At 37.8% G+C, this 113,692-nt stretch carries 94 protein-coding genes, 9 tRNA genes, 1 pseudogene and 1 riboswitch (1 of these 105 only partly in view); of the genes and pseudogenes, 69 read left to right on the top strand and 35 right to left on the bottom strand.

Annotated features, from left to right (window positions below; genetic code table 11):
• Nucleotides 1–234 precede the first annotated feature (234 nt).
• Nucleotides 235–2,739 (bottom strand): NEW3 domain-containing protein, encoded by a 2,505-nt coding sequence (locus FCJ93_RS10690; protein WP_137743663.1) that lies wholly within the window; start codon nt 2,737–2,739, stop codon nt 235–237.
• A gap of 321 nt (nt 2,740–3,060) precedes the next feature.
• Here FCJ93_RS10690 and FCJ93_RS10685 point away from each other — a divergent pair, with 321 nt between their 5' ends.
• The 6 genes from FCJ93_RS10685 to argH all read left to right on the top strand — a co-directional run bounded on the left by FCJ93_RS10685 (nt 3,061) and on the right by argH (nt 10,938).
• The gene (locus FCJ93_RS10685; RefSeq protein ID WP_235879446.1) at nt 3,061–4,275 is read left to right on the top strand and encodes an ROK family transcriptional regulator; all 1,215 of its coding nucleotides are present in this window, start codon (nt 3,061–3,063) and stop codon (nt 4,273–4,275) included.
• Nucleotides 4,276–4,528: 253 nt separating this feature from the next.
• Nucleotides 4,529–5,608, top strand: coding sequence for an extracellular solute-binding protein (locus FCJ93_RS10680; protein WP_095309443.1), 1,080 nt, complete (start codon nt 4,529–4,531; stop codon nt 5,606–5,608).
• Nucleotides 5,609–5,834: 226 nt separating this feature from the next.
• On the top strand, nt 5,835–6,905 hold the full coding sequence (locus FCJ93_RS10675) for an ABC transporter ATP-binding protein (protein ID WP_137743662.1): 1,071 nt from the start codon (nt 5,835–5,837) through the stop codon (nt 6,903–6,905).
• Between the two features lie 11 nt (nt 6,906–6,916).
• A complete protein-coding gene (locus FCJ93_RS10670; protein WP_137743661.1) occupies nt 6,917–8,644 on the top strand; it encodes an ABC transporter permease in 1,728 nt (575 codons plus the stop codon).
• 15 nt (nt 8,645–8,659) lie between these two features.
• Nucleotides 8,660–9,388, top strand: coding sequence for a creatininase family protein (locus tag FCJ93_RS10665; RefSeq protein WP_137743660.1), 729 nt, complete (start codon nt 8,660–8,662; stop codon nt 9,386–9,388).
• 26 nt (nt 9,389–9,414) lie between these two features.
• Entirely contained in the window at nt 9,415–10,938 is a 1,524-nt protein-coding gene (gene argH / locus FCJ93_RS10660) for an argininosuccinate lyase (RefSeq protein WP_137743659.1), read from the top strand.
• Nucleotides 10,939–11,326: 388 nt separating this feature from the next.
• On the opposite strand, the gene FCJ93_RS10655 is transcribed toward argH, so the two are convergent.
• Nucleotides 11,327–11,893 carry a TetR/AcrR family transcriptional regulator gene (locus tag FCJ93_RS10655; RefSeq protein WP_095309454.1) on the bottom strand — a complete coding sequence of 189 codons (567 nt, stop codon included), beginning with the start codon at nt 11,891–11,893 and terminating at the stop codon, nt 11,327–11,329.
• 152 nt (nt 11,894–12,045) lie between these two features.
• On the opposite strand from FCJ93_RS10655, the gene FCJ93_RS10650 reads away from it, so the two are divergent.
• Both FCJ93_RS10650 and FCJ93_RS10645 read left to right on the top strand, forming a co-directional pair.
• Complete coding sequence (locus FCJ93_RS10650) at nt 12,046–14,103, top strand: efflux RND transporter permease subunit (RefSeq protein ID WP_137743658.1); 2,058 nt, start codon at nt 12,046–12,048, stop codon at nt 14,101–14,103.
• Nucleotides 14,104–14,105: 2 nt separating this feature from the next.
• Nucleotides 14,106–15,929 (top strand): YhgE/Pip domain-containing protein, encoded by a 1,824-nt coding sequence (locus FCJ93_RS10645; RefSeq protein ID WP_137743657.1) that lies wholly within the window; start codon nt 14,106–14,108, stop codon nt 15,927–15,929.
• 321 nt (nt 15,930–16,250) lie between these two features.
• Here the strand turns inward: FCJ93_RS10645 and ribH are convergent, their stop codons facing one another.
• The 5 genes from ribH to FCJ93_RS10620 all read right to left on the bottom strand — a co-directional run bounded on the left by ribH (nt 16,251) and on the right by FCJ93_RS10620 (nt 20,461).
• A complete protein-coding gene (gene ribH / locus FCJ93_RS10640; RefSeq protein WP_095309460.1) occupies nt 16,251–16,718 on the bottom strand; it encodes a 6,7-dimethyl-8-ribityllumazine synthase in 468 nt (155 codons plus the stop codon).
• 41 nt (nt 16,719–16,759) lie between these two features.
• Nucleotides 16,760–17,956, bottom strand: coding sequence for a bifunctional 3,4-dihydroxy-2-butanone-4-phosphate synthase/GTP cyclohydrolase II (locus FCJ93_RS10635; protein ID WP_137743656.1), 1,197 nt, complete (start codon nt 17,954–17,956; stop codon nt 16,760–16,762).
• A gap of 27 nt (nt 17,957–17,983) precedes the next feature.
• Nucleotides 17,984–18,622 (bottom strand): riboflavin synthase, encoded by a 639-nt coding sequence (ribE, locus tag FCJ93_RS10630; protein WP_137743655.1) that lies wholly within the window; start codon nt 18,620–18,622, stop codon nt 17,984–17,986.
• Nucleotides 18,604–19,722 (bottom strand): bifunctional diaminohydroxyphosphoribosylaminopyrimidine deaminase/5-amino-6-(5-phosphoribosylamino)uracil reductase RibD, encoded by a 1,119-nt coding sequence (gene ribD, locus FCJ93_RS10625; RefSeq protein WP_137743654.1) that lies wholly within the window; start codon nt 19,720–19,722, stop codon nt 18,604–18,606. Before ribD ends, ribE begins: the two co-directional genes overlap by 19 nt.
• Before the next feature lie 132 nt (nt 19,723–19,854).
• Nucleotides 19,855–20,000: riboswitch (FMN riboswitch) on the bottom strand.
• 83 nt (nt 20,001–20,083) lie between these two features.
• Nucleotides 20,084–20,461 carry a GNAT family N-acetyltransferase gene (locus tag FCJ93_RS10620; RefSeq protein WP_235879449.1) on the bottom strand — a complete coding sequence of 126 codons (378 nt, stop codon included), beginning with the start codon at nt 20,459–20,461 and terminating at the stop codon, nt 20,084–20,086.
• Nucleotides 20,462–20,707: 246 nt separating this feature from the next.
• Between FCJ93_RS10620 and FCJ93_RS10615 the strand changes: the two genes are divergently transcribed.
• From FCJ93_RS10615 to FCJ93_RS10600, 4 genes are all read left to right on the top strand, one after another.
• On the top strand, nt 20,708–21,577 hold the full coding sequence (locus FCJ93_RS10615; RefSeq protein ID WP_137743653.1) for a DNA adenine methylase: 870 nt from the start codon (nt 20,708–20,710) through the stop codon (nt 21,575–21,577).
• Nucleotides 21,555–22,838, top strand: a complete 1,284-nt coding sequence (locus FCJ93_RS10610) for a type II restriction enzyme (protein ID WP_137743652.1) — start codon at nt 21,555–21,557, stop codon at nt 22,836–22,838. The genes FCJ93_RS10615 and FCJ93_RS10610 overlap by 23 nt, the downstream gene beginning before the upstream one ends.
• A gap of 272 nt (nt 22,839–23,110) precedes the next feature.
• The gene (locus tag FCJ93_RS10605; protein ID WP_095309473.1) at nt 23,111–24,607 is read left to right on the top strand and encodes a DUF1538 domain-containing protein; all 1,497 of its coding nucleotides are present in this window, start codon (nt 23,111–23,113) and stop codon (nt 24,605–24,607) included.
• Complete coding sequence (locus FCJ93_RS10600; protein WP_095309475.1) at nt 24,597–25,265, top strand: P-II family nitrogen regulator; 669 nt, start codon at nt 24,597–24,599, stop codon at nt 25,263–25,265. Before FCJ93_RS10605 ends, FCJ93_RS10600 begins: the two co-directional genes overlap by 11 nt.
• A 58-nt stretch (nt 25,266–25,323) precedes the next feature.
• Here FCJ93_RS10600 and FCJ93_RS10595 read toward each other — a convergent pair whose 3' ends face one another.
• The 3 genes from FCJ93_RS10595 to FCJ93_RS10585 all read right to left on the bottom strand — a co-directional run bounded on the left by FCJ93_RS10595 (nt 25,324) and on the right by FCJ93_RS10585 (nt 27,639).
• Nucleotides 25,324–26,355, bottom strand: coding sequence for a DUF3231 family protein (locus tag FCJ93_RS10595; RefSeq protein WP_235879445.1), 1,032 nt, complete (start codon nt 26,353–26,355; stop codon nt 25,324–25,326).
• Nucleotides 26,356–26,697: 342 nt separating this feature from the next.
• Complete coding sequence (locus FCJ93_RS10590; RefSeq protein WP_095309477.1) at nt 26,698–27,300, bottom strand: TetR/AcrR family transcriptional regulator; 603 nt, start codon at nt 27,298–27,300, stop codon at nt 26,698–26,700.
• Between the two features lie 120 nt (nt 27,301–27,420).
• The gene (locus FCJ93_RS10585) at nt 27,421–27,639 is read right to left on the bottom strand and encodes a hypothetical protein (protein ID WP_095309479.1); all 219 of its coding nucleotides are present in this window, start codon (nt 27,637–27,639) and stop codon (nt 27,421–27,423) included.
• A 171-nt stretch (nt 27,640–27,810) separates the two neighbouring features.
• Between FCJ93_RS10585 and FCJ93_RS10580 the strand changes: the two genes are divergently transcribed.
• Nucleotides 27,811–28,131, top strand: a complete 321-nt coding sequence (locus FCJ93_RS10580; protein ID WP_095309481.1) for a YnfA family protein — start codon at nt 27,811–27,813, stop codon at nt 28,129–28,131.
• 154 nt (nt 28,132–28,285) lie between these two features.
• Here the strand turns inward: FCJ93_RS10580 and FCJ93_RS10575 are convergent, their stop codons facing one another.
• Complete coding sequence (locus tag FCJ93_RS10575) at nt 28,286–29,536, bottom strand: sensor histidine kinase (protein WP_137743651.1); 1,251 nt, start codon at nt 29,534–29,536, stop codon at nt 28,286–28,288.
• Between the two features lie 852 nt (nt 29,537–30,388).
• On the opposite strand from FCJ93_RS10575, the gene FCJ93_RS10570 reads away from it, so the two are divergent.
• Nucleotides 30,389–30,462 (top strand) — tRNA-Gly (locus tag FCJ93_RS10570).
• 462 nt (nt 30,463–30,924) lie between these two features.
• Here the strand turns inward: FCJ93_RS10570 and FCJ93_RS10565 are convergent.
• The gene (locus FCJ93_RS10565; RefSeq protein WP_137743650.1) at nt 30,925–31,596 is read right to left on the bottom strand and encodes a B3/B4 domain-containing protein; all 672 of its coding nucleotides are present in this window, start codon (nt 31,594–31,596) and stop codon (nt 30,925–30,927) included.
• A 109-nt stretch (nt 31,597–31,705) separates the two neighbouring features.
• On the opposite strand from FCJ93_RS10565, the gene queG reads away from it, so the two are divergent.
• From queG to trmL, 7 genes are all read left to right on the top strand, one after another.
• Nucleotides 31,706–32,863, top strand: a complete 1,158-nt coding sequence (gene queG, locus FCJ93_RS10560; RefSeq protein ID WP_137743649.1) for a tRNA epoxyqueuosine(34) reductase QueG — start codon at nt 31,706–31,708, stop codon at nt 32,861–32,863.
• Nucleotides 32,864–33,733: 870 nt separating this feature from the next.
• Nucleotides 33,734–36,715 carry a formate dehydrogenase-N subunit alpha gene (gene fdnG, locus FCJ93_RS10555; RefSeq protein WP_095309491.1) on the top strand — a complete coding sequence of 994 codons (2,982 nt, stop codon included), beginning with the start codon at nt 33,734–33,736 and terminating at the stop codon, nt 36,713–36,715.
• Complete coding sequence (locus FCJ93_RS10550; RefSeq protein ID WP_137743648.1) at nt 36,715–37,533, top strand: 4Fe-4S dicluster domain-containing protein; 819 nt, start codon at nt 36,715–36,717, stop codon at nt 37,531–37,533. Before fdnG ends, FCJ93_RS10550 begins: the two co-directional genes overlap by 1 nt.
• Complete coding sequence (locus FCJ93_RS10545) at nt 37,526–38,200, top strand: formate dehydrogenase subunit gamma (RefSeq protein ID WP_137743647.1); 675 nt, start codon at nt 37,526–37,528, stop codon at nt 38,198–38,200. Before FCJ93_RS10550 ends, FCJ93_RS10545 begins: the two co-directional genes overlap by 8 nt.
• Nucleotides 38,201–38,520: 320 nt before the next feature.
• Nucleotides 38,521–40,005 carry an aldehyde dehydrogenase family protein gene (locus FCJ93_RS10540; RefSeq protein ID WP_095314761.1) on the top strand — a complete coding sequence of 495 codons (1,485 nt, stop codon included), beginning with the start codon at nt 38,521–38,523 and terminating at the stop codon, nt 40,003–40,005.
• 103 nt (nt 40,006–40,108) lie between these two features.
• Entirely contained in the window at nt 40,109–40,981 is an 873-nt protein-coding gene (locus FCJ93_RS10535) for an amidase domain-containing protein (RefSeq protein WP_095314762.1), read from the top strand.
• Between the two features lie 150 nt (nt 40,982–41,131).
• The gene (gene trmL, locus FCJ93_RS10530) at nt 41,132–41,605 is read left to right on the top strand and encodes a tRNA (uridine(34)/cytosine(34)/5-carboxymethylaminomethyluridine(34)-2'-O)-methyltransferase TrmL (RefSeq protein ID WP_137743646.1); all 474 of its coding nucleotides are present in this window, start codon (nt 41,132–41,134) and stop codon (nt 41,603–41,605) included.
• 61 nt (nt 41,606–41,666) lie between these two features.
• On the opposite strand, the gene FCJ93_RS10525 is transcribed toward trmL, so the two are convergent.
• Nucleotides 41,667–42,458, bottom strand: coding sequence for a cytochrome c oxidase assembly protein (locus FCJ93_RS10525; RefSeq protein ID WP_137743645.1), 792 nt, complete (start codon nt 42,456–42,458; stop codon nt 41,667–41,669).
• Entirely contained in the window at nt 42,448–42,942 is a 495-nt protein-coding gene (locus tag FCJ93_RS10520) for a DUF2243 domain-containing protein (protein WP_137743668.1), read from the bottom strand. Before FCJ93_RS10520 ends, FCJ93_RS10525 begins: the two co-directional genes overlap by 11 nt.
• 172 nt (nt 42,943–43,114) lie before the next feature.
• On the opposite strand from FCJ93_RS10520, the gene nfsA reads away from it, so the two are divergent.
• From nfsA to FCJ93_RS10490, 6 genes are all read left to right on the top strand, one after another.
• A complete protein-coding gene (gene nfsA / locus FCJ93_RS10515) occupies nt 43,115–43,864 on the top strand; it encodes an oxygen-insensitive NADPH nitroreductase (RefSeq protein ID WP_095314765.1) in 750 nt (249 codons plus the stop codon).
• Between the two features lie 452 nt (nt 43,865–44,316).
• Nucleotides 44,317–46,212, top strand: a complete 1,896-nt coding sequence (locus FCJ93_RS10510) for a PrkA family serine protein kinase (protein WP_095314766.1) — start codon at nt 44,317–44,319, stop codon at nt 46,210–46,212.
• Between the two features lie 870 nt (nt 46,213–47,082).
• Nucleotides 47,083–48,255 (top strand): sporulation protein YhbH, encoded by a 1,173-nt coding sequence (gene yhbH, locus FCJ93_RS10505; protein WP_095314768.1) that lies wholly within the window; start codon nt 47,083–47,085, stop codon nt 48,253–48,255.
• Nucleotides 48,256–48,423: 168 nt separating this feature from the next.
• The gene (locus tag FCJ93_RS10500) at nt 48,424–49,176 is read left to right on the top strand and encodes a class I SAM-dependent methyltransferase (protein WP_235879444.1); all 753 of its coding nucleotides are present in this window, start codon (nt 48,424–48,426) and stop codon (nt 49,174–49,176) included.
• Between the two features lie 465 nt (nt 49,177–49,641).
• Complete coding sequence (gene speD, locus FCJ93_RS10495; protein ID WP_095314770.1) at nt 49,642–50,451, top strand: adenosylmethionine decarboxylase; 810 nt, start codon at nt 49,642–49,644, stop codon at nt 50,449–50,451.
• 235 nt (nt 50,452–50,686) lie between these two features.
• Complete coding sequence (locus FCJ93_RS10490; protein WP_095314771.1) at nt 50,687–51,304, top strand: NUDIX hydrolase; 618 nt, start codon at nt 50,687–50,689, stop codon at nt 51,302–51,304.
• 267 nt (nt 51,305–51,571) lie between these two features.
• On the opposite strand, the gene FCJ93_RS10485 is transcribed toward FCJ93_RS10490, so the two are convergent.
• Nucleotides 51,572–52,405: an aldo/keto reductase gene (locus FCJ93_RS10485; protein ID WP_137743643.1), complete on the bottom strand. Its 834-nt coding sequence runs from the start codon at nt 52,403–52,405 to the stop codon at nt 51,572–51,574.
• 120 nt (nt 52,406–52,525) lie between these two features.
• On the opposite strand from FCJ93_RS10485, the gene FCJ93_RS10480 reads away from it, so the two are divergent.
• The 7 genes from FCJ93_RS10480 to FCJ93_RS10445 all read left to right on the top strand — a co-directional run bounded on the left by FCJ93_RS10480 (nt 52,526) and on the right by FCJ93_RS10445 (nt 60,193).
• Complete coding sequence (locus tag FCJ93_RS10480; RefSeq protein WP_137743642.1) at nt 52,526–53,512, top strand: Gfo/Idh/MocA family protein; 987 nt, start codon at nt 52,526–52,528, stop codon at nt 53,510–53,512.
• A gap of 70 nt (nt 53,513–53,582) precedes the next feature.
• Nucleotides 53,583–54,251, top strand: coding sequence for a Yip1 family protein (locus FCJ93_RS10475; protein ID WP_137743641.1), 669 nt, complete (start codon nt 53,583–53,585; stop codon nt 54,249–54,251).
• Nucleotides 54,251–55,372, top strand: coding sequence for an efflux RND transporter periplasmic adaptor subunit (locus FCJ93_RS10470; protein ID WP_137743640.1), 1,122 nt, complete (start codon nt 54,251–54,253; stop codon nt 55,370–55,372). Before FCJ93_RS10475 ends, FCJ93_RS10470 begins: the two co-directional genes overlap by 1 nt.
• Complete coding sequence (locus FCJ93_RS10465; protein ID WP_095314776.1) at nt 55,369–56,046, top strand: ABC transporter ATP-binding protein; 678 nt, start codon at nt 55,369–55,371, stop codon at nt 56,044–56,046. Before FCJ93_RS10470 ends, FCJ93_RS10465 begins: the two co-directional genes overlap by 4 nt.
• A 5-nt stretch (nt 56,047–56,051) precedes the next feature.
• The gene (locus FCJ93_RS10460) at nt 56,052–57,245 is read left to right on the top strand and encodes an ABC transporter permease (protein ID WP_095314777.1); all 1,194 of its coding nucleotides are present in this window, start codon (nt 56,052–56,054) and stop codon (nt 57,243–57,245) included.
• A gap of 1,202 nt (nt 57,246–58,447) precedes the next feature.
• On the top strand, nt 58,448–59,254 hold the full coding sequence (gene proC, locus FCJ93_RS10450; RefSeq protein ID WP_095314780.1) for a pyrroline-5-carboxylate reductase: 807 nt from the start codon (nt 58,448–58,450) through the stop codon (nt 59,252–59,254).
• Nucleotides 59,255–59,290: 36 nt separating this feature from the next.
• Complete coding sequence (locus tag FCJ93_RS10445) at nt 59,291–60,193, top strand: aldo/keto reductase (protein WP_137743638.1); 903 nt, start codon at nt 59,291–59,293, stop codon at nt 60,191–60,193.
• Between the two features lie 50 nt (nt 60,194–60,243).
• On the opposite strand, the gene FCJ93_RS10440 is transcribed toward FCJ93_RS10445, so the two are convergent.
• The 4 genes from FCJ93_RS10440 to FCJ93_RS10425 all read right to left on the bottom strand — a co-directional run bounded on the left by FCJ93_RS10440 (nt 60,244) and on the right by FCJ93_RS10425 (nt 64,431).
• Nucleotides 60,244–61,002 (bottom strand): N-acetyltransferase, encoded by a 759-nt coding sequence (locus FCJ93_RS10440; RefSeq protein ID WP_095314782.1) that lies wholly within the window; start codon nt 61,000–61,002, stop codon nt 60,244–60,246.
• A gap of 194 nt (nt 61,003–61,196) precedes the next feature.
• Entirely contained in the window at nt 61,197–62,498 is a 1,302-nt protein-coding gene (locus FCJ93_RS10435; protein ID WP_137743637.1) for an NCS2 family permease, read from the bottom strand.
• A 304-nt stretch (nt 62,499–62,802) separates the two neighbouring features.
• A complete protein-coding gene (locus tag FCJ93_RS10430; RefSeq protein ID WP_095314784.1) occupies nt 62,803–63,801 on the bottom strand; it encodes an inorganic phosphate transporter in 999 nt (332 codons plus the stop codon).
• Nucleotides 63,802–63,813: 12 nt separating this feature from the next.
• Nucleotides 63,814–64,431, bottom strand: coding sequence for a DUF47 domain-containing protein (locus FCJ93_RS10425; protein ID WP_095314785.1), 618 nt, complete (start codon nt 64,429–64,431; stop codon nt 63,814–63,816).
• Nucleotides 64,432–64,794: 363 nt separating this feature from the next.
• Here FCJ93_RS10425 and FCJ93_RS10420 point away from each other — a divergent pair, with 363 nt between their 5' ends.
• Nucleotides 64,795–65,862 carry a cytochrome-c peroxidase gene (locus tag FCJ93_RS10420; RefSeq protein ID WP_095314786.1) on the top strand — a complete coding sequence of 356 codons (1,068 nt, stop codon included), beginning with the start codon at nt 64,795–64,797 and terminating at the stop codon, nt 65,860–65,862.
• Between the two features lie 190 nt (nt 65,863–66,052).
• On the opposite strand, the gene FCJ93_RS10415 is transcribed toward FCJ93_RS10420, so the two are convergent.
• Entirely contained in the window at nt 66,053–66,931 is an 879-nt protein-coding gene (locus FCJ93_RS10415; protein WP_137743636.1) for an RluA family pseudouridine synthase, read from the bottom strand.
• Nucleotides 66,932–67,116: 185 nt separating this feature from the next.
• Between FCJ93_RS10415 and FCJ93_RS10410 the strand changes: the two genes are divergently transcribed.
• Nucleotides 67,117–67,524, top strand: coding sequence for a DUF5365 family protein (locus FCJ93_RS10410; protein WP_095314871.1), 408 nt, complete (start codon nt 67,117–67,119; stop codon nt 67,522–67,524).
• A gap of 96 nt (nt 67,525–67,620) precedes the next feature.
• On the opposite strand, the gene FCJ93_RS10405 is transcribed toward FCJ93_RS10410, so the two are convergent.
• Together FCJ93_RS10405 and FCJ93_RS10400 are read right to left on the bottom strand one after the other, a co-directional pair.
• Entirely contained in the window at nt 67,621–68,091 is a 471-nt protein-coding gene (locus FCJ93_RS10405) for a thioredoxin family protein (RefSeq protein ID WP_095314870.1), read from the bottom strand.
• The gene (locus FCJ93_RS10400) at nt 68,092–68,526 is read right to left on the bottom strand and encodes a disulfide oxidoreductase (RefSeq protein WP_095314869.1); all 435 of its coding nucleotides are present in this window, start codon (nt 68,524–68,526) and stop codon (nt 68,092–68,094) included.
• A 280-nt stretch (nt 68,527–68,806) separates the two neighbouring features.
• Between FCJ93_RS10400 and FCJ93_RS10395 the strand changes: the two genes are divergently transcribed.
• The gene (locus FCJ93_RS10395) at nt 68,807–70,534 is read left to right on the top strand and encodes a phospho-sugar mutase (RefSeq protein ID WP_137743635.1); all 1,728 of its coding nucleotides are present in this window, start codon (nt 68,807–68,809) and stop codon (nt 70,532–70,534) included.
• Nucleotides 70,535–70,578: 44 nt separating this feature from the next.
• On the opposite strand, the gene FCJ93_RS10390 is transcribed toward FCJ93_RS10395, so the two are convergent.
• Nucleotides 70,579–70,827 (bottom strand): YhdB family protein, encoded by a 249-nt coding sequence (locus FCJ93_RS10390; RefSeq protein ID WP_095314867.1) that lies wholly within the window; start codon nt 70,825–70,827, stop codon nt 70,579–70,581.
• A gap of 272 nt (nt 70,828–71,099) precedes the next feature.
• On the opposite strand from FCJ93_RS10390, the gene FCJ93_RS10385 reads away from it, so the two are divergent.
• A complete protein-coding gene (locus tag FCJ93_RS10385) occupies nt 71,100–72,512 on the top strand; it encodes a SpoVR family protein (RefSeq protein WP_137743634.1) in 1,413 nt (470 codons plus the stop codon).
• 157 nt (nt 72,513–72,669) lie between these two features.
• Here the strand turns inward: FCJ93_RS10385 and FCJ93_RS10380 are convergent, their stop codons facing one another.
• Nucleotides 72,670–73,581: a helix-turn-helix domain-containing protein gene (locus tag FCJ93_RS10380; RefSeq protein WP_170211285.1), complete on the bottom strand. Its 912-nt coding sequence runs from the start codon at nt 73,579–73,581 to the stop codon at nt 72,670–72,672.
• Between the two features lie 969 nt (nt 73,582–74,550).
• Between FCJ93_RS10380 and FCJ93_RS10375 the strand changes: the two genes are divergently transcribed.
• The 12 genes from FCJ93_RS10375 (at nt 74,551) to FCJ93_RS10320 (ending at nt 82,133) form a co-directional block, all read left to right on the top strand.
• Nucleotides 74,551–74,622: transfer RNA gene (locus FCJ93_RS10375), tRNA-Glu, on the top strand.
• Between the two features lie 73 nt (nt 74,623–74,695).
• Nucleotides 74,696–74,772, top strand: a tRNA-Met gene (locus FCJ93_RS10370).
• 14 nt (nt 74,773–74,786) lie between these two features.
• Nucleotides 74,787–74,876, top strand: a tRNA-Ser gene (locus FCJ93_RS10365).
• Nucleotides 74,877–74,972: 96 nt separating this feature from the next.
• Nucleotides 74,973–75,046, top strand: a tRNA-Asp gene (locus FCJ93_RS10360).
• Nucleotides 75,047–75,842: 796 nt separating this feature from the next.
• A tRNA-Phe gene (locus FCJ93_RS10355) sits at nt 75,843–75,915 on the top strand.
• Nucleotides 75,916–75,925: 10 nt separating this feature from the next.
• A tRNA-Tyr gene (locus FCJ93_RS10350) sits at nt 75,926–76,009 on the top strand.
• Nucleotides 76,010–76,149: 140 nt separating this feature from the next.
• Nucleotides 76,150–76,225, top strand: a tRNA-His gene (locus FCJ93_RS10345).
• Nucleotides 76,226–76,779: 554 nt separating this feature from the next.
• A tRNA-Gly gene (locus tag FCJ93_RS10340) sits at nt 76,780–76,850 on the top strand.
• A 135-nt stretch (nt 76,851–76,985) separates the two neighbouring features.
• Nucleotides 76,986–77,411 (top strand): DUF4395 domain-containing protein, encoded by a 426-nt coding sequence (locus tag FCJ93_RS10335; RefSeq protein ID WP_095314853.1) that lies wholly within the window; start codon nt 76,986–76,988, stop codon nt 77,409–77,411.
• A 970-nt stretch (nt 77,412–78,381) separates the two neighbouring features.
• Complete coding sequence (locus FCJ93_RS10330) at nt 78,382–79,086, top strand: response regulator transcription factor (RefSeq protein ID WP_095314852.1); 705 nt, start codon at nt 78,382–78,384, stop codon at nt 79,084–79,086.
• Nucleotides 79,076–80,470: a HAMP domain-containing sensor histidine kinase gene (locus FCJ93_RS10325; RefSeq protein WP_095314854.1), complete on the top strand. Its 1,395-nt coding sequence runs from the start codon at nt 79,076–79,078 to the stop codon at nt 80,468–80,470. The genes FCJ93_RS10330 and FCJ93_RS10325 overlap by 11 nt, the downstream gene beginning before the upstream one ends.
• A 424-nt stretch (nt 80,471–80,894) precedes the next feature.
• Complete coding sequence (locus tag FCJ93_RS10320; RefSeq protein ID WP_095314851.1) at nt 80,895–82,133, top strand: S1C family serine protease; 1,239 nt, start codon at nt 80,895–80,897, stop codon at nt 82,131–82,133.
• A 223-nt stretch (nt 82,134–82,356) separates the two neighbouring features.
• On the opposite strand, the gene FCJ93_RS10315 is transcribed toward FCJ93_RS10320, so the two are convergent.
• Entirely contained in the window at nt 82,357–82,992 is a 636-nt protein-coding gene (locus tag FCJ93_RS10315; protein WP_170211283.1) for a hypothetical protein, read from the bottom strand.
• A 333-nt stretch (nt 82,993–83,325) separates the two neighbouring features.
• Between FCJ93_RS10315 and glpA the strand changes: the two genes are divergently transcribed.
• From glpA to glpK, 5 genes are all read left to right on the top strand, one after another.
• Nucleotides 83,326–84,948: an anaerobic glycerol-3-phosphate dehydrogenase subunit GlpA gene (gene glpA / locus FCJ93_RS10310; protein WP_137743633.1), complete on the top strand. Its 1,623-nt coding sequence runs from the start codon at nt 83,326–83,328 to the stop codon at nt 84,946–84,948.
• Nucleotides 84,941–86,089, top strand: coding sequence for an FAD-binding protein (locus FCJ93_RS10305; protein ID WP_095314848.1), 1,149 nt, complete (start codon nt 84,941–84,943; stop codon nt 86,087–86,089). Before glpA ends, FCJ93_RS10305 begins: the two co-directional genes overlap by 8 nt.
• On the top strand, nt 86,076–87,311 hold the full coding sequence (locus tag FCJ93_RS10300) for an anaerobic glycerol-3-phosphate dehydrogenase subunit C (protein WP_137743632.1): 1,236 nt from the start codon (nt 86,076–86,078) through the stop codon (nt 87,309–87,311). Before FCJ93_RS10305 ends, FCJ93_RS10300 begins: the two co-directional genes overlap by 14 nt.
• 346 nt (nt 87,312–87,657) lie before the next feature.
• Entirely contained in the window at nt 87,658–88,482 is an 825-nt protein-coding gene (locus FCJ93_RS10295) for an MIP/aquaporin family protein (RefSeq protein ID WP_137743631.1), read from the top strand.
• 20 nt (nt 88,483–88,502) lie between these two features.
• Nucleotides 88,503–89,993, top strand: a complete 1,491-nt coding sequence (gene glpK, locus FCJ93_RS10290) for a glycerol kinase GlpK (RefSeq protein WP_137743630.1) — start codon at nt 88,503–88,505, stop codon at nt 89,991–89,993.
• Nucleotides 89,994–90,135: 142 nt separating this feature from the next.
• On the opposite strand, the gene FCJ93_RS10285 is transcribed toward glpK, so the two are convergent.
• Together FCJ93_RS10285 and FCJ93_RS10280 are read right to left on the bottom strand one after the other, a co-directional pair.
• On the bottom strand, nt 90,136–91,485 hold the full coding sequence (locus FCJ93_RS10285; protein ID WP_137743629.1) for a hemolysin family protein: 1,350 nt from the start codon (nt 91,483–91,485) through the stop codon (nt 90,136–90,138).
• 65 nt (nt 91,486–91,550) lie between these two features.
• The gene (locus FCJ93_RS10280; RefSeq protein WP_095314843.1) at nt 91,551–91,961 is read right to left on the bottom strand and encodes a MerR family transcriptional regulator; all 411 of its coding nucleotides are present in this window, start codon (nt 91,959–91,961) and stop codon (nt 91,551–91,553) included.
• A 475-nt stretch (nt 91,962–92,436) separates the two neighbouring features.
• On the opposite strand from FCJ93_RS10280, the pseudogene FCJ93_RS10275 reads away from it, so the two are divergent.
• A pseudogene (locus FCJ93_RS10275) lies at nt 92,437–92,984 on the top strand (transposase); the annotation flags it as partial.
• A 278-nt stretch (nt 92,985–93,262) separates the two neighbouring features.
• Here the strand turns inward: FCJ93_RS10275 and FCJ93_RS10270 are convergent.
• Nucleotides 93,263–93,808 (bottom strand): GNAT family N-acetyltransferase, encoded by a 546-nt coding sequence (locus tag FCJ93_RS10270; protein WP_137743628.1) that lies wholly within the window; start codon nt 93,806–93,808, stop codon nt 93,263–93,265.
• A 411-nt stretch (nt 93,809–94,219) separates the two neighbouring features.
• Here FCJ93_RS10270 and FCJ93_RS10265 point away from each other — a divergent pair, with 411 nt between their 5' ends.
• From FCJ93_RS10265 to FCJ93_RS10225, 9 genes are all read left to right on the top strand, one after another.
• Nucleotides 94,220–94,444: a FeoA family protein gene (locus tag FCJ93_RS10265; RefSeq protein WP_095314810.1), complete on the top strand. Its 225-nt coding sequence runs from the start codon at nt 94,220–94,222 to the stop codon at nt 94,442–94,444.
• Nucleotides 94,444–96,447 carry a ferrous iron transport protein B gene (feoB, locus tag FCJ93_RS10260; protein WP_137743627.1) on the top strand — a complete coding sequence of 668 codons (2,004 nt, stop codon included), beginning with the start codon at nt 94,444–94,446 and terminating at the stop codon, nt 96,445–96,447. The genes FCJ93_RS10265 and feoB overlap by 1 nt, the downstream gene beginning before the upstream one ends.
• Before the next feature lie 218 nt (nt 96,448–96,665).
• Nucleotides 96,666–96,821, top strand: coding sequence for a FeoB-associated Cys-rich membrane protein (locus tag FCJ93_RS10255; protein ID WP_095314808.1), 156 nt, complete (start codon nt 96,666–96,668; stop codon nt 96,819–96,821).
• A gap of 102 nt (nt 96,822–96,923) precedes the next feature.
• The gene (locus tag FCJ93_RS10250; protein ID WP_137743626.1) at nt 96,924–97,376 is read left to right on the top strand and encodes a helix-turn-helix transcriptional regulator; all 453 of its coding nucleotides are present in this window, start codon (nt 96,924–96,926) and stop codon (nt 97,374–97,376) included.
• A gap of 103 nt (nt 97,377–97,479) precedes the next feature.
• Nucleotides 97,480–98,763, top strand: a complete 1,284-nt coding sequence (locus tag FCJ93_RS10245) for an MFS transporter (RefSeq protein ID WP_137743625.1) — start codon at nt 97,480–97,482, stop codon at nt 98,761–98,763.
• Nucleotides 98,764–98,991: 228 nt separating this feature from the next.
• Entirely contained in the window at nt 98,992–99,195 is a 204-nt protein-coding gene (locus FCJ93_RS10240; RefSeq protein WP_137743624.1) for a hypothetical protein, read from the top strand.
• Nucleotides 99,176–99,490, top strand: coding sequence for a YbjQ family protein (locus FCJ93_RS10235; protein ID WP_095314804.1), 315 nt, complete (start codon nt 99,176–99,178; stop codon nt 99,488–99,490). The genes FCJ93_RS10240 and FCJ93_RS10235 overlap by 20 nt, the downstream gene beginning before the upstream one ends.
• A gap of 628 nt (nt 99,491–100,118) precedes the next feature.
• Nucleotides 100,119–101,879 (top strand): ABC transporter ATP-binding protein, encoded by a 1,761-nt coding sequence (locus tag FCJ93_RS10230; protein WP_095314803.1) that lies wholly within the window; start codon nt 100,119–100,121, stop codon nt 101,877–101,879.
• Nucleotides 101,876–103,894 (top strand): ABC transporter ATP-binding protein, encoded by a 2,019-nt coding sequence (locus tag FCJ93_RS10225; protein ID WP_095314802.1) that lies wholly within the window; start codon nt 101,876–101,878, stop codon nt 103,892–103,894. Before FCJ93_RS10230 ends, FCJ93_RS10225 begins: the two co-directional genes overlap by 4 nt.
• 315 nt (nt 103,895–104,209) lie before the next feature.
• On the opposite strand, the gene FCJ93_RS10220 is transcribed toward FCJ93_RS10225, so the two are convergent.
• Nucleotides 104,210–104,410 carry an alpha/beta-type small acid-soluble spore protein gene (locus FCJ93_RS10220; protein WP_095314801.1) on the bottom strand — a complete coding sequence of 67 codons (201 nt, stop codon included), beginning with the start codon at nt 104,408–104,410 and terminating at the stop codon, nt 104,210–104,212.
• 296 nt (nt 104,411–104,706) lie between these two features.
• Here FCJ93_RS10220 and FCJ93_RS10215 point away from each other — a divergent pair, with 296 nt between their 5' ends.
• On the top strand, nt 104,707–104,949 hold the full coding sequence (locus FCJ93_RS10215) for a hypothetical protein (protein WP_095314800.1): 243 nt from the start codon (nt 104,707–104,709) through the stop codon (nt 104,947–104,949).
• Between the two features lie 361 nt (nt 104,950–105,310).
• Here the strand turns inward: FCJ93_RS10215 and FCJ93_RS10210 are convergent, their stop codons facing one another.
• From FCJ93_RS10210 to FCJ93_RS10190, 5 genes are all read right to left on the bottom strand, one after another.
• Nucleotides 105,311–105,520, bottom strand: coding sequence for a DUF5342 family protein (locus FCJ93_RS10210; protein WP_137743623.1), 210 nt, complete (start codon nt 105,518–105,520; stop codon nt 105,311–105,313).
• 77 nt (nt 105,521–105,597) lie between these two features.
• Entirely contained in the window at nt 105,598–106,791 is a 1,194-nt protein-coding gene (locus FCJ93_RS10205; RefSeq protein ID WP_095314797.1) for a YheC/YheD family endospore coat-associated protein, read from the bottom strand.
• A complete protein-coding gene (locus FCJ93_RS10200; protein WP_137743622.1) occupies nt 106,788–108,149 on the bottom strand; it encodes a YheC/YheD family endospore coat-associated protein in 1,362 nt (453 codons plus the stop codon). The genes FCJ93_RS10205 and FCJ93_RS10200 overlap by 4 nt, the downstream gene beginning before the upstream one ends.
• On the bottom strand, nt 108,127–109,260 hold the full coding sequence (locus tag FCJ93_RS10195; protein WP_235879443.1) for a YheC/YheD family endospore coat-associated protein: 1,134 nt from the start codon (nt 109,258–109,260) through the stop codon (nt 108,127–108,129). Before FCJ93_RS10195 ends, FCJ93_RS10200 begins: the two co-directional genes overlap by 23 nt.
• A gap of 83 nt (nt 109,261–109,343) precedes the next feature.
• The gene (locus FCJ93_RS10190; RefSeq protein WP_170211282.1) at nt 109,344–110,729 is read right to left on the bottom strand and encodes a YheC/YheD family endospore coat-associated protein; all 1,386 of its coding nucleotides are present in this window, start codon (nt 110,727–110,729) and stop codon (nt 109,344–109,346) included.
• 171 nt (nt 110,730–110,900) lie between these two features.
• Between FCJ93_RS10190 and FCJ93_RS10185 the strand changes: the two genes are divergently transcribed.
• Together FCJ93_RS10185 and FCJ93_RS10180 are read left to right on the top strand one after the other, a co-directional pair.
• A complete protein-coding gene (locus FCJ93_RS10185; protein WP_095314793.1) occupies nt 110,901–112,046 on the top strand; it encodes a DUF445 domain-containing protein in 1,146 nt (381 codons plus the stop codon).
• A gap of 128 nt (nt 112,047–112,174) precedes the next feature.
• A complete protein-coding gene (locus FCJ93_RS10180; protein ID WP_137743620.1) occupies nt 112,175–112,525 on the top strand; it encodes a YlbF family regulator in 351 nt (116 codons plus the stop codon).
• A 344-nt stretch (nt 112,526–112,869) separates the two neighbouring features.
• Here the strand turns inward: FCJ93_RS10180 and FCJ93_RS10175 are convergent, their stop codons facing one another.
• The gene (locus FCJ93_RS10175; protein WP_095314791.1) at nt 112,870–113,070 is read right to left on the bottom strand and encodes an alpha/beta-type small acid-soluble spore protein; all 201 of its coding nucleotides are present in this window, start codon (nt 113,068–113,070) and stop codon (nt 112,870–112,872) included.
• A gap of 260 nt (nt 113,071–113,330) precedes the next feature.
• On the opposite strand from FCJ93_RS10175, the gene FCJ93_RS10170 reads away from it, so the two are divergent.
• Nucleotides 113,331–113,692, top strand: the beginning of a protein-coding gene (locus tag FCJ93_RS10170; RefSeq protein WP_095314790.1) for a Cof-type HAD-IIB family hydrolase. Its footprint extends 505 nt past the window's final position; 362 of the gene's 867 nt are visible here — the first part of the coding sequence; the start codon lies at nt 113,331–113,333; the stop codon falls past the right edge of the window.

Here is a 113,692-nt window from a genome sequence, read left to right as displayed (position 1 = left end):
ACTATATCATGAATTCGAGAGTGACTGTTTTTCTAAAACTGTCTACTATATAGGGACAATAACAGTATAAAGACCGAAATATTTCGATTTAGACCGATAAAATGAAATAAAGACCGAAATACTTTTTTAAAGACCGATATCCAGAAAAGAGCTTCATTTAGTATTAGTGATGTCATCAAAACAAAAAAAGACCGGGCGTTTTGCCCGGTTTTCATATCCAATCAGCGCTGAAATTTAGTTGTTATAAGCGCCAAAGCTTAATAAATTGGTAAAGATTCGATATCCTCCTGGGACTTGGGCATCAATTTGCCGATAGAAAACAAGGCTCGTATAAAGGTAGGTCCCTTTACCATAATTCGCCATGAGAATTCCGCTTGTAAAGGGCTCTTCATTCGGATCAGCCATCGAAACAAAGGTTTCGTAACGGTCATCCCATGCCATTGGGAAGTAGAGACCTCTTTCTTGAACCCAGTTATCCCAGTCATTGCTTGTAATTTTATTAGGAAAATTAAATAATGGGTGTTCTGGTTGCGTCATTGTTACTTCAGCATTTTCGTCGGTAACTCGCCAACGAATTGATGGGCTTCCGATTGTTAATGGGTATGGAGGTGTCAAAACGGAATTCCAAGGGTCGCCAGAAGTCATGTATTGGACGACTAAATGACCGCCATTTTCTACGTATTCCAGTAATCGCTCGTTATGTTGTAAAAAGTCTTCTCTAGCGAGAGTTACCCGAATTCCAGTAACAATTGTATCGTATTGACTAAGATCACTAGTAGCTAAATCATCGGAAGTTAGTTTGGTAATATCAAATCCGGCATTTATTAGTGAGTCGGCGATAGTATCAAACCCGCTTTCAATATAACCAATTTTTAGATGGTCTGGCTTTAACAGTTCGAATGCCACGCCATTGATTGCTGCTGGATAGAGGAAGTACGAGTCTTTAATATGCTCATATTTAATCTCCTGAACAGTTGCATTGTAGATTTTTCCCTCTGCAACAGCAATTGTTTCAATTGTAAAACTTCCCTCATCTACGTTTGAAGGAGGTATTAATGTAAAGGCAACATCCTTTTCCTCAAATCGTTCTGTTAGGGAGACATTTGCTACTGCAGGCTGACTTGCCCAACCATCTGGCAGATTTAATGAAACCTTTGCACTCTTCTTTTCTTTTGCATAGTTTTTGACTTTTACATTTACAGGTATTTTATCTTGTACGTCTGCTGTGTTCACGGTTATATTGGCAGGTGTGGCAGTTACACTTAAATCAGGAAGAACACTGACTGTATTATTCAAATCAAGACTTTTACTTGTTTCGACCCCGTTTTCTTTAAATGAAATTTGAGCCTGTAGCATGGCTTCGTCGTAGGGGTGGAAATATTCGGCTTTCTTAGGAACGGTCACATTATAAGTAACTGTTTTTGACTCCCCAGGCTTCAGATGTTTGAGTTCTGAAGGTTTTTCATGTCGCCAATTCTTAGGGGTAATCAGAGCTGTTTTGATATGTTGAATCTTTGTTTTTCCTTTATTTGAAACAGTTACTTGTACTTTTGTTTTTTCTCCTTGTGTTAACACATATGAATCGATCCCAATATCTACTGAGAGGTTGGAAGAAATAAAGCTTAATTCTTGAAGTTGCTCAGCTTTCACTTCAAGTTTATGGATTAAATCATTTTTAACACTGCTATTCAAGGTGCTTGATTTAATAAGAGATATTATTTTTTTAACTTCTTTTAAAGCATTTTGAGATTTCGGTAAAATTGCTTCGCGTTTAGGGTATAGGCTGATCATCTCCTCCAGTTTATCCTGCAATGCATTGAGGCGCTTTTGAACGTTATTTGCAGGAATTATTTGTGCCCATTCGTGGAAATCGTATGGAATTCCTGCAAAAATTTCTTTGGAAGAGGATTGTACGGCCGACTTGACTAAATCTAAATGCGCCTGTCTTGGAGCGACTGGAATATCATTGCCCATTCCTTGGCTCTTGTGTAAATAGCGTGAAGCTTCACCGAGCTGAGGGTAGCTCATCCCATAAATAGGGTCGTAGTCTCCAATTTCGATCGAAGTGGTGGCAGAATCGGCTGATGACGCAGGCAGGTAAAGTTTCTTGATTTGCCAAGGATGTAATCCCTCTTTAAAGTGCTCAGGAAAAACTTCTGGATCTGCAGCATCTTCAAAAGCTTTTTGTGATAAAACAGTTATGGCTCTATGGTGTCCGTGTTGACTGTCGACATTTAGGAAAGAAGGCATAACAATGTCCGGTTGGTAAATTCTAATAAATTTGATTAAACGCTCATAGGTTAGTTCTTCACCCCATTTTTCGAGTGTTTCATCGGGTGATTTAGAAAAGCCAAAATCGTAGATAGGATCTGATGTTGTTTCACTTAGATGGTAGGCTTTAACTCCATTAACTTTAGCAGCTTCAATCATCTCGTTGGAGCGAATGATCCCGAGGGCATTTCCTAGCTCATTCCCGATGGCATTTTGACCACCTTCTCCTCTGTTGGCAATGAGGCTAGCTGTTTTGACTCCTAAGCCTCGTGATAAATAGGCAAGCAGATCGCTGCGCTCATCATCTGGATGCGCTCCTGTATTTAAGAATGAAACTGTTGTATCAAGCGGTTTGACAGCATTCCACAGTTCAACATCAGGCTCATTTTTAGTTTGTGCAAAACTAATCGGAGGCAAAAGAGAGGCAAAAAACAGAATGGTCACAATTAAATAACTAAGTTTTTTCAATGAGAGAAACCCCTTTCATAATTAGGATAAGTATTCTTCAATACTCCTTTCTTTATTATTTTAGTTAGTAAAATTAACTAACTAATAAGAATAAATTATACTCTCAAGTCATATTATATAATTATTCAGAATATTGTAAACATCACTAAATGACTATTTGACACAAAAAGTAGGTAGATAGAACAAGGGCTAAATTCATGGTTACTTTAATTTCTGATTCAAAATAATCTAAATTTTTTAAATTAAATATTGTAAACACTTTCATTTTATTATATAAATTAATTAGGCTAACTAACTAACAAATGTAGGGCTGTGATATCTGTGATTAGAAAATCTCCAAATGAACAATCAAAACTTTTTAACAAAAAACTTGTTTTGCAATGTATAAGAACCTATCAACCTATTTCTAGAGCTGAAATAGCAGGAAAGCTAAATTTTAGCAAACCGACAGTTTCCATTCTTGTGGATGAATTAGTTCAAGAGAACTGGATACATGAAAGAGGGATAGGAGAGTCCTCTTCACAAGGTGGAAGAAGACCGATACAGCTTTATTTTAATGAAAAAGCCGCGTATGTAGTTGGAGTAGATATTGGCGGTACGAAAGTAAAAGCAGCTATCTCCGATTTGACTGGGAATATTATCTGTTCAAGGACATTCAGTACAAAGAAGCATCTAAAGCAATTAATGAGAATGCTTTATACGGAAGTTTTTGACATGCTCCAGCAAAGCCAAATAGCAGAAGAGTTGGTGCTAGGAATGGGAGTTGGCGTACCGGGGATAGTTGAAACGGAAACTGGGGTAGTGCTTGAGGCACCAAGTTTAAACTGGATTCGTTATCCGTTTTTGACAGAGTCTGAGAGATATTTTTCCTTCCCAGTCTATGTTGATAACGACGTTAACGTTGCCGTTCTTGGAGAACAATGGTTGGGAAGTGCTCAGAAAAAGGAGAACATTCTGTTCATCGCTGTCGGAACTGGAATAGGTAGTGGCATTATCATTCATAACCAACTGTACCGAGGGGCGTCTTATGCCGCCGGTGAAATAGGTTATTTAGTAACAGACAAGAATGATATGAAAAAAGAGTTTAAACCAATTTTTCATCGATATGGTTATCTGGAAAGTGTTGCAGGTGGAAAAGCCATCGGTGAGAAATTAACAATGGCAATCAGGGAAGAGCGCAACCACCCTTTATATAAAGAGGCGATTGCTTCTGAGTTGACAGGTAAACAAGCTTTTCTGTTAGCTTCGGATGGAGACAAGGTAGCATTAAAAATTGTTGAGAATGCAATAGAACATTTAGCTTATGGAATTATTAATGCCGCATCTCTTTTAAATCCTGAGGTTGTAATTTTAGATGGGGGAGTAATGAAATCGGCTGACTTCATTCTTCCAAGATTGCAAAAAATTGTGCAGCCATACTTACCTAGTTCAGTGGGAATACATCAATCAGAGCTTGGCGAAAATGCAGGAGTATTAGGAGCAATCTCTCTGTTTTTAAGAGAATATGACAGTATTTTAAATGCACCTAACTTGTGACATCCGTGTCTCCTATTTATTCCTTGTTAAACAAAAATTTTGGGCTCATCTTATATGAAATCTTGGTTTCACGTCCTTTTTTAGAACTGAAGGGTACTCTGATTCCACGACTCGTTTTCTCCTTTCGTTTCATGATTCAGACGGAAATGGGCCCAAAAACAACACTGACATCTAACAAAGCTATGTATAAAAATGGTTCTTAGTAGATTATTGATCTACTTCAAGAATAAATAAAGAAGCTAGGGGGATTCAAATGTTTAAAAAGAAGAGTTTTTTAGTTCTTTTACTGGGGTTGATGATGTTGTTTGTTTCTGCATGTTCAAGCGGTTCTTCAGGTGAAGAATCTCCATCGAATAATCAAGGTGGGGATGCAGAAGAATCTGCGAGTGGAAATCTTGTTATTTATACAGCGCGGGATCAGACGATCGTTGATCAAGTTGTTGAGATGTTTAATGCGAAATACCCTGATGTAAGAGTTGACGTCTTAACGATGGGAGCACAGGAGATTCTTGAGCGTGTACGTGGTGAAAAGGCAAATCCACAGGCTGACTTTTGGTGGGGTGGTACTCAATCTGCCTTTATGACTGCAGCAAACGAAGATTTATTAGAACCATTTAAGCCAAGCTTCGATGCTAGTATTCTAGCAGAACATAAGGATGCAGAAGGCCGTTGGTATGGCGAGATGCTTCTACCGGAAGTTATCATGTACAACTCAGATATGCTTTCCAAAGAGGAAGCTCCACAGGATTGGGATGATTTATTAGATCCAAAGTGGGATGACCAGCTCATCATTCGTGGTGTATTAGCGTCCGGAACGATGAGAACCATTTACTCAGCGATGATTCATGAGCAAGGTGCTGATAATCCTGAAGCAGGTTATGAATGGCTTAAAAAATTAGATGCCAACACGAAGGAGTATGCACAAGATCCAACAAATTTATATTTGAAGCTTGCTCGTCAAGAAGGCTCAATTTCTCTTTGGAATCTTCAAGATATCCTTATTCAAAAGAATCAGCATAATCAGCCGTTTGATTACATCTATCCTCAAAGTGGTGCACCTATTTTAGTTGATGCAGTTGGTCTAGTCAAAGATGCAAAAAATCTTGAAAATGCAAAGTTATTTTATGAGTTCTTGTTTGAGCCAGAAACACGAACAACGTTAGCAGAGGATTTATATCAAATTCCAACTCGTACTGATATTGATAAATCTGCAATGCCTGATTGGTATCAAGAACTTGAGTTGAAATCTTTAGAGCTTGACTGGGAAGTTATGTCCGAAAAAGAGGCAGAATGGATGCAATATTGGGATGAAAATATAAAAGGTAAGAACTAAGCGAACTGTGGTTCCTTTTAAAAAGGGTGAAGAAATTTCCTTTGCCCTTTTTATGAATTTTACTGATTTTAATCAAGCGATCGCTGCAAGATTAATGACAAAAAATTTTTTCCTTGAAGAAAACATTTTTACAACGATTGCACACAAGATGTTCTAGTAAAAATTGTGTTCTTTCGATCGTTCCTGAAGGTGCTTGCTCTTTCTAAATTACAGCGAGGTGTTCGTATTGAAAAATGTAAGACTAGAAACTGTTAGTAAAATGTTTGGTTCAGCTGTTGGCGTTGAGAATGTAGATATAGATGTTAAACCTGGAGAGTTTTTTACCTTTTTAGGACCATCAGGATGTGGAAAAACAACTACATTACGGATGATTGCTGGTTTTTATTTTCCGACAAAAGGAAAAATTTATTTTGATAATCGTGATGTAACAACTCTTCAGCCAAATAAACGAAATATTGGGATGGTCTTTCAAAATTATGCACTTTTTCCACATATGACTGTTTTTGAAAATATTGCATTTGGTCTTGAAGTACGCAAAATGTCCAAAGCAGTAATCAAGGAGAAAGTGGAACGAGCACAAAAACTGGTTCATCTAGAAAAATACGGTGCACGTAAAATAAATGAGCTATCAGGTGGGCAACAACAACGTGTTGCGTTAGCTCGTGCTCTTGTAATCGAGCCAGATATTCTTTTGCTTGATGAACCACTTTCCAATTTAGATGCAAAATTGCGCGAGGAAACGAGAGTTGAGATTAAGAGACTTCAGGTTGAGTTAGGGGTAACGACGATCTATGTTACCCATGATCAAACTGAAGCAATGACCATGTCCGATCGGATTATGGTTATGAAAGAAGGTGTTGTTCAACAAATTGGAACTCCGCAAGAGATCTATAATAAACCAACCAATCATTTTGTTGCTTCTTTCATTGGAGAATCAAATGTACTGAATGGAGAAGTGGTTGAAATTATTGAAAACTCGGTGAAAGTAAAGCTCGAAGATCATATTTTTGTTCAAGGTTCTATCGATCAGTCAGCAAATGGAAAAAATCTTACAATTGGAGAGAAGATAAAATGTTCAATTCGTCCGGAGGCAGTGTTTGAAGGTCCAGGAGTGAATGAATTACACGGCACGATTCAATTGGTTGAATTTACTGGAGTAAGTATTAATTATGTTGTTAAAGTCGGCTCCAATATCATGAAAGTAATGATTATTAATAAAGGTAACCGAATTCTTAATAGAGGTGATTCGATTACTCTCCATGTTCCGGTAAACGGAATTTACTTGATTGGTGAATAGGAGGTGAAAAAATGAGTGGAAATCAGGATGTAGTTATGAAAGAAAATTGGTGGAGTCGGTTAACCCGATCCAAATATTTTGTTTATGTTTTAATTTCACCTATTTTTTTGGTGCTTTTAGCATATGTAATTTATCCTTTTTATCAGACTTTTCTCCAAAGTGTTATGACTGAGGAAGGTGCGACTTTCGAAAATTACCAACGCTTTTTTGGCTTAACTAGTACTGCCAATCTTGAAGCGCTTTGGACAAGTATATATATTTCGGTCATTAGTGTTATTACCTGTGCCATTGTTGGGGTAACGATGGCCTTTTTAATGGAACGTTATGAGTTCCCCGGCAGAAGGATTTTATCAGTTTTAATTTTAGTGCCGATGGCATTGCCGCCACTGGTGGGTGTTTTATCTTTCACCTTTTTATATGGAGAAAGTGGTATTATTCCAAGGTTTTTTCAAGCATTGTTTAATCTTGATAGTGTGCCATTTGCTTTAAAAGGTGTTGTAGGAGTGATCGTTGTTCATACGTTCACCATGTATACGTATTTTTATTTAACTGCAGCAGCAGCGATTAAAGGATTGGATCCCTCCTTAGAAGAAGCAGCAACAAGCTTAGGCTCAGGGAGAATTCGCATTTGGCTTAAAGTAATTTTACCAATGTTGACGCCATCACTTGTGGCTTCTTCCTTACTTGTCTTTATGATATCCATGGCTTCGTACACTGCACCATTAATGTTTGGTGTTGATAGAACAATGACGATGCAAATTTACTTGTCGAGGACGAATGGAAATCTTGATATGGCAGCTACTCAATCTACCATTCTTTCGATTGTTTCGATTTCCTTTTTGATTCTGATGAGATGGTATCAGGGCAGACGTAATTTTCAGAATCAGAGTAAGGGCATCGGCGTTCATCGAACCGAATTGCGTTCACAGTTGGCAAAATACTTATCGATGGCTTTTTCTTTTATCGGTGTCATTATCTTAATGCTTCCAATTCTAGTGCTTGTGTTGATCTCTTTTTCAGTTGATGGAGAATGGACTGTTCAAATTATCCCGACAAGCTATACATTGCAGCATTATATTGATCTATTTACAGATGAGCGCACCTGGCGTCCGATATGGAATAGTCTGCAGATGAGCTTTGTCGCAACGGCAGGCAATATTCTTTTCGGTGTTGCCGCAGCATATGCACTTGTACGAATGAGATTTAAAGGGAAAGTGTTTCTTGATATTTTAATTATGGTTCCATGGGCCCTTCCGGGTACTGTTGTTGCTGTTAATTTAATCGCTGCTTTCAGTGAACCTAATGTTTTTAGCTTTAACCAAGTTTTAATTGGGACATTTTGGATTTTGCCATTAGCATACTTTGTCCGGCACCTGCCGTTAATATTCCGCTCCACGTCTGCTGCATTAATGCAAATGGACGAATCAGTCGAAGAAGCAGCTCGCAGCTTAGGAGCAAATTGGTGGTACACCTTTAGGCGGGTTGTCATGCCAATGGCTTTTTCTGGAATTCTAGCAGGAACATTGCTCGCTCTTGTTCAGGGAATTGGTGAATTTGTTGCTTCTATCTTAATTTACAGTACCTCTACCATGCCATTATCAGTTGCCATATTCCAGAAAATGTACGCATTTCAATTTGGAACTGCATGTGCATACGGGGTACTACAAATTGTGTTAATCATTCTCGTTCTCTTTATCTCACAAAAGTTAACCGACGGAAAAGCAGGAGCTGCCATATAAAAAGGAGAGAAGTTTATGAAAGCAAGTGATATTCACGGAAGAGATCTTTATCGGCTTGAGCAGGCACCTTTTGCTGTTGTCCCATTGGGTAGCTTTGAATACCATGGCCCTCATTCTCCATTAGGGACTGATATTGTATTAGCAGAAGGGTTTGCAGATTTGATTGATCCTAGCTTAGGTGGAGCCATTTATCCAACAGTACCTTACACGGCGTGTCCTGGAAAAACGAATAAGTACAAAGGGACGTTGACGATTCGTCCCAGTGTCATGCAGGAGTATTTAATAGATATTGTTGTTGGAATCCTTGAGCAGGGAATTAAGAAAGTTATTCTGTTAAATGCCCATGATGGCAATATGGGCTTATCGCGAACGGTAGCAGAGTATGTGACTGGGCAACATACTGATGCAAGTATATTATTGGTGAATTGGTGGCAGATGGTGGCCGTTGATGATGCGAAAGAAATAGGATTTGAGGGAACAAAAGGACGGGGACATGGCGGTCCTTTTGAAATGTCAGCAGTTAAAGCCTTTCGTCCAGATTTAGTGGAAGTGGAGCAAGGGGACGAGGAGTTTAAGGAACAAACTCCGCTTTCGGATCATCCCTATATTTTAGTTGAGGGAACCCCTGTTTCATGGGATGGTTATACTGGTTTAATTCAACAAATAAGTGAAGACAAGGGAAGAAAAATTGTCCATAAAGCTAGCACTAATTTAAACGAGTTAATTAAAAATTGGCTTTACTAATAGTAGACAAGAAGGGATTGACTATAATGAAATCAGTGCTAAGGGAACAGGTCATCAATAAGGAAGGAGCAGTCTTTCCTTCAAAAACGTATATGTCAATGGTACTTGAACCAGCTTATGATGAGGCGAAGACACAATTTATTGACTCTATGTTAGAAATTCACTATGCACATTTAATTATGTTAGTTGAGCAAGGAATTATTGAAGATGCCGAAGCGAAGAAGATTGCGAAAGCTGTACAGAAGCTAGATGTTGAAACGATAAAGTTGAGCAGTTACACGGGAGAATTTGAAGATTTATTTTTTGAAGTAGAGCATTCTTTAATTGAAGAAGCAGGAGATATTGCGGGTAATCTCCATATTGCTAGAAGTCGAAATGACATGGGAATCGCGATTTATAGAATGACGTTACGAACAAAATTACTAGTTTTAATTGAAAAGGCGATAAAACTGCGTGAAGCACTTATTGAATTAACGGCGGAGCATAAGGAAACGGTAATGATTGGCTATACCCATACACAGCAAGCGCAGCCAACCACGTTAAGTCACTATTTAAATGCCATGACAGATGTACTGACACGAGATATTCAGCGAATGCAGGCAGCTTTTAGGACAGTTAATCGCAGCAGTATGGGGGCGGCCGCACTTACAACATCAGGCTTTGCCATTAATCGGGAACGGATGAAGGAGCTGTTAGGGTTCGAAGAGGTGATTGATAATGCATGGGATGCAGTAGCTGGAGCCGATTATATTGCTGAAACTGCAACATCGGTTCAACTATCAGCATTGAATTTAGGAAGGTCGATGCAGGATTTTCTACTATGGGGAACGCAAGAGTACGGTGCTTTTCTCCTTTCTGCTCCATATGTGCAAATTAGCTCTATTATGCCACAAAAAAGAAACCCTGTTTCGATGGAACATATGAGAGCATTGTTATCAAGCGTGGCGGGAGATTGCCAAACAGTCTTGTTAATGGTTCATAATACTCCATTTGGCGATATTGTAGATACGGAAGACGATATGCAGCCCTATATTTGGAAAGCTGTTGAGAAATTGGGCGGCATTTATGAATTGTTGACCTCTGTATTATTGACAATGGAAGTAAACAAGGAAGTTCTTTTAAAGAGGGCGCAAGAGAGCTTTGCAAATGTAACAGAGTTAGCTGACACGATTGTTAGAAAAGACGGTTTGTCTTTCAGGCAGGCGCATCATGTTGTTAGTTCCACTGTTAAAGAATTGATGAGAAGTGGTCAAATTACATTACATTCTTTAACGTTGGAGCTGTTAAACAAGCAATTTATGAAAATAGTAGGCAAACAATCCAGCTTATCGGAGGAAGAATTAAAACAATGTTTAAGCCCTGAGTATTTTGTACAAATACGCAGTTTAGAAGGTGGACCAAGTCCAACGAGGATGGAAAAAACGATTGAAGTGAGACAAAAGGAACAAAGTGATTTAATTTTTTGGTTGAATGAAAGAAAAGATAATTTGTCGAAAGCGGCTTTAAACGTCAAAACCATTACCTCAAAGTGGACGGATTCGCAAAATTAAGTAGATGCAGCTTATAGCTAAAGAGGGTAACCGACGGTTACTCTCTTTTTATATTTGACAATTTCCTTGGATTCTCCTGTTTATTAGCTAATCGTACTATCTGGAAAGAGCTTAATGAAGACTCGAAAAACAGATGGGAAGATAATGCCGAGTATTGGGATGATTATATGGCGAAGAAAGTAATCGATGTGATTAGACCTTCCACGGAAAAATTGTTGGGCGTTGAACAAGGTCACGATATTTTAGATATAGCCTATGGAACTGGAAGTTTTCAAGAAGAATAGCCAAATTGGGAGCTATTAAAAGACGATGGGCATTTTATTTTGTCAATTACACCAACCTCAGAGGTGCGGAAAATTAATAAATTAGAAGGCATTAACGTATATTTTCATAAACAGCCGGAAAATCCACTTTTTATCAGCTTAGTTATCACTTCTGCCATTTCTTTCGGTGGTTTATCCATTCCGTTATTGAGCCATTTTCTGATGACATCGATGCTCCCGCTTATGATAAAGGTACTTATATAAACAGAAAGCTTGGGGTCAAGCGTATGTACTGCTTTCCAATTTTGCATGAAGGCTTGGTGAGCAAAAGTGATCACTTTTTTCTGGAAGTTGGTGTCCGTATTTTCGTCTAGAAGTACTTGGCAAACTTCTTGCTTAGAGGTGAAGTATTCTAGCAATCTCTCTATCAATTGAAGATCGCCCTCGTCTTTATCATAGGTGCATTGGTTAAGGTAACCAGCCATATCTTGAATAATTTCTTCCTCAATTTTATCGAGGAGATCGAAATGATCGAGGTAATGGGCATAAAAAGTTGAGCGATTAATATCAGCAAGCTCACAAATTTCTTTTACGGTAATGGAAGAAATTGATTTTTCTTTTAATAACTTGATCAAACTTTGCTTTAAGGCCATGCGTGTATACTTTTTGCGTCGATCTAATTTGGAATTCATGAGTGAACTCTCCTTGAATTTTTGATTTTCCCAACACAATTATTAAATGTGTTGGAAAAATTACAGATGTTGTTAAACTGATTATTGAATAGGCAACACCCTGTTTCTATAATGATATGGTGAATATAAAAAAATGGCAAGAGAGGTGAGGGATGATAAACATTGCAGCACGAGTTATTAAACATAAAAAATCCGTTGCGATTACTTTTATGATCCTGACCATAATATCTACCTTTGCACTTTTTACAGTATCGGTTAATTACGATATGAAGGATTATTTGCCAAAGGATGCTGGCTCAACAATCGCGTTGGACATTATGGAGCAGGAATTCGAGGGTGGTGTTCCATCCAATCGGGTCATGGTGAAAGACGTAACGCTCCAAGAAGCGCTTACTTTTAAAAAACAGCTGTCTGCAATTGATGGTGTCTCTGATGTGACTTGGTTGGATGATGCGGTTGATATTAAATCACCGCTCGAAATGGCTGAGCCTAAAACAGTGGAAACATATTATAAAAATGATACAGCGATATATTTATTCAGTATCCGTCCAGGTGATGAAGTCCAGGTGACGCAAGCCATTTACGACCTTATCGGGGAAGAAAATGCTCTTGCCGGTGAATCGGTGAATACTGCAACCCAACAAACGATGGCAGGAAAAGAATCGATGTTTGCAGCCATGTTATTAGTTCCAATTATCATTATCATTTTGGTTGTATCGACCACTTCATGGATAGAGCCACTGTTTTTCTTAACGGCAATCGGTATATCAGTCTTAATTAATATGGGAACCAACTTTTTTCTTGGGGAAGTTTCTTTCGTTACCCAGTCAGTGGCCCCCATTTTACAATTAGCTGTTTCACTGGATTATGCGATTTTCCTACTTCATAGTTTTTCAGATTATCGGAAAAAAGTTGCCGATCCGGACGAAGCGATGGAGCTTGCGATGAAAAAATCCTTTTCTGCCATTGCTGCCAGTGCGGCCACTACCTTTTTTGGGTTTATAGCACTGTCCTTTATGGAATTCGAAATCGGCTCAGACTTAGGAATTAATTTAGTCAAAGGAATTCTTTTAAGCTTCATAAGTGTTATGGTATTTTTACCAGCGCTTACGCTTCTTTTTTATAAATGGATTGATAAAACACAGCACAAACCTTTACTCCCTAGCTTTAAAAAAATGGGAAATGGGGTTGTTAAAGTTAGGCTAGTAAGTTTTATTTTTGTTCTTTTATTGATTGTCCCAGCCTTCTTAGCACAAAGTAAAACAGATTTTACATACGGCATTGGAGAGCAACCGAAGACAACCAGGACGGGTGCCGATATTGTGAAAATTAAAGAAGAGTTTGGCGAGAGTACGCCGATTGTTTTACTCGTTCCAAAAGGGGACGTTGTCAAAGAAGAAGAGCTTGTACATGATTTAGAGGAACTCAAGCATGTAACAAGTGTTCTTGCTTATGTCAACACAGTCAGTGCGGCGATTCCTCCTGAGTACTTAGATCCAGCTATTACGGAACAATTTTATTCCGAGAATTATAGTCGAATCATCTTGCAAACCGAAACAAAAAATGAAGGAAAAGAAGCGTTTCAGCTAATTGAAAAAGTACAACAGGCAGCCGATGAGCATTATGAAGAAGATGTCTATCTTGTTGGGGAAAGCGTGACCTTGTATGACATCAAAACGACAGTCGAAAAGGACAATAAGTTAGTTAATCTATTAACGATTGGAACTGTTGCTTTGGTTTTATTTGTCACATTCCGTTCAATTTCGATTCCAGTAATATTGCTTCTCACGATTCAGACATCTGTATGGATTAATTTATCGGTTCCATATTTTACAGATTCACCACTTCAGTATGTGGGATATTTACTTATTAGTATTATTCAGTTAGCAGCAACGATTGATTATGCCATTTTGTTAACAGATGCGTATAGAGATTATCGAAAGGAAATGAACGTCTTTCAAGCGGTCAGAAAAACAATTGATGATAAAATATTCTCGATTGGAGTTTCCGCTTCGATTTTATCAAGTGTAGGCTTCATTTTATGGATTACGTCGACTAATCCAATTGTTGCTTCCATTGGGCTATTGTTAGGTCGAGGAGCATTGCTTGCGTTTATTTTAGTTGTATTTTTCTTACCTGCGATGCTGGTGCTTTTTGACAAATTGATTATAAAAACCACTTGGAAAGCAAATTTTCATAAGGAGCAATGATGATGAGGAAAATAAAGAAAATTTTATTTGTCTTTGTAGCGCTTCTTTTATTGCTTCCTTCATTTCTTGTAACGGCTGCTGCAAATTCAAGTAAGTCGGAAGACGATGTTTCTTCAAGGGAGGGCACTGTCTCTTCAAAGGATGAAGTTGTTTATGCAAAGCTAAGTGCTACGGGTGAAAGACAAGAGATTTATGTCGTCAATATTTTGGATGTAGAACAGGCGGGGAAAGTAGTTGATTTTGGGCGTTATTCTCATTTGAAAAATTTAACGGATTTAGCCGAGCTCGAACAGCAAAATGGTGCAGTTGAATTTGTTGCCCCTAAGGGAAAATTTTACTATCAAGGAAATATTGATGAACAATCCTTACCATGGAATGTTTCCGTGTCTTATCTGTTAGATGGAAAAATGATTTCCCCTGATGAGCTTGCCGGAAAAGACGGGCATGTTCAAATCAGGGTTCAGACAAATGCCAATGAGGAAGTAGACCCTATATTTTTCCAAAACTATTTATTGCAGGTTTCACTTTCTTTAGATTTAGAGATGTATCGAAATATTGTGGCACAAGATGGGATGATTGCAAATGCGGGAAAAAACAAGCAAATCACCTTTACAGTGATGCCTGAAAAAGAAGGGGACTTCCTCGTTGAAGCTGATGTTCAAGGCTTTGAACTAGAAGGCATCGATATATCAGCAGTTCCATCATCAATGGCCATTGATTCCCCAGATATCGATGAAATGGTCGGTGACATGGAATCCCTAACAGATGCAATTGAAGAGCTCCATAATGGAGTTGGAGAACTTGATACAGGTGTCTCACAAATAAATTCAGGAGTGAAAGAGCTCCGTACGGGTTCTGAACAATATCAAGATGGAATGAAGGCAGTCGCCGCTTCATCCTCTTCATTAATTGATGCGTCAAAGCAAATTAATGAAGCTCTTGTAATGTTGAATCGATCGTTAAGCAGTAATTCAGAAGAGATGGACCTTGGGGAATTGAAAAAGCTTCAAGATGGACTGCACCAAATAGCGGGAAGATTAAAAAAAACGTCAACAGGTTTAGCTACGCTAAAGAAAAATTACGCTATTTCATACCAAACTTTAGATGGTGCGATGAATGCTATTCCAGCACAAGAAATTTCCGAAGCACAAATCCAAGAGCTATATGGTAGCGGTGCTGATCCCGATGTATTAGACCGATTGCTGGATACCTATTCTGCCGCACTTAAAGCAAAAGGCACTTATGCAGCTGTCAAAGCTGCTTTTGATGGGGTGAATTCTACATTAGAACAGGTTAGTGGAGGTCTTCTAGAGATAACGACGCATCTTGAAACAATGGCAAAAGGAATTTCTTCTTCCCTAGAAAATAACGATATGGCAGATTCATTTGTTCTATTACAAAAAGGAATTAGCGATCTTTCAGCGAATTATAAAAAATTCCACTCTGGATTAGTCGGTTATGCAGGTGGGGTAAGTCAATTATCAAGCTCATACGGCATGCTCAATAGTGGTATTGCTGATTTGTCAACTGGGACCGGCGAATTAGAAAGTGGTGTCAGTGGGCTCCACGACGGTACTGGGGATCTAAAAGATGCGACAAGTAATATTCCAGAGCAAATGAAGGAAGAAGTTGAGCAAATGATGGCTGAATACGATAAGTCTGACTTTGAAGCCGTATCTTTCATGTCAGGGGAAAATGAAAACATCAATTCTGTCCAATTTGTTTTAAAAACAGAAAGCATTAAATATGAGGAACCTGAAAAGGTTGAAGAATTGGAGGAAGAACCACAAGGATTCTGGGCTCGTTTGTTAAAACTTTTTAAGTAATCAAATGATATGAGTTTAAATTCGAAGGCACGAATTGAGAAGCCTTCATTCAATATAGTAAAAGAAAGTGGAGATAAAAGATTTCTTTCTCTCCACTTTCTTTTTGAGCTAAGGCGATATAAGGGAGAGCCGCAATTATTCACAAAGCACTGCAACAATAAAAGGTACTCGAATAAAACTGATAATAAACAGCTCATTTGAACGTCAAGTCCGTGTTTTTACGTGGAGCTCCACAATCGACTTTAAAATCCCCATAAATTTCTTGTTAAATACCATAGCTATACTTATTCGATGGCATCTTTCTCGAAAGCTGAAAATCGTTTAATTGAAATGCTGATAAAGATTTCCCATTTCAATGGCTCCAACAGCTGCTTCATAGCCTTTGTTACCCGCTTTTGTTCCGGCTCTTTCGATCGCTTGTTCAATTGAATCTGTAGTAAGGACACCAAAGATAATCGGTGTACCACTTTGCATTCCAGTAGCGGCAACACCTTTTGCGACTTCACTGCTGACATATTCGAAGTGAGGTGTTGCTCCTCTAATGACTGTTCCAAGGGTGATAATCGCATCAAAGATTCTTTGGTCAGCTAATTTTTTAGCAGCGAGAGGGATTTCAAAGGCTCCAGGTACCCACATTACGGTAATATCTTCATCCTTAACACCATGCCTTATTAATCCATCCTCGGCTCCAGCCAATAGTTTACTCGTAATAAATTCATTGAAACGAGATACAACGATTCCAATTTTCAATCCAGTACCGACTAAATTTCCTTCAAGTATTTTTGCCATGATCGATTCACTCCTATAAAAATTTAAAATATGTGTTCAAGTTAATCAATGGATAGTAAATGTCCAAGTTTTTCTTGCTTCGTTTTTAAGTAGCTTACATTTTCTTTTTTTGTTGGCATTTGCAGGGGAATTTGTTCCACTACTTCTAAACCTAAACCTGCAAGACCTGCGATCTTTCGTGGGTTATTTGTTAATAAACGCAGCTTTCGAACACCGAGATTTCGCAAGATTTGCGCACTGGTTCCATAATTTCTTAAATCAGCTTGGAAACCCAGTTTCTGATTAGCTTCGACGGTGTCATAACCTTGTTCTTGAAGTTTGTAAGCTCTTAATTTATTTATGAGTCCAATGCCTCTGCCTTCCTGTCTCATATAAAGTAGAATTCCGCGGCCTTCCTTCTCAATTTGTTCCAGAGCAGCATGTAGTTGCGGACCACAATCACAGCGATTTGACCCAAATACGTCACCTGTTAAACATTCTGAATGCACTCTTACAAGAATTGATTCATCTTCCCGAATATTCCCTTTTATCAGGGCGACATGTTCCTTGTTATCTGTTTTACTTGTAAAGCCAATTGCTTCAAATTCTCCAAATTTGGTAGGGAGATGTATTTCAACATGACGTTCGATTACTGAATCGTGTTCAAGTCGATACTTTATCAATTCTTTTATTGTAATTATTTTCAAGTCGAATTTATCCGCCAATAGCATTAGATCGTCAACTCGTGCCATTGTTCCGTCATTATTCATCACTTCACAAATGATGCCTGCTTGTTTAGAATTTGCTAATCTAGCTAAATCAATAGCTGCTTCTGTATGTCCAGCTCGACACAAAACTCCTCCCTCCTTGGCGATAAGGGGAAAAATATGACCTGGCCTTCTGAAATCATGTGGAAGGGAGTTGTCATCAATTAGTTTTTTCACTGTCAATGCTCGTTCATAGGCACTGATTCCTGTTGTTGTATTTATATGATCAACACTGACGGTAAAGGCGGTCTCATGATTATCAGTGTTATTTTCAACCATTGGCTGAAGTTTAAGCTTCTTCGCAGTGGATTCTGCAAGGGGAACACATATGAGTCCGCGTCCTTCCTTTGCCATGAAATTAATCATTTCCGGTGTTGCAAATTCTGCTAAACCAAGTAAATCTCCTTCATTTTCGCGATCTTCATCATCACAAACAATAATCATTTTTCCTTCCTTTAAATCTACTAATGCATCCTCGATTGAATGGAACATCAATTTATTCCTCCTTTCATGGCAAAGCTACATAAAACCATTTTCCTTTAGTAAATCAATGGAAACCCGCTTTATTTCTTTTGATTGAAAAAATGAAAATAAATATTTTCCAATCATATCGAATTCAATATTGACCTGATCACCGATTTTTTTAAGCCCAACTACACTTTCCTTAACTGTATGAGGGATAAGAGAAACTGTTAATCGATTATGCTCATTCCCAAATATCGTTAATGATGTACCGTCAAGAGCAACTGAACCTTTATATAAAACGAGATGGTTGAATTGATTTGGGAAAGTAAGCTCAATGTAAATGGCGTTTTCCTTTTGTTCTCTTTTCGAAATTTGTCCAACGGTATCTACATGTCCAGTCACAAAATGTCCTCCGAATCGTCCGTTTGCTGCAAGTGCACGTTCTAGATTCACTAAAGAGCCTCTTTGCAACATAGATAAAGAGGTGCTTTTAAATGTTTCAGGCATGACATCAACAAAAAAGGAAGTCTGGCTAAAATTTGTGACGGTTAAACAGACGCCATTTACGGAAATACTATCCCCGATGTTTAAGCCTTCAAGCACCCTTTTTCCTTGAATGGCAAGAATGAGAGTATTTCCTTTAGATTGAATGCTTTCAATCCTTCCCAATTCTTCTATGATTCCGGTAAACATAAGACAGGTTCCTCCTTTGTAAGAGGTTTTGCTGTGATTTTGATATCTGATCCAAGCTGATCGACGGCAGTGAACTGAAGCTGCATTCCATTCTCTACTAGCTCTGTACCAACACCACTAATAAAAGGAATCGCATTTCTGCCGCCAATGATTTTCGGAGCGATATAAGCTACAACTTGCTGAAAAGCATTTTTTGACAAAAAGGAGGCATGAACTTCTGAGCCGCCTTCTACTAAAACGGACATGATGTTTAATTCACCTAATGTAGTCAAAACTTCTTTAATGGAAACTTGAGCATTATTTTGTGTAAAAATAGTGATTCCTTGATCTTCGAGCTCTTTTTTTCGCTCGATATTAATTTGCTTTCCTGTAAAAATGAATGTCCTTGCTGAACGATCTTGTATAACCTGTGCTGACATGGGTATTTTTAGTTCAGAGTCTAAAACAATTCGAATGGGATTTTTTCCACCTTGGGGTCGTCTGGTGGTTAAAAGAGGGTTATCTTGTAGGATCGTGTTGATTCCTACTAAAATTCCATCGTGCTCATGGCGAAGCTGATGGACATCTTGACGTGATTCAGGAGAGGTTATCCATTTGCTATCTCCTGTTTTAGTTGCTGTTTTTCCATCAAATGAAATGCCTGCTTTAATCGTTACGAATGGAGTGTTCGTTTGGATAAAGTGAAAAAATTTCTCGTTAAGTTGTAGCGCTTTTTCCTCGCATAAACCGACTTCTACCTCAATTCCAGCCTGAATAAGCTTCTCAATTCCTTTGCCTGAAACAAGAGGATTTGGGTCTAGCGTTGCAATAAATACTTTTTTAATCCCTGTTTGAATGATCAGATCAGCACACGGTGCGGTTTTCCCATAGTGGCTACAAGGCTCAAGAGTAACATACATGACTGCTCCTTTTGCATCGTTGCCTGCAGAATGTATTGCATGAACCTCTGCATGAGGAGTACCAGCTTTTAGGTGTACACCGGTGCCTACTAATCTTCCATCCTTCACCAACACGGCACCGACACTAGGATTGGGACTTGTTTGACCCAAAGTAGCACGAGCTAAAGAAAGTGCTATGTTCATATATTCACAATCATTCATTTTAAAGTAAAGTTGCCCCTTTCTATAAAAAATTCTCCATTGAAACGAAAAGATCCCTTACTAAATGATAGTAAGGGAGAAAAATAGCAGCACAAATAAACGTCAAAACCAGCTTTTTTTTGAGCATTTAACATATTCCTTCTCCCATCCAGACTATTACTGTCGGCTTTGGAATTTCACCAAATCCACCGTTTCCATATATGTGAAAACGGGTCACGGACTAAGAGGTACCCCTCATCACCGCCGGTTGGGAATTGCACCCGACCCCGAAGGAAATCCTATTCAATTAAAGAAAGCATAGCAGAATAAAAACCAGACAACAAGTATTAACAATCGAGCGTCATTAATTTACTATTTTTTATTATTGAATGTTGTCCTTAGAAAAAACATAGCTTACCTTGCGATAGCCCATTTTCTCTTCATAAAAACGATGAGCATCCAATCGTTGTAAGCCGGAAGAAAGTGAAACAACATCATAACCATTGTCTTTTGCCCAATGATGTACAAGATTGAGGAGAGTTTCACCGTATCCTTTTGAGCGATGATTGGAATCGGTGACTAAATCACATACCCAGATGAATTTTCCGTTATAGAGAGTAATCATCGGCATGAACCCCGTGACAGCTACAATTGTTTCATCTTCAAGAAGCGCAAACATGCGATAGTTTTCCTTATCTTTTGCCTCACCAATAAGTTGAAGATAGGTCTCTAAATCTAAATGAGTTCTAAGCTGATTCATGACAGGAAAGGCATCCACCCAATCCTGCTCGGTACACAATTCTTTTACTGTAGTGGTGTTTGGCTGGTTCAATTTCATCACCTCCATGAGCCTAAACTTATTAAACCATAAATAGATCGTGGTTATACAATATAATTTTGCAAAAATGATGGAGAATCCCTCATTTATTTGTCCAAGCGAACATGATATGATATAATAAGTAAATTTTTTCATATTATAGTTTGATTTTTTAGGAGTTGTAGTATCGTGGTAAAAACAAAAAATAAATTGACAAAGCCTTTTCTAAAGTGGGCTGGAGGGAAACGGCAGTTGCTTCCATACATTAGAAATAAAATTCCTAAAAAGATAGGGACGTACTATGAACCATTTATTGGAGCTGGAGCAGTACTTTTTGATTTACAGCCTAAAAAAGCAATTATAAATGATGTCAATTCTGAGTTAGCTAATGTTTATCATGTAGTAAAGGATCATTTTGAAGAATTAATTACTGAATTAAAAATGCATGAAGAAAATAATAATAGTGAATATTTCTATGAAATACGTGATTTGGATCGAGTTCAAAGAAGATATGATAGTCTTTCCTCTATTGAAAAGGCTGCAAGAATGATATATTTGAACAAGACTTGTTTTAATGGTTTATTTAGAGTAAATAGCCAAGGACAGTTTAACGTTCCTTTTGGAAAGTATAAAAATCCGCAAATTGTGAATGAATTAGTACTTAAAGGTGTTCATAATTATTTAAGAGCAAATGAAGTATCAATATTAAATGTTGATTTTGAAGAGGCTGTTGAACCTGCCAAAAAAGGAGACTTTGTCTATTTTGACCCTCCCTATGACCCGATTTCCGATACTTCATCGTTCACAGGATATAGCTTAAATGGGTTTAGTCGAGATGATCAATTAAGATTAAGGGATTTATGTGTTAAATTAGATAAAAAGGGTTGCAAATTCCTGTTAAGTAATTCTGCGACTGAATATATAAAAGGGATTTACAATGAAAAAGGATTCCATGTTGAAATTGTTTCGGCCACTAGAAATATAAACTCAATTGCATCTAAACGTGGAAAAATAGATGAAGTAGTGGTGATGAACTATGAAGCAAATTCGAATAGATAAAGCTTGGAAAATTTTATTTGAGCGCCATAAGATTATACAAAATGTTCATAAGAAAGGTATTTTTGTGATCCAAGCAAAAGAAATCGAATCAGTAAAACCAGCAAGATTAATGGTGAACTTTGAGCACTCTAGTCATTTGCCAAAAGTGTTTAAAGAAAATAATCTATCGATTTTACCGATTTCCCGAACTAGCTATGCCATCGGAGTGTTTAATGTTTATAACCAACTGAATTACAATAGTAGATTGAAACCAATTCCAGTCGATTTTCCAAGTGAAATTATTACAACTATTCAACCAACTAATCTATATTCGAAAAGTGCTGCTCTCCATTGTGCTTATTTAACTGGTATGATGGAGAGAGTGCTTGGAGAAGAGGTTTACCCTACAATCTCAGGAAGAATGGTTACAGAGGAGTTCGAATTTGGTATCAGAACTAAAAAAGGATTTACTATTCTTCAAAACAAAAATTCTCTAATAAATATTGATGGATATGAGAGCCAAAATCAATTCATGATAATTGATGCTAAGAATGAGACCGTTGATGACTTTTTAATAAAACGACTGTATTATTCTTACCGTTTTTGGCAGAGAAAGACTCCCAAAAGTGTAATACCAGTATTTTTTACTTACTCCAATGATATTTTTAGTTTTTTTATTTATGAATTTGAGGATTCTAATTATTACAATTCTTTAAGACTTATCGAACAGAAGGATTTTGTTATAGCACAAGAAGGAATTGAACTTGATGATATTATTGAGATTTTCAATACAAGTCATATAGTAAGAGAACCAGAGATTCCATTTCCACAAGCTGATTCATTTACTAGGATAGTGGATCTTTTAGGTCAATTAGTTGAGAATAATTTGAGTAGAGACCAGATTACATTAAATTATGATTTTTCTCAACGACAGACGGGTTATTATACCAGTGCCGGGATGTATCTTGGTTTAATTGAGAAGTATAAAGGCGAGAATAAGCGAGTGATGTTTAGGTTGACCAAGGCCGGACGAGAAATCATGGGACTAAAAACAAGAGAAAAATTTTTGGAACTGTCAAAATGCATTTTAGCTCATGAACCTTTTAAGTTGGTATTAGCAGAATATTTCGATAAAGGAGCACCACCTGCGAAATCTTGTGTTGTAGAATTAATGAAAAATTATCCTTTATACAATGTTCATAAAGAAAGTACATATTTCAGAAGAGCATCGACCGTTATGGGCTGGGTGAACTGGATTTTACAATTGCCAGAAACCTATTAAAATGTATGCTTTTTGTAAGTGGTCATGGATGTAAATAGAGACATAATATTACTAAAATAATCCATCTTTATGCGATAATAAAGATGGATTATTTTTTTCATAGTTGAATGAATCTTTTATGAAATCTGTCAGTTTGGTAGACTTATATATTTAAATCGCCGGTAGAAACTTTTTTGTTTGTATTTTGGAAAGAATACTTTTTCCGCAATGTGAATCGACCTTCATTACTCACTGTTGTTACTTAATTAATGCATGAAAGGAATGAACTCTATTTGAATGTTCTAATCTCCAAGTTTAAGGAAGTTTTATATGCGGTTCTTCCGATCACAGTAATTGTGTTGATCCTGAACTTTACATTAACCCCTCTTGATAATGCACTATTAATTATTCGATTTACAATTGGTGTGATGTTGATTATTATCGGTTTATCAATCTTTTTATTTGGCGTCGATATTGGGATAACTCCAATTGGTCAGCTAATGGGGAAATCATTAACAAAGACAAACAAAGTATGGATTGTCATGATTGTCGGTTTGCTGCTCGGTTTTTTTATTTCAATTGCCGAGCCAGACTTACATATTTTAGCTGGGCAGGTCGATTTTGTTACTGCAGGCCTTATTACAAAAATGAGCATCGTCATTATTGTCTCTATAGGAATAGGTGTTCTTATTGCTACAGGGCTTGTCAGAATTGTTTATAATTTCCCCTTATATAAACTACTAACGATTTTATACATAATCATTCTTATTTTGTCATTTTTTACAACTCCCGAATTTTTAGCGATCTCCTTTGATGCTTCCGGCGCAACAACTGGTGCGCTTACAGTACCATTTATTTTAGCTCTTGCCCTAGGGGTATCTGTTATGAAAAAGGATAGCAAAGCGTCTGAACAAGATAGTTTTGGCCTTGTAGCTATTGCATCAACAGGGGCAATCATTTCCGTTATGATTATGAATATTATATCGAAGTCGGATAAAATTACAGGCAGTTTGGAAGAACATGGTGAGCAATCCTTTTCAATACTAGGGCCATTTTCACATGAATTTCCGATCATAGCACAAGAGATTATTATTGCTTTGCTTCCGATTCTGATTATTTTTCTTTTATTCCAGAAATTTTCTTTTAAAATGTCGAGAAAAGAGGTAAGGAAAATTGTCACCGGATTAGTATTCACTTTTATTGGTCTTGTTTTCTTTTTAGTTGGTGTGAATGCTGGTTTTATGGATGTAGGGAGAGCGATTGGGCAGTCTATTGCCTCTTTGGATAGTAAAGCATATCTTATTATTGTCGCATTTGTATTAGGATTCGTTACAATCTTGGCCGAGCCAGCAGTCCATGTATTAACGCATCAAATAGAAGATGTAACAAGTGGATATGTAAGGAGAAAAGTGGTACTGTTTTCACTTTGTATTGGCGTAGGAGCTGCTGTAGCTTTATCAATGTTAAGGATCCTTATTCCTGAGCTTCAGCTTTGGCATTATCTTCTCCCAGGATATATTTTAGCGATCGGAATGACCTATTTTGTTCCAAAGTTATTTGTAGGAATTGCTTTTGATTCTGGCGGAGTGGCATCAGGACCAATGACCGCAACTTTCATATTGGCATTTGTCCAAGGTGCAGCAGAGGCGATGGAAGGAGCCAATGTTCTTGTCGATGGATTTGGGATGATAGCTATGGTTGCGTTAACGCCTTTAATTACTTTACAAATTGTTGGAGTTATTTTTAAATTAAAATCAGTGAAGAGAGGTGTGGTGAAAAATGTCCAGTAATTCTGAAATGAACATCTTTGAACAGGTTTGTATCATTGTCGACTTTGGCAAGGGAAGCAAGATTTTGCAAACAGCAAAGAAGCATGGGATTTCAGGAGGAACTGTTTTATTGGGCAAAGGGACAATCAAGAACCGCCTCTTGGAAATGTTAGCGATAAACGATATAAGAAAAGAGATTGTGATTCTGGTAGCTGATAAAATAACAGTAAATCAAGCTATTGAACAACTGGCCCATAAATTCAAATTGACAAAGACGAATCAAGGCATTGCATTTACAACCTCTGTTGGTCGCGTTATTGGTGCAAGAAGCTGCAAGAGTGCTCAATTAAATGAAGGTAGAGGTGCAGAAGAAAGTATGTATCATGCTATTACCGTTATAGTGGAAAAAGGAAATGCAGGAGATGTTATTGACGCCGCAACCGAAGCAGGTTCTAAAGGAGGCACCATTATTAATGCTAGAGGTTCTGGTATTCATGAAACGAGTAAATTATTTTCAATGGATATTGAACCTGAAAAAGAGATGGTATTAATTTTGTCAAAAAAGGAAAGTACAGATGCAATCGTTTCTTCCATTCAAAATAAACTTAAAATTGATGAACCAGGAAATGGTGTTATCTTTATTCAGGATGTAAATAAAACTTATGGATTATATGAATAATGATATAAAGGCGACTACTCGATTAGATGTGGTCGCCTTTTAATAGTGATTGGTTATCTTAAATTTTTTTGCTATTTGCTAAAAAGTCGCGATCAATTGCCTCAGGTAGTTTTTCAAGCCAGCCGTGCTTCACCATAATGTTATAGCAGATAGTTCCAGCCTGCATGGCGTGGTTAAAAACTTTTTTATAATTTAAGATAATATCTGTTCTAAGGCTAGCGCCTAATGAAGCACCGTAGTAGGAGAGTGCGGTATTTACGAGAAATGCGGCATGGAACATCATTAATTTATCAGAAAATGGGCTTTCAGTGGAGCTAGTAATTTCAGCATCCCATTTTTCAGGAATTGGGAGATGATCCTGCTCTAATATCGTATTAAAGCTCTCAGTGTCTTTGTTTGCCAGCTTTACATTTTTTAACATAAAATCGCGAACGTCCTCTGTTTTTGCCACTTGACTGAAGGCCAGACTTAAAGTTCGCACAAATCCGGTTTTTTTTGAATTAAAGAAAAGATTGCTTATTTCCGTAATATTGAGCGGTCTTTTATCGCCAATTAAATTTGATAAAAAACCGGTGGAACTGGTAAATTCAGTTCCGTTAGGAGAAGGGACAATCGGAACTGGGGAATATTTTGGGTATGTTTCAGCTAATTTTATGATCTTTTGAAAGAGATCTTTAGATGACTCTAGACATTCGAAATAATAATTTTGAATATCCGTTCGTTGCGAATTGGTTATAGCTAAACTGTAAGCAGTTAAGCCGTGAATAGTCATAATATATGAATAAAATAAGAGAAATTGATCTGAGAATAAGCGTGGAGCTTTTAAATTGACATCATTTTCAGTAAATCCAATGGGAATTTGGAAGTCGGCATTTTTTAAAAATTCTTCAATATTTATTATATGTTTTTCAGCCAAACGCAAAGACCATTTTATTATCGATTTAATCTCATTATCTTCAACAATTCTCAAAAAGTATTTATACATACAAATCGCCATACTATCTCCCACATACTGCAACCAAAGTGCTGATATTTCCGCAGTGGTTAATTGTTGCTTTTTTTTAGAAGCTCCCAAAATACTTACCTCCAATTGATGTTTAATTTAATCAGTATGAAGTTATTTTATGGGAATAGCGATGAACTATACGGATAAATTGTGGATCATTGTTAGAGAAAAATGGAGACTGAGGAAGAGTTAGAAAACGAGAATATGTTAGGCAAGATATCATCGTTCTAACGCTAATCATTTCTTGCGCACACTTGCAATGTTAAATAAGCCACATTCAAATGATTCAAAAGGGGTGGGGAGTGTAAATTTAAATAATGCGAATACTGCGCCCCAAACGTTGCTCTGTTTTTCATGTGAATTCGGGTACTAGGGCGCAAAACCTCGGAGCTAATTAGATGGTCAACATAAGAGGAATCGATAACTTTATTCTTTTATATGTGAGTTAATGCCATCAAAGATGACTTCAAGTGAAGCAATGATCGTTGTTTCAAGTTTATCACGTTGATCATTGTGGTAAAAGTGTTTATTTAGGACATGAAAGTAAATGCTGACGATTAAGTCTGCCACCAAAGCAGTGTTTAAGTCACTATTTGCCTTTTTACCTTCTTTTAAAATATTTTCATAAATATTTGCTAAGTCACGGCGATTTTTAGATTCTAACTCGTAAACCTTTTCTCCACCTTCAGAGATCCCCTTTAAGGCGGCTTTGGCACTGAAGGCAGATTCCTTAACACCACGTATATCTTCCATAAGAACAGCAATAATTTTTTCCTTTGTGTTCAGTGAAACGGGGAGTTGTTCGGCAAATTCTCGTAATACCTTTATTTGATTTTGACCAAATTTTGCAACAATATCTTCCTTTGATGAAAAATAATTGAAAATAGTTCCTTTGGATACACCAGCTAATTCACAAATTTCTTGCAGTGTTGTATTTGCTACGCCTTTTTCTTGAAAAAGTGTCATTCCTGCTTCATAGATTCTTTCTTCCATTTGTTTCTTCTTATTAGCAGCTCTACCAAGTTTCATGTTATCACCACATTTTTCTAATAAGATACATAGTTTAATGATAAGTCTTTTATAAACATCTTTCTTTAACTATATACTTTTTTGAAAATATTTCTAGTGGTACGTATTTATTAATCAAGCCTATCGAGTAGTTCTTTGGGTTTTACCTTGCTCATTTCTCCACATTTCAATATGGGTGAAAATGGAGAAGAGGAGAAAAAAATTCATGATCCATACATTCAAAAAAGGTCGCATACCTCCGAACTCGATAGAATGATAGCCTTTAAAAACCAACACAATATATGCTTCAAGAAATACAAGAACAAATCCACCAGCAAAGGAAAATGCAGTTTTGATCATGATTTTCGCGCTCCTCTTATCAATAATTGTACAGAGTATAAATTGTATACACAATTTATACTCTGTACATATCATATAATCAATTTGTGAAAAGATCAATACGTTTTCCATCTTTCACATATCTGTCATAATGGAGAAGTCGATATTCAAAGATAGGGAGAGGGTTAAAAAATGGCTTTTATTTTATTTCTATTGGCAGGTTTAGCAGAAATTGGTGGAGGTTATTTAATATGGTTATGGCTGCGAGAAGGCAAATCTTTTTATTTGGGCATTTTAGGTGGACTGGCACTTGCTTTATACGGAGTAATAGCTACTTTTCAGAATTTCCCTACTTTTGGTAGGGTATATGCGGCATATGGCGGTGTTTTTATTATTCTTTCGATTCTTTGGGGATGGGGAATTGATCGGAAAACACCAGACTTATACGATTGGCTGGGAGGAGCGATTTGTATCGTAGGTGTGATGGTGATATTATTTGCCCCGAGGCAATAAAAAATAAGGATGCTGTCCTTCTATGAGGGACAGACGTTGGAGAAGGGTATCCAAGAGGTTGTCCTTTTTTGTACAACGGATTCTTAACAGCATCCTGAAAAAATGTTCAAAACTTGCCAGAGAACTATATGTTTTGAGGCATTTTGTCGGTATTTCAAGCAAAGGATGGAAAGCTTAATGTAATAGAAGTTCCAATCTGTTCCTCACTATTTACTTTAATATTGCCACCCATTTCTTCAACAATTCGAAAGACTACCATCAACCCGAGTCCAGTTCCTTTCTGCTCTTTTAAAGAAAAATATGGTTCTCCCAAGCGAGCTAGATGGGCGGGACTCATCCCTTGACCAGTATCGTTGATATGGATGAATGTTTCATTGTATTTGGTAGCGGTGACAATCGTAAGTGTCCCTCCAGTGGGCATAGCCTCAATTGAATTTTTACATATATTCAGTAAAGCCTGACGAAATTTATGAGGCTCACCTTTGATTTTATCAGTATGGAAAAAAACAATTTTCATATCAACTGAATGTTTCAATGCAAGCGGGGAAATCAGGTCTCTGCATTGCAAAATTTCCTTATCAATTTCAAGCGCGTGAAGCTTTTCTGGATGAGGATTGGCAAAAGTAAGGTAGTCATCAATGATGACCGCCGTCCGAGATGCTTCATCTAAAGCAAGTGAGGCATTGATTTTGCATTTATCTGGAACGTCCCTCTGTTCTAAAATTAATTGAAGAAAGCCTATTATTGATGTTAACGGGTTGCGAACTTCATGACTTATACTGGCAGCTAGATGGCTGACCATTTCCATTTTTCCGTTTTTGATTGTTTTTTGCTGTAATGTACATGTTGTTCGCAGTAGTTCAGTAAGATAGGTGACAAAAAAGGTTGCAGCAGTGAGTACAAGGGAATAAATGAAAAATGTCTCAATGGTATGAAAACCATAGTAGAATGATGGAATTAATAATGCCAAAATGGAATATAGAAATGCGGGAAACGTAGTGAAAAATAATCTCCATTTTATTGGTTTTTCTTCGAACCGAGAAGAGAGGCAGAAGAAAATAAGACTAAAGCATATGACAAGCAAGGCTGTTAGCCAAATTCCATCCCCACCAATTGGAATGCGAGCTGTAATAAGGAGTGCTCCTAGCCAGAGTGTTACCTTTTTACCGCCATAAAGGCTTCCTAATAGGAAAGGAATAAATCTTAGGTCATAAACAAAGTTTTCTTCAATCGCAATTGCTAATAGCAGGCTTAGAATAATTAATATGGAAGAAAAAAATGCAAGAACCGACTTTTGGAAACGGGGTGAAATCCTTTTTTGTTGATTTACTACCACCATATTATAAAATAAAACTAGAACTAGAATGACGAGAAGATTTATGAACAAGCCTTTAAGCAAAGTCATGTATCGAATCCTCCGTTAGACCTGTGTCAATGCTACTAATTCTTATTTTAAAATATTGTCACAATATTTTCAATAATCATAGAAATAAGCAAAAAACCTATCATTTTTCGACATTTCTTCTGTAAATTCTATTGACGACAAAAAAAAACAATGATATATTGTTCTATGTTATTATTTTTGAAATAAAATTAAGTAAGCTGTACGATGCGAGTGTAGTTTAATGGTAAAACCACAGCCACGAGCAAAGCATCAATGGATGGGTGACGAGTTGCCTCGACGACAGTGCTACAAAGAAACAGCGAGAAGAGTTGGAGGCATGTAAGGTCCGAACAGGGGAAGAAAGAATTTAGTATAATTACAATAAAAATACGGGTGTAGTTTAATGGTAAAACCACAGCCACGAGCAAAGCATCAATGAATGGGCGACGAGTTGCCTCGACGACAGTGCTACAAAGAAACAGCGAGAAGAGTTGGAGGCATGTAAGGCCAGAGCCGGGGAAACGAAAAAAATAAAATTATAAATAAAAATGCGGGTGTAGTTTAATGGTAAAACCACAGCCACGAGCAAAGCATCAATGAATGAACGACGAGTTGCCTCGACGACAGTGCTACGAAGAAACAGCGAGAAGAGTTGGAGGCATGTAAGGCCAGAGCCGGGGAAACGAAAAAAAAATAAGAGTATAAAAAAAATGCGGGTGTAGTTTAATGGTAAAACCACAGCCACGAGCAAAGCATCAATGAATGGGCGACGAGTTGCCTCGACGACAGTGCTACGAAGAAACAGCGAGAAGAGTTGGAGGCATGTAAGGCCAGAGCCGGGGAAACGAAAAAAATAAGATTATAAATAAAAATGCGGGTGTAGTTTAATGGTAAAACCACAGCCTTCCAAGCTGTTGTCGTGGGTTCGATTCCCATCACCCGCTCCAATACATATGTAACGCAGTATTTCGTTTCAATAAGAACGAAGTATTGCGTTTTTATTATGCTTTAGGAATATCAAGTGCAGATGAGCATCATTTGGCTGCTGTTCTTCTCGCAGTGAATAGTAATTTGCATATTGCGTATTTGGAACGTTCATTCTGTTATCGAAAGCTATGTAAATTAGTGTTCGTGAACATGGATTTGTCGAAAAGACGGCTCCTTTGCTTTAAAACAACTCGGATCTTTCCTGCCTAATGATTAAGCTCTATTTCTGTTGATGATTTTGTTTAAATTAAATTTGTTATTTTATTTATTAAAAAGGGTGAAACTTTTTGTCAAAGCATTCGTCTAATTAAATGAGAACATTCTCTTTGGGAGAATCAACCATCAGCTTTGCCCCTTTATTATAAAAATGGAGCCAACAGCAAGTGCTGTTGGCTCCGACCTATTTTAGGCGAAAAACCAGCTTACACTCTGCTTACTATTTCTAAACTTCCGGTCCCGCCATGGATTTGCAGAAACATTTTTTGAAGAGATTTCGCAAGCTCCTTTGCATCAGCGACTTGCATAGAAGGGCATAAATAGATGATTTGTAGCGCATCTGTTGTCTTTTCCGATACGGAAGTTCTGATTGAATCAACATATGGGCTGCCAAAGGGACCTTTCTCGTCCGCAGTCACGATCATATCTTTTAAATGATTTAATCTACCATTAAGACCTTCATATTCTTCCCCTTCTTTCCCAATACGCATTGTTACACTATCACGTACTGATTTGAGATCATAGATTCCTAAAGGAATTTTATATTGCAAGGAAAAGAAGTTATTTAAATCGATTGCACTATTAACAGACTGAAGATAATGCTGTTTTTTTATTCTGCGATAAAGTGCCTCGGCTGAATGGCGATAGCGATTCGGATCTTTTCCAGTCTTTTTAAAAATCGTACGCCACTCATTAATCTCTGATATGTCTGCAACATTTTTCTCTTCTAAATCAAAAAAAATCGCTTCCTGAAATAGCTGCAATCTTCCTTTCAACATTTGCGGAGAGGGACCTACTTCAATATTATGATAATGGATGACCGCAATTTTAAAATCAGGGATAAGTGTGTATAACTGGGGGGATAGATTAATTTCCATGCATTCCACCTCCAAAAACTAATGAAAATAGTTTATCATAGTGGATATAGTTTTTCACAATAAAGAGTTACTTAATATATGGAGCATCTAACGAAGGGAGGGAGTTGAAATGAACTACGATCAATTGAAAAAAGAAATTATTGCCTATAGTAAAACGATTGGAATTGATAAAATCGGTTTTACCACTGCTTCCACCTTTGATGAGTTGAAAAATCGCTTGCTTCGACAGCAAGAATTAGGTTATCAATCTGGATTTGAAGAACCGGATATTGAAAAAAGGGTCAATCCAGCATTATTGATGAATCAGCCACGTTCGATTATTTCCATTGCATTAGCCTATCCTGCAAAAATGGGTGAACAAGTGGTAAGCAAGAAAGGGGAAAGACGTGGTCTTTTTTGTCGCGCGTCTTGGGGACTCGATTACCATGTAATTTTGCGAGAAAGATTGCAGAAGTTGGAGGACTTTATAAAGGAAAAAATGCCTGACGCAAATTGTAAAGCGATGGTTGATACTGGTGAATTAGTTGATCGTGCCGTTGCAGAAAGAGCTGGGATCGGCTGGAGTGGAAAAAATTGTTCGATTATTACACCTGAATTTGGTTCCTATGTTTATTTAGGTGAAATGATTACAAACCTTCCTTTTGCTCCTGATAAACCGATGGAGGATCGCTGTGGAGATTGTAATAAATGTATTGAGGCATGCCCCACTGGTGCGTTAGTGCAGGGAGGTCAAATTAATGCTCAACGCTGCATTGCCTTTTTGACTCAGACAAAGGAATTTATTCCAGATGAGTTTAGAGAAAAAATTGGCAATCGCTTATATGGTTGCGACTCTTGTCAAACAGCTTGTCCAGAAAATAAAGGGAAGAACTATCATTTTCATGAGGAAATGAAGGCAGATCCGGAAGTGGTAAAACCACTGTTAAAACCACTCTTATACCTTAGCAATCGGAGTTTTAAAGAGAATTTTGGAAGGCTATCCGGTTCATGGCGAGGTAAAAAGCCAATTCAACGCAATGCGATTATCGCCCTTGCCCATTTTAAAGATGAGACAGCGGTAAAGGATTTAGTCTCTGTGTTAAAAGAAGATGCGAGGCCGGTTATGAGAGGAACAGCTGCTTGGGCTCTTGGAAAAATTGGTGGCGACAAGGCCGAACAGGAATTACTTGAAGCAATGGCAAAAGAAACGGATTCAGCAGTATTATTGGAAATTGAAAAAGGATTACGAATAATGATAAATAATAAAAAAACAAAAGCTGATCCCTAAAGTACTTTTAAGTCCTTCTAGGGACCAGCTTTTCTAATTAGTTTGTTCGAATTAAAAGTAGGTTCTCTTAGAAATGTGACAAAAAATAGAATTGACTTTTGAATGTGATGAGAACCTCCTGATAAAATGAAACGTTTGGTGATTAAAATCACTGTTAATTCAAATGATTTTCGGTAATATAACCATGATTTATATTCTCTTAAACTTAATAATGGGGGCCATCCTTAAAATTTGGGATTTAATCATACATTTTCATTCAGTTGGAAGGGAGGGGATAACCATCGATATTATAAAAATGCATGATAAAAGTTTGAAAGGATGTAAAAAAGTAATCGCATATTTAATATCGAGTTTGGTATGCGTCCTTAGAAAAGCGCTTTTTGCTAGTGAAGTGCGAAACTGACATAAGGAAAAGGTTGCCGGTCTGGCACCTACATTCGGAAGTAAATTTTTCAAAGGTGTTTTGAAGAATATTCAGTATACTAATACTATGAATAATATTGGTGGGACCCCTACTGAAATTGAACCGAATAATGATTATATATGTCACGTAATTAATAACAAAAATGGCAAGCAAATGATAGTTAAGTTAATAAGATTTAAATTAATTCATTTGAAAACGTTTGCGTTCAAGGCTTCTTATACACAGAACCGTCTGCAATAACATACTAACTACATGAGCAGTCCTTTTGAAAATGTTAAATGTGGATCGATCTTTATTGATGACTTGGGAATTAGTTCAGTATAAATATTTTAACTTTTAATGATGGAAAATAAAGATATAGGTTTTGTTGTACTAAGCTGTTTGTTGAAGTTAATACAGCTTCAACATTATGTGAACGAAATAAGCAGTTTAGGAGGATCAACAAAATGACGGTTGTTTCAAGAAGACAATTTCTCAAGCTTTCTGGTGCAATGGCAGCCACATTAGCCATTATTGAGCTAGGATTTGATGAAAAAAAAATATATGCTGATTCAAAAAATATTAAAATATTTGGGGTAAAACCAACTCCTACGATATGCCCTTACTGTGCTGTAGGATGTGGGATTCTAGTTTACTCGAAGGACAATGATGTTATTTTTACAGAAGGAGATCCAGATCATCCAATTAATGAAGGAACTTTATGTAGCAAAGGTACAACATTACGTCAAGTGTTCACATCTGATCGGCGGATTGAAAAACCAATGTATCGGGCTCCTGGCAGTAATAAATGGGAGGAAAAAGATTGGAATTGGATGTTAAATAAGATTGCTGAGAAAATTAAGGATACTCGTGATCGTACTTTTATAGAATCAGAGGGTGGGGCTATTGTCAATAAGGTCGAGTCCATTGCTTGTATGGGTGGAGCAGCCTTAGATAATGAGGAAGACTATCTTCTTTCAAAACTTATGCGGGGTGGATTAGGGTTAACTTTTATTGAACATCAGGCAAGAATTTGTCACAGTTCCACAGTTCCTGGATTATCTCCATCATTTGGTCGTGGAGCAATGACAAATCACTGGATTGATTTGCAACATACAGATTGCGCATTGATTATGGGGGGAAATCCAGCTGAAAATCATCCAATTAGTTTTAGATGGTTACTTAAAGCTAAGGAAAGGGGCGCAAAAATAATTTCAGTAGACCCACGTTATACGCGTACGTCTGCACAGGCGGACCTTTATTCACCTATGAGATCTGGAAGCGACATCGCATTTTTAGGTGGGATGATTAATTTTATCCTTGAAAATCAGCTTTTTCATGAAGAATATTTGAAAACCTATACAAATGCTACTTTTATTGTGGGGGATGAATTTGATTTTAATGATGGTATTTTTAGCGGATACGATGAAGAAAATCGAAAATATGACAAAACAAAGTGGCAGTTTAAAAAAGATGAGAATGGTGAAATCATCAAGGATCCAACTTTGAAAAATCCTCGGTGTGTTTTTCAATTGCTGAAAAAACATTATTCTCGTTATGATGTTGATACAGTTGTATCGATTACGGGTGCTAGTAAAGAAAGATTTATCGAGATTTGTGAAATGTATGGTGCGACAGGTAAACCTGAAAAAAGTGGAACAATTTTATATGCCATGGGTACAACGCAACACACAGTGGGTGTTCAAAATGTGCGTTCCTTTGCGATTCTTCAATTAATTCTAGGAAATATTGGGGTTCCAGGAGGTGGCGTCAATGCTATGCGTGGAGAGTCGAATGTGCAAGGATCCACTGATTTTGGTTTATTATTTGACTCTATTAATGGCTATTTGGAAGTTCCGACAACAGATGACGCCACGCTTTCCGCTTATTTAAAGCGCATAACACCAAAATCTGGATACAAGGTAAATAATCCCAAATTTGTCGTTAGTTTATTGAAAGCATATTACGGAGAAGAAGCGACAAAGGAAAATGACTTTGGATTTCATTTTTTGCCAAAAATTACGGCAGAAAGAAATTATTCGCACCTCAGACTTTTTGAAGCGATGGGAAGAGGAGAATTAGAGGGGCTGTTTCTTTTTGGGCAAAACCCAGTTGTAGGTGGTCCAAACTCTGGTAAAGAAAAAGAGGCACTTGGAAAACTAAAATGGATGGTTGCTGTAGATTTATGGGAAACAGAGACTTCCTCATTTTGGCAGAATGAGGCTGGAAGTGACCCTTCTTCGATCGACACTGAAGTGTTTTTTTTGCCAGCCTGTTCTTCGTTTGAAAAAGAAGGTTCGATTACAAACAGTGGACGTTGGATGCAATATCGTTGGAGGGCAATTAAACCAAAAGGGAAGTCAAAAGCAGATCTAGAGATCATTCACTTGCTGGCTCGACGATTGAAAAAATTATATAAAGGAAATTTTACTCCAGTAGCGCAGTCTATATCTGCTTTATCGTGGAACTATGGAGAAGGAGACCACCCGGAAATTGACTTAGTATGTAGAGAAATCAATGGTTATGATATGAAGACGAATCAATTAGTATCTGGATTTGCAGGATTAGCAGATGATGGTTCAACATGTAGTGGCAATTGGATTTATTGTGGTTACTACCCAGAAAAAGGAAAAAACTTAGCGAAACGTCGTGATAATAAGGATACGGGGATGGGCAATTACTTGAATTGGTCCTATGCTTGGCCTATGAATAGAAGGAATCTTTATAATAGAGCTTCTTGTGATTCGAGTGGTAAGCCATGGTCTCAAGAAAAAGTAAGCATATATTGGGACTCTGTGAAATCAGAATGGGTAGGGAATGATATTCCGGATTTTGGAAAAACGACATCTCCAGATGATCAAAATGGTACCAACGCTTTTATTATGCTTGCTGATGGTGTGGCAGGAATTTTTTCTACATCAACAAATGATGGACCTTTTTCGGAGCATTATGAACCATTTGAATCTCCGGTATTGAATGGACTCTCAAGTATTCAACTTAACCCTGTTGTCCAGTTTGGTGATCAAGATTTTAATCCAAAAGGTGACTCGAATAAATTTCCAATTATCGCCACGACGTTTAGAGTGAGTGAACATTGGCAATCAGGAGCAATGACCAGAAATCAACCATGGCTTTCAGAGCTAATGCCGCATATGTATGTTGAAATAAGTGAGGAATTGGCAAAGGAAAAAGGCATTAAGAATCGTGAAAAAGTTCTCGTTTCATCTGCAAGAGGTGAAATTGAAGCATACGCGATGATTACGAAGCGTTTTAAACCATATAAATTAAGAGGTAAAAATGTTCACCATGTCGGTATGCCGTGGCATTTTGGTTACAAAGGAATTGCTAAAGGTGCTACAGCTAATCGTCTAACGCCTCATGTAGGGGATGCGAATTCTACTATACCTGAATATAAAGTCTTCCTATGCGATGTAAGGAGGGTGCAATGATGGCCGATTATATTAAATTTGTAGATGTAACGAAATGTGACGGTTGTCGTGCATGTATGGTTGCTTGTAAAAACTGGAATGATCTTCCTACCGTAACGGAAGAATATTCCGGCTCCATTCAATCACATGCGAAGGTAAATGCTCATACATGGAATGTGATTACTTATAATGAGCATGAAACGGCAAATGGTGGTTTTGAGTGGTTATTTAGACATCAATCATGCTTACATTGCGTCGAAGCTGCTTGTGAAAAAGCATGTCCAGAGGATGCGATTAGTCATACAGAATTTGGTTCTGTCGTCATTGATCATGATAAATGTGTTGGCTGTGGATACTGTGTGCAAAACTGTACGTTTGACGTGGTTGAGTTGGCTACCTATAAGGACAAACATGGGAAAGAATATCGCAGAGCGCAAAAATGCACTCTTTGTACAGATCGCCTTGAGCAAGGGCTGGAGCCAGCGTGTGTAACAGCTTGTCATACAGATTGCCTTATCTATGATGAAAAGGAAAAAGTGTTATCCGAGGCTGAACAGCGTTTAGCAAAAATTAAGGAACGCTTCCCGAACGCGAATATTTATAATCCGCAAGGAATCAAGGGGACAACGACAGTCTACTTGCTTGCAGATAAGCCGTCAGTATACGGACTTCCGGAAAATCCGAAGGTGCCACTATCACAAATCGTATGGAAGGACTATGCTCAACCGCTAGGAAAAGCAATGTTCGGCGTCACAACGATGGCAGTGGTCGGCTCAGTCATTGCCCATGCGATGAACAGAGAGAAAGGGGAGCATAAAGGAGGCCAGGATCATGAGTAATCATGGGAATCAAAAAATGGTTAAACGATTCAATTTAGGTTTTATTATTGCTCACTGGGTAAATGCTGGTGCGTTCTTTGTTCTCTATATCTCTGCACTGCCGATGTATACAGACTTTTTCAATTGGCTCTATCCAATACTTGGTGGTCCAGAAGGGGCACGTTTAATTCATAGAATTGCAGCAGTAGCTTTTATGCTGCCACTTCCAATTTTATTACTTTTTGATCGCCATGGCTTAAGAACATGGAGCAAAAATATTTTCACTTGGAAGAAACACGATTTTCAGTTTTTCCCCCAGTTTGGAAAAGAGTTCTTCGGAATGAAGTCGAATACTCCAAAACAGGATTTCTTTAATGCAGGAGAAAAGCTTAATTCTTGGCTCATGATCATTACGACGATTATGTTGATTTGTTCGGGTCTTGTCATGTGGTTCCCGCAATATTTCGCAAAGGGAATCATCATGTGGGCCTACCCTATTCATAATATTGGACTGGGTCTTGCTGCGGCGGTAGCGATCGGCCATATTTATATGTCCGTGGCACTAGCAAAACCATCTTTGCGTGGCATCTTCAAGGGTGATGTAACGGAAGATTATGCAGAACATCATCATGGCCGTTGGTTTGATGAGTTAAAAAAAGAAGAAGAAACAACAAGGAAACAAGCCTGAATAATTTTTAAATGAACTTGTAATAGCTTTGTAGAAGTAATGCTCTTTTATACGGGGCATTACTTTTTTATACCTATTCTTGTATTTATGGGAGGTGAACTTAAATACAAAGATGTTAGTTTTATGTTAGAAGTTGAATTATTGAATACTAAAGTAGAAAAGCGAATTTTATGTCGTTAAATATCAGAATTTTTCGATTTTTAAACATTGATTTTGCAAGATTAGTAGTGTTACGATCTTATTGTAAGCGTTGACATTAATAGATTTGATATTTTACAGCCAGTGTTACATAAAATATTAAATTTTAGAGGAGGAATTTTATGAGTCAACTTGCAGTAGGGGTAAAAGAAAAAGTAGAGAAGTTTTTGCAAGGAAAAAAGAAGCTTTATATCAATGGTGAATTTGTTGAGAGCAAGTCGCAAAAGACTTTTGATTCCTACAATCCAGCTACGGGAGAAGTACTAGCTTGTGTCTTTGAAGCAGAAGCTGAAGATATTGATCTTGCGGTGAAAGCTGCGCGGCGCGCATTTGATGAGGGACCATGGTCTAATATGAGTGCTGCCGAACGTAGCCGACTTATGTATAAGCTTGCTGATTTAATGGAAGAGAACAGTGAAGAGCTTGCCCAATTAGAAACTTTGGATAATGGTAAGCCTATCCGTGAAACGACAAATGCAGATATTCCACTGGCTATCGAGCATATGCGTTATTATGCTGGATGGTCGACAAAAATTGTCGGGCAGACAATCCCTGTTAACGGACCGTATTTCAATTATACACGTCACGAAGCAGTTGGTGTAGTAGGACAAATTATTCCATGGAACTTTCCGCTTCTTATGGCAATGTGGAAGCTTGGAGCGGCCCTGGCAACTGGCTGTACAGTTGTGCTTAAACCAGCTGAGCAAACTCCGCTATCAGCTCTTTACTTAGCAGAGCTAATTGATAAAGCTGGCTTTCCGGCAGGAGTTATCAATATTGTTCCAGGTTTTGGAGAAACGGCAGGACAACCGCTGGTAGATCATCCTTTAGTCGATAAAATTGCTTTCACAGGCTCAACCGAGGTTGGAAAGTTAATTATGTCGCATGCATCGAAAACATTAAAGCGTGTTACTTTGGAATTAGGTGGAAAATCACCGAATATTATTTTGCCTGATGCCGATTTAACAAAAGCAATTCCTGGTGCACTTAATGGAGTCATGTTTAATCAAGGTCAAGTATGCTGCGCCGGCTCCAGAGTTTTTATTCAGAAGAAGGACTTCGATAATGTTGTAGCTGATATGGCCTCACATGCTGAGAAGATAAAGCAAGGTGCAGGTATTCATGCAGATACAGAAATCGGGCCGCTTGTTTCAAGTGAACAGCAAAATCGAGTATTAAATTATATAGAAAAAGGGCTTAATGAAGGGGCTCAGCTTGTTACTGGTGGGAATAAACCACAGGAACAGGGCTATTTTGTTTCTCCAACGATTTTTGCCGATGTACGAGATGAGATGACTATTGCCAAGGAAGAAATCTTTGGGCCAGTTATTTCAGCTATGCCATATGACGATTTAGATGAATTAATAAATCGTGCCAACAATAGTGAATATGGATTAGCGGCTGGTGTTTGGACACGAGATGTAGCAAAAGCCCACTATATTTCTAATAAATTGCGTGCTGGAACTGTTTGGGTTAATTGCTATAACGCATTTGATGCAGCTTCCCCATTTGGTGGTTATAAGCAATCGGGGATAGGTCGTGAAATGGGATCCTACGCCCTTAACAATTACACAGAAGTGAAAAGTGTATGGGTTGCTATGCAATAAAATAAGATTAAGGAAATTTTGGAACTCATTCGTCATGAGTTCCTTTTTTAATTTCTCTTTTTATATCTGTATTCATATATATGATATGAAAGGAGTGTTCGAATTGAAAGAGCAACTGCAGGCACACCTCATGAAACGTGTAAAACAATGTGTATCAAATTCTAGGCATATTTCCTGTGAGAAAATAGAAAGAAAAAAAGAAAGCCTTTCTAAAAGAAAAGGTGAAATTGTTAAGGCTCGTGCAACAGGAAAAATTAATCACCAATCGGAAGAGCTTGAGTATTCAAAAGTATTTTATCAAGTTCATTTCCAATATGTGATTAACCATAAAGATCAAATTTATCTTGAAGAGGAAGTGGAGAAACGGGTAGCGGAGTTTTATAAGGGAATTCTAATAGAAGATCGTGAAGCCGCTGTTGCGCAGACAAATGAGGGGGAGGCGTTCACCATTGCTGAACTTACTAATAGTAATGAACGGGTGTATTTTCGATATGATCGATTAAAAGCTGTTAAATATGCAGAACGGTGGTGGAATGAGTATAATCCGCGCTTCAAATCATTTGAAGTCAATTGTACTAACTACATCTCTCAATGTTTACATGCTGGAGAAGCGCCAATGACAGGATACCCAAATCGAAGTAAGGGTTGGTGGATGCAAAGTCAAAATTGGAGCTACAGCTGGACGGTAGCTAATGCATTTCGATGGTATTTGCCAAATGCAAAATCTGGTTTAAGGGCAAAAGAGGTAAAAGATCCTATGGAATTAAAACGAGGAGACGTAATTTGTTATGATTTTCAAGGGGATGGCAGATTTGATCATACAACCATTGTGACGGCAAAGGATAAAGATGGAATGCCTCTCGTTAATGCAAACACGGCAAATAGTCGAATGAGATACTGGGCTTATGAGGATTCAACAGCATATACGCCTAATATTCAATATAAGTTTCTTCATATTATTGATGATTACAGTTGAATTTCTTCATTAGAAAAAAGATGCTATAATAGCTGGGTGGAGAGTTTATAAAGCTATTTTCGTATAGCTGCTTTCCTGCTCTCGTTAAGAAAGAGTTGGCCAGATTTTTTCTAGGGGAAATAGAGAAATAGTATGAGGAAGTGAATTTTGGTGGCAGTGCATGTAGTTTTATACCAACCAGAGATACCAGCTAACACAGGGAATATTGCCCGGACCTGTGCAGCAACGGACACAACTTTGCATTTGATCCGTCCGTTGGGGTTTTCAACAGATGATAAAATGTTGAAGCGAGCAGGACTGGATTATTGGGAATATGTAGACATTGTTTATTATGATTCTTTAGATGAATTTTTTGAAAAAAATGCTGGTGGAGAATTTTTCTATTTAACGAAATTCGGAACGAAGCCCCATTCTGCATATGATTACAGTCAAAAGGAACAAGATTATTATTTTCTTTTTGGAAAGGAAACAACGGGACTCCCTAAAGATTTAATTGCGGCAAATCCAGAGCGTTGCCTCCGTATTCCGATGAATGAAAATGTTCGTTCATTAAATTTATCTAATACGGCAGCTATTTTAGTGTATGAGGCGTTAAGACAGCAGGAATATTTGCACCTTAAATAGAGTGAGATATTGTTATTTGCGAAAAGCGATCAAAGTAGATACTTTGACCGCTTTTTCTAATTTAAATATTTACCGCCTTTTTTGGCAGCCATGATTTGCGTTTGCTAGCTTTGTACCACTGAAAACAGAAGATGAGGATGATGATAATATCCACAGCATCCCCTCCATAGTACATAAGCATAGCTCCATTCTCTGCTTCGGACGCTAGGACAGAGGAAGGTGGATGAACATAAATATGTTTTGCCAGAATCCCATGACTGGCAGAAGCGAGAATGAAGATAACCGCTCGATAGAGATAACTTTTTCTGTGAGGGGTCGGATCAATATAAATTATCGAGGCCGTAAACAAATACCCAGCGATAAAAACATGGATATGAATAAATATATACAAAACTAAATTTTGATGCATCAATGAAAAGAGCTCCGTGCTATAGAGTAACCATAATCCACCCATGTTGAGAAGTGATGCGATTATGGGATTCGTCAAGAGTTGAATGGGCAGTCTTTTTAAAATTTTAGTTATTTGCCGTCCTTGATTTACAGGGATGCAGCGCAGCAAAAGTGTCATCGGTGCTGAAAGGACGATTAGAAGTGGAGCAATCATCCCAAGAAGCAGGTGTCCCATCATATGTGCAACAAAATCGGTGTGAATCCGTTCTGCTAAAGGACCTAAAACGACGGCCATTATACAGATGACACCTATTTTCCAAGTAATTATGCGGTAAAGCGGCCAATGCTTATAATGCTTGTTGGAGCGAAAGACAGCGAAAATATAGGCGAGCAATAATAGTATAAACGGTGCAGCAAGAAGCAAGTCAAAGTTGAATTTTTGCACGATGTGTTCATTGTGCATGATCGGTCGCTCCTCTGCTTGATTTCTCTGTTTTTATAATGAGAAGAAGTCCAGACAAAATCATGATGATGGCAATAAAATTCCAAATGAGGTCATAAATGATGACATTTTCCACATAGCGAATTTGATGGATTTTCATTATTTTATGCTGAATTAATCCATCATACAGTTGGAATGTCCCACCCCCGAGTAATACTGCTCCTATCCAACCTTTCAATCTTAATTCGTTTCGTCGTCGTAAGTCGGCAAGCAGGAACAATCCTCCAATGGTCGAAAACCAACTAAATGCGTGGAAAAGTCCATCAGATATCAAGCCAATGCTTAATGTACTTTTATCATAAAAATGGTGCCAATGTAAGATTTGGTGAAAAACAGCTTCATCAAGAAAAGCAACCAAACCAAGTCCGAAAAAGATACCTGACCATAAATTCCGAGCCAAAAATTTCTCCTCCAAAGATTTATTTAATACAAATATAGACAACATCAAAGTTATTTACACATTAATGATGATTTCCGCAGTGTTGAAGCAATGAATTTCTTGTCGTTCTGCTTACTTAGCTGGAAAGTGATTGATTCTTCTGAAATCGTAAAATTTGTATCTGCTGACTATATTTGATTGAATGATATTAAGTTAAGTTGAAAGAGAGGGAATTGAAATGAACAAGGTAATTGAGACGATCTTAAATCATCGTTCAATCCGTAAATTTGAGGATAAGCCGTTGTCAAAAGAACAAATTGAAGCTATTGTGGGTAGTGCTCAGGCTGCTTCGACATCAAGCTTTATTCAAGCTTATTCGATTATTGGTGTGACGGATAAGGAGAAGAAAAAGAAATTAGCAGAGCTTGCCGGACAGCAGCCCTATGTGGAAAAGAACGGTCATTTCTTTGTGTTCTGTGCTGATTTATATCGTCATACGCTCATTGGCGAATTGGAAGGGAAAGATATTGAACCTTCGATTGAAAGTACGGAGAAATTTATGGTTGCTCTCATTGATGCTGCTTTGGCTGCCCAAAATGCTGCTATTGCCGCTGAATCGATGGGATTGGGAATTTGCTATATTGGAGGAATTCGCAATCATCTTGATGAGGTTGTGAATTTACTAAAAACACCACAAAGAGTAATTCCTTTATTTGGATTGGCTGTAGGGTATCCGGAGAATTTATCTGCTCAAAAACCAAGACTGCCTTTCAAGCATCTGTACCACGAAAATACATATGAAGAAAATACTCAAACCCTTATAGATGAGTTGAAGGAATATAATGAAATCATAAAAAAATATTATTTAGATAGAACTGGTGGAAAAAGAAGTGACACTTGGACAGAGCAAATGGGAAAAATGCTTGAAAAACAATCACGTATGTATATGAAAGATTTTGTTGAAGGGCAAAAATTGAAATTAAGATAATAAAAGCTGCTGAGTGACTCAGCAGCTTTTATATACAGCAAAATTATTTATTCGTACCTGGCTTATCATTATAGCCAGCTGTGAAGATAGCTGATAGGAATGCAACCATAACTCCAAGAATTAGAATTAGTTTCACGTATGTATGCCCCCTTAAAAATTAGATTTTATTCATAGGTTTTGTTATATGTCGGTGCTGATTTTATCAACAATATAGTTTAACAAAGCCTATCCATAAAAAACGAATGCAAAAATAACATATAAGCTTATTATAGCCTATCCGCTTAAAAGTGTGAATGTTAAGTATGGATTTTTTTTGACAGCCGATTTTTTCTGTACTGTGAAGGACTTTCCATTGAGGGTTCATAAAACTCCTTCTTGTTTTCGCATGTTCGCTCAGTAGCTCGCATAGATTATATTAATCGTCTCTGATCAAGCTACAGGGGAGGGTCCTTATGGATATTTTAAAAAAAATTGAGATGCAAAGACATGAAGAAGAAAAGTTGAAATGGGAAGGGACTTTTGCAGAGTACCTAGAGATTATTAAAGAAAAGCCATGGGTAGCCCAATCAGCACATTCACGCGTTTACAATATGATAAAAGATGCAGGAGTAGAAAAAGTTGATGGGAAGAATCAATATCAATTTTTTAGCAATCAGCTGTTTGGCTTGGAAGAAGCATTGGAAAAACTGGTGGAGGAATATTTTCATCCGGCGGCAAAACGACTCGATGTCCGAAAAAGAATCCTTTTATTAATGGGGCCTGTTAGCGGCGGTAAATCGACGCTAGTTGCAATGTTGAAAAGAGGCTTGGAGGCATACTCGCGAACAGATCGTGGAGCTATTTATGCTATTAAAGGATGTCCTATGCACGAAGATCCGTTGCATTTAATTCCACATCATCTCCGTCAGGATTTCTTTGATGAATATGGAATTCGAATCGAGGGAAACCTTTCTCCCCTTAATACGATGCGTTTAGACAAAGAGTATGGCGGTCGGATTGAAGATGTAATTGTGGAAAGAATTTTCTTTTCCGAGGACAAACGAGTCGGGATTGGAACATTCAGTCCTTCTGATCCAAAATCTCAGGACATTGCTGATTTAACGGGAAGCATTGACTTTTCTACCATTGCTGAATATGGTTCCGAATCGGACCCAAGAGCCTATCGCTTTGACGGGGAGCTTAACAAAGCGAATCGAGGGATGATGGAATTTCAAGAAATGCTCAAATGTGATGAGAAATTTTTATGGCACTTGCTTTCATTAACCCAGGAAGGGAATTTTAAAGCTGGGCGATTTGCATTAATTTCAGCGGATGAGCTTATCGTTGCTCATACAAATGAAACAGAGTATCGTTCGTTTATTTCGAATAAGAAAAACGAAGCATTGCATTCAAGGATTATTGTCATGCCGGTTCCGTATAACCTAAAGGTTAGTCAGGAAGAAAAAATTTATGAAAAAATGATTCGAGAAAGTGATGTTTCGAATGTGCACATTGCTCCACATACGTTAAAGGTTGCAGCAATGTTTACGATATTAACGCGCTTGAAGGAGCCGAAGAAAGGTGACATCGACCTCGTTAAGAAAATGAGGCTTTACGATGGTCAAAATGTCGAGGGTTTCAATTCTGCTGACGTAGAGGAACTTAAAAAGGAATATAATGATGAAGGCATGAGTGGGATCGATCCTCGCTATGTCATTAACCGCATTTCATCAACGATAATTCGTAAAGAAATGACATCCATTAATGCTTTGGATGTTTTACGTTCATTAAAAGAAGGACTTGATCAGCACCCATCGATAACAGATGAATTAAAAGAACGCTATTTAAACTTTATTTCTGTTGCTCGGAAAGAATTTGATGATATTGCCAAAAAAGAAGTACAAAAAGCATTTGTCTATTCGTATGAGGAATCGGCGAAAACATTAATGGATAATTACTTAGATAATGTTGAAGCGTATTGCAATAAAATAAAGCTTCGCGATCCATTAACAGGCGAAGAGATTAATCCAGATGAAAAGCTTATGCGCTCGATTGAAGAGCAAATTGGAATTTCAGAAAATGCCAAAAAAGCATTCCGTGAAGAAATCCTAATCCGAATTTCCGCATATGCCCGCAAAGGCAAGAGGTTTGATTATAACTCCCACGATCGATTGCGTGAGGCCATTCAGAAAAAACTATTTGCAGACCTGAAGGATGTTGTAAAAATTACAACCTCAACGAAAACTCCAGATGAACAGCAATTGAAAAAGGTCAATGAAGTAGTAGCGCGCTTAATTGATGAGCACGGCTACAACTCCACTTCCGCCAATGAGCTTTTACGCTATGTGGGAAGTCTACTAAATCGTTAAGTCTTGATGGAATTTTAATACTAAAGACTAATTGGCTGGTATGATGCGGTATTAAACCGAACTCATGCCGGCCTATTTCTTCTTTATAAATTAGGATCGGAATTGCAGTAATGGCTTGACAATAACGCAGTGAAGTTACGATCCATTCGACTGCAAAGAGCTTAAAGGAAGTGAGTTGAGTCCGAATAGACATACTATTCGACCGCAAAGAGCTTAAAGGAAGTAAGCTGAGTCCGAATAGACGGACTATTCGACTGCAAAGAGCTTAAAGGAAGTGAGTTGAGTCCGAATAGACATACTATTCGACTGCAAAGAGCTTAAAGGAAGTGAGTTGAGTCCGAATAGACATACTATTCGACCGCAAAGAGCTTATAGTAAGTAAGCTGAGTCCGAATAGACATACTATTCGACTGCAAAGAGCTTAAAGGAAGTAAGTTGAGTCCGAATAGACATACTATTCGACTGCAAAGAGCTTATAGTAAGTAAGCTGAGTCCGAATAGACATACTATTCGACTGCAAAGAGCTAAAAGAGTAATGATCATCCATATAAGCAGGACCTTTTTGTATAAGTATATTTAAGTGTTCAACGTCTTACTTGGGTTTTGTTATTATTCTTTGGTTGCTAAAACTACAAAGAAAGTTGTCCATTTTTATAGGCGAATTGATTATTTGTCGAAATAATTTGTAAATTATTTATGATTACTGCATAGGATAGAGTAATCACCATTTTTCCATTTAGCATGAAACGCCCGAGATATTGTATGCATGAAAGTGGAAATGTGTGAATTTATTTTTTTGCTACTCTTCTTGAAAAAATGCCAAGTAGTTAAAGGTGAAATTATAAGAACAAAAAATAAGGAGGGGTTAGAATGACTGATGCTAATAACCATCAATTTGTGATTTCGAAGGAAGATTGGTCCCTCCACCGCAAAGGCCACGATGATCAAACACGTCATCAGGAAAAAGTCCAAGAAGCGATTCGCAATAATTTACCAGACCTGATAACTGAAGAAAATATCGTGATGTCAAATGGACGGGAAGTGGTTAAAATACCGATTCGCTCATTGGATGAATATAAAATTCGCTACAACTATGATAAGAACAAGCATGTTGGTCAAGGTGATGGGGACAGCCAAGTAGGTGATGTGGTTGCAAGAGATGGTTCAAGTGGCCAAAAAGGACCTGGGAAAGGCCAAGGTGCGGGAGATCAAGCGGGTGAAGATTACTTTGAAGCAGAAGTTTCGTTAATGGACATTGAAGAAGCCTTGTTTAAAGAGCTTGAACTTCCTAATTTGCAAAGAAAAGAGCAGGATAATATTGTTGTAGAGCATATTGAATTTAATGATATTCGCAAAACAGGGTTAATGGGGAATATTGATAAGAAAAGAACGATGATGGCTGCATTCAAACGCAATGCAATGACTGGAAAGGCGAGCTTTCATCCAATTTATCGCGAGGATTTAAAATTTAAAACCTGGAATGAGGTCGTGAAACCCGAATCAAAAGCGGTAGTCCTTGCCATGATGGATACTAGTGGTTCGATGGGGATATGGGAAAAGTATATGGCGCGCAGCTTTTTTTTCTGGATGACCCGATTTTTACGAACGAAGTACGAAACTGTGGAAATTGAATTTATTGCTCATCATACTGAAGCGAAAGTCGTCAGCGAGGAAGATTTTTTTTCTAAAGGAGAAAGTGGAGGAACGATTTGTTCATCTGCTTATAGAAAAGCACTGGAGTTAATTGAATCGAAATATAACCCAACTAGATATAACATTTATCCATTTCATTTTTCAGATGGGGATAATTTAACCTCTGATAATGCGAGATGTGTCAAACTTGTTGAACAAATCATGAAGGTATCCAATATGTTTGGATATGGAGAAGTAAATCAATACAACCGCCATTCAACCCTCATGTCTGCGTACAAAAACATCAAAAATGAAGACTTCCGTTATTATATCCTCAAGCAAAAAGCCGATGTATTCCATGCCATGCGAAGCTTCTTTAAAAAGGAGCAGGAAGATAAAATGTATGCTTAAAAGGTCAGCTCGATGCTGATCTTTTGTCAATTGTGTTTAAAATTTATCGTAAACATCTTTTCGTCAAGCAGGAATCCTGCAAATCAGTCTCGAAGTGTTAGAACTGCGTGTTAGCAATTTAATGGACAGAAGGGACTGGTATCACTGAAAGATCATGAAGCAAAAGAAATGGTGAAAAGTATTTTTGGAAAAAACGCCGAGAAATATGTGACGAGTACATCTCATGCACAAGGGGATGACCTTCCGTTAATAACGGAATGGTTGAATCCTAAAGATGATTCGGTTGTCTTGGACGTTGCAACAGGTGGAGGGCATGTGGCGAGGACATTGGCTGCGAAAGTTTCTGCAGTTTTTGCGACCGATTTGACGAAGGAAATGTTGACCAACACGGCAGCACATTTAAAAGCACAATTTAAAAATATCCATTATGTTGTCGCTGATGCAGAATCAATGCCTTTTCTAGACAATACATTTGATGCTGTCACTTGTCGAATTGCGCCCCATCATTTTCCTAACCCAAATGATTTTATTAGTGAAGTATACAGGGTGCTTAAGCCAGGAGGAAAATTTTTATTAATTGATAATATTGCTCCGGCTGACTCTGAAAAAGGGACATTTATGAATCAAGTGGAAAAATTGAGGGATGCGAGCCATGTCCGGTGCCTTTCTATTTTGGAGTGGAGAATGCTTTTTCAGGCTCATGGCCTTGATGAAGTTAGATCTGAGCAAAGAAAGAAAAAGTTTCTGTTTTCCGATTGGGTCGCGCGTACTACTGAAAATCAGCAGCAGCGGAATGATGTTGAACAATTATTGTTGAATGCACCGGAAGAGTTTAAAGAATATTTTTTAATTCAAATAAGCGCTGGGAAAGTTCAATCTCACCAAATAGATCAATGGATGGCTCTTTGTGTAAAAAGGTAAAAGGGTTCTTGTTTTAATAGAGAATGGCTATAAAGAAAAGAGCTAGCTCCTGCTCCCTTTACATGGATCAGAAGCTAGCTCTTTTCTTTTCTGTCGCGAGATCAATCTCTTTTTTCATTCCCATTTTTCTTGTTATCAGATAGTTATTTTACTTTGTTTCCATTATATCATCGCTTCTCTCCCTTATTCTATGGTCGTTATATTTTGGCTTTGTTAAATAGAATTGTTGTTAAAATGATTTTTGGCTCATTTCATGTGAAACCAAAGTTTCACATGGCTTTCAGTATATCAGAAAGAAAATGAGCCAAAAATCAACACCGACATATAACAGAATCTATATTTTAACTACTTGCAGTTTAGATGAGCATAATTGAAAATGGTTTTCTCATTTTTTTATGAATAATATTATGATTTCAAAAAAATATAAGAACATGGGCTTTTCATAAATATAAAGGGGATTTAGTCATGAACCTAACACCGAGACAAATTGTCCAGCTACACGGATTTAACAATTTAACGAAATCGTTAAGCTTTAACATGTATGACATTTGCTATACGAAGACGAGAGAGGAGAGGGAAGCTTATTTAGAATATATTGATGAGGTTTACAATGCTGAACGGTTAACGAATATTTTGTCAAATGTAGCCGATATTATTGGCGCCCATATTTTAAATGTTGCGAAGCAGGATTATATTCCGCAAGGAGCTAGCGTGACAATCCTTGTTTCAGAAGGTCCTGTTGATGAGGCAGAAACTGAAGCATTTGAAGAATCTCCGGGTCCGATTCCTGGTTCAGTCGTCGCTCAAATGGATAAAAGTCATATTACTGTTCATACATATCCTGAGTCGCATCCTGATGAGGGGATTAGCACTTTTCGTGCAGATATTGATGTTTCGACCTGCGGTGAAATATCTCCATTGAAGGCGTTAAATTATCTGATTCATTCCTTCGAAACAGATGTGATGACGATGGATTATCGGGTAAGAGGTTTTACAAGAGATATCACTGGCCATAAATTATTTATTGATCATGAAATTAATTCCATTCAAAATTATATTCCAGATGAAGTAAAGAAGCTCTATCATATGATTGATGTCAATGTGTATCAAGAAAATATTTTTCATACGAAATGTAAATTAAAAGAATTTGATCTGGCTAATTATTTGTTTCACCAATCTAAAGCAGATTTATCGGCAGAAGAAGAGGAAGAAATAACTGAAAAGCTTGTGACAGAGATGGATGAAATCTTTTATGGAAAAATTATCACTGATTAATGGATCTTAAAAACGAATTCTCATTGTAAGGTTAAATAGAAAGCTGGTTGGAAAAAGCAATATTGTCCAAGGTCTGTTCTAAATACAAGCCGAGCAGTTACCTTGAACTCAAACTTCAAGCATAAAAAGACTGCATGAGACTGTAGTCTTTTTATGTTGCGAAAAAACAGGCTTTAAGAACAATTGCAGTTGAGGATATAATAGAAATAATATCGGAATTTACTAAGGGGGATTTATGGATAAATACAAACTTAAAGAAATTTTCCAAGATCGTAAGCCTGGGATATTAGGAAGGGATAAATATTCTAACTATGCCGTATTGCTCCCCATCATTGAGCAACATAACGAGCCTCATATTTTATTTGAAGTGCGTGCTTATGAGTTGCGGAGGCAGCCCGGGGAAATCTGCTTTCCAGGGGGAAGGGTCGACCAAAGCGATGCAACAGAAAAAGAAACGGCGATTCGTGAAACTATTGAAGAGCTCGGAATTACAAAAGATTGTATTGAACATGTTTTTCCTTTAGACTTTTTAGTTAATCCATTTGGAAGCATCATATACCCGTTTGTAGGTTTAATTAAAGACAGTGCCTCGTTTTCAATCAATAAAGCAGAAGTTGCAGAGGTATTTACGGTTCCATTATCTTTTCTTCAGCAGGTAAAGCCTGATATTCATCAAATTCACTTCAAGCCAGTTCCTGATCAATCATTCCCATATGAAAAAATTGTTGGTGGAAAAAAATATAATTGGCAAGCGAAAGGGATGGAGGAGTGTTTTTATTATTTTGAAGACAAGGTTATATGGGGATTAACGGCGAGAATCCTAACTCATTTTTTGACATTAATAAGAGAGTAGCTCAGTTAAGCCACTCTCTTATTTATAATTATTTTAAATAAATATTGACTTTAATTTCTAGGTTGATATAATTCTAATAAGAGATAAAAAATAACTAAATTTTATATAGAATATTCGGTTCAAAGGAGTTGAACATGATGGTTAAGAAAATCTGTGAAACTTGTCAACAAGAAATGGTTCAGCTAAAACATTCTAGTATTTGTGCTTGTGGACGTAAATTATTAACAGTTAAGAAATAAATGAGAACCTTAGCGAGTTTGCTAAGGTTTATTTTTGATCCAAATCATCTGGATTCATTCCAACCCGCTTATTTTTGTTTAAAGCGTTAATTTGTTTTAGGTCTTCGGAAGTTAACTCAAAATCAAAGATATCCGCATTTTCAACTAACCGCCCTAGATTCGAGGATTTTGGGATCGTAATGACTTCTGTTTGAAGATCCCATCTTAAAATAATTTGGGCAGGTGTTTTCCCGTACTTTTTCCCAATTTCAATAAGAACAGGTTCATTTAATAAGATGCCACGCTTAAGGGGGGACCAGGCCTCCAATTGAATTCCTTCATTTTTACAAAAAGCATGGACCTCTCCTTGGGTCAAGTGGGGGTGATACTCGATTTGGTTGACCATTGGTTTAATATTGGCATTTTTCATTAAATGCTGGAGATGGTGAACATGAAAATTACTTACTCCAATTGCTCTCACTCGACCTTCCGTATAAAGTTTTTCAAGTGCTCTCCATGTTTCCGTGTATTTTTTTGCTACAGGCCAATGGACGAGATAAAGGTCTAAATAGGTTGTTTCAAGCCTTCTTAAACTGTTTTCAAAGGCTTCAAGTGTTTCGTCGTAGCCCTGTTCATCATTCCAGACCTTTGAAGTGACAAAAATGTCTTCCCGTGGTACCTCTGATTTTCGAATTCCTTTGCCGACTCCCTCTTCATTTTGATAGAAAGAAGCGGTATCGATATGTCTATAGCCGTAATTTAGAGCAGCAGCAACGACATCTACAATTTCAGATTCATCTGTCACCTTATAAACTCCCAAGCCAAACCAAGGCATTTCGACACCATTATGTAGGGTAACTGTGCTCTGAATGTTTTTAACCATTTTCCTTCCTCCTAAATAAGTTAGAATATATTTATTTTCTCATATTCCTCTTTTCAGTTACAATATACGGGTAACGATCTCATTCACTTTAGTTAAAAAGAATACGAGGAGGGCTTATTAATGATCCGTTTTGGTGTGATTGGAACGAATTGGATTACAGATTCATTTATAAGTGCAGCAAGTGAACATCCGGATTTTAAGCTTGTGGCTGTCTATTCAAGGACGGAAGAAAGGGCAAGGGAGTTCGCCGAAAAATATGGAGTGGAGCTTACGTTTACGAGACTTGAGGATATGGCAAATAGTGATGAACTTGATGCCGTCTATATTGCAAGTCCAAATTCCCTCCATGCGGAGCAGGCAATTGTATTGATGGAAAAAAAGAAGCATGTTCTTTGTGAAAAACCATTGGCGTCAAATGTACGCGAGGTCGAAAAGATGATCGCAACAGCCAGAAAACATAATGTGCTGTTAATGGAAGCATTAAAGACGACCTTCTTGCCGAATTTTCAAGAGGTTAAGAAGAATTTACATAAGATCGGGCCAGTAAGGCGATATGTCGCAAGCTATTGCCAATACTCTTCTCGCTATGACGCCTATAAAGAAGGAACAATCCTTAATGCATTTAAGCCAGAATTTTCAAATGGTTCTCTCGTGGATATTGGGATCTATTGTCTCTACCCTGCCGTTTATTTGTTTGGAAAGCCGAATGAAGTAAAGGCGAGTGGATTCTTACTCGAGAGTGGTGTGGATGCAGAAGGAAGCCTACTTTTACAATACGATGATAAGGATGTCGTTGTCCTTTTTTCAAAAATAACGAATTCTTATTTGCCTTCTGAAATACAAGGAGAAGAAGGAAGCATTGTACTAGATAAATTAAATCCTCCAGAGGATGTGGAAATTCGCTATCGTGATGGACGGGTAGAAGATATTGCCGTTGAGCAAACGAATCATCCAATGTATTATGAAACGAAAGAATTTATTGAGCTTCTTAAAAATAGGAAATATGAATCAAACATTAATACATTTGAGACATCACAATTGGTGATGGAAATTCTCGATGAAGCTAGAAAGCAAATGGGAGTCGTTTACCCTAGTGATTTAAAATAATATATGAAACTTTTTCCAAAGCACCCCGTAAAAGTTATTAAGAACAAATAATTTTTAGGGGTGTTTCATTATGGAAAAAGAGATTACTACAGGTAAGGACGGAAAGCCTTCTCTACTAGGAATGTTTTGGAGCCCCGGGGAGCAGCTTGAAAAAATACGTGAAAACCCTCGCATTTGGGGAGCTTTAGGAATTATCGTACTTCTTTACATTATTGGTTCGACAATTTTGGCATCGAACATCACAGCCGAAGATCTTGTTGTATCAGGGACTATTTCGTTAGCAGACGCGGAACAAATCCTCGGCTTCACAAAAACGATAACGGTTGTATCAGTATTTATAGTTGCCTTAGTAGGGATACTTATCTCAGCTGTAATTCAATTAATCATTGTTAAAATTGCTGGGAAAAATGTGACATTTAAGCAGATCTTCTCGATGAATACGTATATTGCGTTGATTGGAGCAGTAGGAATGCTTTTGAATACCCTTATTCAAATAAGCATTGGTGGAGATACTAGTATTTATGTGACAAGTTTAGGAAGTTTATTTAATAGTGATTCCACTGTTCTTGCATCATTTGAAGTATTTTCAATCTGGACTTTAATTTTGACTGCTATTGGACTGCATAAAGTAGGTCAATTGTCGAAAACTGCTTCATCGCTTATCGCCGTTATCTTCTTTGTTATTTCGTTAGGTTTTGCCCTATTTGGAGGAGTTCTTGAAGGGATAGCTGGATTATAATGAAAAAGAAAATCTGGATTGGCATAGGTGTTGCCACTTTAATCATCTTAATGGTAGGAGTAAGTGTTTATCGAACAGCTTTTGCTAAGCCGCTTGCTGTCGAGGTAATGGAAGTAAAACAAGAAAAAATTTCGTCCTCATTAATGGTGCCAGGGACTTTAGAGCTTCAGGAGGAACAGCTTGTGTTTCCTTCTCCTGAGCTTGGGCAGGTTGAAGAAATTCTCGTAGAAGTAGGGCAACAGGTTAAAAAAGGCGATGTACTGGTTAGATTTGATGATTCTCAACTCAGTTTTGAAATCGAACAGAATAAAATATCCATTGAAACCGGATACTTACGGATCAATCAATTACAAAAGCAAAAAGAACATCTTGATAGTAGGAAAAAGGAGCTCTCCGAGCAAGTCGGTAAAAAAGAAGCGGAAAAGCAATTGGCTCCTGAATATGACCAAATTGAAATGGAAATAAAACTTGCAAATTTAGAATTGAAGCAAACCCTTTTACAAAAAGAAGCTCTTGAAGAGAGAGAAAAAGATTTTGAACTTACTAGTTTGGTAGAGGGGATTGTTCTAGCAGTAAATGAGAAAACGACAGAACTTGTAACAGAAGTTCAAATGCCGCTTGTTCAAGTCGGCAGCTTACATAGTATGATCGCCACTGGTTTTTTATCGGAATATGATGTGTTAAAGGTGAGCAAGGGACAAAAGGTGATCGTAAAATCAGATGTTCTCCCAAATGAAGAATGGCAGGGAGAAGTCATAGATGTTGCAAGTGTTCCACAGAGTACAGGTCTGGGAAATCCGCTGGAGAATCAAGCAGTACAGTTTCCAATTATCGTTCAGATCGACGGAGGGATAGAACTCAAACCTGGCTTTCAACTGATTATGGAAATTGAGACAGAAGAAAAGGAAGGATTGGTCATTTCCTCTGAAGCGATTATTTATGAGAATGATAAAGCCTTTGTTTATCTCGTAAATGATGGCATTGCCCATAAACAAGAGGTTGAAATTGGTATTACTTCTGGTGAGCGAATGGAAATCGTTGAGGGTCTTAGCGATGAAGACATGATTGTATTGAACCCGTCAGATAAAGTAGGTGATGGGATGGAAGTGGCTGTCGAATGATTGAGTTAAGGGATATAAGAAAAACGTATACGGTCGGGAAGGAACAAATCGATGTTTTGAAATCAATCCGACTTACAATTGAAGAGGGAGAATTCACTGCAATTATGGGTCCATCAGGCTCTGGAAAGTCCACCTTAATGAATATTATCGGCTGTCTCGATAAGCAAACGAGTGGACAATATTTGCTTAACGGTGAAAATATCTCCGATTATGAGGATACCGCTTTGGCACGCGTTCGAAATCAATCTATCGGTTTTGTGTTTCAACAGTTTCAATTATTACCAAGATTAACTGCACTTCGTAATGTAGAACTACCCATGATCTATAATGGGATTGGGAAAAGAGAAAGGCTTGAACGAGCAGCAGAGGCTCTTCGAAAAGTCGGTCTTAGCGACAGGATGGAGCATTTACCTAATGCTTTATCAGGGGGACAAAAGCAACGTGTGGCAATTGCTCGAGCGATTGTCAATCAACCGCAAATTATTCTAGCAGATGAGCCGACAGGAGCTCTTGATACGAAGACGAGTATCTCGATCATGGAGCAATTTGTGAAATTAAATGAGGAAGGTACCACCGTTGTATTAGTAACGCATGAACCAGAAATTGCCGACTATACGAATCGTACGATCACTGTTCGTGATGGTGAAATTGTTGCCAACGACGGGAGGAGGTAGGAGCAATGAGTTTAATGGAAAATATTAAAATGGCTTTAAGCTCTTTAAAAGCTCATAAGCTCCGCTCTGTTTTAACAATGCTTGGCATTATTATCGGTGTTGGTGCGGTAATTATTGTTGTGGCTATCGGCCAAGGTGGTGAAGCGGTTCTAAAGTCGCAGATTACAGGTGCTGGAAATACAGTTGAACTGTTCTACCAGCCAAGTGAAGAAGAATTGCAGGCAAATCCAAGCGTGCTGTACGAAGCAGCTTTCACCAGTGAGGATATACGAATGCTTGAGACAATTCCAGAAGTGAAGCAGGTAGTTGCTTCAAGCTCCGAATATTCCTCAATCCGTTATCGGGAACAAACGGGGGACAGCTCGGTATTTGGAATCAATCAGGCATATATGGATTTGAATAATTTGGAGATTGAAGAGGGTCAAGGATTTTCTGAAGCAGATTTTAGGAGTGGGAGAAGGGCAGCTTTAATTAGTTACTCTTTGCAAGAGAAATTTTTCGAAGGACAAAGCCCGATCGGGGAAGTTATTCGCATCGGTAATCAGCCGGTTGAAATTATCGGTGTACTTGCAAAGCCAACAGGTCTTTTTGCCTTTGGCTCCATGGATATCTACCTTCCTTTTAATACTTGGAAAATGGTTTTCGGCAAAGATGATGTTACGCAAATGACCCTTCAAGCGACATCTGCTGATCATATTCAAGCAGTCGCCGAAAAAGCAACTTTTCAATTGAATCAGCTTCACAACACAGAGGATTCCTATATGGTCATCAATATGGAGGAAATGGCAGAAGGGATCGGGCAAATTACAAGAATTATGACGATCATCATTGGTAGTATTGCCGGAATTTCTTTATTTGTCGGCGGAATCGGCGTGATGAATATTATGCTAGTATCCGTTACTGAACGGACGAGGGAAATTGGAATACGGATGGCGCTTGGAGCAACAAGAACCCAGGTGCTTACACAGTTTTTAATTGAAGCGATTATTTTAACTTTAATTGGAGGTATGATTGGAATTCTTCTCGGCTGGGGTGTCTCGGGAATCGTTGCCTCTTTTGCAGGGTGGCCGTCGCTTATCTCATGGCAAGTGGTTGTTGGTGGCATTGTCTTCTCTATGGTTATTGGAATAATTTTTGGTTTATTGCCGGCGAACAAAGCTTCTAAGCTTGATCCGATTGAAGCGTTAAGATATGAATAAGTTCCTAGTTAACTAATTGTACTATATGCTGTTTTCGGTTTAACATTATGCTTGAAAATCCTCGTTTGTTCCACCTATTAGAAAGCTGAAAGACCGCTTTGTTCCCCGAGCATTTTGTCGGAAAAGTAAAAAATGAACCCAAATCGTTTGTTAATGATAGAAATAGAAGCTGTGTCAAAAGGTCGTTGAAACGTCTTTTTGATATCAGCTTTTTCTTCTGTATAAGTTTTTGGGTCCTTTGATTATTTTATGGTGAATAGAAGGGGGGGACTCCTTTTTTTGCTTATAAGCCATGTTCTTTACTTATTGAGGTTTCCCACTTTTTCAAATTATGAGCAACGCAAATAAAAATTGGAACGGAAGGCGGTGACTTCTGCGTGAAAAGCGGCCCAGCCTGAAGTGGAAATTAACTATGCACATAGAGGGAATTTGCCCCTAAAAGCTAAACAGCCTCATTTTATTAAGCCATGACACAATCCAAAAATTTGTCGCACAGAAGTTTAGGCTTATCCACGTTTAAAGATTTAATTGGAGGGTATGTATTGAGTAACTTTAAGCTATGGTGGTGATCATTTTGGAAAATAACACAAATTCTCAAGGAGGATTAAAGGTATACAAAATTAAAAGAGGGGATACCGTTTGTTCCATCGCCAGAGAATTGAATATCCCCATTATGTCCATCTTCATGGTTAACAAGCATCGGGATCCTAAACAGTTGACGATAGGCGATACCCTCTGTCTTCCCACACTTAAGGACCAGTGTTGAACAATAATAACTACCAAAAAATCAAATACAGGCAATTCTCCGGTAGAGCGTTTTTCCATTATAATGTAACCATTAGCAGTAAGAGAGAATTGTATTAATTCGCCCAATAATTTTTAAAGGGTCGAAAAGTTCAATTATTTCATCTCAGTAGCGTACTTAAATTGTTCGTGTCCCATACACGCTCATGAAGTCTCTGGAGTTTTCAGAGATTTTTTTGTATAGTGTTAAAGAGAATCACAATCTTGAAGTGGTTTTTTGAGATTTTTTTAAAGAGAATGATAATGGAATTTTGTCTACACAAGGTTAATATTTATTTAAAAGGTTAGCTTTGTTAAATAGAATTGTTGTTAAAATGATTTTGGGCTCATTGCATGTGAAAATAGGTCAAAAATCAACACCGACATGTAACATAGCCAAAAGCTTAAGGAGTTAAAAAATGAAGCAGAAGATAGGATTTATAGGCAGCGGTAAAATGGCACAGGCGATAATGAAAGGGATTTTGTCATCAGGCACAATTTCTGCGGAGCAAATAATGGTTAGTGCGAAAACGGAACAAACTTTAAAAACAGTAAACAATCATTTTCCGATCAAAACGACTATGAATAATAAAGAAGTTGCCTGCTGGTCTGATTTTCTTTTTCTCGCTGTAAAACCAGACATACATCGAGAGGTTATTCAAGAAATTAAAGATGACATAAAAGATGATGCAGTCATTATTACTATCGCAGCGGGAATTACGCTACAATGGTTGGAGAGCGAGTTTGACCAGCAAGTCAAAGCCGTTCGTTCCATGCCGAATACTCCTTCTTTTGTTGGCGAAGGTATGAGTGCACTTAGCGTTAATTCAAGGGTTAGCAATGAGGAGCAGGACAATGTTCTTGCGATTTTTCGTTCTTTCGGACAAGCAGAGATTATTCAAGAAGAGCTAATGGACAGTATTCCGGCAGTAAGCGGTTCTTCTCCGGCATATGTCTTTATGTTTATAGAGGCTTTAGCAGATGGGGGAGTAAAGAATGGAATTCCAAGAGAGCAAGCGTATAAATTCGCTGCACAAGCGGTGTTAGGTGCAGCAAAAATGGTCCTCGAAACAGGACTTCACCCAGGGGAGCTTAAGGATCAAGTATGTACACCGGGAGGAGCAACGATTGAAGCTGTGTCTGCTTTGGAGGAACACGGCTTTCGCGCGGCTGTTTTAAAGGCCATGGAGCAATGTACTGAGAGAATTAAGACGTTAAAAGCTTGATGCTCCGGAGAAATTATATAAGAAAAGGTGACAAAAGTGGAAAGAGTTCAAATAAATCAAGATTTATCTTTTTCGAGAATCATTCAAGGACTTTGGCGTCTTAATGAATGGCCGCTTTCAGATGAGGGGCTTCTTTCATTAATTGAGAAATGTCTTGAATTAGGAATTACAACGTTTGATCATGCGGATATTTATGGTGGCTACCAAAATGAGGCTTTATTTGGTAAAGCTTTGGCGCTGAAGCCTTCCATCAGGGAAAAAATCGAGCTTGTTACGAAATGCGGCATTAAACTTGTATCAAAAGCGCGACCAGAGCATAAGATTAAGCATTATGATACGAGCAAAGAACATATCATGATGAGTGTTGAAAACTCTTTGAGAAATCTTGAAGCGGATTATCTTGATGTGCTGCTTATTCATCGTCCCGATCCATTTATTGATCCTGGTGAAGTAGCAGAGGCATTTACGCGATTAAATGAGGCAGGAAAAGTGAAACATTTCGGTGTGTCTAATTTTACACCTTCACAATTTGAAATGCTAAATAGCTATCTCCCGTTTCCGCTTGTCACAAATCAAATAGAAATATCGGTAAGCCAGTTGCAACCGTTTCAAGATGGAACAATTGACCAATGCTTGCAAAAACGTGTAGCTCCAATGGCGTGGTCACCTCTTGCAGGAGGAGCAATCTTTTCAGGTGAAGATGAAAAACCAGTCCGAATAAAGAAAGCTTTGCAAGAGGTTGGAGAAGAACTCGGTATTGCGGAAATTGATAAAATCATGCTTGCATGGCTCCTGCTTCATCCAGCAAAGATTATGCCGATAATTGGTTCTGGAAAAATGGAGCGGATTAAGGCGGCTGCAGAATCGTTGCAAATAGCTTTGACACGTCAGCAATGGTTTAAAATTTGGATTGCTTCAACAGGAAAAGATGTAGCCTAAAAAGAAATCTTTTTAGAACGAGTCTGAACGTATTTTTGTTCAGACTCGTTCTACATTTCCAATAATTTGATCAGTAATTTCTCAAATTTGTTTGCACTCATCATCTCATGTGTAATAAATTCCCCATTATAAAATAGAGCAAAGGTTGTCCATATGATTGGCGAATTTTGCGCTTCTTCTCTAGTTGAGATTCTCGTTATTTGAAAAGGGACATTTTTATTCTCTGCAATTTTCTTTAATTCTGCCAATGTGCCAACGGCAAAAGGGCACTGGGCTGTGTAATAAATAGAGATTCCTTTACTTTCTAAAGGTGCTAATGTTTGCTTTTTAAAAGTAGGCAATACAGCATCGTCATTCCATGTTAATGCGGCTAATTGAAAATATGGCTCTGCTTCATCTACTATTTTAAATCCCATATGTTCAAAGAATCGCTTATCACTTAAAAAAGGATAATTTTTCTTGCCAACAATATGTACAATCCCGTCCATTCCCCGCTTAACAGCATCCTCTTTACATTTGTTTAGCAATTGCTTCGCATTGCCGCCATTTTTGTATCTTCCTGAAACCCATAAACAATTAATGTACATATAATTAGGGGCGTGTATAGGAACCCATGCTTTTTCAGCAGGTATGTATTCAATAAATACCTTGGCTCGTTCATCTAAACGATAAAAAACTAATCCTTCGTCCATCCGTTCTGTCAGCCATCTCTTTTTTTCTATTACCGCCTGTTCATATTGCTTTGCACCTAATGCGCAGCATATATGCTCAAATTCGATATTTTCTTTGGAAATTTGCAAAAATCCCATTTCTCCTACCTCCATATTTTAAAAGGTTTATAGATACTAGTCTTATTGCTAACATTATCGAAAAATGGAAAGGTATGCAAATGGTTTTGCAAGAAATTAAAAAGGAGGAACAAAAGTGTGCCTTTTGTTCCTTCCTCACCGAGCTGAAAAACCAGTATCAGCATTTCTTTTTTTATTATGATATCTTCACTTTTTTAATGTGGCAAAAATGCTAACTGATAGAAAAACAGAACAGCAAATACGTAAATAACTGGATGAACTTCACGCCATTTCCCTTTGACGATTTTTAATAGAGGATAAGAGATAAATCCTAAAGCGATTCCTGTTGCGATACTGGAAGTGAGAGGCATTGCTAAGATCGTTAGAAATGCAGGAAAAGCTTCGTCAAGCTCATTCCATTTAATTTTTGCGATGGAACCCATCATTAAGCTACCTACAATGATTAAAGCTGGTGCTGTGATTGCTGATAATCCAGAAACTGCGCTTACGAGTGGTCCAAAGAATGCAGCTAAAATAAATAGTACCCCAACGGTTACGGATGTTAAGCCTGTACGGCCTCCAGCTGCGACACCGGCAGAGGATTCTATATATGCGGTTGTTGGACTTGTTCCAAACATGGATCCAACAGTTGTACCAATTGAATCTGCCAGCAATGCTTTTTTTGCTTGGGGCAATTTGTTTCCTTTCATGAGCCCGGCTTGCTGTGCGACTCCGACCATCGTCCCGGTAGTATCAAAAATTGTCACAAGTAAAAAAGAAAAGACAACCGCATAAAGGCTGTGAGAGAATACTTCGCCGAGTGCATCAATTGGATTTAAAACAATCAATCCTTCCGGTAAGCTTGGAAGAGCCATAAATCCTTGTGTGAATGAAAGTTCTCCAATGAAAAATGCAATTACTCCAGTAACAATCATCCCAAAAAACAGTGCTCCGTGAATGCGGAGAGACATTAAAATTAATGTGACAGCCAGTCCAATAAGTGTTAAATAGGCGGATGGCTCGCGTAAATTGCCCAAAGCTACCAGGTTTGTTTCATGGGCAGTAATAATTCCTGTAAGACGTAGTCCGATAAAGGCAATAAATAGTCCGATACCTGCGCTAATTCCAAATTTCAGATTTTCAGGGATTGCCTCTATAAGCATATTTCTTAAAGGAGTTAATGATAAAATGATAAAAATAATCCCTGCGATAAAAACAGCAGCAAAAGCTGTAATATAGTCAATATTTCCATGGCTGCCAACGACAGAATAGGCAAAATACGCATTCAAGCCCATACCAGGAGCAATAGCGATTGGATAGTTGGCAAATAATCCAATCCACAAGGTGCCTACGACTGCAGAAATAATCGTTGCTGTAAACACTTGATCGAATGGCACTCCTGCATCTGCTAAGATAATTGGGTTAACAACTACGATATATACCATTGTCAAAAATGTTGTCACGCCTGCTAAAAGTTCTGTTTTCACATTTGTTTGATGTTCTTTTAATTTAAACATATTGACCTCCAAATGACGAACATTATAAAAACACATTCTCTATAATATTCGTTTTAAGAATAGAATTCAAGGTTGATTTTAATATTATTTCATAAATGTTCGAAATAAATTACGTTTAATTGTGCGTTTAGTAGCGTTTATTGCCAAAAAATTCATATTTTTTGTTATGCTCTTTCCAAGTGATGGAGGGCACAGTAGAGTACTTTTGCAAAAAGTCCATTCCCTAGGTAAACGGAAGAAGCAAAGAAATAAAATTGAAGCATAAAAACAGAAAATGACCGAGTTAAAACTCGGCCAAAAAAATTTAAAAAATTAAACTGATGAACAAATAACAGAGTGCTGCAAGGGCAGCCGATATTGGTAGGGTGATGACCCACGTAATAAGCATCCTTTGCGCTGTGCCCCATTTGACTCCTTTAACCCGATGCGATGCACCTACACCAAGGATAGAGGAAGAAATAACATGGGTTGTACTAACTGGCAAATGAATATATGTCGCTCCAAAGATAATCAAGGCTCCTGTGAGATCGGCAGCAACGCCATTCACGGGGCGAATTTTCATAATTTTACCACCAACCGTTTTAATGATCTTCCAACCACCTACTGAAGTGCCCAGCCCCATTGCGAGGGCACAAGAGAACTGGACCCAGAAGGGGATTTCGTCAGTTGCCACATAGTTATTGGCGATAAGTGCCATTGTGATTATCCCCATTGCCTTTTGCGCATCGTTTGTTCCATGCGTAAATGCTTGAATGGAAGCTGTAGCAATTTGAAACAAACGGAAATTTCGATTTGTTTTTGTAAGATTATAGTTTTTAAATACGATTTTGAAGATACTGTATATGATAAATCCTAAGGCAAAAGCAATAATTGGCGACAAAATTAGCGCTTGAATAATTTTTAGAAATCCGCTGTAATTTAAGGAATGGAACCCTGCTGCTGCAATAGCTGCCCCGGCTATAGAACCAATTATCGCATGGGACGAGCTTGAGGGAATTCCGTAATACCAAGTAATCAGATTCCATGCAATAGCTGCGATGAGAGCGGATAAAATGACAACTGAACCGTTTTCTAATGTAAAAGGGTTTACGATATCTTTCGTAATTGTTTTGGCAACACCTGTAAATGACATCGCTCCAATAAAATTCATCACAGCTGCTAAAATAATTGCATGCCTTGGTTTCAATGCTTTCGTCGATACAGAAGTAGCGATCGCATTTGCTGTATCATGAAATCCATTGATGAAATCAAATGCCAGTGCCCCAATAACAATTAATACAGTAAGAATAAAAATGACATCCATCTTGTGGGCTCCTTATGCATTTTTCATAATGATTGTTTCCAAGGTGTTCGCAACCCCTTGACAATGATCAGCAATTTCCTCTAACGTTTCATAAATTTCTTTATATTGAATAATGCGAATTGGGTCCTTTTCAACAGAAAAAAGGTGCTTTATGGATTGGCGCAGAATACCATCACATTTGGATTCGTAGTCTTTTATTTTTATTGCATGCTCCCGAATTAGAGGGAGCTTTTTGTTTGTTAACAGATCAATGGATTCATCAATTTCGTCTGAACAAGCACGAATGGCATTAACAAATTTAACCATATATTCATCAGCTTGAGTGATAGAGTACATTTCAAATAAAGCGGAACATGCCTCAATTCCATCTAGAACATCATCCATACTCATTGCCAATTGGAGAATATCCTCCCGTTCAATTGGTGTAATAAATACTTTGTTTAGTTCTTGTATGGTTTCATGTACAAATGAATCTCCTTTTGTTTCCAAAGCCTTAATTTCTTCAAAAAAGACTTTTAGATCACTGACATTGTTTAATTTGTAATCTGCAAAAAAATAAGCACCTTCTTTTAAGTTGGTTGAAATATTTTTTAACAAGATTGCAAACTGATCCTGTTTTTTAAATACCATGTAGCTATTACCTCCAAAAATATGAAATGAGCTTATATTGAAAAAATAAAGAACCCACCACGAAATTGTTGTAATTAAACATATAGTGCCAAACGAATTAATTTTATATGAAAAATCTCGAATTGGGAATAGATAAACTCGAAAAACGATTCATTTTGTCGAAAGAATTCAGTTGCCATTGTTTTTATAGTTAAACAACAGTAATAACGTGTTTATATTAATTTGTGATATATTTCACATTTTATTCAAAAATAAGTCGAAAATGATAATTAATCTAATTATATAATAAATGTAATTGGATGGAATTAATGGAAGTCGCGACAATATAGTTTCAGCCAATAAAATTTTTTGGGGGTATTTACAATGAAAAGAATGAAGCTACTCTTAACTCTTCTTCTCGCTTTGTTGTTGTTGGCTGCTTGTAATAGCAGTAACGAAGCTGATGGACCAGCAGACAATGATGCAACTGGGGGAGAAGAACCGGCAACAACAGAAGTAGATGAAGAATTAGAAGCAGCTAAAGCAAAATTCGAACCACTTGGTGAAATCCCTGTCCCAGAAGACAATGAAATGACAGAAGAGAAAATTGCATTAGGACAAATGTTATACTTTGATGAAAGACTTTCTGGGAATAATAAATTAAGCTGTGCATCATGTCACGCTCCTGGCGCAGGTTATGGCGATGGCCTTGCAACTTTCATAGGATTTGAAGGTTTCGAAGGACATCGAAATAGCCCTACCATTATCAATTCAGGTTATTATAAAGAGAACTTCTGGGATGGACGGGCAGGCGGCTTGGAAGAGCAAGCGTTAGGTCCAATTCAAGCAGAAGGTGAAATGAACCAAAATCTTGATGAATTAATTGAAGAATTAAATGCAGTTCCTGGCTATGTTGATGAATTTAATAAAGTCTTCAATGACAAAATAACAGCGGATAACATCGCCAAGGCGATCGCTACATTCGAAAGAACAATTGTTGTCAAAGACACAGCCTTTGACAAATATTTAGCTGGTGATGACGATGCTATTTCAGATGAAGCAAAAGAAGGAATGAAATTATTTGTAGGAAAAGCAAGCTGTATTTCATGCCATGCTGGCCCGCTTTTATCTGACCACAACTATCATAACCTCGGGATGGAAGGGGACGATGGAAGGTTTGCTGTAACTGGAAATGAGACGGATAAAGGCAAGTTCAGAACTTCTGGTCTACGTGGAATAGCGGATACAGCACCATATATGCATGATGGAAGCCTTGCGACACTAGAGGATGTAGTTAATTACTACAATACGGGCGGCGGTGCTCACCCTAATAAGAGTGAACTGATGAAACCATTAAACTTAACTCAAGAAGAAGTCAGCTATTTGGTTGCTTTCTTGGAGAGCATGAGTGGCGATATTCCGATGGTAGAAAAACCAGAACTACCTCAATAAATAAATTAAAAATAACCTTAGAGACCCTTATCTCTAAGGTTATTTTATTTTCTAAAAAGGGGCATTAACTGTTGGTTTAGGACGAATTTTTCAGGGGAAGAGATAATTAACATCACAAAACTACGGCAAGCAGCCGTTTTATATAAATGGGGCGTCCAGTGACGGACGCCCTTTTGATGAGCATAGTCAATTAATCCCAATCTATTGGTGAAGTGACTTGGATTTGTTCGAAGGTTAGTGGGTGTACAAATTTAAGTTCAACGGCGTGCAAATGAAGCCTCGTTTCTTTAGGGCTGTTTCCGTATAGTTTATCGCCGACAATGGGATGGCCGATATGACTGAGATGAACTCGAATTTGATGAGTACGGCCAGTATCTAGGCTACACCTGATTAATGTTGCATTTTTTTTAACATTGACAACCTCATAATGGGTAACGGCTCTCTGTCCTTTTGGAGAAACTCTCCGCTTAGTTGGATGATGTCGATCTCTCCCTATTGGAGCATCGATCGTCCCTTTTTTGTTTAATATTTTTCCACAGACAAGTGCCGAGTAGGATCGTTTGATTTGCCTTTCTTCGAGCATTTTATCAAGAAGAGCCCCGATAAAAGCATGTTTTGCAAAGAGAATCACTCCTGAAGTGTCACGGTCTAACCGATGGATATGTTTAACCTGACGGAACTCTCCTTTTGCTTGCAAATGATAGGCAATACCGTTTGCCAATGTATTTGTTTGCCCTGGCTCATTTGGATGAGTATTGGTACCGGGAGGTTTTTCGGCAATTAATAAGTGCTCGTCCTCATATACAATATTTACATTCATATATTGAGGTATCAGTCCAAAATCAACATCTGAAAATAATTTAATTTGCAGACGATCCCCCATTTTTAATGGATTTGTCCAAACGACAGGTTTACCATTAATCATCACTTCTTTATTCATTTTTAACAAATGCGTAAGTTTTTTTGGTGCTTGCCAGACCTTTGAAAATAATTGCTCACTTGTAATTCCTTGCCATTCCATCGGAGCAATTAATTCAAACCATTGCCCTTTTTTAGAAGATGCAATCATGTTGAACTCCTTTCGTATGCAATCTTAAAGACAATAAGTAAAAGAATTTTCACTGTAAAAAAGCCGCCAATTTAGCGTTTGCCTTAAACTTTGGCGATAATTACCACGCTTTTAGCTTACTTGCGTATGTTATCCTAAGCGTATATAAAAAATTGATTACATGTTTCATTAAAGGTGGGTTACAGGTGAAAGTTGTATTTGCGTCAACACCAGACCAAGAAGAAAAGATTAAAGAACTTGTAAAAACTTTTTATCAAGATGTATTTCCTCTTTATTATTCTGACAAAGAAATCGAAAAATTTGAAGATTTAAAGGTATTACATACCTCAACAAGGCATTTTGAGTATTTTGGCACATTAAAGGAAGCTTATCAAGTCATTACAAGCTTACAAACTCTTATATCCATTTTAGAATCGACCACGCTTTTAGTAAAACATAAATCCATGTTTCAAAGGAATGTCGCAATTTTGAAGGAGTACGGATTGTTTTTTCCGTTTGACTTTGAGCAGTTTTTCGAAGCTGATCTGGATAAGGAAAACGATAATGGCTCCTTTAGTGTTTATACGAAGGCTGCAAATGAATTATTAATATAAACTGCTATCATGAAAAAACGAAAACGATCTAAGATTCGTTTTCGTTTTTTTGCTAAAGTCGATATCATTTTTGATGGGACCTAAGGCTTCAGTTCGCTATTTACTGTTTTGATTAAACCATTCTTCGAAAATTTCTTTTTCCTTATAACCGACAATACGTTCTGTCTCTTCCCCATTTCGATATTGAACAATAGTTGGAGTTTCTGAAATGCCGTATTGATCCCAGCCGTTTTCAAATTCTAATAGGTTATACTGCACTAAATCAATTCCCATCTCCTCTGCGAGAGGTGCAACGACTGGGGTTGTCCGTTGACAATGTGAGCATGTGGGACTATAAAAATAAACCGTGACGTCTTCTTTATTATCCAATTTTTCTTTTAACTCTTCAGGTAGGATAAGGTTTTGATAGTTTGGATCATCCAACTGTGCGATCGTTTCCGGATGTAAAGAATCCTTTTGATATTTATTATCCTCGGACACTTTTTCCTCATTTTGCATTTTCGTTAATAGGGCTACACCAGCGAATAGAACAACAATAATGGCAAGAAAAATAATTACTTTTTTCAATTAGGAAACCTCCTTTGTTTTTTTCCAGATGAGAAGACTACAAATAAAAATAATAACAAAAGCGGTAAGCGCAAGGAATGGAATCGTAATAAATCCAAACCAGTTTATGTATGCGGCAGTACATGGAATACGACCACATGCAGGTGCTGCATCAGCTAAAAAGGAGAGCTTTTGAATACCGTAATGATACAGGGATATCATCCCTCCTATAGCTGATAATACCATCGTATATAAGGAGATTTTATAATCCTTCTTTACTGTGGCAATCCCTAAAATAACGACGAAGGGGTACATAATGATCCTTTGATACCAACACAATTCGCATGGTTCATACTGGCGAACCTCAGAAAAATACAAGCTTCCAAACATAGCAATAACAGATGCGGCCCAAGCAATAAAGATAAGTGATTCCCTTTGATCTTTTTTTTCGCTCATTACACCAATTCCTTTAAAGTTAGTCCCCATTATTTTATGCTGTTAACAGTTGTTTTTCAAATTAAACGATTAAGAGATTATGAAAATTTTTAAAACTTTTTTAGGTATCATGTACAATTTGCTAACGAAAGAATGAACAATATTAAGTTTATTGGCAAAATTTTTAACTTTAAGTAGTATTTATGAAGTTAGAGAAGAGATATTTTAAAAATTTGTCCATAGAATGAAAGAGTGAGCTATAATGGATAGAGATTCCATTTTTGAGGTCTGGGGGGATAGTATGGGTTGGAAAAAAGATGTGGAAAGATGGTTTCAATACCATGATCTAGATTCTGAATTGAAGACTCAGTTACTTTCTTTGAACGAAACGGAATTAGAAGAGGCATTTTATAAAAATTTAGAATTCGGCACCGGAGGCATGCGCGGCGAAATTGGCGCAGGCATAAATCGTATGAATCTTTACACCATTCGGAAAGCGTCGGCAGGATTAGCGTCCTTTATTGATTCATTTGGAGCAGATGCGAAAAGAAGAGGTGTTGTAATCGCCTATGATTCACGCTATAAGTCGCAAGAATTTGCGATGGAAGCAGCCAAGACATTAGCGACAAGAGGCATTCAAACCTACATATTTAATGAATTAAGACCTACTCCGGAGTTATCTTTTGCCGTTCGTTATTTACAGGCTTTTTCAGGTATTGTTATTACTGCCAGTCATAATCCGCCAGAATATAACGGGTATAAAGTGTACGGGGAAGATGGGGCTCAGCTAACCCCAAAAGAGGCGGATATTGTCATTGCTAAAGTCAATGAAATTGAAGATGAGCTCCGCATTCAAGTCGATACAGAAAAAGAGTTAAAGCAACTAGGTTTGATTAAAATAATAGGTGAGGAAGTTGATCGAGCTTATTTGGAGAAACTTGTGACAATTTCTGAAAATGATCTTGGCCAAAAATCAGCAATTAAAATTGTCTTTACTCCGTTGCATGGAACAGCTAATAAGTTGGTTCAAAAAGGTCTAGAGTTATTGAACTATACAAATGTTACCGTTGTGAAAGAACAAGAACAACCTGATCCTCAATTTTCAACCGTTAAGAGTCCAAATCCTGAGGAGCATGAAGCATTCACACTTGCGATTGAAAAGGGCTTGGAGATAAATGCAGATTTGTTAATTGCTACCGATCCTGATGCAGATCGTCTTGGAATTGCAGTCAAGAATTTAAGCGGTGAATATCAAATACTTACTGGAAATCAAACTGGAGCATTATTGCTTCATTATTTACTTGCGGAAAAGGTGGAGAAAGACACGCTTCCGAAAAATGGTGTAATGTTGAAAACCATTGTTACATCAGAGCTTGGAAGAGCTGTTGCCTCATCATATGGAGTCGAAACGATCGATGTTCTGACGGGGTTTAAATTTATTGCTGAAAAAATAAAGCAATTTGAGGCATCTGGGAAATACCAGTTTTTGTTCGGATATGAGGAGAGCTATGGGTATTTAATTGGAGCATTCGCTCGAGATAAAGATGCTGTGCAGGCAGCACTTTTAGCGACAGAAGTATGTGCTTTTTATAAGGAAAAAGGATTGTCATTATACGAGGCGTTATTGTCTCTTTATAAAAAATATGGCTTTTATCAAGAAGGACTTCAATCCTTAACATTAAAGGGAAAGTCTGGAGCAGAAAGGATCGAACGTTTACTGGCTTCTTTTAGAAAGATTCCGTTACTGGAGATCGGTGGACAAAGGGTAATCAAACAGGAGGACTACTTAGAAAGCATACGGACTACGGAAACAGGGAAAGAGAAAATTGATTTGCCAAGATCAAATGTATTGAAATACTTTCTTGAAGATGGATCGTGGGTTTGTTTGAGACCTTCAGGTACAGAGCCGAAAATCAAATTTTATTTCAGTGTTAAAGGCGATACCTTAGAGGAAAGTCAAATAAAACTAAAGGCATTAGAAGAGAGCTTTATGAATGTTGTTCATAAAAAAATGAATGATTCGTTTTAAAAGACACGGTCGCGGACCGTGTCTTTTTTGTGGTGGAATTCTGATTACATCCAGTTCGCGCTTAACTCTTGTTGTTCTTCAAGGTGGCTGTTTGCATGGTCGATGTATCTTAATAAAGAATATAAGTGTTGCTCAATTACCATATAGTCTTTTTCAAAATTATAGGCATGTAAGAAATGTTCAATTTTCTTTGCTAAAAAATGATCCTTTGTGCGCACCATTAAAATTAGTAAATTGTCCCACTCGGAACGATGGGTATAATACAATGCCCGGTCATAATCAACTGAATCCATTTTTCCTCATCTCCTTTTTTAAGGAGTTGATTATAGTCTGTGCTGAGAACTTATAAACTTTCTCTGTAAATGTTGGTCATCTTGTTAATTGGAAAGAACAGCATTTACCTGTGTAAAAAACGCTGAAAATGCAAACAGCTATGAATGAAGAATTTCGCTCTTCTTTTATAAGAAAGTCAACGTTACGATAAAAGCGTGAAGGTAAAAATCAATCTCATCATTTTTGTTTTTGTCTCATACATTGGTGATAAGACCATGAAGGAGGAAAACAAATGAAAGAGGAAGAGCGTAAAAAACTGGAATACGCGATCGATGAAATTACGGAAATTGCTTCAGGATTCGGGCTGGATTTTTACCCAATGAGGTATGAAATTTGCCCGGCTGATATTATATATACATTTGGTGCATATGGTATGCCGACCCGATTCTCACATTGGAGCTTTGGAAAACAATTTCATAAAATGAAACTTCATTACGATTTAGGACTTTCTAAAATATATGAGCTCGTCATTAACTCAAATCCTTGCTACGCTTTTTTACTGGATTCAAATTCACTAATCCAAAATAAATTGATTGTTGCCCATGTGTTGGCACATTGTGATTTCTTCAAAAATAATGTTCGTTTTCAAAATACGAAACGAGATATGGTTGAAAGCATGTCTGCGACTGCCGAAAGAATTCGCCAATATGAGATCGAGCATGGTAAAAAGGAAGTGGAGGAATTTCTTGATGCGGTGTTGGCGATTGAAGAGCATATTGATCCTTCTTTAATGCGGCCGAAGCTCTCTTGGACGTTGGACGATGAGGAATTTGAAGAAGAAGAGATAAAAGCAAGTCCTTATGATGATCTATGGAATTTAGATAAGAAAGATGGAGAGAAAAGTGTTAAGAAAAAGAAAAAGCGAAAATTTCCGCCGCAACCTGAAAAAGACATTCTGTTATTTATAGAGAACTATAGCCGTGAATTAACGGAATGGCAACGGGATATTTTGACGATGATGAGGGAGGAAATGCTTTATTTTTGGCCTCAATTAGAGACAAAAATTATGAATGAAGGCTGGGCTTCGTTTTGGCATCAAAGAATTTTGCGAGAGATGGATCTTTCTTCTGATGAAGCGCTAGAATTTGCCAAACTTAATGCAGGGGTTGTTCAGCCGTCAAGGACAGGAGTCAATCCGTACTATTTAGGGCTGAAAATTTTTGAAGATATAGAGGAACGCTATAATCATCCGACTGAAGAAATGAAAGAGCGCGGAGTAAAGGAAAATTCCGGAAGAGAAAAAATGTTCGAAGTACGCGAAATTGAATCGGATATCTCATTTTTAAGAAATTACTTAACGAAGGATCTTGTTATGCGTGAAGACATGTATTTATTTCAAAAACAAGGTCGAGATTACAAAATTGTCGATAAAGATTGGCAGGAAGTGAGAGATCAACTCGTTAATATGCGAGTGAATGGCGGTTTCCCTTATTTAACTGTCACTGATGGAGATTATTTGAAAAATGGTGAACTCTACATTAAACATTGGTATGAAGGAATTGAACTTGACTTGAAATATTTAGAAAAGGTGCTTCCTTATATTTATCAGCTTTGGGGCAGAGGCGTTCATATTGAAACGATTATCGAGGACCGGAATATGCTTTTTACGTATGATGGAAAAGGCGTTCATCGAAAATATCTTTGAAATTGACTTTGTTAATTATCTGTAAGTATTGATTTTTACTTACTAAAGGGCGTGTGAAACCAAGGTTCAGACAAAATGAACAAAAAAACGTTTTATCAATAATATGGTTTCATTCAATAAAGGTACCCGGGGTATAATTTACTCCGGGTAGGGTGTATTACAAAAAAAGCGGCTCATGACGGTCATGAACAGTGAGAGCTTTGTTTACTTCCGTAACGTGATATTTTACCATACGCAGTGATGTATCATTATGCTCCAATATGTAAACCATCTCTGCTAAATTAAAGGATTCAATCGCCTTTTCATTTTCATTTAAGGCTTTATGACTCAGTGCTTTTTGAAAATATAAATCACCTTTTAAATACATAAGTTGATATTTCTCGGTAAGTTTTAGCCCTTTTTCACAAATTTGGATAGATTCGGCATTTCTTGAGTGCAACCGCAGTACTCTGGCATAATTGTAATTTAATCTTACCGGGACATGTTTATTAATAATATCTGTCAGTTTATTTAGATGATTTATGGCTTCATTGTATATTTCGATGGCCTCGTCATACATTTGACATTGGCTATAAATATTTGCTTTACTAATGAGGATTTCAATTTCACGTTCAGAGTAGAGTTTTTTATTAGAAGCTGTGAGGCTAAGCGCCTCGTCAAAACATTGGATGGAATTATGAAGATCATGATCTAATTGAAAATAACAAATTCCTTCATGCCATTTTAGGAATTGATATAATTTTTTCTCTTTAAATAACTCGTTATCGGATTCGGAAATAATGATTCTTCGCACTAATTCATAATCACGATTGTTGATGGCTTCGCGGATTTCAGAGAAAGTGTCAATAACATAATCATGTCTGGGAATGCTAGAGATATCAAGGAGGTACGAAATATCGACACTAAATCGATCCGCTAGTTTCAGCAAAATATCAGCAGTTGGAAAAACATTGCCGCTCTCAATTTTGCTAATGTATGCTTGCGTGCATATATCTTTGCTTGTTTCAAATTGGGACAATCCAAGGCGTTCCCTAGCTTCTTTAATTCGTTGACCTAAATATCTTGCCATATAAATCACTCCGAATATAACTATATTTATTATGAAGGCCAAAAACATCTGAAATTTTAAGAAAACAACCCTTTATCCTTATTATATCAGGAAATTCGCCAAATTCACCCTTTCTTTTTACATGATAAAATTTTTGTAAAAAGGAGGTTGGAGAAATGAAAAGATTTCTAAGTAGTTTACTGATTGTTTTGATTGCGTTTTTCGGAACATACCATGCCCCTGATGCACCAATTACCATTAATGAGCCTGAGCCTGGAGTTATGCACTGAGAGTGAGCGATGTGAATGCTATTTTTTGATAGAGATGGAGTTGTGACAAGTGTTAGGTAAAGACGTCTTATATAATGAAGAGCGATACACTATCATCTTTAATTATCATAATGGCATGATCGAAATTCGAAATTCAAATCTTACTTACGATGTCCAACTGGTAAATATTAAAGACGTTAAAATTATAGATTCATCTTACTAAAGAGCTACTATTAAAGGTAGTTCTTTTTTTGTCCTTGCTGACGATTTTTTAGAGGTGTTAGTTGTATCGGCAAGGTGAGGATGTTGTTTTTTACAATCAGCTTTCCAATAAATCCGATTCCACTCTAAATTCATCTGTTTTATGCATGATCTTGTTACTTTAAATAATATCGTGCATTTTACGAAGAAGATTGCACTGAGTAAAACATTGTGTATACCCAGACAGCAATCACTGTTAAATGCATATTTACTGATTAAAATAACAAAGATAATTGGCGTATTTCATTTTTTATTTCTCCTGTATTGAGATGATTGTACAAAGAAGAACGGATTTATCTATCAAAGTACAACGACATTTTAGTTTATTCGAATAGCTGAGAAAACTTTAAAATGGTCTTTACTTTTAACTCGGGGAAAATTTTGAAAAAAAGCATTGACGGCATCCTTTTCGGGGTGTTATATTGATATAGCTGTTTTCAAAAAATGTTTGAAAGATTTTGGCCCGTTGGTCAAGCGGTTAAGACACCGCCCTTTCACGGCGGTAACACGGGTTCGAATCCCGTACGGGTCATATACATTTTTTCAACGTATTGAATGATGAAGGCGAAAATAATTTGCTTTATAAAAGTAAAGCATTATATTATGGCGGTGTAGCTCAGCTGGCTAGAGCGTACGGTTCATACCCGTAAGGTCGGGGGTTCGATCCCCTCCGCCGCTACCATTCTATATTAACATGGAGGAATACCCAAGTCTGGCTGAAGGGATCGGTCTTGAAAACCGACAGGCGGGTTAAACCGCGCGGGGGTTCGAATCCCTCTTCCTCCGTATTTTTAAAAATCTGCTAGTAAATAAATGTATGATTTTTTATGTTCTGAGCTTCTCTGAATTAAAGGCCTTTATTTGATTTAGAAAATGCAGGAGGGTCCGGTAGTTCAGTTGGTTAGAATGCCTGCCTGTCACGCAGGAGGTCGCGGGTTCGAGTCCCGTCCGGACCGTTATTTAATATATTCACCGAACCACAACTTGAATAAGTTTGTTGACTAGGAAAAGAATAGTATTATGGCTCAGTAGCTCAGTCGGTAGAGCACGGTGAAAAAGCTTCAAGAAAAAGCAACAGCGTACTCATCGAGCATCCCCTTGAATAAGCTAACTGAGATGAGGACGAAGGACAACGGAAAGATTTGCTGTAGGAATAGAATAGTATTATGGCTCAGTAGCTCAGTCGGTAGAGCACGGTGAATAAACTTCAAGAAAAGGCAACAGCGTACTCATCGAGCATCAACTTGGGTAAGCTAACTGAGATGAGGACGAAGGACAACGGAAAGATTTGCTGTAGGAATAGAATAGTATTATGGCTCAGTAGCTCAGTCGGTAGAGCACGGTGAATAAACTTCAAGAAAAGGCAACAGCGTACTCATCGAGCATCAACTTGAATAAGCTAACTGAGATGAGGACGAAGGACAACGGAAAGATTTGCTGTAGGAATAGAATATTATTATGGCTCAGTAGCTCAGTCGGTAGAGCACGGTGAATAAACTTCAAGAAAAGGCAACAGCGTACTCATCGAGTATCAACTTGAATAAGCTAACTGAGATGAGGACGAAGGACAACGGAAAGATTTGCTGTAGGAATAGAATATTATTTTGGCTCAGTAGCTCAGTCGGTAGAGCACGGTGAATAAACTTCAAGAAAAGGCAACAGCGTACTCATCGAGCATCAACTTGAATAAGCTAACTGAGATGAGGACGAAGGACAACGGAAAGATTTGCTGTAGGAATAGAATATTATTATGGCTCAGTAGCTCAGTCGGTAGAGCAAAGGACTGAAAATCCTTGTGTCGGCGGTTCGATTCCGTCCTGAGCCATTTTTTAGTTGGAGGGGTAGCGAAGTGGCTAAACGCGGCGGACTGTAAATCCGCTCCTTCGGGTTCGGCGGTTCGAATCCGTCCCCCTCCACCAGACATTTTCACCTTAGTGAAAATAAGAGATGTTACTTTGAACGAAACGCAGCGAAGTAAAATAGCATTTATTAATAATTTTCGTAATAGTGCTAGTATAGAGCAAAACGAGCAAAGGCATACTTTAATAATAGAATCATGGCGGTCGTGGCGAAGTGGTTAACGCATCGGATTGTGGCTCCGACACTCGTGGGTTCGATTCCCATCGATCGCCCCATTTATATTTCAAAATCCTGTAATGCCGGATTCAGGAAGACAAAAATTAATAAAGATTTTAATTAAATTGCGGGTGTAGTTTAATGGTAAAACCACAGCCACGAGCAAAGCATCAATGAATGGGCGCCGAGTTGCCTCGACGATAATGCTACAAAGAAACAGCGAGAAGAGTTGGAGGCATGTAAGGCCAGAGCCGGGGAAACGAAAAAAAAATAAGAGTATAAAAAAAATGCGGGTGTAGTTTAATGGTAAAACCACAGCCACGAGCAAAGCATCAATGAATGGGCGCCGAGTTGCCTCGACGACAGTGCTACAAAGAAAAGGCGAGAAGAGTTGGAGGCATGTAAGGCCCGAACAGGGGAAGAAAGAATTTAGTATAATTACAATAAAAATGCGGGTGTAGTTTAATGGTAAAACCACAGCCACGAGCAAAGCATCAATGAATGGGCGCCGAGTTGCCTCGACGACAGTGCTACAAAGAAAAGGCGAGAAGAGTTGGAGGCATGTAAGGCCCGAACAGGGGAAGAAAGAATTTAGTATAATTACAATAAAAATGCGGGTGTAGTTTAATGGTAAAACCACAGCCTTCCAAGCTGTTGTCGTGGGTTCGATTCCCATCACCCGCTTCCTTAAAAGGATGTTCTAGTCAGTGCTAGAGCATCCTTTTTCTTTATATTTACTATCACTTATACTTCACAAATTGCTCTAGATCGAGTATACTCACAATAACATATAATTCTTATATGATAGGTGGGTTTTGCATGAAGGGCAAACCTAAATCAATTCCAAGACCATTGGTGAGGTTAAATCAATGGGTTATTGTTCTGAGTGTTCTCTTAACTTGGATTACTCAACAAGAAATGATCTTGTTGTTCCCGTTCATTTTTGGTCTTATTGGGCTTATTTTTAAAGTTAATCCGATTATCGCAGCAGGAAGGAAATTTTTAAGAAAAGCGCCCTCTGCATATATACCTGAAGATTTTGATCAACAACAGTTTAATCAAGCAATATCTGTTGTCTGCTTAGGGCTTGGTTACACAGGGTATGTATTTGACTGGACAATTATCGCTTGGATCTTTACAACTATTGTTGCATTGGCAGCGTTTATTGCAATTCTTGGTTTTTGTATTGGATGTTATATTCGTTTTCAATGGCAACAGTATCAATATCGAAAATCAATGAGCTGACCGATGATGTAGGAGTCAACTTTCATTATCAAAAGAAAGCCGTTCGAAAGGCTGCTCTTATTATGAAACAAGAGCAGTTTGAATTCGAGCGGTTTTTTATGCTTAAAGCTGAACTTTTGTAAAAAAAGTAAAAATAAAGCGTGAATATTTATAGGAATGCTTGTCCTTCAGAAAATTGCTGGGATGCATCGATGAGAATGTTTTTCTTCATAATACCGTCAGCAGACTCTGAGGAAAAATTAACAAAAATAGCTGAGCTCTGTTCGTGAGTTTTTAAATTTACATACTGGAATTATTTAATCATTATGACCAATGAGGGGATTGAGTTGAATATGCGTCCTCAACACATTCTTCAAAATGGCAGAGTATAAGGAGAGCTATTTACGATTATAGTTCACACTACAAAGGGATCTTCCAATTAATCTTTACAGATGATCCTGGGTAATTTCCATTGTTCATGCTGGTCAAAAACTAGAGAGCACTCTATGAGTAGCCTTCTTTTTTGCTCAATCTTGGGTGCTGTCCAATAATCGATCAATTTCAACATTCTTTATAATAAGGTGACTAACATCCATAGCCAGGTCCTCTGTTTCTTCAAGCAGTTGATCGATGTCTGTTTTTACCATAAACGGTCCTCCTTTCTATTTATCATATCGATATTGTTATATTCACGGTTTTTACTCTTTTTAAACTTGTTTAAGGTATATAATGCAGTTTATGTTCGCGCATTTTATAATAAACTTTGTTACTTATCTATTTCAATAAACATGTATTTGCTCCTTTTTTAAACCTCATTTTTAAGAAATATACTATATGCTTCGTATTGGTAGTGAAAACTATGGGTGTTTGTAAAGAAATAAATATAAAATAGAAGAAAATATTTGCAAAGAGTTGCTAAAATAATTAAATAGTCTTATGTTAAATTTGAAAGGAATTTGCAGTAGATTCAGTTTTTACGGGAGTGGAAAAGATGAATGTTTTAGTAATAGAGGATAATGAAAGTGTTTGTTCTATGATTGATATGTTTTTTTCGAAAGAGGGTATAAAAGGCGAATATGTCCATGACGGACTAAAAGGGTTTGAACGATATAAGGAAGGGGAGTGGGATCTTTTAATTATTGATTGGATGCTTCCGGGAATGGACGGTGTTTCAATCTGTAGAAAAATAAGAGGAGAAGGAGATTCGATCCCTATTATTATGTTGACTGCAAAAGACAGTGAATCTGACCAAGTTCTTGGATTAGAGATGGGAGCGGATGATTACGTAACAAAGCCATTTAGTCCTTTGGCATTAATGGCCAGAATTCGTGCAATTACGCGCAGAGTTCATTCGGGTCCAATGGAGAAGATAGAGAAAGGCTTATTAGTGACGAAACATTTTCAAATCAGTAAGGAAAAAAGAGAAGTTTATTTGGATGGTGAGGCAATTACAAATTTAACACCGAAAGAATTTGACCTCCTATACTACTTTGTTCAACATCCAAAGCAAGTTTTCACAAGAGAACAGCTCTTAGATCGTGTTTGGGGTTATCAATTTTATGGGGACGAGCGAACTGTTGATGTCCATATTAAGAGACTAAGGAAAAAATTAGGCACAGATCACCAACCATTTTTTCATACTGTTTGGGGAGTAGGGTATAAATTTGATGAAACGATCCAAACCAGTGAAAATTAAGTATTTATATCAACAGCTCATCAGTCATATGGGCGTTCTTTTAGTTGCCTTCCTCATCATGAGTATTGTTTTTGCCCACTATGTTGAACGATTAGTGTACCAAAATACGGTTGATGAGCTCGTTTCTTATGGAGAAAATATTCTTAACGATATTACGAGAGGCTCACGCTCTGTCTCAAATATTGTGAATGAGTATAGTTTGGTTTTGAAAGGGAGAAATATAAGCTTCAGTATTTTTGATCAAGAAGGAAGCCTTCTATATCCAAGTGGAAATTTACGACTTGTAGATGAAGTTCTCGATCAGATCGCTGAAGGGAAACCTCATGTTGTAAGAAATAGAATTAAGCATTCCAACCAAGAAGTTACTTTAGTGGCTCTACCTTATATCATGAATGACACTTTAATTGGGGTAATCCTGTTAACGGCTCCAATAAGTGGCTCAAGAGAAATGATTAGTCAAATTAATCAATACCTATTTTTTACCGCTCTGTTGGCATTTGCGCTGGCGATTTTACCAAGTTGGCTACTATCGAAGGTTCACGTAAATCGGATAAAACGGCTTCAGGAAGCAACTTCGATGGTATCTAAAGGAGATTACTCTGTCAATCTCCCCCCATCAAATTTTGATGAAATTGGAGAACTTGCGCAGGATTTTAACCATATGGTAAAGAAGCTTAACACCGCCGCTGAGGAAATTGAAAGCTTAGAAAACCGCAGAAGGAACTTTATGTCAGATGTTTCCCATGAGTTAAGGACTCCTTTAACAACGATAAGCGGTGTAATTGAAGGTTTGAAAAACGGTATGATTGCGGAAGAAGAAAAAGAAAAAGGGATCAATCTAGTCAGTCAGGAAACAAAGAGATTGATTCGTTTAGTTAACGAAAACCTTGATTATGATAAAATAAGGTCCAATCAAATTAAATTAAAAAAAGAAGACGTACAATTACAAGAGGTTTTTGAAATTATTCAGGAACAGCTTACGTTACAAGCAGCTGAGAAAAATAATCAGATTGAGATTAAAGTCGAGGAAGATGTCCGAATTCTTGCTGATTATGATCGACTCATTCAAATTTTAATTAATATTACGAAAAATAGCATACAATTTACCGAAAATGGCCGTATTTGCTTAAAAGGAAGAATGGAAAATAATCATACTGTGATCGAAATAGAAGATACGGGAATCGGTATCGATACGATGGAAATTGAAAAAATCTGGCATCGATTTTATAAAGCAGAAATTTCTCGAACCAATAATCCATACGGCGAGTTTGGCTTAGGGCTCTCAATTGTAAAACAATTAATTCATCTTCATCATGGCTCTGTTGAAGTATTCAGTGAAAAAGGAGAAGGAACAAAATTTGTTATTAAAATTCCTTACAAATGAGTCCACTTCATAACTGCGCACTTCAAGTTAAAAAACGAACGTCCATTTGACTTTTACATTATTTTAAAGAGTAAATGCGGACATAAATGATTATAAAACGTATATTGTTCGTTTTTTAATTAGCGATGGTACATTATGAAATCGATTCAAATAAGCAATATAAAATTATTAATATGGAGTAAATCGTTTTGAGCATTCGGTGCGATATCGCGACGAGTGCTTTTTGCATTCCTCTATTGGCATTAGTGGACTCAAAGCAAATCAGAAGTTTATCCGACACATTTAGAAGGATTATGTATCAAAAGAGAAAAAGGACTAGATTTTTCTCGATTTATTCAGTTCTTCTTAAAAGTTTCGTCACTATTTGTTCATAATTAAGGGATAAAATTTGTTTAAAGAGTTTGAGAGGTAGGAGGAATTGAAGATGGATGATTTGAACAAGAATGAGATCCAAATAGTGGAGCAATCGGCTGCTCCTAAAGATAAAGAAACGAAGTCAAAACTAAAAGGTTTTCTCAGTATGGTAGCTGCGGGAGTGGTTGGTTCAGTTTTAACGATGACAGTTATACCGCAAACTGACTTTTTTCGTGATTACTATCAGCCAGTTGCAGAAGGAAGTGAAAATGTTGAAGGTGCTGCGACACAAGGAAATGAAGTAAATATCATGCCGACATCTACAAACAATTCATCGGCTTCAGTTGCAGATATTGTTGACCAAACGGCCTCTGCGATTGTAGGGATTGTAAACAGACAACAGCAGAACAATCCTTTTTCGAGAACATCAGAGGTGGTGGAAAGCGGTTCTGGTTCGGGTGTGATTTTTAAGAAAACAGATGATGTTGCCTACATTGTGACGAACAACCATGTGATTGAAGGGGCATCAGAAATTGAAGTTTCGCTTCATAATGGTGAGAAAGTGACGGCTCAATTAATTGGTGCTGATGCACTCACCGATTTAGCAGTCTTGAAAATTGATGCAAAGTACGCAGATAATGTACTTTCATTTGGAGATTCTTCTACTTTAAGAGCAGGTGACCAAGTGCTAGCGATCGGTAATCCTCTTGGATTGGAATTTTCAAGAACAGTCACACAAGGAATTGTCAGTGCCGTAGATCGAAATATCGCCGTTTCAACTTCTGCTGGAGAATGGGAGTTAAATGTTATCCAAACAGATGCAGCTATTAACCCAGGCAATAGCGGGGGAGCTCTTATTAATTCACAAGGACAAGTAATTGGCATAAATAGTTTAAAAATATCTGAAAGTGGAGTTGAGGGATTGGGATTTGCGATTCCAAGCAATGATGTCGTTCCAATTGTAAATGAAATCATTGAATCAGGAAAAATTAGCCGCCCGTATATGGGAGTTAGTCTTGCCAGCTTAAATGAAATTCCTCCAGCTTATTACCAAAATCTCCCTGATGATGTGACCGGGGGTGTAATGGTGACATACGTGGACCCCAATTCGGCAGCTGCTGAAGCTGGTATTAAGGCACAGGATATCATAGTTTCAATTAATGAACAGAAAGTGGAAACTGCCAGTGAATTAAGAAAATATTTGTATACAGAGGCGAAAATTGGCGATGAGGTAAAACTGGAGATTTACAGAGAAGGGAAGCTAATCAAGGAAAAAATAACCTTGTCGAACAATATTCAAGCAAGTTGATGTACCAATAATAGATCTTTCGGAAAAAATGAAAGATCTTTCATATAAAATGGAGAGGCTAAGTTGAAAGAGCAGCTGGTTACCACCTTTCGACTTGCCTCTTTTTTATTAATAAGGAACGCTTTTAGCTGTCCCCTGTTCTGTACAGCTTTTGCAAAAAGATTGCTTTGATGCAGAAGCAATAGGGAGACTATTAAACATACTGTTGGCAATAAATAAGGTACTATGAATCACGACTCTCTTGTTTAAGCGTTTTTTTTACATCTTTTTTAAATTGCTGGAGTTCTTGCTGAAGTTCTTCTTTGCTTATATCAAGTGTTTCCATCACATCATGAAATGATTTTTTTTCTTTCTTGTAAGCAATGATTTCTTCTAGTGGCTTTTCACTAAGCTTAGCGAGGGCTGCTGCTCCAATTAAAAAACGCAAATGAAATCCATCTTTGATATATTTATCGATTTCCTCGTCTGTTTTATTGGCGTACTCCGCTAAGTATTTCTGCACCTCTTTTTCATTATTTTTAACGAAGGTTTCCCACTTCCGCATAGCGTCAATACGTTTAAATTCTTCCATATCAATTCCGAGCTGTTGAGCTGTTTTTTCCCAAGATTTCGTTTTATTGTATAAGTCAAGAACATCATGAATGTTCTTATCCGCTTTTTTGCTTAATATTGCTGCCATGAAGATTTCTTGTTTCGAGTATCCCTGTTCCTTTAATTGTTCCGCTTTTTCACGCTCAATCAACCTATGATGATGTCCATGTTTATGGTCCTTTTCAGGGGATGCATGAACAAGAGTAGATGATAGGTTACATGTCAAAGCAACAATAAGGATCGCTGCTAGCATTGTTATTTTTTTCATCATACATTTTCTCCTTTATTTAAATTTAAATGAACCACGAAATTTATGATAACCAAAATATGTAAAATTATGAGAGTTATTCGGTTTTTGCCAAAAAGGGAGTAAATTTAATTCTCGTTAATGTTCCCTTTCACAATATTGACATGAAATCCATCGTATCATCGCTAAATCTTATAGTATTCTTATAGTGAAAATATAATAGTTGGCTGGAGAATTGGAGAAGCCGCAAAAAACTGTCTGGGTTCGGTCTGCCCATCAGGTTTTTTGCGGTTTCTTTTTTTAATCAAAAACATTTATTACGCTGGCTTTATGAAATCAATAGGAGGAAATGGCATGAGAAGAAAGATAGAAACGCAAGTGATTGTAATTGGCGGCGGTGTAACAGGTGCGGGGGTACTTCGGGATCTGGCAGTCCGTGGAATTAAAGCAATCCTCGTCGAACAGCGTGATCTTGGTCATGGAACTTCCTCAAGAAATCACGGGCTCCTTCATTCAGGTGGCAGGTATGCGGTAAGAGATGAAGAAGCGGCGATTGAAAGTTATCGGGAGAATATTATCCTAAAAAAGACAGTTCCTGGTTCAATCGAGCAAACTGGCGGCTTATTTGTGAAGGTACCAGAAGATGATGATGATTATGTGCAAAAATGGGTGTCTGCATGTGAAAAAGTCGGCATTCCTGTCAAGAACATTCCTCTTGAACAGGCGTTTAAGGATGAACCTTATTTAAGTAAAAAGATACAAGCTGTTTATTCAGTTCCAGATGGTTCAGTGGATTGTTTTACGCTAGTCGTTGATGTTGTTGCTGATGCAGTAACAAGAGGAGCTAGAGCATTAACTTATCATGAAGTGATTGAGATAATACGTGAAACAAACGGGGTAAGTGGAGTACTCGTCCGGAATCGTTATACTGGTGAAGAAATCGAAGTTCGTGGAGATATTGTGATTAATGCTGCAGGACCGTGGGGGGCTAACTTGGCTGAAATGGCAGGAATATCCTTGCATCTAATCAATAATAAAGGAATGCTTGCTGTTCTTAATCATCGATTTAACAGACAGGTAATCAATCGTTTAAGAATACCCGGCGATGCAGATATTTTTGTTCCAGCCCATAACGTAACGATCTTTGGAACAACAGGCGTTAATGTCGATGATCCGAACGATTTTAGCTTAGATCGACAAGAGTTGGAAATGATGTTGGAGGAAGGTGCAGCGTTAATTCCTGATTTGTTGAACATGCGCCTCATTCGAGCATTCAGTGGTAGCAGGCCTCTTTATCAAGAATCAACAGTCGCTGATACAAGTGGCCGCTCAGTTACGAGAGGTATCGCCTTGCTGGATCATAAACAGAGGGATGGTGTCGATGGCTTTATTACCATTACTGGCGGAAAGCTGACAACCTTTCGCTATATGGCTGAAAAAACAGTCGATATCGTTTGTGAAAAACTGAATATTGCTGCTCGCTGTACGACAGATGAGGAGATCGTTCCTCATCGAGAAGCACAAAGTTTTTTTAAAGAAGTCGATATGGCTCCCGCAGCGAAACATAAATTATTTCATTGGGCAGGAACAAAAGCAGAAAAGATTGAGCAGTCATTAAAACAACGTCCGATTGATCGGACTGTTATTTGTGAATGTGAGCAAGTGACATGGGCCGAAATAGAATCGACGTTGACCGAGGATAGTCCCTTTAATTTAGGGGATATTCGCAGAAGAACACGATTAGGAATGGGACCTTGTCAAGGGACGTTTTGCAGTTACCGTGCAGCAGCGGTAGCGGTGGAAAAAGATGCAGCTACTTCGGAACAAGCAGCATGGGCATTAAACGATGCTCTCAATGAACGTAAAAAGGGGATGACCGTTGTCGCAACAGGTGAAACGGCTAAACAAGCACAGTTAATGGAGGCGATTTACAACGTTTCATTACGTCTAAAGGAGGGGGCAAATCAACATGTATGATGAAATTATTGTAGGACAGGGGCTAACTGGATTATTAACAGCCATTTGGAGTCGTGAAGAAGGAAAGCAGGTTGCTTTAGTGTCTACTGGTTTGGGCAAGATTTTTCAATCAGCAGGCGTGTTGGATATACTTCCAGGGGAAGATAGCAGATTTGCAGATTTAATGGAGAAATACAAGTTAAATACATGTTCACGATTAACGATATATGAAGCTGCGAAAAAATACTTTCAGTTAACGGAACGAATTGGTTACCCCTATCAAGGAAATATAGAGGCACCTATAACAATAATTACCGGATCGGGTAATCTTAAGGAAACGGCATTTTATCCAGATACGATTAAACCGATTCCTGAGCAAGGGCATGTGGTTATCGTTGGTTTTGAGGAGGTAGTGGATTTTCTTCCAAAGTATGTAAAAGGGAATTTACAAAAAAGCAGGCCAAGTTTACACGTAGATACGATGACAGTATCACTTGGAAAAGGTTCTTCAAGAACAATGTCGCAGCTTGATGCAGCACATCTGCTAGATCAGGAAAAAGTGTGCCAGCATGTTCTTGATCAAATCAAGATAAAAATGGCGGCTAAAAAAATAGCAAAGCCGGAGCTATTTATTTTTCCGGCCGCATTAGGGTTTAATAAGTGGCGGAAAGTATTGGAACAAGCAACGATCCAATTGCAGGCTGCGATAACGGAAGCACCGGGAATGCCGCCCAATGCGACAGCAATTCGCTTGCATGATAAATTAAAAAAAGAAGCCATAAAGCTTGGGGTAAGATTTTATGAAAACACGACCATCATCGGTGCAAAAATCGAGGACAATAAAGTTCAAGCAGTAATCACAAGTGCGAATTTAGAAATAAAGTCAGAGAGTTATATTATTGCAGCCGGTGGGATGTTAGGCGGTGGAATAGAGAAAACAGCTACGGGCTATAAGGATAAAGTATTGGGACTTGACCTTGATCATCATGGCTGCTACATGAGCTGTCCAGAAAATGTATGGCTAGTTGGCGCGAGTAACGGAATGAACGTGACACAATACGGAATAACTGGCGGTGTCTATTCCATTTTATCATGTTATCAAACGTTTACAGCACGTAAACAGCATATGAAGTTAGGAGGGCTCCAGCATGCAAAATTATAACTTCCTAGACCGTTCATTTGATGCTTGCCTCAAGTGCCATGCTTGTACAGCAACTTGTCCGGTTTCAAATGTTTCCCTTGAGTTTGGCGGACCAAAGCATTTAGGCCCAGAATTAAAAAGACTTACGGATAATCAACAGGTTATTGATGATAAGCGAATTGAATTATGCACCCTTTGTGGAAATTGTGATATATCCTGTCCGGAGAATGTCCATGTTTCTACTCTAACAGCGTATGCGAAGGCGATTCATGCGGATATTGAAGGAACAAAGCTTCGCGATCATGTTTTAAGCAATGCTGAATTAGTTGGTGTGGCTGCATCAGCCTTTGCACCCATTACCAATGCTGCGATGACAATGAAGCCTGTTCGTCAAGTAATGCAAATTGTGCTGGGCATTCCTGCTGAACGAAAATTTCCACAGTATCGTTTTAACAATTTTAAACGTAAATATAGAAAAACAACTTCAGAGACTAAGAGAAAGGTAGCCTATTTTGTTGGCTGCTATGCTACTTATAATGCCCCTGAAGTGGCGGACTCATTTGTCGAGGTAATGAAGCATAACGGTATTGAAGTTGCAGTTCCAAAACAGAAATGCTGCGGTGTACCAATGTTTGCAAACGGTAAGATGGAGCAGGGCCTTAAGAATGCCAAGTATAATATCGAAAGTTTATTAGAGTATACAAGGCAAGGTTATGATATTGTTTTAACTTGCACGAGCTGCACCTTTGCTTTTAAAAAGGAATATATAAATTATTTACAATCAGCAGATGCACACGAGCTAGCGAAGCATGTCTATGATGCTGACGAGTATTTGCGTATGCTTAAAGAAGCGGGTGAATTCAATTCAAACCTTGCACCAATGAACGACAAGGCAGGTTATTATGCCCCTTGCCATATGAAGGGCCAGGGGATTGGTAATCCAGCCATGGATATCCTTGGACTTATTCCTGGCTATGAGATTCAAGATGTAGCAGCAGGCTGCTGTGGCCAATGCGGCACTTTTGGATTTAAAGAAGAGAAATATGAGATTTCAATGAAAATAGGAAAATCAATGTCTGAAGCAATTGCTGACGCAGATGCCGATTATACAGTAACTGAATGCGGCATGTGCAGAAATCAATTAGAACAACTTACGACAAAAAATGTCAAACATCCAATGCAAGTACTCGCGCAATCTTATGTGAAAAATCTCGAGGAAAGCGTGCATGCTTCTCCAAAATAACAAAGTGAGGAGCTGGAAAAAGGGTCAAATCTTCTTATTTATCGAAGATTTGGCTTTTTTTTATTCTCAAAAAGGATGAAAAAGCAGTGAATTGAATTAAATAGGTAAACAAGTTGTATATATTCTTTGTTGAAAAATTGTCACATTATAGCATTAAATTACGAAATGGAATTGTTGACAACGCTTTCACTTATTCTTTATACTTTAGTTACAAGTTAATGCAATTGTGACGGAGATAAGGAGACTCACACAGCCCCTATTTTATGATAGGATGTACTGGTGTGGCTCCTTTTTTTTCTTCGTCGAAGTAAACCGATTACAATTTGATAGATGAGGAGAGAAAAAGATGACACAGTTTGTTGGAGAGATTGTTGGTACCATGATTTTAATTGCTTTAGGTGCCGGAATAGGGGCAGGTTCTTCTTTAGAAAAGTCCTATTCAAAAAATGCAGGGTGGATTGTAACAACACTTGCATGGGGACTCGCTGTCACAATGGGTGTGTTTGCAGTTGGTTCAGTCAGCGGAGCCCATTTAAACCCTGCTGTGACGGTAGGTTTGGCCATAACTGGAGATTTCCCATGGGCGGATGTTCCCGGTTATATCATTGCCCAATTTATTGGAGCGATATTAGGTGCAACACTTGTATTTTTACACTACTTACCACATTGGAAAGAGACAAAAGATCCAGGAACAAAATTAGGAGTATTTGCGACTTCACCGGCAATTCCGCATACTTTTTCCAACTTGTTAAGTGAGATGATTGGTACATTCATGCTTGTTCTTGGTTTATTATTTATAGGAGCAAATAATTTTACTGAAGGATTAAATCCACTAGTAGTAGGCTTACTCATCGTTGTAATCGGAATGTCCTTAGGCGGCACAACGGGTTATGCGATCAATCCAGCTCGTGATCTTGGTCCCAGAATTGCCCATGCCATACTCCCTATCCCAGGAAAAGGTGATTCAAACTGGAAATATTCATGGATTCCAGTCGTTGGTCCACTATTAGGGGGAAGTATCGGAGCCGTGTTTTATCAAGCCGTTTTCTTGGAAAAAGTAACCATGGCTTTATGGATGGTTTTGGCCATTTCCGCAGTTGTTCTAATTATTGCTTATTTTGTAAGCAAGAAACAATCTAGTGTTATGAATGAAACGAATCAAGTAGCCTAAATCAAATGGGGGAATTTACAATGGAAAAATTTATCTTATCTTTAGACCAAGGAACTACAAGCTCTCGTGCTATTTTATTTAATAAAAATGGTGAAATCCATTACACTTCACAAAAGGAATTTACGCAGCATTTTCCAAACCCTGGTTGGGTAGAACATGATGCGAATGAAATTTGGGGATCTATTTTAGCTGTTATTGCTGGAGCTCTTTCCGAGTCCAATGTTAAACCGGAACAGATTGCAGGGATTGGGATCACGAATCAGCGTGAAACAACGGTTGTATGTGATAAAGAGACGGGGACGCCAATATATAATGCAATTGTTTGGCAATCAAGACAAACGAGCGATATTTGCGAGGACTTAAAAGAAAAGGGCTATGTTGATTTATTCCGCCAAAAAACAGGATTGCTCATTGATGCATATTTTTCGGGAACAAAGGTCAAATGGATTTTGGACCATGTAGAAGGAGCCCGTGAACGAGCAGAGCGTGGAGAACTTTTATTTGGGACAATAGATACATGGTTAATTTGGAAATTATCTGGTGGTAGAGCTCATGTTACCGATTATTCGAATGCATCGAGAACATTAATGTATAATATTCATGAATTAAAATGGGATGAGGAGTTGTTAGAAATCCTTGATGTTCCGAAAGCAATGCTTCCCGAAGTGCGCCCATCCTCGGAAGTTTACGGTTATACCATTGATTATCATTTCTTTGGAAAAGAAGTGCCGATTGCTGGAGCAGCAGGAGATCAGCAAGCTGCCTTATTCGGTCAAGCATGCTTTGAATCAGGAATGGCCAAAAACACGTATGGAACAGGTTGTTTCATGCTTATGAACACAGGTGAAAAAGCCGTTCAATCTGAACATGGTCTTTTAACAACGATTGCATGGGGATTAAATGGAAAAGTGGAATATGCTTTAGAAGGAAGTATTTTTGTTGCTGGTTCAGCGATTCAATGGCTTCGTGATGGTTTGAGAATGTTAAAGAATGCTAAGGATAGTGAAGAGTATGCAACAAAGGTTGCCTCAACGGATGGAGTATATGTGGTGCCGGCATTTGTTGGATTAGGAACTCCGTATTGGGATAGCGATGTTCGCGGCGCGGTATTTGGTTTAACTCGCGGCACGTCTAAAGAGCATTTTGTAAGGGCGACATTAGAGTCACTTGCTTATCAAACAAAAGATGTACTGTCGGCAATGGAAGCAGATTCAGGGATCGTCTTGAAGAAGCTTCGTGTTGATGGGGGCGCGGTAAAAAATAATTTCTTAATGGATTTCCAAAGTGACCTGTTAAATGTTTCAGTTGAGAGGCCTATTGTCAATGAAACTACTGCTCTTGGAGCAGCTTACTTGGCGGGGCTAGCTGTTGGTTATTGGGAAAGCCAAGAAGAAATTGCAAAACAATGGGCAGTAGATCGAAAGTTTGAACCAACGATGGAAGAGGAAAATCGTGCAGAGCTATATGATGGCTGGAAGAAAGCAGTAAAAGCAGCGATGATTTTTAAATAAGAGTAAAATGGCTCCGTCAAAAAGCTGGTCACTTTCGTCTTTTTGACGGAGCTTTCTTTCTATAAAAAGGGAAAAGCCATTTTTAGCAGGGCTAGAAATGGCTTTTCCTTATCAACAAGTCCTCGACTGTATCTCTATAAATCTATGAGACGATGGAGGAATTGGTTAAGGGAAATTGTTCAATATTCCCCTGTTTCTCTATTTTTCGTGTAACTTCAATATATTTGATGTGATGGTCTTCCATTTCGATGATTTTAAAGGAATAGGAATCAATCTCAATGATGTCACCTTCCTGGGCTTCATAATTTTCTGTTAAGATCCAGCCTCCAATGGTATCTACATCTTCATCATTAATATTAAGGTTAAATAATTCATTCACTTCACTTACGAGCACTTTGGAATCAAGGATGTAATGGTCATCATTTATTTTACGCACTTCAGATACTTCATCCATATCGAATTCGTCGCGAATTTCTCCAACAATTTCTTCGATGATATCTTCTACTGTAACGAGACCCGATGTCCCTCCATATTCATCCATTAGAATGGCCATATGGATCCGCTCTTTTTGCATTTTGATTAATAAATCACCGATTGGAACCGTATCAATCACGCGGATAATTGGGCGAATATAAGATTCCAATGTTTGGGAAGCTATTTCAGGGTGATTTAATAAATCAGTCATGATTTCTTTTAAGTTCACTAATCCAATAATATGGTCTTTATCACCATCAATGATAGGGTAGCGCGTGAACTTTTCTATATACATGACTTCCAAGAATGTTTTTATCGTATCATCTTTTGATAATGATACGATTTCGGTTCGGGGAACCATGATTTCTTTTGCAATACGATCGTCAAATTCAAAAATTTTATTTACATACTTAAACTCAGATTGGTTAATCTCACCACTTTTATAACTTTCAGACAGAATTAGTCTTAGTTCTTCCTCAGAATGCGCCTCTTCGTTTTCCTTAGCAGGCTTTAATCCAAACCAACCGACAATGATTCGCGCTGCTCCGTTTAAAGTCCAAATAAATGGATAGAACAGGCGGTAAAACCAAATAAGTGGTCTAGCCACAACTAACGTGATTTTTTCGGCTTTACGGATCGCTACGGTTTTTGGAGCAAGCTCACCAACTACTACATGGAGAAACGTAATAAACAAGAAAGCTATCGCGATAGAAACAGCATGGGATAGAGGAGAAGGAATATTGAATTCCATAAATAATGGAGTTAGCATTTTAGCAATTGTTGGTTCTCCCAACCAACCAATTCCTAAAGCTGTAACAGTGATCCCAAGCTGACAGGCCGATAAGTATTCATCAAGATGCGTGATGACTTTTTTGGCAGCGATTGCACTTTTGCTTCCTTCTTCAATTAACTGTTCTACTCTTGAGCTCCTTATCCTAATGATCGCAAATTCTGAAGCGACAAAAAATGCCGTTAAAGCAATCAAAATGGCTAATAAAACCAAGTTAAATATGTCCAAATAAATTTCCTTATCCCGTCACAAACGAGTAAGGAGTCACCTCCCAATAAATTCAAAAATATAGTCTAGCCTGTTAATTCGGAAAGGGACTTTAATAACACTTCTCCTTCTGTATTGAGTAACTTGGAGTAATTCTCGGCTTGGTCAGCTTCAAGATTTTCGATCAATGGTATGAGAACGTTTAAATCGATTTGAAGCTGTTTCATTTGTTGGGTGACAGAGAGAATATGTTTTTTTAGTTCCCCTTCTTGCACTTCTTTTATTTTTTTAATCTCTAGTTTTCTCTTAATCTCTTCAAGTGGAATATAAAGATTTTTGCATTCCTCAATAAATCTTAAATCCTCCAAAGCTTGTTCTGTGTAAATTCGATAATTAGATTTTGAGCGTTGAGCTTTCAAGAGTCCAATACTTGTATAATAATCAATCGTTCTTTTTGATACATTTGCTAAACTTGCTAGTTCGCCAATGCGATACAATGCCCCATCATATCACCTCAATCTATTTCTATAATATATAATTATAAGTGATACAAAACCATACAGTCAAACGTTGCGGTTGTCAAAAAATAAGTTACCTTTAGTTTATTATAAATTGAAAGGAATATGAACGATTCTTTTAAAAACGTTTGAAAATACAAAAAAATCTGTTAAATAGTTTTACAGAGCAGAGTGTAGACAAACTCGAAAATCTTCGAGTTTGTCTACACTCTTTTTTCTTTTAAAATAGAATTAATTAAATAGCGCAGGTTGATTTCCACTCCGGGTGGCGCTTTCCGCGGGCGGGGCCGAGCCGCCTCCCTTGCTGCGCTCAGTCCAGGGTCTCGACTTTCCCGCTTTTCCCGCAGGAGTCGCCACCCTCCGCTCCAATCCACTTTATCTTTTTGAATATAGAATAAAGAAATTTTTAAGGTGACTTACAATGATGAGGAGAAATCAATCAAATGATAGAGCACAATTATCACTTGCAGTAGCTGCTGATGCAGCTTATAAAACCCCAGCGATTGCGAACTTTCTATTAGAGAATCAAATGTTCCCTGTCCTTTCTTACACTCGTCCAAAAACAAAAGATGGTTTCTTCCGAAAGCATGATTATGTGTATGATGAGTATGATGATTGTTATCTCTGCCTGCAAGTGCAGGTCTTCAAGTACACGACGACAAAGAAGGATATCGGCAATATAAATCAAATTCATCCATTTGTGCAGAATGTCCGTTTCTATCCCAGTGTACGGAAAGTAAAAACCATCAAAAACTTATACTGCGTCATATTTGGGAAGCTTACATAGAAGAGGCAGAACATCTACGTCACAACGATGAAATCAAACAGATATACGCGAAACGCAAGGAGACGATTGAACGTGCCTTTGCGGATGCGAAGGAAAAGCATGGTGTGCGATGGACAACCTGACGAGGTCTTAAAAACAAATCTATGCAGGCGATGCTTACGTTTGCTGCCATGAACTTAAAGAAAATGGCCACTTGGACTTGGCAACCTGCTTGAGTGAGTGCCAAACTCGTTGATTGGAGCGGAAGGCGCTTGACTCCTGGGGGAATAGCGTGACAGCCGAGACCCCGCACGAGCATCCACGAGGAGGAGGCTCGGCGCACGCCCCCCGGAAAGCAAGCGTCTGGAGAGGAAATCAACGTTTTTAGCGCAATTCCAATCCAAAAATGACAAAATCCATCGATAGGGAGCCCTTTCGGTGGATTTTGTCGACAGTCTGATCTGTTAAATAGTTTAACAGAGTAAGAGAAATCAAAAAACAATATGAAAAAGCATTATTTTCCCATCCACTCTCTTGCAAGCATGCTGTACATTAGTAAATGGTGAAATTGACCGTTTAAGTTTTCGCCGTCTCGAACGAAACCTTCATAGGTAAAGCCAAGCCTTTCTGGAATCGCGCGGCTTTTTAAATTCTTTTCACCACAGCGGATTTCAATTCGATTAAGCCCCAATTCAAAGAAGATATAATTGAGGACTGCTTGAACAGAGCGTGTCATAATTCCTTTTCCTACAGCATCTTCTGCCAAAAAGTAGCCGATTGATGTTTGACGATTATACCAGTCAATATACTGTGAGCCGATATTGCCTACTAATCGCCCTTTGTATCGAATCCCAAAGCTAAATCCATTATGTCCACTTAATTGTATGAGCCAGAAGGAGATAAGTCCTTGAGTTTGTATAGGAGATAGAATTTCATTAACCCAAGGGAGCCATTTTTTTAAGAATGTTCTATTTTGATTAATTAGGTGAAAAAACTCCTCTGCATGTTGAGATTGAAGCAATTGTAGTTCAATTTCGCTGTCAATTTTCATTGTAAACATACTTTTCCTCCTTTTGTATGACTATCAAATCTGGTTTTTTGAAAAGAAAAATTTTTGAAGGATAAAAGTTCAAGAAATTTACATATTAGCTTTATGAGAAAGGTTTTATAGATATGTGTAAAAGGACTTAATTATTTGCTTTATATGACGGCGTTGATTTTGGCCCACTGTCCCTCCGATTCCATAAAGCGATGTGAGCTCATGGGATCAGTGGATCTTTTTGCTAATTAAAGGGTGTGTGAAACCAAAATTTTATACGAAATGAACCAAAAAACGTTTGTTCAACATTATGGTTTAACAATGCCGTTTTTTTTTCTGTTATCACTGTGATTTTTCACACTGTTGAAACAGATGAATCGTGCTATAACGAAAGAGAATCATTCTCAATTAATTGAAATTAGGTGATGAAAAATGCTAGCAGGTTTAAGGATTGGCAAACGTGCAAAAATAATTGATACGTCAGGAGCTGATCGATTAGTGCGAAGACGTCTACTTGATCTGGGAATTACAGAAGGGTCGGAAGTTTGTATTAAATGTAAAATGCCTTTTGGCGGACCATTTATGCTTGAATCCTGTGGGCAATGCGTTGGTATTCGTCGACGCGAAGCACAAACAATAAAGGTGGAAGAATTATAATGGATATTGCACTATTAGGTAACCCGAACACAGGAAAAACCTCAATGTTTAATAATTTGACTGGTTCATATGAATACGTGGGAAATTGGAGCGGGGTAACTGTTGAGAAAAAAGTTGGTCTTTTAAAAAAAGGGACAGCCTCTCTTATCGATTTGCCTGGTGTGTATTCATTAAATCCGCTTTCGAAAGATGAGGGTGTCGTAACCAATTTTTTGCTCCACGATTCTTTTGATCGAATGCTCAACATTATAGACGCATCCCAATTAGAACGAAATTTACATTTAACAATTCAACTTCTTGAATTCGGTCGACCTTTAATTATTGCACTTAACATGGTGGACGTAGCATCTAAACGAGGAATTGAAATTGATGTCGATAGGTTAGCTTCTCAATTAGGAACGAAAGTCGTACCTGTTATTGCCCGATCTGGAAGAGGTTGTGATGAGCTAGCTGAATTTGTTACGACGATTGAATCACCATCGATCAGCAGCTTTACTGTTTCGTATGGGGAAGAAATGGATGGAGCAATTGAGCGATTAGCGAGAATGCTTGAAGGGAAAGTGCACCATTCTGTTAGATGGTTAACCCTTCAATTATTAGAAGGAAATCATTATGTGAAGGCATATTTACAAAGCTTTATAGGCAGGGAAGAGTTAGAAACCTTTATACTTGATACTTCAAAAGCAATCCTTTCAAATTATGAAGAAAAAACAATCGACCACTTTATTTATCACAAAAGACAAGAAGCGATCGGAGAGCTTTTAAGAAACTCGACGTATACGGAGGAAGAAAATAAACAGCCGTTATCGGAAAAAATCGACGCTGTTATAACAAACAAATGGTTGGGGCTCCCTATTTTCTTTGTCATTATGTATTTTTTATTCATGCTTACTTTTGATTGGCTCGGATTTCCTCTTTCCGACATTTTAGATGGAATTATATCAGGACCGATTACGGGTGGATTAGAGGGCTTTTTATCCTTTATAGGTGCCTCTTCGTTTATTCATGCTCTAGTGCTTGATGGTATTGTCGCTGGGGTGGGGGGAGTCCTTGTTTTCGTGCCACAAATATTTATCCTCTTCTTTTTTATTTCGTTATTAGAGGATTCTGGCTATATGGCTCGTGTTGCTTTAGTTATGGATCGGTTAATGGAGCATGTTGGATTGAATGGAAAAGCTTTTATCCCAATGATGATTGGATTCGGCTGCAATGTACCAGGTGTTATGGCTGCAAGAACGATCGAAACTCCTAGAGAACGAATGCTTACTGTATTGCTCACACCACTGATGTCCTGTTCAGCTCGTTTGCCAGTTTACGCTTTATTTGTTGGTGCTTTTTTTGTCTCCCATAAAGCACTGATCGTATTATCACTTTATATTCTTGGTATTGTTGTAGCACTTATCTTAGCTAAAGTATTTTCAACCACGATTTTAAAGGGAGAAACTTCATTTTTCGTGATTGAACTTCCGCCATATCGGATTCCCCAAGGAAAGGCGCTCTGGAAGAGCACATGGGAAAAAGGGAAGGGATTTGTTAAGAAAGCAGGTACCTTTATTTTTGCTGGTTCAGTTCTCATTTGGCTGCTGTCTTATGCAGGACCACAAGGTCTGAACGTGGAGATGGACGATAGCTTTTTGGCAATGATTGGCGGTGTTTTTGCACCACTGTTAGCGCCATTAGGATTTGGAACTTGGCAAGCGGGCGCGTCACTATTAACTGGTTTTTTAGCAAAGGAAGCAATTATATCAACGATGAATATTATATATTTTGTTCCTGATGAGGCAAGCTTGCAAGGGCTGCTAATCAATAGTTTTTCACCTGTTGCAGCATACAGCTTTATGGTATTTATTCTTCTTTATATTCCTTGTTTGGCAACTGTTGCAACAATAAAAAAAGAAACTGGCTCTTATAAATGGACATGTTTTTCAATGGGATATGCATTGCTAATCGCTTACTTGCTCTCATTTCTAATTTACCAATTTGGCACTCTATTGGGCTTCTAGATAAGAGACATTGCTCATTTATTCACTAGGCTTAGCTAACTGAATTGTAGATAAAACAATTTTGGCTCTTTTCAAGGAAACCTTGGTTCGCACACCCTTCAGTAATCCTGAAAGGGTCGGAGAGATAAAGAGCCAAAATCAACACTGACATATTTTATAAAGCGCTTCACCGGAAATTTAATGAGAGGTCAATCAATCCATACTAGGAAGGCGGAACCATGATGGTAAATTTTATTATTGGCGGCTTTATTTTTGGATATGCATTCTGGGCGCTTTGGAAATTTATTAATAGAGCGAAGCGAGGGAAATGTGCAAGTTGTGAGATTAAGGAGACTTGTTCAAGTGAATCATGCTGCGAAGGTACTAATAAATAGTAATTTAGCAATAGTTTTCCTTGAATAGCGGCTCCATCATCTTTATAATATATGTATAAAGTGTAAAATTACACCAATTTATACATGAGGGAATGACGATAGGTGACACGTGAAGAGATCATTTTAAAAGTATCTGAGAAATTGAGGCTTATTCGCACAGAGGCAGGATATACACAAGATAAAATGGCAGAAATTATCGGTGTATCAAAAAAAACATTAGTTCAAATCGAGAAGGGGCGAGTGTATGCCAATTGGCCAACGGTTGTGACGATATCGGCGCTTTTCAGAGAAACTGAAACAGTGCAATATTTGTTTGGCAACGAACCCCTTGAAGTATTAGAGACGGTTGCACGTGATGGAATCGATTATCGCAAGGAAAAAACTTTAGGAGGAAAAATTTGGTGGAGAGAAGTTGCCACAAAAAATGGCTTCATCCTCCAGCAAAATATTCTTAGCCAGCATTATCGAATTCTAGATGACGAGTATTTTCGCATTTTCAGCAGTATGGATGAAGCGGCATCTTTAGAAAGATTTAATGAATTGGCGAAGGAATAATCATTCAGTCTCAAGGCTGAGAATGAAACCATCAGTGGACTCTTAAGAGTGCGAAAACTCTCCCGTAGTATAGAAATATAAATAATGCGAATGGGAGAACAAAATGAAAAAATTTAAAGAGATCTTTCAAAATCGAAATTACTTACGATTGTTTTTGGCAAATTTCACTTCACAACTTGGAAGCACAATTGGATTAACGGCTTTTATGTTTTATTTATTGGATCGATTTTCCGATCAGCCTGCCTATGCGTCCATAACGGAACTTATGTATTCGTTGCCTACATTAGCTGTTTTCTTTATTGTCGGGGTTTTAGCTGATCGCATGGATCGACAGAAAATAGCTTATTACTGTGATTGGATTAGCGCCATTTTATCGTTAACATTAATGGTTGCCATTTATGTAGGTTGGATGCCGCTTATTTTTGCTGTCCTATTTTTGCGAAGTGCAGTCCAGAAGTTCTTTTTTCCAGCAGAGCATGGAATGGTGCAAGGTATTCTGAAAAAAGATGATTATACTACAGCTGCTGGGTTAAACCAGCTTGTGATGAGCCTATTTATGTTATTTGGCAATGGTTTCGGAATTTTTGCCTACTGGACCGTTGGTATCTATGGGGCCCTAGTTGTTGATGTGTTATCTTTTTTGATCAGCGCGTTGTTAATTCGGGCTTGTAAAATAGACGATATGGTCAGAATGCCTAACGGAAAGCATCGTATCAAGGACTTAAGCAGGAAGATGATGCTGGATGATTTCAAATCTGGTTTCTTTTATATATTGAAGAATAAGCTTTTAAGAACGCTATTAATCGGCTTTTTTGTCTTTGGTGTTGTAAACGGTGGTTTTTCCGTTATGCCTGTCTTCATGCTTAAATATAAACTTGCTCCGGAGATGTATGAACAATTTTCGATCGTCATTGGTGTTGTCTTTGGTACAGGCATCTTAATTGGAAGCTTTATTGCTTCTCTTCTGAGTCAAAAGATAAAGCTCTATCAGTTAATAATTTATGGATTAATCGTTACAGGTGGGTTCGTTATCTGTTCCTCTGTTCCCAATAATCTTTTCTGGTTTATGGTCATTATTTTTATTTCATCTGTAAGCCTACCTCTTATCAATATTGGAATTGGAGGTTGGATGCCAAGCATTGTTGATCCGAAAATGATGGGAAGGGTGCAAGGAATGATTACACCACTAATGATGTTATCCCAGTCGTTAACTTTAGGTTTTATTACGGTTACCTTTCCAAAGCTGTTATCGATTGAAGCTTTATATTGGCTAGTTGGAAGTTGTCTCATCATCGTTGGTATTTTTTATTTATGTACTTTGCCGAAATATTCAAGTGAGAATGAACAAAGCGACGTGATTACCGAGGCAAAGGAAAGCGGTGTTTAAAAAAATCCTAATGTAGGATTTTTTTTTTGAAATTTGAAGCTATTCTTTCATTATGATCGTATGTAATGATGGAGACTATCTTAGGACGTTTACTTTTGTATATGTCTTACAAAACATCGTATACAGGTGCTTCTAATTTAACGGCATTTTTCACAAGTTCGTGAACAATCAACTCATGATTGAATGTGAAAAGAGCCTTTCTCAACGAAAGCTAAGGGACTGATAAAAATGGGCAGGCTTAAGCAATTATTATTATTGATTACGGTCGTCGGGCAGCTTCTTGGAATCGTCATGCTTTTTTTTAATGTAGTAGTCGCTGTCCTCATTTTTATTTTGTATGGCGTATCGATTTTGGCTATTTTTATCCTATTAATTGTCGAAAGATTAAAAGAGAAAGAGGAGGACGATGAAAATGATTATCGTAACTACTGATTTTGTACCAGGAAAAGAAATAAAGGAACTTAAGGGATTTGTGCGTGGCAATACGATTCAATCAAAGCATATTGGGAAAGATATTTTGGCTGGATTAAAAACAATCGTCGGTGGAGAGATTGGAGAATATACACAAATGATGGATGAAGCCCGTCAAAAAGCAATAGGCCGCATGGTTGAAGACGCGAAAGCAAAAGGGGCAAATGCTGTAATTGCTATGCGTTTAGAGAGCTCCAGTGTGATGCAAAATGCTTCTGAGATCATTGCATATGGAACAGCCGTTTATGTTGAGTAGGAACATAACTTTTTTGAAAAATGGGAATTGACTTTTAATATTTGAGATGATAATCTAACAAAGTGGAAAAAATATGAAAAGATTGAGGGTTACGAAAATGATGACAATGATTAAACCACTAGCTGAAACTAAATACAACCATAACGTAACCACCCCCAGCATTTAAACTTTTAATTTATCGCTCCTAAAATGAAAGGCACTGGTCTACGTTTTCCTGTAGCGTGTGCGCTTATATGAGAAAAGGCATGTCGCACTAGATCGATATGCCTTTTTTTGATCAATCGGCGATCTAATGCTGCTCCTTTACCTATAAAAGGTGGTCGGAGTTTGCAGAGCATGCTTTTTTTTAAAACATCGACAGTGATGTTCAACAGATTTTTCGATAGTGAACGAGGAAACTCGTTTTCTATAAATTTAAAAAATGGCTTTGTTAAATAATGTTGGGGATAAAATGATTTTAGGTTATTTTCATCTAATCAGAGAGGAAAGGAACTAAAAATCAACTCCAACATATAACATGGCCCAAAAATAAGGAGGAATGAACATGTTACAAATTATCAGAATGGTATCAACGGTGGAGCTTGAAGGTGGTTAGTAAAAAACAGACAGATGAAAGGAGAGTGCTTTTTTGTTCTCTATACTCAAGAAATTAAGCTGGTTTTTTAAAGAAAATTGGAAGAGATATACAGTCGCAATCACATTGCTTATTTTCGTCGGAATTTTGGATGTTATGCCGCCGCGACTTGTGGGGATGGCAATTGATGATATGCATGTTGGAAGTATGACCGGAGAAAAGATTTTTCAATACATCGCCATCTTTGTTTTAATCACAGCAGTATCCTATGGTGTAACTTACATTTGGATGTATCAGCTCTTTGGCGGTGCTTACCTTGTTGAGAGAAAGCTGCGTTCTCGATTTATGAACCATTTATTAAAGATGACGCCGACTTTTTTTGAAAAGAATCGAACTGGCGATTTAATGGCGAGAGCAACTAACGATCTAAAGGCTATCTCGATAACAGCAGGGTTTGGTATTTTAACCTTAATTGATTCCAGTATTTTTATGCTTACGATTTTATGTACGATGGCAATTTTGGTGAGCTGGAAATTAACTTTGGCAGCGATACTCCCCCTACCAATTATGGCTTGGTTGATGAAAATATACGGTGATCGAATTCATAAAAGATTTACGGAAGCCCAGGATGCTTTTGGTGAACTTAATGATCGCGTTTTGGAATCTGTAGCAGGTGTGAGAGTGATTAGGGCATATGTGCAGGAAAGAGCAGATGAAAAAAGGTTCCACTCATTAACAGAAGATGTTTATCAAAAAAATATTAAAGTTGCCAAGATTGATTCTTTAATTGATCCGACAATTCATATTTTAGTCGGTTTGAGTTATATTATTGGGCTTGGATATGGCGCTTATCTCGTTTTTCATCAAACGATTACGTTAGGTGAGCTTGTTTCTTTTAATGTTTATTTAGGAATGCTTATCTGGCCAATGTTTGCCATTGGTGAGTTGATTAATGTGATGCAAAGAGGGAATGCCTCGTTGGATCGAGTGGAGGAAACATTAGCTTATGAGCAGGATGTAAAGAATCCAAAGAATCCTGCAGAAGTAGAAGAGCCAAAAACGATTGATTTTAAAAATGTAACATTTCAATATCCGTCCTCAAAATTTGCAAATCTGTCTCATATTCAAGTGAATCTGAATCAGGGAGAGACTCTGGGTATCGTCGGGAAAACCGGAAGCGGAAAAACGACATTTATAAAGCAGCTTTTGCGAGAATATCCAAGTGGTACAGGTGAGTTATCTGTAACAGGAATTTCTTTGGAAAAGCAAAGATTAGAAAATACAAGGGAATGGATCGGTTATGTTCCGCAAGATAATTTCCTGTTTTCTAAGTCAGTAAAAGAAAATATTCTTTTTGGAAAAATGGAGGCCACAGAGGAAGAGCTGAAGAGAGCGATAGAATTGGCCGATTTTAAGAAGGACTTAGAAATTCTGCCAGAAGGGCTAAATACTTTAGTAGGTGAAAAGGGAGTCGCTTTATCTGGTGGACAAAAGCAAAGGATTTCTATTGCTCGAGCACTAATTAAAGATCCAGAAATTTTGATTCTTGATGATTCATTGTCTGCGGTTGATGCAAAAACAGAGCAAAAAATTATCGAAAATATTCGCCAGGATCGCACTGGAAAAACGACCATTATAAGTACACATCGAATGTCGGCGGTTCAGCATGCAGATAGAATTATTGTTCTTGATAACGGAAAAATCATTGAAGAAGGGACACACGAACAATTACTAGCGTTAAATGGTTGGTATAAAGAACAACATGACAGACAGCTTGTGCAATCGGCAATAGAAGGGGAGGTGGTTTCATCATGAAAACAACAGGTAGACGATTATTCGACTATGCCCTCTTGTATAAAAAAATGATTGTTGCTGCTTTATTAATGCTAACAGTAGCAGTTGTAGCAGATTTGTCGGGTCCCTTTATTGCTAAACATTTAATCGATAATCATGTACTTGGAATCGAATCAAGTTGGATTCAAACGGATAGTGGGAAAGACACAGTCGAGTATAAGGGACATTTCTATAAAAGAGAAGATTATTTGGAGGGAAATGAAACGAAGCTTGAAAGTGCTCGCATCCTTCAGGTTAATCGAAATTTTGTCTTTATTGAGGGAGACATTGAATTCGATGGGGAACGTTCTTTTCACGATGGGATGCTTACTATCACTAGTGGTGAGAAAACGGCAACATATGACGCACTGGTGCTCAGTGGAGCTGAACTGCTGCAATTCTACATGCCTGAAGTGCCAAGGATGTTGAAATTATTAGCTTTCTTTTTTGGATTGCTTATCATAGCAGCTTTCTTTCAATACGGTCAGCGATATGTATTGCAGAAAACAGCTAATCGTATTATTCAAAAGATGAGGGAGGATGTATTTGCACAAATTCAAAGGCTGAGAATTCATTATTTTGACAATCTTCCAGCAGGAAAAGTAGTGGCGCGGATAACCAATGATACAGAAGCAATCAGAGAGTTGTATGTTACGGTGCTTTCAACCTTTTTTACAAGCATGATTTATATAACTGGTATTTATGTGGCTCTCTTCATTTTAAATGTAAAATTAGCGCTTATTTGCTTGCTTCTCATCCCGATTTTATACGCTTGGATTATTCTTTATCGCAAGTATGCTTCACAATACAATCGAGTAATACGTTCGCGAAATAGTGATATTAATGGAATGGTCAATGAATCCATTCAAGGGATGAATGTGATTCAAGCGTTTAATCGCGAAAAGGAAATTCAGTCCGATTTTGAAAAATTGAATCATGAACACTTCAGATTTCAAAATAAGCTTCTTAATTTAAACTCGTTAACGTCTCACAATTTGGCAGGTGTACTGCGTAATATCGTGTTTGTCGCATTTATTTGGTATTTTGGAGGCGAATCACTCAGTGCTTCGTCCGTCATTTCCCTTGGGATGCTTTACGCGTTTGTTGATTACGTAACCCGGCTTTTCCAGCCAGTCCAAGGAATTGTTAATCAGCTTGCTAATTTAGAACAGGCTCTTGTGGCAGGTGAGAGGGTTTTTAAACTTTTAGATGAAAAGGGAATTGATGTGAGTGATCAAATGATCCCAAGATATAAAGGGAATGTGTCCTTCCAGCATGTTTTTTTCGGCTACAAGGAAAACGAGTATGTGTTAAAGGATATTGATTTTGAGGCAAGGCAAGGGGAAACGGTTGCTCTTGTCGGACACACAGGATCTGGAAAAAGCTCCATCATCAACCTGCTGTTTCGTTTTTATGATTGTCAGAAAGGTTCAATTTCTATTGATGGGATTAATATTCAAGATATTCCTCATCAAACACTTCGCAAGCATATGGGGATTGTTCTGCAAGACCCGTATTTATTCTCGGGAACAATCGCATCGAATGTAAGTTTAGATGATCCGGCGATTTCTAGAGAAAAAGTCGAGAAAGCATTAAAGAATGTAGGGGCCGATAAAGTATTTCGCAATTTAGAACAAGGCTTTGATGAGCCTGTTCTTGAAAAAGGCAGCACCCTTTCAAGCGGGCAAAGGCAGTTAATTTCTTTTGCTCGGGCGCTTGCTTTTGATCCAGCTATCTTAATTTTGGATGAAGCAACTTCCAGCATTGATACTGAAACGGAGGTCATTATTCAGGAAGCAATGGATGTATTGAAGGAAGGTAGAACAACTTTTATCATTGCTCATCGTTTATCGACGATTCGAAACGCCGATCAAATTATTGTTTTAGACAAGGGACAAATTGTTGAGCGAGGAACCCATGATGAATTAATGGCATTAAAAGGGAAATATCACCAAATGTATCAACTGCAGCAAGGGCAATCAGCTAAAGTTGGGTAATAAAAATCACAGCGAATTTTAAAAATGTTCAACAAAAATACAAAATATAGACACAAAATAGTGCGAAATATCAAGAAGACCTTCCTCTTTGCTATGTTACTTTATAAACAAAGAAGCACATAATAGAGGGGGAGAGAAAATGGAGGAATTAAGTGTTACATTAGCGATTGCAAGCTTAATAGTACTTGTTTACTATATCGGAAACGCAATAACAAGTGCTGAAAAATAAAAATGTTTTAAGTTGAAAGCCCCCTTTTTTAAAAAGGGGGCTTAGCCATATTTATTAAATTGTTATATTTATGCCGATACTAATGATTAGAAGCTACCGCCTAATTGTTGCTCAGCCATTTGAACTAAGCGCTTAGTGATTTCTCCACCAACAGAACCGTTTGCGCGAGATGTAGTGTCAGCTCCTAAATTAACACCAAACTCGTTAGCAATTTCATACTTCATTTGGTCTAATGCTTGAGATACTCCAGGTACTAAAAGTTGGTTTGAAGAACTGTTGTTTGCCATTGATGTACACTCTCCTTCAGAATTTTTGTCTAATGGTTGGGTTAGCTGGAATTGCACCAGCAAGCAAGTCACTAGCCATTTTGCGAGTTTACCTGCCACCTATACTTGGTTTAACCCAGTATGTTTACCGCTGCTGCGGTGTTTACTTTTAGTATGGAATTTTTAAATCGTTTTATTCCATCAAATATTGCGGGAATTTTTTCCTCTTTGAAAACAGCTCAATCACTTATACAAGAACGAAAACAACATAAAATAAAGAGGGTTTTATGCGGTTAAAGAAAGTTGAGGGATAAAAAATGGGAATATGTCCATTATGCAATGGTTTTCAAAGTGTAGAACAAAAATGTAATATTTGTGGTACGGCACTTGTCGATGCTGGGAAAGTAATGGATTTTTATGACGACTATAGTCCCTACATGCCGATTGATTTACTGAAGCTAGAGGATGGCTATTCCAACGATTATAAAAGTGAGCAATGCCCCCACCTTTTGCAATGTCCACAATGTGGTATTGATAAAGTTGTGTTTATACAGGAGTAAACGAAAGCAGGCCCTGACAAGTTTTTATGAAATGCATGCAATGGTGTGTATTGCACGTCAGTTTAGGCGACTAATGGTCGGTAACAAAAGTGGATGAGCGAGTCGGTCTATTTTATGGGAGAGTCGTGAGAGGTGTAATTGACCGAAAGCCAAGTCGGAAATGATTCCGAACTAAATGCTCAATTTGACGGGGATAGTGAAGTAAAAGGTGAGAGGGGTTCAAATAAGCAGCTATGCACCAAATGTGGTAGACATGGAAGGGGAAGAGGTCAAATAAGATGCATAATCGAGGGGAAGCCGATAAGCAACCTATTCGACCTTATAAAAAAAAACGGTTAATGTGAGTATATGAATTCTTCCATTATTGATCATATACATGGAAGGCCATAAGTTCATGGACTTGCTTTATGAGCGCCTCTTTGTCTGCTATTTTTATTGAAGATGTCCATTCGATTATTCCATTAGCCTGATAGATCCCAGTGTGTTTTTCTTTATTGAAATAAAAGGAAAATCTCCATCCGGCCATGTTTTGATTGTCATATAAAGGTTTGTGCTGAAAATGTGTAATCATAAAATCCTCCGTTTTTAGCAGTGTCTTATTTATATTTTATCATGGAGAGCATTGCTCGACTAAAAAACAGCTATTTTCTAAAGCGTAAACAGCTGTTTTTTAAAAAATTGCTGGAATAAGACAATCAACGAGTCGATTCTGTTTTTCTCAATATGTTCTTCATCGAAGCTCATGGGTTTGGAATTGACCTCATAAATAACGTATTCACCTTTCTCGGTCAATCCGACATCAATTGAAAATTCACCAAAAAAACCCAACTCGTCAGAAAGGATTTGTCCGCAGCGGTTGACAATTTCCTCTATAAAAAACTCATCCTCCGCTCTTTTTACTTCATCAAACTCAATAATTTTCCCTCCGTTCAGCACATGGGTTGTTAAATTTTGTTGCCCTGATTGACGTACACCAACGCCAGTAACTTGATAGGATTGCCCATTAAAATGGGCAAGGATACGAAAATCAAAACGATTCCCCTTATATAAAAGTGGTGTAACCTCTGCTTGAGCAATATGTGGTTGACTAAAAAAAATTTCTTTATATTTTGACCAAAAAGTGTCGTAGTGTGGGTAGGTTTGCTGATGAGAATACCCTGTCACCGTGATCGAGTCTTCATTGTCTTTGCCTAATTTAAAAATCCCTTTCCCTTTTGCAGAGTTTGCAGGCTTGACATAGATTTGTGTATGCTTCTTTAGAAAATCCATTAATTGACTTTTTTCGTCAATAAGAATTGTTTCCGGTAAAAAGCTAGTTAATAGTGGCTCTCTTTTTAGAATGGTATACAGTTGATATTTATCAATAAAAGAAGGATTAAAAAAACAGACTTTTTTTTCTTGAAAGAGCCTGATTGCAGATTGATATTGATCCGACTGCTCAAGTGCTCGAAAAGGAAGGCGATTATAAACAATATGAGGGAAGGGACTATAAATTTTGAGCCAGCCCTCCTTTTCTGGAATATAAATGTGACCTCTTATTCCGTTTTTTTTAATATCCTCTAATGTAAAAATAAGCGCTATTCCACTATGTTCTTCGATGCTTTTTTGCAGCTTTTTAAAAAGAGATCCATTTCCTACGACGGATTCTTTTCCTTTCCGGCCTGCCAGAATACCTACAAGGGGACCGAGATTGAGCTGATGGGTCTGAACTGAGAAAGGAATGGAGCTGGGAGAGGGCGTGGGCCTAAAAAGTAATGGAATCTCTTCAACTCCCAATGTGAACTTTTGATGTTGAAATGTGTGGAACCATGACTCAGTTCTTGCATCATAATAAACAATCATTTGAAAACTTCCTCAGGATTGATAATGGTTTGCTCTGTCAAAAAGATTGAGAAGTCTAAGGAGAGTCGGCGTGTTAACAAGTCAAACGCTTTTAAATGGGGATGTTTAAAGATTGAGCGCCCTGGTTTAGAATTTGCTTCGAACAGCCAGACATTTCCGTCCCGATCAATTCCCATATCAAAACCAATCTCGCCGATAATCCCTTCCATGTAGGTTTCCAAAGCATGACTAAGCGTGAGACATGCCTTTTTTAATTTTTTTACTGCTTCTTCTTCCTGTTCAGGGGAATTAAAAACTTCCTGCATCGTTTTTATCATTCCACCGTTATTAATATGGGTTGTCACACTGCCAGGACTGGCGACTTTAGCAGCAATAGCCGTTATTTGCCAATTTCCTTCATTATCCTTGTTAGTGTGAATTCTGAAATCGACCGTTTGCTTGTTGACACGCAATGAATGGATTCCTTGCTGCACAAGCATATGGGGTAAACTGCGACTTTTAAATACATGTTTAAATAGAGCTTCAAGAGTTTGGTATTTCCTCAGTTTGTTTTCTCCATCCCTTTCCCGATAGCGACAGAAATAAGCTTGAGATTCACGGTCAAATATAATTTGGTGAATGCCAAAACCAAGGCTTCCATTAATCGGTTTGATAAAAACATGACCATAATTGGTAAGCATTTTTTCAATCATTGAAAAAGAGGTAAAGGGATGGGTTTCGGGTAAATAAACTGCACTCGCAGGATCCTGTTGAAGTCGTTCGTAGACATCCATTTTGTTAAAGAATCCGGGGTTATACCAAGGGATTAAATATTCCTTCTGCAACCGTTCCTTTACGTTTAAGTTATTTACCTTTTTTTCACTGCGTCGGTTTGGCAGCCGGTCATATATCACATTTGGAAAAGGAACGGTAATTTTTTGCCATCCGCGCTCAAGGTAAAATAAACCGTCGATGGTGCCATTTTCCCAATCGATATGCTCTTCACCGAAGATAAAAGCATGGGCCCCAACAAGCTTTTCAACGGACAATAGCTTTGAGAAAAATAATGATCTTTCTCCAATTGGTCTTAATGGAAATGGAGTAAATCCTGATGTAAAGATTCCGACGAGTGGACCTAAATATAGGGTCTGCTCGTGCAAAAATAGATGGAGTGGTGTTTTGAGGTTAGGCAGTCTTAATTTAGCTGCGATATCTTCACTAATGAGAAGGATATTCTTTCCTTTAGGATGGGTTATCCCATGCAACTCAACTGCTAAAGTGCCATATGCGATCCTTTTTACATTTCCTTGAACTTCTGCAGGAATATAAAGTAAGTTTTTCGCATTCTCCGCTATTTCAATCTGATAATGTTTTCTCATGTGTCAGCTGGCTCCTTTTCAGTAAAGTGTTTGCGTAAAGTAAGGGACTTTCGTAAAGATAATCACTTAATTCAGGTAAGCTATGCAATACTACTTTACGTCCTGGCTTGGAATTTATATCGAGAATCCAAAGAGAATAGTCTTCCGCCATGCCAATATCGACTCCAAGTTCAAAAAGTGGAGGGAAAAATTGTTCAAGAATTAAAGGGAGATTTTCAAGAATATCATTGATTTCATCGTTAATAAAGGCTCTTTTTTGAAAAGGAATCGTTTTAATCCATGAGTCGAAATCGCTTACCGACGCACCGGCACTTAAATTGGAAATGATTCCATTTATTTTGCCAGTGCGAATTCCTTTTCCGACAATTGACCACTCTTCAAGTTCAGTTTTTTGTAATAGAGAGCGAATATCAAAAGGTTGATTGAACTCATTGATTAAGGGCAAATATGGCTGTAGAAGGAATTCTTTTTTATGAAGAAGTCTGTCGAGCCAATTGATAAGTTGCATCTCGTTGGCAAAGGAACGGGTTGCCTGATATTCTGTCTTATCCGTTTTTACTTTCCAAAATTTATCTGTTTTCTCGATGAGATATATCCCATTCCCTTGTGAGCCATTGATTGGTTTTAAAATAACTCGCTTCATTTTTTGACACAGTTGCTGAACCATTTCAGATGAAGTTATTTTTACGGTTTTTGGCAAATAGGGGGCAAGGGATGTGCGACTTAACGCCTCGTAGAGCTTATGTTTATTTGGTAAACCGTAACCGAGAAACTGAACGGATTTTTTTGTTTTTAGCCAATCAACGATTGCTTTGCATTGCTTCGAATGAAAATCCTCTCCGTAAAAACAACGATCGTATAAAATGCTTGGCAGTGGAAATAGCTTGTGTTTCCATATTTCTTGGTTACAGTCAAATTCTTCCCCTCGAATCATTTCAGATTGGGGATTGATATCGGATGGAATAAATCGAAAGCAAGTAATGTTATATTTTTCGGCACGTTTTGCCATCTCTGTAAAATAACCTTGTTCATTTTCCAAATTTAACGTCATGATTCCAAGAGTAAGCATGTTTATCCCCCAGTCAATGCTTGTTAATATTTGCTGGCTCATCTGTAAGCTTCACATGAGATTGGAAGGCTGCTCATTCCCTTTCAAAATGCTAGGAATGTTTACTGAACCATAGAAAAACATCTTCATTTAACAAGTTCTTTTAAATGTTGAAAGGCAAGTGCCGTTCCATACTCATAGATTGCTTTTGTCGATGGCCGAATTTCTGTTTGCTGTTCTTCCATATTTTTTGAAGGCTTCGAATTGACTTCGATGATCCAAATTCCCCCGTTCGAATCAATCCCGATATCAATTCCGAGCTCACCGACTATCCCTTGTACGGATTGGCTAATAATTTTCGAAATCTCAAGGGATAGCTCTTTCATGAATGAAATATGAGAGCGGGCAGTTTGCAGGTCAAAAAGCTGTGTTAAAGGTTTGCTCGCTTTCATCATTTCTCCCCCGCGGGCCAGGTTAGAGACAAATTCGGTTTTGGCGGAAACTCTTGCTACAATCGAAGTGACTCTCCAGGAATTGCTGTAATCTTTATGGCAGAGAACTCGGAAATCAAGCGGGCGATTATGATAAGTTGCCAAAGGGATGCCTTGTTGCATTACAAAAGGAATTTGCTTGCCCCGCTTTTGAAACCATTCTAGAAATTCTTCCAAAGTGGCAAATAGTTTTATTTGCCCATCTTCTCTCGTAGAAGTAGTTTTAACAATGATAGCGCCGTCTTCAAGCAAAACTTTAATAATATTGCGTCCTTGACTGCCTTCCAATGGTTTTATAAAAATGGTTTTGTATTTATTAAGAAGCTCTGCAAGTTTGTCTTTATCATACAAAGCTGTCTCAGGTAAGAAAGGATGTAAATGGGGTTCTTGATATAATAAGTTGTGGACCTCCCATTTGGACAGAAATCGTTCGTTAAAAATGGGTATTTTTTTAACGTTCATTTGCGCAGTTTTGTCTCGGAAAAAGGAACTCGCTTCTAATTTCCGTGAATGAATGCGATTATAAATTACATTCGGCAAAACAAGTTCGCTTTTTCTCCAATGATCGTCTTCGTAATAAAAGCCATTAACCCCTTCAAGCGAGAAATCTTTAATATGAAAAATATACACTAAACCTCCTGCTGTATGAGCCGTATAATGTAGCTCCTCCGCAAAAGAATGAATGGAACGAAAGCTCGGTCCGGACTCTTCGCCTTCATGTACTTCCGTAACAAGTGCGAATATTGGGCCAATGAACAAATGCTTTTGTTTTTTATCGTATTGACTAAGAAATGAAAGGCTTTTAAGCGGTAATGGAAATTGAGAGTAGAGCCATTCATTCATAAGAATTTGCTCCTTTTCTAACGCTTTGGCATCAACAGAGACGTGTAATGATTTTGTGCCGATGCAAAGCGTTATCTTATCACCAGGCTCCATTCCCCAATGACTGAGTAAAGAACTGCTTAAAAAAATTGTCTTGTTCTGATTTTGAAACGTTTTTGTCGGTACAATCGTAATAGGTAGATAAGAAGTTAATGACATAAGCATTCCTCATTTGCTCGTGTTTGTAGCACCATATATAATAGCAATGTTGGATATATGTTCATGTACTTCATATAGGCGAAAGCTGATTATGAGTATCGTATGAAAAAAACGTTTATTTGTGCCTACTTTAGGCAAAGAGGAGCTCTGTTAAATGAGGATGGAAGGTAGATGAATATGAATACTGTTTTTATCATTTTGTTTATGGTTGTCATTGGTGCAATTATTGGAGGGGTTACAAACTCTTTAGCAATAAAAATGTTATTCCGCCCGTATAAACCCATTTATATTGGCAGTTGGAGAGTGCCATTCACGCCAGGGCTCATCCCGAAGCGGCGGGATGAGTTAGCTACTCAGCTCGGGGTAATGGTCGTAGAGCATCTTCTTACTCCAGAGACGATTCAAAAAAAATTCATGAATGAAAGCTTTCAGCAGGAAATGACAAAATTGGCTCAAAAAGAACTGGAACAACTTCTAAGCAATGAAGAAAGTCTTGAGCAATTGTTTACAAAGCTTGGATATGAAAATAGACAAGAGTGGATTGAGAAAAATTTCGAGCATTTTTTAGAGAGCAAGTATGATCAACTTATAGAAAAATATCGAGAGATTCCTATTAAATCCATATTGTCAGATGAGCTTTTAGAAAAAATGGACTCGAAAATTCCACAAATTAGTCGCTATATTTTACAAAAGGGAGCCGAATATTTTTCCAGTGTCGAAGGGGAGCTTCGCATTGAGAGAATGGTCAATGATTTTGTGAAAGAACGCAGTGGAATGCTTGGAAATATGATGCAAATGTTTTTGGGAAATGTGAACCTAACTGGTATTCTTCAAAAAGAACTACTGAAATTTTTAAATAATGAGGGAACGGAAGAATTAATTACGACTTTACTCAGAAAAGAATGGGAAAAAGTATTAGAATGGCAGGCTGAAAAAATCGAAGAGCAGTTTGGAAGAGAGCAACTGGTAGATACAATCACGAGAACGGTTAAAAAGATTATCCGTGTCGATCGAATCTTTGCAACCCCTATTTCTGTTTTAGCTGAACCTTATAAGGAGAAAGCAATTGAAAAAATGGCTCCTCAAATAGTGTTAATGCTGGGTGGCTGGCTTTCTAATAAGATCGAAGAGATGATGGAACGATTGCATTTAGCAGATATCGTCCGTGAGCAAGTGGAATCCTTTTCTGTTGAAAGGATAGAAGAAATGGTCTTACTGATCACTAGTCGCGAATTAAAAATGATCACATATTTAGGGGCATTGCTTGGTGGCGCAATCGGACTTCTTCAAGGAATCTTTGTCCTCATCACTGGATAACCCAAGAATAACAACACATATGTGCAATTTCCATCATAGTTTGTTATAGTGGTATGGATTAACTTTCATAGTGGAAAATCTATGGGAGAATTAGGACTGGGTTCCAAAAAAAGGAGTGTACGTTTAAAATGACAGTTAATTTACATGATGTAGCATACGATTTAGAAAGAGCAATACGTAATAGTGATGAATTTAGTGATTTAAAGAAAATGTATGACAACGTTAATGCGGATGAATCGGCGCGAAATATGTTTGAGAATTTCCGTAACATTCAATTAACGTTGCAACAAAAGCAAATGATGGGTGAAGAAATTACTCAAGATGAAGTTGTGCAGGCCCAAAAGACAGTTGCTCTTGTACAGCAGCATGAAATGATTGGAAAGCTCATGGAAGCGGAACAACGCATGAGTGTTATTATCAATGAATTAAATCAAATTATTATGAAGCCTCTGGAAGAATTATACGGAGCTGGTCAATAAGAATCAATCCCTGCTACTAAAATTAGCGGGGATTTTTTATGTCCACTACTTGAAAGAATGCCAAGAAACAAAACCGATCATAAAGAAGTGGCTTTATTAAACGATATTGTTGCTCAAAAGAATTTTGGCTCATTTCGTGTGAAATCTTAGTTTCACACCTCTTTCAAGATGTTGAAAAAATGGAGAAAATGAGTCAAAAACTAAAACCGATATATTATAAAGCCATAAGAATAAGAAAACAGTGCTGCTTGGGTATGGAGAAAAGATGGGCAGTCATTTTTGAATGGAGAAAATAAATTGATTTGGGGCATGAGCGATTTGCTTCATGCCCCTTAAGCCATTTCTTAAAATTTGCCACCTAGTTGCTGTTCTGCCATTTGTACTAGACGCTTCGTGATTTCTCCACCAACTGAACCATTTGCTCGTGAAGATGTTTCTGGACCAAGATTTACACCAAATTCTGATGCAATTTCAAATTTCATTTGTTCAATTGCTTGTTGTACTCCTGATACTAGAAGCTGGTTTGAATTGTTGTTTCTTGCCATGTTAATCATCTCCTTGGTGTTTTATTTTTTGTGCTACATTTCTAGTTATGTATCAATTTCTTTTAATTATTCATAGATGAAATATGGTAATTTTTTCTTGGTTACACTTCATATTTATTTTTGCGAAAAGTTGCCAAGAGTTAGGGAAATATATCCCCCTTGCTTGTTCTATTTTCTAATCATTTTTCATAAAAGTGTAGTAAGAGAAATTTTCGTATTTAGTGCTGGCAACGACATCTAAGAACAAGGGGGCATTATAAGTGATTTATAGGCTATTAGCTTTAAATATCGATGGCACACTTTTACAGTCAAATGGAAGGTTACATAAGTCTACTAAAGAGGCTGTTGAATACGTCAGAGAAAAGGGTATTTACGTTACATTGGTGACTTCAAGAAGCTTTCAATCAGCAAAAAAAGTTGCCAAAGCATTAAAAATAGATTCTGTTCTCATCACCCATCGCGGAGGATATGTGGCGAAGGAACTCGAGAGGCCTGTTTTGGAAAGAAGGATTTCTGAGGACATTACCTTTGAAATTGTTAGACTTTTGGAAGGCTTCCAGTGCCAAATCAGACTTGTCCATGAAAAATATTCCCTTGCCAATAAACTGAAAATAAATAACAA

This window comes from Robertmurraya siralis (assembly GCF_005502275.1).
GTDB lineage: Bacteria > Bacillota > Bacilli > Bacillales > Cytobacillaceae > Robertmurraya > Robertmurraya siralis.
This window is presented reverse-complemented; position numbering and strand designations above follow the sequence as displayed.

Coding starts and splice junctions, on each gene's coding strand:
- FCJ93_RS10415 (WP_137743636.1), bottom strand. CDS start 66,931: ATGATTGCATCTTCTAAAAAAGGGCAATGGTTTGAATTAATTGCTCCG.
- ribH (WP_095309460.1), bottom strand. CDS start 16,718: ATGGCAAAAATACTTGAAGGAAATTTAGTCGGTACTGGATTGAAAATT.
- FCJ93_RS10590 (WP_095309477.1), bottom strand. CDS start 27,300: ATGAAACTTGGTAGAGCTGCTAATAAGAAGAAACAAATGGAAGAAAGA.
- FCJ93_RS10180 (WP_137743620.1), top strand. CDS start 112,175: ATGACAGTTAATTTACATGATGTAGCATACGATTTAGAAAGAGCAATA.
- FCJ93_RS10245 (WP_137743625.1), top strand. CDS start 97,480: ATGAAAAAATTTAAAGAGATCTTTCAAAATCGAAATTACTTACGATTG.
- FCJ93_RS10540 (WP_095314761.1), top strand. CDS start 38,521: ATGAGTCAACTTGCAGTAGGGGTAAAAGAAAAAGTAGAGAAGTTTTTG.
- FCJ93_RS10425 (WP_095314785.1), bottom strand. CDS start 64,431: ATGGTATTTAAAAAACAGGATCAGTTTGCAATCTTGTTAAAAAATATT.
- FCJ93_RS10380 (WP_170211285.1), bottom strand. CDS start 73,581: ATGGCAAGATATTTAGGTCAACGAATTAAAGAAGCTAGGGAACGCCTT.
- FCJ93_RS10585 (WP_095309479.1), bottom strand. CDS start 27,639: ATGATCAAAACTGCATTTTCCTTTGCTGGTGGATTTGTTCTTGTATTT.
- FCJ93_RS10610 (WP_137743652.1), top strand. CDS start 21,555: ATGAAGCAAATTCGAATAGATAAAGCTTGGAAAATTTTATTTGAGCGC.
- speD (WP_095314770.1), top strand. CDS start 49,642: ATGAACCTAACACCGAGACAAATTGTCCAGCTACACGGATTTAACAAT.
- fdnG (WP_095309491.1), top strand. CDS start 33,734: ATGACGGTTGTTTCAAGAAGACAATTTCTCAAGCTTTCTGGTGCAATG.
- feoB (WP_137743627.1), top strand. CDS start 94,444: ATGGATATTGCACTATTAGGTAACCCGAACACAGGAAAAACCTCAATG.
- FCJ93_RS10565 (WP_137743650.1), bottom strand. CDS start 31,596: ATGGAAATTAATCTATCCCCCCAGTTATACACACTTATCCCTGATTTT.
- FCJ93_RS10485 (WP_137743643.1), bottom strand. CDS start 52,405: ATGGTTAAAAACATTCAGAGCACAGTTACCCTACATAATGGTGTCGAA.
- FCJ93_RS10215 (WP_095314800.1), top strand. CDS start 104,707: ATGGGAATATGTCCATTATGCAATGGTTTTCAAAGTGTAGAACAAAAA.
- FCJ93_RS10580 (WP_095309481.1), top strand. CDS start 27,811: ATGGCTTTTATTTTATTTCTATTGGCAGGTTTAGCAGAAATTGGTGGA.
- FCJ93_RS10265 (WP_095314810.1), top strand. CDS start 94,220: ATGCTAGCAGGTTTAAGGATTGGCAAACGTGCAAAAATAATTGATACG.
- FCJ93_RS10255 (WP_095314808.1), top strand. CDS start 96,666: ATGATGGTAAATTTTATTATTGGCGGCTTTATTTTTGGATATGCATTC.
- FCJ93_RS10440 (WP_095314782.1), bottom strand. CDS start 61,002: ATGGGATTTTTGCAAATTTCCAAAGAAAATATCGAATTTGAGCATATA.
- FCJ93_RS10195 (WP_235879443.1), bottom strand. CDS start 109,260: ATGAGCCAGCAAATATTAACAAGCATTGACTGGGGGATAAACATGCTT.
- FCJ93_RS10300 (WP_137743632.1), top strand. CDS start 86,076: ATGCAAAATTATAACTTCCTAGACCGTTCATTTGATGCTTGCCTCAAG.
- glpA (WP_137743633.1), top strand. CDS start 83,326: ATGAGAAGAAAGATAGAAACGCAAGTGATTGTAATTGGCGGCGGTGTA.
- FCJ93_RS10420 (WP_095314786.1), top strand. CDS start 64,795: ATGAAAAGAATGAAGCTACTCTTAACTCTTCTTCTCGCTTTGTTGTTG.
- FCJ93_RS10545 (WP_137743647.1), top strand. CDS start 37,526: ATGAGTAATCATGGGAATCAAAAAATGGTTAAACGATTCAATTTAGGT.
- FCJ93_RS10680 (WP_095309443.1), top strand. CDS start 4,529: ATGTTTAAAAAGAAGAGTTTTTTAGTTCTTTTACTGGGGTTGATGATG.
- proC (WP_095314780.1), top strand. CDS start 58,448: ATGAAGCAGAAGATAGGATTTATAGGCAGCGGTAAAATGGCACAGGCG.
- FCJ93_RS10430 (WP_095314784.1), bottom strand. CDS start 63,801: ATGGATGTCATTTTTATTCTTACTGTATTAATTGTTATTGGGGCACTG.
- FCJ93_RS10295 (WP_137743631.1), top strand. CDS start 87,658: ATGACACAGTTTGTTGGAGAGATTGTTGGTACCATGATTTTAATTGCT.
- FCJ93_RS10645 (WP_137743657.1), top strand. CDS start 14,106: ATGAGGAAAATAAAGAAAATTTTATTTGTCTTTGTAGCGCTTCTTTTA.
- FCJ93_RS10465 (WP_095314776.1), top strand. CDS start 55,369: ATGATTGAGTTAAGGGATATAAGAAAAACGTATACGGTCGGGAAGGAA.
- FCJ93_RS10460 (WP_095314777.1), top strand. CDS start 56,052: ATGAGTTTAATGGAAAATATTAAAATGGCTTTAAGCTCTTTAAAAGCT.
- yhbH (WP_095314768.1), top strand. CDS start 47,083: ATGACTGATGCTAATAACCATCAATTTGTGATTTCGAAGGAAGATTGG.
- FCJ93_RS10190 (WP_170211282.1), bottom strand. CDS start 110,729: ATGTCATTAACTTCTTATCTACCTATTACGATTGTACCGACAAAAACG.
- FCJ93_RS10600 (WP_095309475.1), top strand. CDS start 24,597: ATGTCCAGTAATTCTGAAATGAACATCTTTGAACAGGTTTGTATCATT.
- FCJ93_RS10470 (WP_137743640.1), top strand. CDS start 54,251: ATGAAAAAGAAAATCTGGATTGGCATAGGTGTTGCCACTTTAATCATC.
- FCJ93_RS10235 (WP_095314804.1), top strand. CDS start 99,176: ATGATTATCGTAACTACTGATTTTGTACCAGGAAAAGAAATAAAGGAA.
- ribE (WP_137743655.1), bottom strand. CDS start 18,622: ATGTTTACCGGAATCATAGAAGAATTGGGAAGGATTGAAAGCATTCAA.
- FCJ93_RS10385 (WP_137743634.1), top strand. CDS start 71,100: ATGAAAGAGGAAGAGCGTAAAAAACTGGAATACGCGATCGATGAAATT.
- FCJ93_RS10575 (WP_137743651.1), bottom strand. CDS start 29,536: ATGACTTTGCTTAAAGGCTTGTTCATAAATCTTCTCGTCATTCTAGTT.
- FCJ93_RS10390 (WP_095314867.1), bottom strand. CDS start 70,827: ATGGATTCAGTTGATTATGACCGGGCATTGTATTATACCCATCGTTCC.
- FCJ93_RS10620 (WP_235879449.1), bottom strand. CDS start 20,461: ATGAATCAGCTTAGAACTCATTTAGATTTAGAGACCTATCTTCAACTT.
- FCJ93_RS10175 (WP_095314791.1), bottom strand. CDS start 113,070: ATGGCAAGAAACAACAATTCAAACCAGCTTCTAGTATCAGGAGTACAA.
- FCJ93_RS10225 (WP_095314802.1), top strand. CDS start 101,876: ATGAAAACAACAGGTAGACGATTATTCGACTATGCCCTCTTGTATAAA.
- FCJ93_RS10270 (WP_137743628.1), bottom strand. CDS start 93,808: ATGTTTACAATGAAAATTGACAGCGAAATTGAACTACAATTGCTTCAA.
- FCJ93_RS10655 (WP_095309454.1), bottom strand. CDS start 11,893: ATGAATTCCAAATTAGATCGACGCAAAAAGTATACACGCATGGCCTTA.
- FCJ93_RS10500 (WP_235879444.1), top strand. CDS start 48,424: ATGGTGAAAAGTATTTTTGGAAAAAACGCCGAGAAATATGTGACGAGT.
- FCJ93_RS10320 (WP_095314851.1), top strand. CDS start 80,895: ATGGATGATTTGAACAAGAATGAGATCCAAATAGTGGAGCAATCGGCT.
- FCJ93_RS10200 (WP_137743622.1), bottom strand. CDS start 108,149: ATGAGAAAACATTATCAGATTGAAATAGCGGAGAATGCGAAAAACTTA.
- FCJ93_RS10220 (WP_095314801.1), bottom strand. CDS start 104,410: ATGGCAAACAACAGTTCTTCAAACCAACTTTTAGTACCTGGAGTATCT.
- FCJ93_RS10550 (WP_137743648.1), top strand. CDS start 36,715: ATGGCCGATTATATTAAATTTGTAGATGTAACGAAATGTGACGGTTGT.
- FCJ93_RS10650 (WP_137743658.1), top strand. CDS start 12,046: ATGATAAACATTGCAGCACGAGTTATTAAACATAAAAAATCCGTTGCG.
- FCJ93_RS10240 (WP_137743624.1), top strand. CDS start 98,992: ATGGGCAGGCTTAAGCAATTATTATTATTGATTACGGTCGTCGGGCAG.
- FCJ93_RS10205 (WP_095314797.1), bottom strand. CDS start 106,791: ATGATTGTTTATTATGATGCAAGAACTGAGTCATGGTTCCACACATTT.
- FCJ93_RS10330 (WP_095314852.1), top strand. CDS start 78,382: ATGAATGTTTTAGTAATAGAGGATAATGAAAGTGTTTGTTCTATGATT.
- queG (WP_137743649.1), top strand. CDS start 31,706: ATGAACTACGATCAATTGAAAAAAGAAATTATTGCCTATAGTAAAACG.
- FCJ93_RS10305 (WP_095314848.1), top strand. CDS start 84,941: ATGTATGATGAAATTATTGTAGGACAGGGGCTAACTGGATTATTAACA.
- FCJ93_RS10520 (WP_137743668.1), bottom strand. CDS start 42,942: ATGTTGTCTATATTTGTATTAAATAAATCTTTGGAGGAGAAATTTTTG.
- FCJ93_RS10510 (WP_095314766.1), top strand. CDS start 44,317: ATGGATATTTTAAAAAAAATTGAGATGCAAAGACATGAAGAAGAAAAG.
- nfsA (WP_095314765.1), top strand. CDS start 43,115: ATGAACAAGGTAATTGAGACGATCTTAAATCATCGTTCAATCCGTAAA.
- FCJ93_RS10315 (WP_170211283.1), bottom strand. CDS start 82,992: ATGAAAAAAATAACAATGCTAGCAGCGATCCTTATTGTTGCTTTGACA.
- FCJ93_RS10665 (WP_137743660.1), top strand. CDS start 8,660: ATGAAAGCAAGTGATATTCACGGAAGAGATCTTTATCGGCTTGAGCAG.
- argH (WP_137743659.1), top strand. CDS start 9,415: ATGAAATCAGTGCTAAGGGAACAGGTCATCAATAAGGAAGGAGCAGTC.
- FCJ93_RS10395 (WP_137743635.1), top strand. CDS start 68,807: ATGGGTTGGAAAAAAGATGTGGAAAGATGGTTTCAATACCATGATCTA.
- FCJ93_RS10335 (WP_095314853.1), top strand. CDS start 76,986: ATGAAGGGCAAACCTAAATCAATTCCAAGACCATTGGTGAGGTTAAAT.
- glpK (WP_137743630.1), top strand. CDS start 88,503: ATGGAAAAATTTATCTTATCTTTAGACCAAGGAACTACAAGCTCTCGT.
- FCJ93_RS10185 (WP_095314793.1), top strand. CDS start 110,901: ATGAATATGAATACTGTTTTTATCATTTTGTTTATGGTTGTCATTGGT.
- FCJ93_RS10490 (WP_095314771.1), top strand. CDS start 50,687: ATGGATAAATACAAACTTAAAGAAATTTTCCAAGATCGTAAGCCTGGG.
- FCJ93_RS10635 (WP_137743656.1), bottom strand. CDS start 17,956: ATGTTCCATTCAATCGAGGATGCATTAGTAGATTTAAAGGAAGGAAAA.
- FCJ93_RS10435 (WP_137743637.1), bottom strand. CDS start 62,498: ATGTTTAAATTAAAAGAACATCAAACAAATGTGAAAACAGAACTTTTA.
- FCJ93_RS10400 (WP_095314869.1), bottom strand. CDS start 68,526: ATGAGCGAAAAAAAAGATCAAAGGGAATCACTTATCTTTATTGCTTGG.
- ribD (WP_137743654.1), bottom strand. CDS start 19,722: ATGAATGATTGTGAATATATGAACATAGCACTTTCTTTAGCTCGTGCT.
- FCJ93_RS10475 (WP_137743641.1), top strand. CDS start 53,583: ATGGAAAAAGAGATTACTACAGGTAAGGACGGAAAGCCTTCTCTACTA.
- FCJ93_RS10210 (WP_137743623.1), bottom strand. CDS start 105,520: ATGATTACACATTTTCAGCACAAACCTTTATATGACAATCAAAACATG.
- FCJ93_RS10670 (WP_137743661.1), top strand. CDS start 6,917: ATGAGTGGAAATCAGGATGTAGTTATGAAAGAAAATTGGTGGAGTCGG.
- FCJ93_RS10525 (WP_137743645.1), bottom strand. CDS start 42,458: ATGCACAATGAACACATCGTGCAAAAATTCAACTTTGACTTGCTTCTT.
- FCJ93_RS10480 (WP_137743642.1), top strand. CDS start 52,526: ATGATCCGTTTTGGTGTGATTGGAACGAATTGGATTACAGATTCATTT.